Genomic DNA, 113,775 nt, shown 5'->3' with positions numbered 1-113,775 from the left:
TTACGCGAATAAGGCAGGGAGCGCGGAAGAAACACTCACGCGAGTGCTGGGCCTCGACTCAACCATGCCGCGTTGGGCGGAATCCACACTTGACCGTATTCTGGAAAAATACCTTTCATCGCACCTAGATGCTAGTAAAGTTGAGCAATTGCGGACCGAGCTCGAACAGATGGGTCTGATGGGAGAGTTTGCGCCAACCCTCGCGATGTTGGCTAAGCATCAGCGCGAGCTTAGTTCAAGCGATGAAACGTGATCGCGCTCTCCAAGTCTCCTGCCCCCGAGGTGGTGGTTGTGAATGCGGTCATTTGGACGGAAAACTATGTGGAAGCCGCACGCACTGGAGATGCAAGAAAAGCAGAACGGTGGCGACACTCGGAAATACTCCGTGCTCTGAGGGAAGAGACCGGCGAAAGGTGCGCCTACTGCGAGTCGCTCATTGACGATGTTGCATATCCACACGTCGAGCATATTGCGCCCAAAGGCAAGTTCCCCGAATTAGCCCACGCCTGGGGCAATCTCACCTGGGCATGCCCAAAATGCAATATCGCCAAAGGTGACTTTTATCATCCAACCGATGGTTTGCTTAACCCCTTTGTCGATGAACCCTTAGATCACATGGACTTCGTCGGCGCGATGGTCTTGCCGAAATTGAACCGACCGCGAGGGCGCCTAACTGAGCGAAAGCTGAGGCTGAATCGATCCGGCCTTTTGAAATCGCGAGGACGTCGGCTCGAGAATCTTCTCGCCCTCGTGCAGGAGTGGAACCTTGCTGATGGTGCGCTTCGCGCGGTACTGGACGAAGCTATCCGTCGCGACGTCGATGCCGGGGAATACAGACAGAGTGCGCTGGCGTTCCTCTCGTGCCTCGGTTTCCCCGATGACGCCAGCACCCCGAGCGCCGTCGACCCCTCATAGGGAGTCCTACGGGAGAGTTAGCTGTCGGCCCATGCGAGGGTAGTCTGGTATTTGGTTTCCGTGCCCTCAACCGGTGCGATCGTATCCTGTCTCTGAGCAGCAAAGGTGTTTGAACGGTATGGCTGAGTACATCTACTCGATGGTTCGTGCGCGCAAGGCGGTGGGCGAGAAGCTCATCCTCGACGACGTCACGATGGCGTTCCTCCCCGGCGCCAAGATCGGCATGGTGGGGCCCAACGGCGCCGGCAAGTCGACGATCCTCAAGATCATGGCGGGTCTCGACACGCCCTCGAACGGCGAGGCCAAGCTCTCGCCCGGATTCTCCGTCGGCATCCTCATGCAGGAGCCGGAGCTCGACGAGTCGAAGACCGTGCTGGAGAACATCCAGGACGGGATCGCGATCAAGGCGAAGGTCGATCGATTCAACGAGATCTCCATGCTGATGGCGGATCCCGATGCTGACTTCGACGCTCTGCTCGCGGAGATGGGCACGCTGCAGGAGGAGATCGACTCTGCAGACGGGTGGGACCTCGATTCCCAGCTCGAGCAGGCGATGGATGCTCTGCGTACGCCCCCGGCCGATGCTGCGATCGCGCCGCTGTCCGGTGGAGAGAAGCGTCGTGTCGCCCTGGCGAAGCTGCTGCTGCAGAAGCCCGACCTCCTGCTCCTCGACGAGCCCACGAACCACCTCGACGCGGAGAGCGTCCTGTGGCTCGAACAGCACCTGCAGGCCTACAAGGGCGCCGTCATCGCCATCACCCACGACCGGTACTTCCTCGACCACGTCGCGGAGTGGATCGCCGAGGTCGACCGCGGACGCCTCATCGGCTATGAGGGCAACTACTCGACCTACCTGGAGAAGAAGGGCGAGCGCCTCGAGATCCAGGGCAAGAAGGACGCCAAGCTCGCCAAGCGCCTCAAGGAGGAGCTGGAGTGGGTTCGCTCGAGCGCGAAGGGCCGTCAGACCAAGTCGAAGGCTCGTCTCGCCCGCTACGAAGAGATGGCGAACGAGGCCGAACGGACCAGAAAGTTGGACTTCGAGGAGATCTCGATCCCGGCGGGTCCCCGTCTCGGCAGCATCGTCATCGACGCGAAGAAGCTCGAGAAGGGCTTCGACGGCCGGATGCTCATCGACGGGCTCAGCTTCAACTTGCCGCCGAACGGCATCGTGGGCGTCATCGGCCCGAACGGTGTCGGCAAGACCACGCTCTTCAAGACGATCGTCGGTCTCGAGCCGCTCGACGCCGGTGACCTCAAGATCGGCGAGACGGTCAAGATCAGCTACGTCGACCAGTCGCGGTCCAACATCGACCCCGACAAGACGCTGTGGGAGGTCGTCTCCGATGGACTCGACTTCATCACGGTCGGCAAGACGGAGATCCCCTCGCGGGCGTACGTCTCGAAGTTCGGCTTCAAGGGTCCGGACCAGCAGAAGAAGGCGGGCGTGCTTTCCGGTGGTGAGCGGAACCGTCTGAACCTCGCGTTGACCCTCAAGGAGGGTGGCAACCTGCTGCTCCTCGACGAGCCGACCAACGACCTGGACGTCGAAACCCTGGGTTCGCTCGAGAACGCCCTTCTCGAGTTCCCCGGTTGCGCCGTGGTGATCACACACGACCGGTGGTTCCTCGACCGGATCGCCACGCACATCCTCGCCTACGAGGGCACCGACGAGAAGCCGGCGAAGTGGTACTGGTTCGAGGGCAACTTCGAGGCCTACGAGGAGAACAAGATCGAGCGCCTCGGCCCGGATGCCGCGAAGCCGCACCGCTCCACGCACCGCAAGCTCACCCGCGACTGAGCCATCGATGGTCGATCTGACACCGGGACCCCGACTGCACATCCCGATCCATCTCCGCTGGGGGGATCTGGATGCGTTCAACCACGTCAACAACACCTCGATGCTCAAACTGCTCGAGGAGGCGCGTGTACGTGCGTTCTGGCGTGCGGGGCCCGGTGAGCAGGCGCCGTCGACGGCGGTGCTGGACTCGGGTATCGATGAAGGGGTGCTCACCCTGATCGCCCGGCAGGAGATCGAGTATCTCGCGCCTGTTCCGTACCAGCGTCGACCGCTCGAGGTGCAGATGTGGTTCGGCAAGCTCGGCGGATCGAGCGTCGAGGTCTGCTATGAGGTGCACAACGACCCCGCATCCGAGCCGCGCACCATCTACGCACGCTCGACGGCCGTGATCGTGCTGGTCGACGCGGGCACCGGGAGACCGACCCGGCTCACCCCGGAGATGCGCGAGGCCTGGGAGCCGTTCGTGGGACCGTCGATCGAGTACGCGCACCGTTGACCCGGCGGGGGTGCACGCACCGCTGACTCGGAACGAGTGTGCGCTCCGCGGACCCGGCGGGTGGCCGTCACTCCGCCGTCGGCACCCTCACCATGATCTCCTGCGCCACGGAGGCGACGAGTTCGCCGGCCTCGGTGTAGATGCGTCCCTGGGCGAGCCCTCGACCGCCTCGGGAGTTCGGGGACTCCTGCAGATACAGCAGCCACTCGTCGACGCGGGCAGGGCGGTGCCACCACATCGCGTGATCGAGGCTCGCCACCTTCAACCCCGGAAGTCCCCAGAACAGCCCGTGGGCGCGCAGGATCGACTCCTGGATCGTCATGTCGCTCAGGTACGCCAGCGCAGCGCGATGGATCCTCTGGTCGTCGGGGAGCGGAGCCTTCATGCGCATCCAGACACCCTGCTGCGGCACACGGGAGTCGTCGCTCGGCAGGAACAGCGGCGAATCGATGTGTCGTACATCCGCCGCACGGTCGCTGAGCATTTGCGCCACGCCCGCCGGCAGTCCTTCGACACGCTGCTCGTCGGGGCGCAGGGTATCCGGCCCCGGCACGTCATCGGGCATCGGGACGGCGTGCTCGACCCCGGGGTCGGCGTCCTGGAACGACGCGATCATCGAGAAGATCGGCACACCGTTCTGGTACGCCTGAGAACGGCGGGTGGAGAACGAACGACCGTCGTGGATCCGGTCGACGGCGATCGTGATGCCCTGACTCGCATCGCCCGGTCGAAGGAAGTACCCGTGCATCGAATGCACCGCGCGGTCCTCGGGCAGAGTGCGCTCCGCAGCGAGAAGACTCTGGGCGAGAACCTGGCCGCCGTAGATCCGTCCCGAGGGCATCGGGTGCGACGAGCCGGTGAAGATGTCCTCGGTCGTGCGGGCCTGCGTCGAATCGAGGTCCAGCACCGACAGGAGCTGTGCGACGGTGCTGATCGCGTGTGCGTCCGGGGTCATGGCGTCCTTCCCGCGACTGCTGCCGCCGCTGACCTTGATAGTTTAGAGGGTGTGCCGCACCAGTTCCTCCTCGCCGATCCCGAGACGTCGAAGGACGTCCTGACCTTCATCGGGCGAGCCACGCGCATCTCCGACGAGGGGGTGCGACTGCAGGCCGCCGGAGGCGTTCTCGCCCTGACCGGCGCAGCTCTGTCGCCGCACGGACTGTTCGATCAGACGCCGACCGTTCTCGCCATGCGCATCGTGCAGGCGGATCCCGAACTCGAGTGCGACGTGGTCGTGGCATCGCTCACGGCAGACGAGCAGGACGATCGCGCGCTCGTCCTGCCGGAGACGGGCCTCTCACCGGCTTGGGCGGGGATCGCCCCGCCGCGCGGCCAGTGGAAGGCGGAATCGAACCTCGCCGCGTCCGTCATCGCCCAGCGTGCTCAGTGGGGCATCAGCGCCGTCGCCCGCGGGGCGACTCCGGGGTCGGGGGAGGAGGCTGTCCGCGCCCTCCGCGCCGCGATCTGGGGTGAGCCGGACGAGGATCTCGGCGGGCTGCCGCGCGGCGTCGCGTTCGCAGCCGATGCGTTCGGGTTCATCTCCGGCGAGGAGGACGTGCCCGTCATGCGCTCCGGCCGCTGGACCAGGCTCGCGTTCCGCCGCGGCCACGTGCTCGCCCGCGGTCCGGTGGCGACCGGACTCACGGCCGTTCGCGGAACGGGCGCAGCGGAGTGACCGACGGAGGCGGTCAGCCGCTTCAGGCCGACGCCGCGCGACCCGCCTGACGGCCCGAGAACAGGCATCCCCCGAGGAAAGTCCCCTCGAGCGCCCGGTACCCGTGAACGCCGCCGCCACCGAAGCCGCTGGCCTCTCCTGCGGCGAAGAGGCCGGCGATCGGTTCGCCGTCGAGTCCGAGGGCGCGTCCGTCCAGGTCGGTCGTGATCCCGCCGAGCGACTTCCGGGTGAGCACGTGCAGCTTGACGGCGACGAGTGGGCCGGCTGAGGGATCCTGCAGCCGATGCGGAGCCGCCGTACGGATGAGGCGATCTCCGCGATAGCCGCGCATCGAGCGCAGCATCCCGATCTGCGCATCCTTCGTGAAGTCGTTCTCGATCTCGAGGTCCCGGGCGACGACCTCGCGGCGGACGTGATCGATGTCGAGGAACTCGCCCCCCGGATGCGCCGCCATCTGCTCGAGGAGCGATTCCAGATCGTTCTCGACGATGAAGTCCTCGCCCTCGTCCAGGAACGCCTGCACGGGGCCGGTGGGACCTTTCGCGAGTCGCGACTTCAGGAGCAGTCCCACGTCTTTGCCGGTGAGATCGGGATTCTGCTCGCTGCCGGAGAGCGCGAACTCCTTCTCGACGATCTGGCGCGAGGTCACGAACCAGGAGTGGTCATGGCCGGTCGCGCGCAGGTGAGCGAGGGTTCCCAGCGTGTCGAATCCGGGGAACAGCGGCACCGGCAGGCGGGTGCCGGTGGCATCGAGCCACAGAGACGACGGACCGGGAAGGATGCGGATGCCGTGCGACGGCCACACCGGATCCCAGTTGGTGATCCCCTCGACGTAGTGCCACATGCGGTCGCCGTTGATGAGCCGGGCTCCCGCGGCCTCCGACACCGCATGCATCGAACCGTCGACGTAGGCGGGCACGCCGGTCAGCATGTGCGCCGGTGGCGTTCCCAGACGCTCGGGCCAGGCGGCCCGCACGAGGTCGTGGTTGCCGCCGATGCCCCCTGAGGCCACGATCGTCGCCCCGGCGCTGATCTCGAAGTCGGAGATCGAGCGCCGAGAGCTCTCGACGCCCCGCGCGGTCGGGGTCGATTCGAGGATCTGCCCTCTGGCCCCCGTGACCGCTCCGTCGGTGACGACGAGCTCGGTCACGCGGTGGCGGGGGAGGATCGTGAGGTGTCCCTCGCGCTCGCCCCCCTCCACCGCCGCGGCGAAGGGCGCGACGATCCCGGGCCCGGTGCCCCAGGTGATGTGGAACCGCGGCACCGAGTTGCCGGGGCCGAGCGCCCCGTAGCCGCCGCGCTCCGCCCAGCCGACCACCGGGAAGAAGCCCACGCCCCGCTCGCGCAGCCAGGCCCGCTTCTCGCCGGCGGCGAACTGGAGGTAGGCCTCGGCCCAGCGTCGCGGCCACTCGTCCTCGGGCCTGTCGAACGCCGCCGTGCCGAGCCAGTCCTGCGTCGCGAGGGCCAGCGAGTCGCGGATGCCCATGCGCCGTTGCTCGGGGGAGTCGATGAGGAACAGTCCGCCGAAGGACCACCATGCCTGGCCGCCGAGGTTCGTCCGGGGCTCCTGATCGATCAGGATCACGCGGCGGCCGGCATCCAACGCCTCGCTCGCGGCCACGAGACCGGCGAGCCCCCATCCGATGACCAGGACGTCGGCGGACTGGGGCGTGGTCGTCATGTGCTCTCCGTTGATTCCTGACGTGATCTCGTCTCGAGCGGGGATCGTCCGTCGGCGGGAGCGCCGATGCCTGACGGCTCGAATGTGTTCACCATGGCATATGCCGCGCGCTCGAGATAGTCCCACAGCGTGGATTCGTGCAGGGGCGACAACTGTGCCTCGTCCAATGCCGTCCGCATGTGTCGAAGCCACCGGTCCCGGGCGTCGGGGTCGACGTGGAACGGCATGTGCCGCATCCGCAGTCGGGGGTGCCCCCGAGTCTCGCCATAGGTGGTCGGCCCTCCCCAGTACTGCTCGAGGAACATCAGCAGACGCTCTTCCGCCGGCCCGAGGTCGTCTTCGGGGTACATCGGCTTGAGGACCGGATCCCGTGCGACCTCCCGGTAGAAGACCGCGACGATCTTCGCGAAGGTCTCTCGACCGCCCACCTCGTCGTAGAAGGTCACTTCTGGGGACTCCCGTCGTCGTTCGTCTTCTTGCGCCGCCAGATGCCGCGATCCGGGATGACGGGCACGCCCGTGACGGCATTGGGCCGCGTCCTGGGGGGATTGGCCCCGCGCACCCGGCGCGCACCGTCGAGCCCGGTCGGCACGACCGTCGTCATGCTGGGGAAGTCGATCGCGTGCTCGCGCATGGTCGTACGCAGACGCTTGCGCAGCTCCTGCGCGACGTCGTCCTTCGCATTCGCGCGCGCCTTGATCACGAGCCGCACGACCAGGGCATCGCCGTCGATCGACTCGAGTCCCCACAGCTCGGGCTTCTCGACGATGCGGGTGCGCCACTTCGGGTCTTTGGCCAGACCCTGCGCGGTCTCGAGCATGAGCTTCTCGACCTGGTCGAGGTCGGAGTCCACGGGGACGCCGAGGTCGATGATCGCCCGCGCCCATCCCTGCGACATGTTGCCGATGCGCAGCACCTCGCCGTTGCGGACGTACCAGAGCGTTCCGTTGACATCACGCACCTGGGTGATCCGGACGCTGACGTACTCGACGACGCCCGAGGCGAGCCCGAGGTCGACGACATCGCCGATGCCGATCTGGTCCTCGGCCACGATGAAGATGCCGTTCAGCACGTCCTTGACGATGTTCTGCGCTCCGAAGCCCAGGCCGGCGCCGACCGCGGCCGTCAGCAGCGTGAGCGAGCCGAGCAGGCTGTTGTCGAGCGCATTCACGATGAGGACCAGTGCGATCACCACGAGCATCACGTTGACGATGTTCTGCAGGATGGTGCCGAGCGTGCGGGTCCTCTGCACGAGACGCATATCGGCGAGCGGGGAGCGCTCCAGTGCTTGCGTGTCGTCGACGTCCGCCTTGGTCTTGGCCGTGTCGACGATGCGGTGCACGACCCGGCGGATGACCACGCGCAGCACGAGTGCGATGAGCACGCACGCCACGATGATGATGCCGACGCTGAGGGCCTTGCCGCCGATGACGCCGAGGACATCGAGCGTGCTGGCCCACCATTTCGGCAGGTCGGCGGGGGCGGGTTCGGGGGTGACTTGGAATGGCTGCATCATCACCTCCAGAGTAGCGATCAGGCCTCTGCGCGGGCTGGACGCACCGCGCAGAGGCCTGATCGGACCTCGGTTCTCAGTCCTCGGCGTCGCGGGACTGCGCGGCCAGCGCGCGCTCGACGTCGGCGAGGTTCTCGAGCACGAGACGGCGAAGGGCCGGAGCGGCGTCCTGGTTCTCCGACAGCCAGGTCCTCGTCGCGTCGCGCAGCTCCGCATCGGCGATCGCGGTGGGGAAAAGGCCGACGATCAGGTACTGGGCGATCTGGTAGGTGCGCGACTCCCAGATCGGGATCAGCATGTCGAAGTACTTCGGCACGAAGGGCCGCAGCACCTCGGCACCTGCCGGGTGCACGAAGCCGAGCGCCGCAGAGCGGACGATGGTGTTCGGCGCATCTCCGCGCTCGATCAGCGACTCCCAGGCGGCGTCCTTGGCTGCGGCGTCGGGCAGAGCCGCTCGGGCCTGGGCGGCGAACTCTCCACCCTTCGAGGTGTTGTCGGCCGCGAGTGCGGCATCGATGGATGCCGCGTCGGTGGCGCCGATCGTGGCGAGACCGACGAGCAGCTGCCAGTTGAGGTCGGCGTCGATCTCGAGCCCCGGGAGCGTCTCCTCGCCGGATCGCAGACGGCCGATGATGCCGGCGTGCTCCGGGGTGACGAGCGATCCGGCGAAGGCGGTCACGAACTGGAGCTGGCTGTCACTGCCCGACTCCGCGGACTCGGCGAGCGCCCAGATGCCGTCGGCGATCTTCTGCCGCGCAGCGAGACGCTTCTCGGGGGTGACGTACAGGGTGGCAGCGGTGCGCAGCTGGGCGAGCGTGGTACGCACGGTCGTCGACTCGGTCTCGCGTCCGATGTTGCCGAGCACGAGGTCGATGTAGTCGGAGGCTGCGGTCTCGGCGTCGCGGGTCTGATCCCAGGCGGCCCCCCAGACGAGCGATCGCGCGAGGGGATCGCTGATGTCGGCGAGATGCGCGATCGCGGTGGCGAGGGACTTCTCGTCGAGGCGGATCTTCGCGTAGGCGAGGTCGTTGTCGTTGAGCAGCACGAGATCGGGACGCGTGAGCCCGTGGAGCTCCGGAACCTCGGTGCGGTCTCCGTCGACATCGACCTCCGCGTAGTGCGTGCGCACGAGAGCGCCGTTCTCGAGGGTGTAGAAGCCGATGCCGAGACGGTGCGGGCGGATCGTGGGGTAGTCGGCGGGGGCCGTCTGCGTCACCGCGAAACGCGTGATGGTGCCGTCGGCGTCATCGGCGATGAGCGGCTCGAGCGTGTTGACACCGGCGGTCTCCAGCCACTTCTTCGACCAGGTCGTCAGGTCGCGACCGCTGGTGGCCTCGAGCTCGGTGAGCAGGTCGCTGAGCTCGGTGTTGCCCCAGGAGTGCTTCTGGAAGTACTGCGAGACGCCGGCGAAGAACTCCTCGATGCCGACCCAGGCTGCGAGCTGCTTGAGGACGGAACCGCCCTTCGCATACGTGATGCCGTCGAAGTTGACCTGCACGTCTTCGAGGTCGTTGATCACGGCGGTGATCGGGTGCGTCGAGGGCAGCTGATCCTGGCGGTACGCCCAGGTCTTCTCCATCGCGTTGAAGGTGGTCCACGCCTCGGTCCACTCGGTGGCCTCGGCGGTGGCGATGGTGGAGGCCCACTCGGCGAAGGACTCGTTGAGCCAGAGGTCGTTCCACCACTTCATCGTGACGAGGTCGCCGAACCACATGTGGGCGAGCTCGTGCAGGATCGTGACGACACGACGTTCCTTGACGGCATCCGTCACCTTGCTGCGGAAGACGTAGGTCTCGGTGAAGGTGACCGCTCCGGCGTTCTCCATGGCCCCGGCGTTGAACTCGGGGACGAAGAGCTGGTCGTACTTGGCGAACGGGTACGGAACGCCGAACTTGGACTCGAAGTACGCGAATCCCTCGCGTGTCTTGTCGAAGATGTAGTCGGCGTCGAGGTGCTGCCACAGGCTCTTGCGGCCATAGACGCCGAGGGGGATCACGCGACCCGAGGCGCTGGTGAGCTCGGAGAACGTCGACTCGTAGGGTCCGGCGACGAGCGCCGTGATGTACGAGGAGATGCGGGGAGTGGGCTCGAAGCCCCACGTGGCGACCGAATCGTCGTCGTGCACGATCGGCTCGGGCGTGGGGGAGTTGGAGACGACCTTCCACGACGACGGGGCCGTCACCGTGAACTGGAACGTGGCCTTCAGATCGGGCTGCTCGAACACGGCGAAGACGCGACGCGAGTCGGGGACCTCGAACTGGGAGTAGAGGTAGACCTCGTCGTCGACGGGGTCGACGAAGCGATGCAGCCCCTCTCCGGTGTTGGTGTAGGCGCAGTCCGCGTCGACGACGAGCACGTTCTCGGCCTGCAGACCGGAGAGGGCGATCCGCGAGTCCTCGAACACCTCGTCGGGGTCGAGCTGCTCGCCGTTGAGCGAGATCTCGCGCACCTCACGAGCGATCAGGTCGATGAAGGTGAAGCTCTCCGGCGTCGCGGTGAAGCGCACGACGCTGCGGGATCCGAAGACCTCGGCGCCCTTCGTCAGGTCGAGCGAGACTTCGTACGACTGGGTGTCGACGACGTCACGGCGCTCCTGCGCTTCGATGCGGGTGAGGTTCTCTCCAGGCACAGCGGTACTCCCAGGGGTGAGGGGATGCTGCCGCAACCCAGCGCAGTTGGCGCCCACGGCAACCCTGACAGCCTACGCCAGCACGGCGGCCTGTCACGCTCTCCGGAGGTGAAAGAATGAAGGGGTGACCGCGATCGAGCCGAACACCGTCCGCTTTTCCTCTGCTGCCGCCTCCACGGGCGCGCCCTATATGACGACCCCCGTCGCCTATGACGGGATCCTCCTCGCCGGCTTCGGCGGGCCGGAGGGTCAGGATGACGTCATCCCGTTCCTCCGCAACGTCACGCGCGGACGCGGCATCCCCGATGAGCGGCTGGAGGAGGTCGCGCACCACTACCGCCACTTCGGCGGTGTGAGCCCGATCAACGGACAGAACCGCATCCTGAAGGAGGCGCTCGAGGGCGAGCTGGCCCGCCGGGGCATCGACCTTCCGGTCTACTGGGGCAACCGCAACTGGAGCCCGTACCTCGAGGAGGTCGTGACCGAGGCCGCGTCCGACGGGAAGCGGACGCTGCTCGCCTTCGCGACGAGCGCCTACAGCTCCTTCTCGAGCTGCCGACAGTACCGCGAGGACTTCGCCCGTGTGCTCGAGGAGACGAATCTCGGCGAGACGGTGACGATCGACAAGATCCGTCCGTTCTACGACCACCCCGGATTCGTGGAGTCCTTCGAGACGGGTGTGCGTGAGGCCGTCGAGACGTTCATGAGTCAGGGCATCGCGCCCGCCGAGATCCAGATCCTCTTCTCCACCCACAGCATCCCGACCGCCGATGCGGAGCGCTCCGGCGCCCGCGACATCGACTGGGGAGAGGGCGGCGCCTACGCGGCTCAGCACCTCGCGGTCGCCGCCTGGGTCATGGACAGGGTCCGTGAGAGCATCCCCGAGGCTGCGGAGGTGTCGTGGGAGCTGGTGTACCAGTCCCGTTCCGGCCCCGCATCGCAGCCGTGGCTCGAGCCTGACGTGTGCGACGTGATCGGCGAGCTCCCCGCACGCGGGCGCAAGGCCGTCGCGGTCGTCCCGGTCGGCTTCATGAGCGATCACATGGAGGTGCTCTGGGATCTCGACACCGAGGCGGCCGAGGCCGCCGAAGAGGCGGGGCTCGCCTTCACACGCACCCCGACGCCGGGTGTCGCGCCCTCGTTCGTCACCGGCATCGTCGATCTGATCGTGGAGCGCCTCGAGGGGCGCCCCAACGAGGAGCGACCGCACGTGACCTCTCTCCCCGGGGCGTTCGACGTCTGTCGTCCTGGCTGCTGTGAGAACGTGCGTGCGGGTTTCAAGCCGGCCGCCTCCGGCATCGCCCCGTGAGCATCCGCTGAGGGGCTGCGCTTCTAGGATGGATGCCATGCGCATCCATATCGCCACCGATCACGCCGGTCTCGACTTCTCGACGCAGCTGCAGGAGCACCTCCGCGGCGCCGGGCACGAGGTCGTCGATCATGGTCCGATCGAGTACGACGCGGTCGACGACTACCCCGCGTTCTGCATCCGCGCGGCCCAGGCCGTCGTGGCGGATCAGGCTGCGGGAGTCGAGACCCTCGGGATCGTCTTCGGAGGATCGGGCAACGGGGAGCAGATCGCGGCGAACAAGGTCGCGGGCGTGCGTGCCGCTCTGGTCTGGAACACTTCGACCGCCGAGCTCGCCCGCGAGCACAACGATGCGAACGTGATCTCGATCGGTGCGCGCCAGCACACGTTCGAGGAGGTCACCTCGTTCATCGACACGTTCATCGCGACCCCCTTCTCGCACGACGAGCGGCACGTCCGCCGGATCGGTCAGATCGCGGACTTCGAGCGCGACGGCTCGCTGCTGCCGGACCCTCGGGCCTGACATGCCGGAGGGGCATTCCGTACATCGCATCGCGCGGCAGTTCGACCGCAACTTCGTCGGCAAGACGCTGAGCGCATCGAGCCCCCAGGGGCGGTTCGCCGAGGGTGCCGCCGTCCTCGACGGGCGTGAGGCGCTGAGCGTGCAGGCCGTCGGCAAGCAGATGTTCCTCGAAGCGGAGGGCGACGTGTGGCTCCGGGTGCACCTGGGCCTCTACGGGGCCTGGGACTTCGCCGGCGACATCATCGTCGATCCGACCATCGCCGCCGCGAACGGACGCATGGGCCAGACGAACCAGCGGGGCACAGTCATCGACGAGGAGCCGGTCGACGGTGCGGCGTCGGATGACGCGATCCTCGACGAGGCGGGCGAGAACTCGCTCGCATCCATCGGCGCACCACGACGCACCCGCGTGCACGTCCGCATGTCGGAGCAGACCAAGGGACTCGCCGATGAAGGGCTGGAGTGGCCGCCGCCGGTGGTGGGTCAGGTGCGTCTGCGGCTGATGACCGACATCACCGCGGCCGACCTGCGCGGACCCACGGCGTGCGTGCTGCAGACCCCGGAGGAGATGCTGGCGAGTGTCGCCAAGCTCGGCCCCGATCCGCTCGTGGGCGACCCGGTGGAGAACGAGGAGCGGTTCGTTCGCGCCGTGCGCCGGAAGCCGACCGCGATAGCGCTGCTCCTGATGGACCAGGCCGTCGTCAGCGGCATCGGCAACGTGTATCGCGCCGAGATGCTCTTCCGTCAGCGACTGAATCCGCACACGCCTGGGCGTGAGGTTCCGGAGGACGTGGTGCGCGCGCTCTGGCACGACTGGGTGCGTCTGCTCGCCATCGGCGTCGAGACGGGTCAGATGATGACCATGGACGACCTCTCCGCCGCGCAGTATCGCGCAGCGATGGCGAACCGCGACGATCGGCACTGGGTCTACCACCGGGCGGGCCTGCCCTGTCGGATCTGCGGCACCGAGATCGCACTCGAGGAGATCGGCGCGCGAAAGCTCTACTGGTGTCCGCGCTGCCAGGCGTGAGCCGTCGACCGTAGGCTGGGAGGATGCGTCAGAATCCCAGTTTCACGCTTGCGGACGTTCAGGAGATCCGTCGTGTCATCGATGGCAATCCGTGGGCGACGATCGTGAGCGACGGCCCTGAGGGCCTCGTGTCTTCGCACTATGCGGTGCTGCTCGACGACGGGAGGGACGATCTCACGATCGTGGGCCACGTCGGACGCCCCGATGACCGGATCCACGGCATGGGAGAGCGCGAACTGCTCGTCGTCCTCCAGGGGCCTCACGGCTACATCTCGCCGGGGTGGTACGGCGACGTCCAGGCCGTGCCGACGTGGAATTACACCGCCGTGCACCTCGCCGGGGTCCCCGAGATCCTGAGCGATGAGGAGAACCTCCGTGTGCTGGACCGGCTCGTCGACCGGTTCGAGGCGCGGATGCCGGATCCGCGCCGGATGTGGGAGCGGCCGAACGATCCTGCGTTCATCGAGCGGCTGGCCGCCGGCACCGTCGGATTCCGCCTCACACCGACGCGCGTCGTCGCCAAGCGCAAGCTCAGCCAGAACAAGGACGCCGAGACGATCGAGGCGGTGATCGCGCATCTCGAGGGCGATGGGCCGTACGCACAGCCGGAACTCGCCGCCGACATGAGGCGCGCGCATCAGGCCCGTCTCGGAGCCGCCGGATGAGCGGCGTCGGATCCCGGATCGGCACCGTCGCGAACGTGCGCATCGCGGGCCCGGGCAGTGAGTTCCTGATCGACGACGAGCCGGTCGACATCTTCCTCGACGACGGGCTGATCGCGGACATCGCGCCGGCAGGAGCGCTGGGCCCGTCCGGCGAGGTCCTCGACGGACACGGGGCTTGGGCGGTCCCCGGCCTGTGGGACAACCACGTGCACACGGTGCAGTGGGCGCTCGCGACCGAACGCGTCGCGCTCGGAGGGGCATCGTCTGCGGCGGAGGCGGCATCGATCATGGCGGCCGCCGCGCCTCTGCCCGACGGTCGCAAGGTCGGCAGCGGTTTCCGCGATGCGCTGTGGCCGGACGCTCCCGAACTCGCGCTGCTCGACCGCGCCACCGGTACCGTGCCGACGTACCTGATCAACGCCGATGTACACAGCACTTGGCTGAACTCCGCCGCGCTGCGGCTCGAGGGGTTCTCGAGCCCAGACGGGATGCTGCGCGAGCAGGACGCGTTCGAGATCTCGCGACGGCTGAACGCCGTCGAGCCGCTTCGCGCCGACATCGCCGTCCGAGCGGCGGGTGAGCGCGCGGCATCGCGAGGGGTCGTCGGGCTCGTCGACTTCGACATGGCCTGGAACGCCGAGGCCTGGTCACGGCGCGTCGCCGCAGGGTTCGCCGCACACAGGGTGGAATTCGCGATCTACCCCTCCGACCTGACACGGGCGATCGCCGAGGGACTGCGATCCGGAGAGCCGCATGAGCACTCGGAGACGCCGGAGGCCGCTCGCGGGCTGATCAGCGTGGGACCGCTGAAGGTCATCAGCGACGGATCGCTGGGGACTCGGACGGCCGCATGTTCGCACCCCTATCCCGGAGATCCCGAGAACTTCGGAGTGCTCACGGTCCCGCCCGCCGAGCTCACCGCACTCCTCACCGCTGCGACCGGGGGCGGTCTCGGCATCGCCGTGCACGCGATCGGAGACCGCGCGGTCACCGCAGCCCTCGACGCCTTCACCCTCTCCGGTGCCGCCGGCACCATCGAGCATGCACAGCTCGTGCGTCACGCGGATCTCGCCCGCTTCGGTCGCCTCGGGCTGATCGCGAGCGTGCAGCCTCAGCACGCTCTCGACGACCGAGATCTCGTCGGCACGCACTGGGCCGGGCAGACGTCCGTGGGCTACCCGCTCAGAGCCCTCCGCGACGCCGGGGTCGAGCTCCGGTTCGGATCCGATGCCCCCGTCGCCCCGCTGGATCCGTGGCAGGCGATCGCCGCTGCGGTCACTCGCACCGATGACGATCGCGCCGCGTGGCATCCGGAGGAGCGACTCACCCGTGTGCAGGCGCTCCAGGCCAGCGTCCGCACCGCCCTGCGCCCTGGACAGCTCGCCGACATCGCCCTCTGCGGCGTCGATCCGCTGCAGGCCTCGGGTGCGGATCTGCGCGCCATGCCGGTCATCGCGACGCTCGTGGCCGGCCGCGTCACGCACGGCGCCTGAGACGCCCGGACACGAGAGAGCGCACTCGGACGCGAAAGAGGGCACCGGGGTGACCCCGGTGCCCTCTTCGATACGTCTGGTGATCAGGCGGCGATGTGCGACACGAGGAACCAGCGGTCCTTCTCGAGTCCGCGCATGACCTCGATCGCGACGTCCTGGCTGGTGAGGTCGACCTCGTCGAGACCGTCGATCGCGGCCTTGACATCGACCAGGATCGCGTCGATGTCGGCGATGACGGCGCGCACGAGCTCGTCGGACTGCGTGAAGCCTGCAGGAACCGAGGTGGCTCCGGCCTTGGCGGCGACGGCGCTGACGCGGGCGTCGATCGGGAGCCCCAGGGCGACGATCCGCTCGGCCGCGGTGTCCGCGAAGTCACCGGCGTGGGCGACGATCGTGTCGAGCAGCTCGTGCACGCCGACGAAGTTCGCGCCGCGAACGTGCCAGTGGGCCTGCTTGCCGTTGACCGTCAGTGCCTGCAGTCCCAGGACGACGGGGGAGAGGAACTGAGCCGCTGCGGCTGCCACGGTCGGGTCGCTGGCGGTGGTGGGAACGGTCTGTACCTTGCTCATGCTGTGCTCCTCTGAAGTGCTCTTCTCGTACCTGATGAAGACAACGCTACTCATCTGAAAACATTCCGCAAGCAAGCGAAGGCTCGGCTTAGTGCCCCGGAAACACGCGGTATTCCTGGGATGTGAGGGTAGTCTCCCCTCATGGTCATCGCACGTGGAGCATCCGTTCTCGCACTTCCGGGAAAGGAGCCCTCGATCGCTCAGGACGTCTTCGTCGCCGACGGTGCGCGCATCGTCGGACAGGTCTCGCTGGCTGCAGGCTCGAGCGTCTGGTACAACGCCGTGCTGCGCGCGGACTCCGCTTCCATCACCGTCGGTGCGCGGAGCAACCTGCAGGACAACGTCTCGGTCCACGTCGACGCCGCCCATCCCGTGCTCCTGGGAGCGGACGTGTCGATCGGACACAATGCCGTCGTGCACGGCTGCACGATCGGCGACGGCTCGCTCGTCGGCATGGGCGCCGTGGTGCTCAGTGGCGCGGTCATCGGCGCAGGGTGCCTCGTGGCGGGCGGTGCCGTCGTCCTCGGCGGCACTCAGGTGCCCGACGGATCCCTGGTCGCGGGGATACCCGCCACGGTGCGCAGACCCCTCACCGACGACGAGAGGGTGGGCCTCCGCGACAACGCCGATGCCTACCTCCGCCACGTGCGCGCGCACATCGAGGCCACACCGGTCTGACTCCGCCAGCCCGCTAGGCTGGTCTGCGCGGGGCGGTGGCCAAGCTGGTTAAGGCAGTGGGCTCATAACCCAACGATCGCGGGTTCAAGTCCCGCCCGCCCTACTCCCGCACGGCTGCTGACGCGACCATGCCTGCATCGCTCGCCTCTCGTGCCGCGCGCTCGACGGGCGCGAACACGAGTGCGAGGCCCGCGACCAGACCACCGAGACCGCCGAAGACCATGTCGCCGATCGTGTCCTGATACGTCACGAAGATCTCGTCGCTCAGATACGTCAGGCCCAGCCACTCGACCATCTCCCACATCGCGCTGAGCGCCAGCGCGATCAGGGGGAGAAGGACGAGCGGGGTACGAGCCGACACCGCGTCGCCGCGGGTGATCGGCGCGATCCGGGCGCGCGTGAGCACGACGGCGGCGATGACCGCGAGCACGCCGGTGCAGGCGAAATGCAGCAGCAGATCCCATCCGGGGACGCTGCGGTACAGATCGAACACGTTGCTCCACGCCGCCGCGAGGACGAGCACGCACGTGGTCAGATCGAACCATCCGCGCAGGCCCAGCATCCGTGGCAGCATCAGCGCGGGGAGGGCGAGCGCGGTGATCCCGACGTCCGTCGGCGCGAGCACGATCGCCGCGACACCGACCGCGACCACTCCGATGACACGGAGGGCGTCCGCCGCCCATTCCGCGGCGGTGCGGGGAGGACGCAGGAAGTCGTCTCTGAGAGTCATCGGCCATCCTCCACGATCGTGAGCAGACTCTGCACCGGCAGGTGATCCGAGGGGCGGATGCCGTCGAACGATCGGTCGTTCATGGCGGCCTCCCGCACGCGGATGCCGGGAGTGACGAGGATCCGGTCGATGCGGCGTCCTCCGGCGCGGGCAGGTCGATACCCCGGGCACGTGCCCCACTCGGGGGTCAGCCGGGTCTCCGCCTCGCTCCAGCTGTCCGCCAGCCCTCCCGCGATCAGAGCCCGCACGGCCGTCGACCCGTTCCCGGCGTTAAGGTCACCCATCACGACGGCCGGTGCGGCGCTGCGGGCGACGAGCGCCACGACGGCGCGCGCGGAATGCGCACGCGAGGCGGGGGAGAGGTGATCGAGGTGGGTGTTCACGACCAGCAGAGACCGGCCGGTGGCGACATCCGTGAACTCCGCGGCCACGAGGATCCGGGGGATCAGGTTGCCCCAGCCGATCGATCCCGGCCTGCTGGGCGTGTCCGAGAGCGCCTGCTGGGTCCACGACCTCAGCGTCACCCGCAAGGTGTCGTAGAGGATCGGAGTGCCCTCGCCGTCGCCGTGTCTCCCGCGACCTCGACCGAACGACCGGTACCGCGGGCCCAGCGCCTCTCGGACGACGCGCAGCGCCCGAGGCCGTACCTCCTGCAGCCCCAGGATCGTCGGCGCCTCCGCTCCGAGCAGCGCCGCGACGGCCGGGGCGCGCCGGCCCCACCGGTCTGCTCGGCGGACCAGGGGACCGTCCATCGCGCGACGGATGTTGAAGGACATCACGTGGAGGTCCGGAGCCGACGCGGGCCCCATGACCGCAGGAGTGTTCATGCGAGCACCCGCCGCGCCGCACGTCGGCGCAGACTCTCCGTGACAAGACGTCGCCACCGTCGCGGAGGGAAGTCGTGGGGCCAATGCACGACGACGCTGCGATACCCCCGGTGCACCCGACGGCCGAACCGGCCATCGGTGAACGGTCGCATCGACATCCCCATACGGCCCTCCGGCAGCATGCCGATGCGGTGCCCCCTGCCGAGATGGAAAGCGAGGTCGAGGTCGTCGTGCAGCTCGGGGTCGTCGCGATGCACTTCGCCGCGCACGGACTCCCATGCCTCGCGGCGGAATGCCAGGTTGGAGCCGAACAGCGGCGGATGCCCGAGCGTGAGGCCCAGCAGCGCGCGATACGCACCGAGGTAGAGCAGCTCCAACGGCGTGCGAAGCGCGGCCGGCCCGTCGGTGAACCGCGCTCGACCGGTGAACGCGGCGATGTCCGCGTCCGCGGCGAACGCGCCGACGACCGCTCGCACCCATCCGGGCTCCGGCACGCAGTCCGCGTCGAGACGGAGGATGAGATCGCCGCGGGCGGCGTCGTAGCCGGCGGACGCCGCAGCCGGGATCCCGGGATCATCGCAGCGCACGACACCCGCCCCCGCGGCTCTGGCGCGATCGGCCGAGTCGTCGGAGGAGCCGTTGTCGACGACGATGATCTCGTCGACCGGTCGATCCTGAGCGGCGAGCGCCGACAGGCAGCGCGTCAGCAGCGCCGCATCGTCCTTCACGGGGATGACCACCGAGACGGCCGGCTCGCCTCGCGGTGCGACTGTGACGGTCCCGTGCCGTGCGGTGTCGGAACGGCACACGTCCTCGCCATCCCCTCGGGTACCCGTCATACCGATCGTCCTGTCATCGCCTACAGTCTGACACCGTGGCCGCGGCGCGGCGAGGGACTTGACAGTGGATGAGGGTGACGGCACACGCCGGTGTGTCAGACGCTCAACGCGTCCTCGGGCGGGTCGAGCAGCTCGTCGACGAGCATCACGCCGCCGGTCGAGTTCGCCGAGTGGGCGAGTGCCTCGATCCACCGGCGGCTCAGTGACGTGGCCTCCGGCTCGTCGAAGACGAAACGGAGGGGGATCGAGGGGTGCAGCCACACCGTGGAGCGACCCTGAGGCTGGTCGTCGGGGTGTCGCCAGGTGAGGGTGAAGCTCTCGTTGCGGCGCAGCTTCGTCGCGATGACGACCTTGAGATGCGCGAGCGGGCGGTCGTCGATCCGGATCGGGTCCGATCCGCCGTAGTACAGGTAACCCATGGTCGAGAATCTATTCGCCCGCGATTCGAGTGTCCCGGCACGTCGCCTCCCTGCGCGCGGTTCGCGAACAGGTCGTGCGCGAACTGTCATCGGCCGTGCATGGCGACCGTCTGCGAGGGCAGCACTCCGAAGCTCTCCCGATAGGCCGTGGCGAAGCGCGACGGGTGCGAGAATCCCCATCGACGGGCGACCGCGGACACGGTCGACGGAGCCCCCGACCGCAGCTCGCGGTGGGCACCGTCGAGACGCGCCTGGCGCAGGCGTTCGGCCGGCGTGGTGTCGAGCGCACGGCGGAAGGCGTACTGGAGTCCCCTCGTCGAGATGTGCACCGCCGTCGCCACGTCGTCGACGGTGATGGGTCGGTGCGCGTTCTCAGCGATGAACTCGAGCGCACGACGCACCGTGACGGGTGCCGGCGACGTCTGCGCCGACCGCTGACGTCGTGGCGTACCAGCGATCGAGAACGTGGCGAGCGTCGCCGCGGCCGCGTGACGATCGAGCTCCGCACGCAGCAGCTCGTCGTGATCGTCGAGCTCCGCCAGGCTGCGCTCGAGGTAGGTGAACATACGATCCCAGGCCGCCGCCAGCGAGGCCGACCGGGGCGAGAGGTCCGATGCGTGCAGAGAGAGCGTGTCGTCGCCGCTGATCGTGCGGGCGAGTCGCTGCAATGACGTGGGTTCGAACACGACGGCGCTGACCCGCGCTCCGCGCTCCCAGTGAGAGTGGACTCGGGCGCCGTCGCTGATCCACGGACGACTCGCATCGAGGTCGGCCCGGTCGGAGCGGATGCGCACGGCAGGGCCCTCGATCCGGCAGACGAGGAACTGGTTCTCGGGCTGAACGGTCGAGCGCACCTCCGCGGCGAGGTCGTAGCGGACCACGCTCGCGCCGGTCAGATCTGCCGAATGCCAGTCGAAGAAGAAGCGCTGACGGTCGACGTCGTGGAGCACGGCTGACGGGACGTACTGCTTCCAGGTGCTCTCGACACGGGTGGCGTCATCGGTGCGCAGGCGCATGCGGATCCACCTCCTCCGCATCGCGGCGTGCCCGCACGGGCCACTCGCCGTCGAGCCTGTCGTCAGGATCGAGTCGACCGATCCGGATGAAGTACTCCGTGAGGCTCGCGGCCTGGGAGCGCGCCCATCCGATCTGTCGTGTGTGCAACTCGTCGAGCGTGTCGGGGAGGACGAACTGGCGGGCCAGAGCCTGGGCGACGCGACCCGCGGCGACCGCATCCGCCGACGCCTGATGCGCATCGTCGAGGGGCACCGCGTACAGCGCGGCGACGACCTCGAGCGTGCGCTTGCCCGGTCGGTACCTGTCGTACGCCTTGTCGATGACGAGCGGGTCGATCACGGGTGCGGGGTCCTCGAGCGGAAGCACCCCGTGTCGACGGGCCTCGTGTGCCAGCAGCGAGAAGTCGTACGCCGCGTTGTAGGCGACGATGGGAACGCCCTGCGACAGCAGCGACCGCAGGGCTCCCGTGACCTGCGCGACCACCTCGGCGACGGGCCTGCCCAGGCGGCGGGCGTGCTCGGTGGTGACGCCGTGGACGGCGGTGGCGCCGTCGGGGATGGGGATCCCGGGGTCTGCGAGCCAGTCCCTCGCGGCGATCTCGCGCCCGTCCGCGTCGAGGAGGCCGACGTGCGCGGTGACGACCCTGTCGTTCTCGACGTCGACACCCGTCGTCTCCAGATCGAACACGCCCACGCGGGTGATCCAATGGGGGAGGGACGAGACCTGAGGCATGCTTTCACCGTAGATCCGGTCTCCGACATCCGCGCGGAGGGACACGGGATGCCGCTCCCGGCCTCCGTACACTGGACGCATGCCCGTGCCCTCTCCCTATGCCGACCGCCTCAGCCGACTTCCGGTCGAACGTCACGAGGTGGAGGTGCGCGGGGGCACGACGGCCTACTGGACGTACGGTCCTGCCGACGCCGCGACGACGATCATCGCCGTGCACGGCTTCCGCGGGGAGCACCACGGTCTCGAACCCGTCCTCGCGTATCTCCCCGAGGTCCGTGTGATCGCTCCGGATCTCCCGGGGTTCGGCGAGACCGCTCCGGTGAGCGGGCGAACGTACGATCTCGACGAGTACGTCGGATGGCTGCGTGAGTTCTCGGACGCGGTCGCGCCCGGCGCCGTGATCCTCGGCCATTCCTTCGGGTCCATCGTCGCCGCTGCTGCGGTGGCGGGCGGCCTGGAGACGCCGAAGCTGATCCTGGTCAACCCGATCGGCGCTCCGGCCCTGGAGGGGCCGAAGGGGATCATGACCCGCCTCGCGGTGCTCTACTACGCCCTGGGTGCGCGGCTTCCGGAGAAGCTGGGCACCGCGCTGCTGCGCAACAGGGCAGTCGTCAGAGTGATGAGCGTCACGATGGCGAAGACCTCGGATCGGGGTCTGCGCCGCTTCATCCACGACCAGCACGACACCTACTTCTCACGCTTCGCCGACCGCGATGTGCTGCGCGACGCATTCGTCACCAGCGTGTCGCACGACGTCAGCGAGTTCGCGTCGGAGATCGCCACCCCCACACTGCTGATCGCCGCCCAGCGCGACGACATCACCCCGATCGAGGTCGAGCGTGAGCTGGCCACCCGTTTCGACGAGGCGACCCTCGTCGAGATCGCCCACGTCGGACACCTGATCCACTACGAGACGCCGGCCGAAGCGGCGGGCGCCGTCCGCCGCTTCCTCAGGATTCCCGTCTCGCGAGGCCGATGAGACCGGCGACCCGGAACGGAATCACCTCGCCCATCGCCAGCGAGGTCTCCGTGCGCTCCACGCCCTCGATCGACAGGATGCGTGCGTCGGTGTCGAACAGATGCCGCGCGTCGCGGCAGGCGACGCGTGCGAGCAGGTCGATCGATCCGCTGAGCCCATGCGCCTGCACCACCTCGGGGATCCGCGCGAGCTCCGTGATGATGCGGGGGAGCTCGGTCTGCCGCACGCCGATGCTGACGAACGCCTGCAGCGGGAACCCCAGGACGTCCGTCGAGAATGAGCGCTCGTAGGACTGGAAGATGCCCGTCTGCTCCAGCCTCGCCATGCGCGCCTGGATGGTGTTCCGTGAGAGCCCGAGGTTCTCGGCGAGGGCGACGATGGTGACCCTCGGGTCATCCGCGAGTGCGGCGAGCAGTTCGAGATCTATGCGGTCGAGTCCAGCCATAGTGCCAAACCATAGCAGGGCAGGTCGGGCCGATATTTGGCAACATGCTCAAGCCGATCCCCATTGCTTGAGCGAGGTGATGAGCGGACGTACGCTCGAGTGAACCGGCGATGAGGCCGGGGCTGTGCGGAGAACCCGAGCCGGCGGCCACGAACCCAGGAGGACGACGATGTCACCGCAGGTCACCCCGATCGCCGACACCGCGCAGGATCTCGAGCTCACCGAGCGCATGATCGCGCCGGACGGTCAGCGCGTCGCGAACCCCCGACTCGACGCCTTCGTCGACGACGTCGACGCCGAGCAGCTGCGCGCACTGCACCGCGACATGGTCATCCTCCGCCGCATCGACGCGGAGGGCGTCGCGCTGCAGCGGCAGGGCCAGCTGGGGCTGTGGGCTCCGTGTCAGGGCCAGGAGGCCACGCAGATCGGCACGGCGCGCGCGCTGGCCGCGAGGGACTACGTGTTCCCCAGCTACCGCGAGACGGGCGTGATCTACGCGCGCGGTGCGAAGCCCGGCGACTACGTACGGATGTGGCGCGGGGAGGAAGGCGCAGGGCACGACCCGGAGGCTCTGCGCGTCGCACCACTGCAGATCATCATCGGCGCCCAGACTCTGCATGCGGTGGGCTACGGCCTCGGCATCCTCCATGACGAGGCCGACGAGGTGGCGGTCACCTACTTCGGCGATGGAGCGACCAGCCAGGGCGATGTGAACGAAGCGATGATCTTCGCGGCGTCCTACGGGGCGCCCGTGGTGTTCGTCTGTCAGAACAACCACTGGGCGATCTCGGAGCCGGTGAGCGTGCAGTCCGCGTATCCGATCGCGGGTCGCGCGCCGGGGTTCGGCATCCCGAGCGTGCGCGTCGACGGCAACGACGTGCTCGCCTGCATGGCGGCGATGCGGTGGGCGCTGGCCCACGCACGGGCAGGTAAGGGGCCCGCGTACATCGAGGCCGTGACCTACCGGATGGGCCCCCACACGACCGCAGACGACCCGACCCGTTATCGCCCGCAGGCGGAGCTCGACGACTGGCGGCGTCGCGACCCCATCTCCCGTCTGGAGGAGCACCTGCGCGATCTCGGGGAACTCGGTGACGACCACCTGGCCGCGACCCAGGCGGCCGCCGACGAGATCGCGCGCGAGATGCGGGCAGAGTGCCTCGGCATGGTGACGCGTCCGCCGCTCGCCGTGTTCGACGGTGTCTACGCCGAGCCGCACTCGGGGCTCGATCGTCAGCGCGACGAGTATGCGGCGCACCTCGCGTCGTTCGAGGGGGAGGCGTGACCATGACCGCGACGGAGATGACCCTCGGTAAGGCGCTGGGCGCGGGACTGCGACAGGCCATGAGCGACGACGACAGGGTCGTGCTGCTCGGGGAGGACATCGGCAAGCTCGGAGGAGTCTTCCGCATCACCGACGGACTGCTCGACGAGTTCGGCGCGAAGCGGGTCATCGACACCCCACTGGCCGAATCAGGCATCGTCGGCATGGCCGTGGGACTCGCCTTCCGCGGCTATCGCCCGGTGGTCGAGATCCAGTTCGACGGTTTCGTCTATCCCGCGTTCGATCAGATCGTGGCCCAGGTCGCCAAGCTGCACTACCGCACGCAGGGGCGTGTCCGGATGCCCATCACCATCCGCATCCCGTGGGCCGGGGGGATCGGTGCCGCCGAGCATCACTCGGAGTCGCCGGAAGCCTACTTCGTGCACACCGCGGGGCTCAGGGTGATCGCCGTGTCGAACCCCGAGGATGCCTACCGCAGCCTGCGCCAGGCGATCGCGTCCGACGACCCGGTGATCTTCTTCGAGCCCAAGCGGCTCTACCACCACAAGGGGCAGGTCGATCTCGACGCACCGCTCGCCGATGCCGCGCCGATGGGCCTCGCGCGCGTCGTGCGCCCGGGGACGGATGCCACGCTCATCACCTACGGTGCGATGGTGACCACGGCGCTGCAGGCCGCCGAGGCCGCGGAGGACGAGGGGATCTCGCTCGAGGTCGTCGATCTCCGCTCCCTGTCGCCGGTGGACTACGGCACCGTCGCGGCGTCGGTCCGCAAGACCGGCCGCCTCGTCGTCGCACATGAGGCGTCCCGCGAGGCCGGGGTGGCGGCGGAGGTCATCGCCAGCATCACCGAGCGGTGCTTCGAGTACCTCGAATCCGCACCGCTGCGGGTCACGGGACACGACGTCCCCTACCCGCCTGCCAAGCTCGAGAAGTACCATCTTCCGGATCTCGACCGGCTGCTGGATGCGGTGGACCGGGTGCTGGACCGCCCGCACAGCCTGACGGGAGCGGACGCATGATCGCGGAGTTCCGACTGCCCGACCTCGGCGAAGGTCTCGCGGAGGCGGAGGTGGTGCAGTGGCTGGTCGCGCCGGGCGACGAGGTGGCCCTGAACCAGACGCTGGCCGAGGTCGAGACCGCGAAGGCCGTGGTCGAGCTGCCCTCGCCCTACGAGGGCAGGGTGACCGTGCTGCACGCGGAGGCGGGCGAGACCGTGCCGGTGGGTGCGCCCCTCATCGCGTTCGACGTCGCGGGATCCGACGAGGCCCCGGGTGCGCAGACCCCGTCCGAGGACGCACGGGGGGAAGAGAAGGCGCAGCCGAACCTCGTCGGATACGGAGCCGCGCCCTCGTCCGCGGGCCGTCCCGCCCGTCGGGCCCGCCGTGCCGCGCCGACACACCGAGCCGTGGACACCGCCGTCCTGGAAGCGGCTCCCCACGACGCAGCTCCTCGCGCGAGTGTGGAGACGACGGTCGAGCGTCCTCGATCGACGCCGCCGGTGAGGGCGTATGCCAAGCGCCTCGGCGTCGATCTCGCTCTGGTCGCCGCGGTCGTGGGAGATCGTGTGATCACCCGCGACGACATCGAGGACTACGAGCGGCGCGTCGGGGGCACCGCTCCCGATGTCGCGGGCGTCGCGGTGATCGAGGACATCGTTCCTCCTGCGTCGACCCTGCACGAGGGGCGACGCGAGACGCGCGTGCCCATCCGGGGTGTGCGCAAGCACACCGCGGCCGCCATGGTCGAGAGCGCTTTCACGGCGCCCCATGTCACGGTCTTCCACACCGTCGACGTCACCGCGACCATGGAGCTGCTGTCGACCTTCAAAGAGGATCGCGCATTGGCCGGTCATCGGATCGGCCCTCTCTCCGTCGTGGCCAAGGCCGTCTGCCTCGCCTTGGGGAGGGCCCCGGAGCTGAACGCACGGTGGGACGCGGAGTCCGGCGAGATCGTTCGCTACGACTACGTCGATCTCGGTATCGCCGCAGCGACGGAGCGCGGACTGATCGTGCCCCACATCCGCGACGCGCAGACGCTCACTCTCCTCGAGCTGGCCGATGCGCTGGGTTCTCTCGCATCGACCGCCCGATCCGGCAGGACCTCGCCGGCCGAACTCCTCGGCGGCACCTTCTCGATCTCCAACATCGGGGTCTTCGGTGTGGATGCGGGGACGCCGATCCTTCCCCCGGGGCAGTCCGGCATCCTCGCTGTCGGGGCCGTCCGGCGTCAGCCCTGGGAGTACCGGGGCGAGATCGCACTGCGCCAGATGATGACGCTGAGCCTGTCGTTCGACCACCGGCTGGTGGACGGCGCCGAGGGGGCGCGCTTCCTTCGCGACGTCGCCGACGTACTGGAGCAGCCGGGGCGGGCGATGCTGCTCAGGTGACCGCGCGCAGCGCCGATTCCGCCATCGCGGCCAGCACGGCCGCGGTGGCGGAGCGCTGTCTGGCGGCCGCCCTGGTGCTGTGCGGCGTCGAGTTGATGAGCCCGAAGCACGCCTGCACCCGCAGTCGTCTCTCGTCCGCGTCGGCGTCGATGAGGGGGGAGAGGGTCTCGATCCACAGCTCGATGTAGGCGCGCTGCAGGCGCCGGACCTCTGCGTGGTCGCGCGCATCGAGATGCGCCACATCCCGGTCCTGCACGCGGATCACATCCGCATGGCCGAGGGCGAACTCCACGTGGAACTCGATCAGCGCACGCATCCGCTCCTCGGGCGTCGCACCCTCCGCCGCCACGCGCGATCCGCCGTCGACGAGGTCGACGCTGACCTTCACCAGCACGGCTCCGAGGAGCGACTGCTTGCCCGCGAAGTGACGGTAGACGGCCGGGCCGGATACGCCGACGGCCGCCCCGATGTCCTCGAGGCTCACGCCGTTGTACCCGCTCCGGGCGAACAGCCGGGCGGCCTCGCGGAGGATCGCGTCCGAACGCTCTGCCTTGGCGCGATCGCGCGCGGTGACGGGGCTTGTCATCTCAGTTAATCCTCGCTAACCTGATGTCATCGGTTAGTGCACACTAACCGAGAATGCATGACGTGCGCCAGGGCGATGTCGCCGGCGCACCGTGGGTCGAGGAGGACGTCACGATGCCCGCAACCCAGCAGGAGCTCGCTGCGGAGCTGCGCCGGCGGCTGACGTCGGCCGCGCAGGGCGGCCCGGAGCAGTCCAGACAGAGGCACCTCGCGCGAGGCAAGCTGCTGCCGCGAGACCGCGTCGCGCGGCTGCTCGACGAGGGCAGCCCCTTCCTCGAGATCTCCCCGCTGGCCGCCGAGGGGCTGTACGGGGGAGAAGCGCCCGCGGCGGGCGTCATCGCCGGGATCGGGCTCGTGCACGGACGTCACGTGATGGTGGTGTGCAACGACGCGACGGTCAAGGGGGGAACCTACCTCCCGCTCACGGTCAAGAAGCACCTGCGTGCGCAGGAGATCGCCCTCGAGAATCTGTTGCCGTGCCTGTACCTGGTGGACTCGGGCGGAGCGTTCCTGCCGAAGCAGGACGAGGTGTTCCCCGATCGGGAGCACTTCGGCCGCATCTTCTACAACCAGGCGCGGATGTCGGCCGCGGGCATCCCTCAGTTGGCCGCGGTGCTCGGTTCGTGCACGGCGGGCGGTGCATACGTGCCGGCGATGAGCGATGAGACCGTCATCGTGCGCGATCAGGGCACCATCTTCCTCGGCGGGCCCCCGTTGGTGAAGGCCGCGATCGGAGAGATCGTCTCGGCCGAGGAGCTCGGCGGCGGTGAGATGCACGCCAGGCGCAGCGGCGTGGTCGATCACCTCGCAGAGGACGACGAGCACGCGCTCGAGATCCTCCGCGACATCGTGGCCACCCTGCCGGCCCCCCGTGACCCGGCCTGGGAGGTGCGCGAGAGCCACGCTCCCGCCGAGGGTGGTTCGCTGTACGACGTCGTGCCGGTCGACGTGAACGCGGCGTACGACGTGCACGAGGTGATCGACCGCCTCGTCGACGGCGACTCGTTCCACGAGTTCAAGGCCGAATACGCCACGACGTTGATCACCGGCTTCGCGCGTCTGCACGGACACCCGATCGGGATCGTCGCGAACAACGGCGTCCTCTTCAGCGAATCGGCGCTCAAGGGCGCGCACTTCATCGAACTGTGCGATCAACGCGGCATCCCGCTGCTGTTCCTGCAGAACATCACCGGCTTCATGGTCGGATCCGATGCCGAGGCCGGCGGGATCGCGAAGGACGGAGCCAAGATGGTCACCGCGGTGGCGAGCACCCGGGTGCCCAAGCTCACGGTGATCATCGGAGGCTCGTTCGGCGCCGGGAACTATTCGATGTGCGGCCGCGCGTACTCCCCGAGATTCCTGTGGACCTGGCCCGCCAGCCGGATCTCCGTCATGGGCGGTGCGCAGGCGGCCTCCGTCCTCGGCACGGTGAAAGAGGACCAGCTCGCCGCGAAGGGGGAGACCTGGGACGAGGGCGAGCGTGCCGCGTTCGAGCGTCCGATCCGAGAGACGTACGAGACCCAGGGCGAGCCGTACTACGCGACCGCCCGGCTCTGGGACGACGGCATCATCGACCCGGCCGAGACCCGCGACCGTCTGGGGCTCGCCCTCGACGTCATCGCCCGCAGCCCGCTGCCCGAGCCCCGCTTCGGCCTGTTCCGGATGTGATCGACATGACCACCATGCACACCACCGCAGAAGACCCGCCCTTCGAGACCGTGCTCGTCGCCAATCGTGGCGAGATCGCGCGACGGATCATCCGCACGCTCCGGCGGCTCGGCATCCGCAGCGTCGCGGTGTACAGCGATGCGGACGCCGATGCTCCGCACGTGCACGAGGCGGACGAGGCGGTGCGGATCGGGGCCGCACCCGCGGCCGATTCGTATCTCGACATCGACGCCGTGATCGGCGCAGCACGGCGCACCGGCGCACAGGCGATCCACCCCGGCTACGGCTTTCTCTCCGAGAGCGTCGGCCTCGCCGACGCGTGCGCCGAGAGCGGCATCGTCTTCATCGGGCCGTCGACGCATGCGCTGCAGATCATGGGAGACAAGGCCAAGGCCCGCGACCACGTGATGCGCTCCGGGGTTCCCGTGGTGCCGGGATTCGACGCCCGAGGCCTCTCGAACGCCGAGATCGCCGACGAGGCCGGCTCGGTCGGATTCCCCCTGCTCGTCAAGCCCAGCGCCGGCGGTGGGGGCAAGGGCATGGAGGTCGTGGCCGACGCCGCGGCGCTGCCCGCTGCTCTGGCGTCGGCGCGGCGTGTCGCGGCGTCCGCATTCGGAGACGACGCGCTGATCCTGGAACGACTCATCGGCCGTCCCCGCCACATCGAGGTGCAGGTCTTCGGCGACACCCATGGCACGGTGATCGCGCTCGGCGAGCGCGAGTGCACTCTGCAGCGCCGCCATCAGAAGGTCATCGAGGAGGCGCCGTCGGCCGGCATCCCCGATCCGACGAGGGAGAGGCTGCTCGAGGCTGCCGTCCAGGCGGCGCGCAGCGTCTCGTACGTGGGCGCGGGAACGGTGGAGTTCCTCATCGATGCCGACCGGCCCGACGAGGTCTTCTTCATCGAGATGAACACCCGGCTGCAGGTCGAGCATCCCGTCACCGAGGAGGTGACGGGGCTGGATCTCGTCGCCCTTCAACTGCGGGTCGCGGCAGGTGGACGGCTCGACCCGCCGCCCGCCGTGCGCGGGCACGCGGTCGAGGCCAGGGTGTACGCGGAGTCGCCGGAGCGCGGCTTCCTCCCCTCGACGGGACGGATCCTGCTGTTCGCGCCGCCGGAAGGCGTGCGAGTCGACGCCGCCGTGCAGACGGGAAGCGAGGTCACCGGCTTCTACGATCCGATGATCGCGAAGGTCATCGCGGTCGCTCCTGACCGCGCCACCGCCCTTCGGCGCCTCGACGAGGCTCTGCGGACGACGATCGTGCTGGGCGTCGACACCAACATCGCGTTCCTGCGTCGTCTGTGCCGGGATGAGCGGGTCGTCGCCGGAGACCTCGACACCGGGCTCATCGAGACGCTGCTGCCGCTGTCCGCCGAGGAGCCGACGCCGGCCATGCTCACGGCCGCGGGTGCGCTCGCGCTCGGACGCGAGGTGGAGCGGGGGAGCGACGCGGGCCTCTCCCGTCGTGCCGGCACCGTATGGCGCGACCTGAGCCGCACTGCGGTGCGGACCGTGTCGCTGCTCACCGACCAGGACGAGGTGCTGATCGCACCTTCGCCCCATGGAGAAGCCGAGAGCGGCTCGGATCCGCTCGCTCCCGAGGGCGGCATCGCCTCGGCCGTCGACGACGACGGTGCGATCTGGGTGGGGGAGGACGGGCGTACCGCTCGCCTGCGGCCGATCTCGCGGCGTGACCGAATGCGGCGGCGGCTCGCCGCACGCGACGAGCGCACAGCATCCGCGGGGCCCGAGGCCCGTGCCCCGATGCCGGGAAGCGTGGTCGCGGTGCACGTGACCGAGGGGGCGTCGGTCGCAGCGGGAACCCCCTTGATCTCGATCGAGGCGATGAAGATGGAGCACCCGGTGACGGCGCCGCACGACGGCGTGGTGCGGCTGCTGGTGGGTGTGGGCGATCAGGTGCGGCGCGACCAGGCGGTCGCCCGAGTGACGACGGAGGAGAACCGATGAACGAACAGCTGACCGATGAGGAGCGCGAGCTCGCGGCGATGGTGCGCGATTTCGCCGACACCGTCGTCGCCCCGCAGGCTTACGAGGCGGACCGCACGCACACGCTCTCGATGAACGTGGTGGCTCAGATGGGCGACCTCGGTCTGTTCGGATTGCCCTTCCCCGAGGAGTACGGCGGTCAGGGCGGCGACTACATGGCGCTCGGCATCGCGATCGAGGCGCTGGGGCGCGTCGATCAGTCGATCGCAATCACCCTGGAGGCCGGCGTCAGCCTCGGTGCGATGCCCGTGTTCCGATTCGGCACCGAGGAGCAGAAGCAGGAGCTCCTCCCCGATCTGCTCGCCGGCCGCGCCCTCGCCGGTTTCGGCCTGACCGAGCCCGAAGCCGGCAGTGATGCGGGGGCGACCAGGACCACCGCGCGCCGGGACGGGGACGACTGGGTGATCGACGGATCGAAGCAGTTCATCACGAACTCCGGCACTCCGATCACGCGATTCGTCACGGTCACCGCCGTCACGGGCACAGAGGGGGGACGCAAGCGGATATCGACGATCATCGTGCCGAACGGCACTCCCGGATTCACCGTGGAGGCGCCGTACGACAAGGTCGGCTGGAACGCCTCGGACACGCATCCGCTGACCTTCGACGGTGCGAGGGTGCCCGCGGCCAACCTCCTGGGCACGGAGGGGAGTGGCTTCCGCAACTTCCTCAGCATCCTCGACGAAGGCCGCATCGCGATCGCCGCGCTCTCGACCGGTGCGGCCGAGGGATGCCTGGAGGCCTCGGTGGAGTACGCGAAGAGTCGCACGATCTTCGGCAGTGCCCTGAGCACCCGGCAGAACGCGCAGTTCACCCTCGCCCGGATGCGGGCCCGCGTGCACACCGCGCGACTCGCATGGCACCACGCCGCCCGACTCCGCGACGCGGGGAAGCCGTTCGCGGAGCAGGCCGCGATCGCCAAACTCGTCGCGGGCGAGGCAGCGATGGACAATGCCAGGGACGCGACCCAGATCTTCGGCGGCAACGGCTTCATGAACGAGTTCCCGGTGGCGCGTCACTACCGCGACTCGAAGATCCTCGAGATCGGCGAGGGCACCACCGAGGTGCAGCTGCTGGTGATCGCCCGCGCGCTCGGACTCGCCGGGTAGCGTGGCAGCATGAGCTCGCACGACATCGTCCAACGAGGCCTGTATCTCGAGGAGTTCGAGGTGGGTGCGCGGTACCTGCACCGACCCGGCCGCACGGCCACGGAGGCGGACAACGTGCTCTTCACGACGTTGACCATGAACACCCAGGGCCTGCACCTCGACGCGGCGTTCGCCGAGATGCAGGAGCCGTTCCGGCAGCGCCTCATGAACTCGATGTGGACCCTGTCGACGATGGTCGGCGCCTCCGTCGCACAGCTCACCCAGGGGACGCTCGTCGCCCAGCTCGGCCTCGGCGACATCGCGTTCCCGCATCCGCTGTTCGCCGGCGACACCCTTTACACCGAGAGCGTGATCGTGGAGAGCCGGGGATCGACATCCCGCCCCGGGCAGGGCATCGTGACGATCGCGCACACAGGTCGGAATCAGGACGACGTGGTCGTCGCGACGGCGACCCGCACGGTGCTCGTGCACCGTCGGCCGGATGCGGACGGCAGCACGCGATGACGTTCCGACTCGGACCCGCGCTCCTGTTCTGCCCCGCCGATCGTCCTGAGCGGTTCCGCGGCGCGCTCGACAAGGCGGATGCCGTGATCCTCGACCTCGAGGATGCGGTGCTCCCCGCTGCGAAGGCCACCGCGCGCGGCAATCTCATCGACGCCGACATCGACCCCGATCGGGTCGTCGTGCGTGTCAACGCTCCGGGAACCGAAGCGTTCGTGTCCGACCTCGCCACCCTGTCGCAGACCGACTTCCGCACCGTCATGGTGGCGAAGACGGAGAGCCCCGAGAGCCTCGCGCCGTTCGATCCGCGCTTCTCGCTGATCGCGCTGTGCGAGACCGCGCGGGGGGTGCACGCGGCCGACCGCATCGCCGCGCATCCGCAGGTGATCGCCATGATGTGGGGTGCGGAGGACCTCGTCGCCTCGCTCGGCGGCACGTCCAGCCGGCGTCCGGACGGCGGCTACCGCGACGTGGCCCGCTACGCCCGCTCGCGGGTGCTCCTCGAGTCCGGTGCGCACGGCAAGGCGGCGATCGACGCGGTCCACGTCGACATCGACGACATCGTGGGGCTGGAGAGCGAAGCGAGAGATGCCGTCGCCTCCGGCTTCGGGGCCACCGCATGCATCCACCCGAGTCAGGTCGCTGTCATCCGTGCCGCGTACCGCCCGGACGACGCGACGCTCGCCTGGGCGCGTGCCGTGCTGGATGCCGCCGTCGTCGAGCGCGGGGTGTTCCGCTTCGAGGGTCGGATGATCGATGAGCCGGTGCTCCGGCACGCACGATCGGTCGTCGCGCGAGCACAGTGAGAGCGGCCTGCCGGCGCTCGTCCGACCCTGGCCCCGAGAGCGACGTGAACCGTCAGACGAGCGCGAACTGATCGAGCAGCCGCACCGAGTGCGGTGAGACCTCGAAGCGATGGGCCGATCCGTTGGCGAGCACGTCGCCGTCCCGGGGCAGGGTGCCGCCGGACACGCGATCGATCACCGCGCGGATCACCCCGCCGTGGGCGACGACGATCACCGATTCCGCGACCGGTGCGGTGCGTTCCCGTGATTCGCGCGCGATGCGGTGCAGAGCGCCGAGGGCACGATCGCCGACCGCGTCGAGCGTCTCGGCGCCGGGGACCTCCGCATGCCAGTCGCCGTAGGTCGCGAGATACTCCTCGACGAGCAGTCCCTCGCCTTCGCCGAACTCCCGCTCGCGCACGTCCGCGACGGCGTCGCCGAGGGGGAGGCCGAGGCGGTCGGCGATGATCTGCGCCGTCTCGCGGGCGCGCGCGAGAGGACTCGAGGTCACCGCGTGGTGCGTCCCGTCGGCCAGTCGTTCCGCGGCCGCGTAGGCATCGGCCCTGCCCGTCTCATTGAGCGGGATGTCGGTCGATCCCTGGATGCGGCGGCCGAGGTTCCAGTCGGTCTGACCGTGTCGGACGAGGGTGATGAGGGTCATCGGAGCATCTCCTGGAGGGCGGGGAGCACGTCGCTGGTGCCCGCCGCGATGGTGACATGGGCCCAGGCGTCGGCTCTGGTCGGCTCGTGATTGACGATGATCAGCGGGATGCCGCGACGCCGCGCGCGCTCCACGAGCCGCACGCCGGAGTTCACGACCAGCGAGGAGCCGGCGACGATGAGGGCGGTGCTCGACCGCAGCAGGGACTCCGCGGCCCGGAAGCGATCGAGCGGCACGTACTCGCCGAAGAACACGACGTCCGGCTTCAGCATCCCCTCGCACACCGTGCAGACGGGGATCACGAAGCCGTCGGTGGTCTCGGGCAGCACATCGCCGTCGGGGGCCAGTGCGATGTTCTCGGGGACGGTGATCCAGGGGTTGAGCTCCTCGATCTGCACCGCGATGTCGCGACGGTCGAAGACCTGTCCGCAGCGCAGACACAGCACGCGGCGCATGGTCCCGTGCACCTCGATGACGTGCGAGCTGCCCGCCCGCAGGTGCAGGCCGTCGACGTTCTGGGTGATCACCCCGGACACCACGCCGGACGATTCCATCTCCGCGAGCGCCCGGTGTCCCGCGTTCGGCTCCGCGCGCGCGAACGCCCGCCAGCCCAGATGCCCGCCCACCCAGTAGCGACGTCGCGCGCGCTCGTCGGCGAGGTAGGTCTGGATCGTCATCGGGTTGCTGCGCGCAGGGGCACCTTCGCCCCGGTAGGCGGGGATGCCGGAATCGGTCGACAGACCGGCGCCGGTGAGCAGTGCGATGCGCGTTCCGCGCAGCAGCTCGGCGGCGCGGGCGACGGTGGCCGACAACTCGGCGGTGTTCGACACGCTCACATGACCTCCTCGATCGAGTCTACGGTGCGCACGCACGCCGGACGCCCGGCGGCCGCGTGCGGACGACGGGGCGATCCGGCGTCGGTGACAGACTGGAGTCGTGGAACTGCTGACTGTGACGGATGCCGACGATCGACGCCTCGACGACTACCGCGGACTGACCGACATGGCGTTGCGCACGCGCAGCGATCCCTCGGGCGGGCTGTACATCGCCGAATCGACCAAGGTCATCGCCCGCGCGGTCGCCGCGGGCCACCGTCCGCGCTCCGTCCTCGTGCAGGAGCGCAGGGTGGAGGACATCCGCGCGATCGTGGGCGATCTGGACGTCCCCGTGTACGTCGTCCCCGATGCGGTGGCGGAGGCGGTGACCGGCTTCGCCGTGCACCGCGGCACGATCGCGTCGATGCACCGCCCGGAGCTGCCGTCGGTGCGCGAGGTGATCGAGGGCGCCTCCGTGGTGCTGATCCTCGAGAACATCGGCGATCACACCAACGTCGGCGCGGCGTTCCGGGCGGCAGCGGGCCTCGGAGCCGACGCGGTCCTCGTGTCGCCGGGCGGCGCCGACCCGCTGTACCGGCGCAGCGTGCGGGTGAGCATGGGGACCGTGTTCCAGGTGCCGTGGACGCGCATCGTCGAGTGGAATTCCGCGATCGCCGATCTGCACGCCGCCGGATTCGACATCGCGGCGCTGGCGTTGCGTGAGGACGCGGTGACACTCGACGCCTACGTCGCAGACCGTCCCGAGCGCGTCGCTCTGGTCATGGGATCGGAGGGCGACGGACTCTCGCGGACCGTGATCGATGCGGCGGACACGATCGTCACCATCCCGATGGCCGGGGGAGTGGACTCGCTCAACGTGGCGTCCGCAGCCGCGGTCGCGCTGTGGGCGGTGACGACCTGAGCCGTCGACCCTGAGCGTCAGTCGGTGCCCGGCCGGAACATCGGCGCGGGGTCGGGCCGCTTGGCCACGATGTGGTCGCCCGACGACTGGTGGCGCAGCCGGCGCAGCACCCACGGCACGAGATGCTCACGCGCCCATCCCAGGTCTTCCGACCTGGCCTCGCGCCAGGTGCGAAGGGCCAGGGTCTCGGGCTGCAGTGACTCGAGGGAGTTCGGGACGTTGAGCGCACGCAGCACCATGCGCGCGACCTCGTGGTGGCCGAGCGCGTTGAAATGGAGACGATCGGGGTCGAAGAACCGCGCATCCTGCACGACCTTGAGCGCCCACTGGTCTGCGACGACGCAGTCGTACCGGTCGGCGATCGCGCGCACGTTCTCGTTGTAGATCGCGACCTTTCCGCGGAACGGACGGAGCACGGGGCTGAAAGCCGTGTCGACGCCGGTGAAGACGATCACCGTCGCGCCGGTGGAGGTCAGACGCGCGACGGCGTCGTCGAGCTGCTGGGCGATCGCGTCGGGGTCCGTACCGGGGCGGATGACGTCGTTGCCGCCGGCGCAGATCGAGATGAGGTCGGGATGCAGCGCGATCGCCGGCTCGATCTGGTCGGCGACGATCTGCGCGATCAGCTTGCCGCGCACCGCGAGGTTCGCGTACGCGAAGTCGTCGACGTCGGTGGCCAGCACCTCGGCGACCCGATCGGCCCACCCCCGATGCATCCCCGGCACGTCGGGGTACGGGTCGCCGATGCCCTCGGTGAACGAGTCGCCGACGGCGACGAAGCGACGCCACGGATGGGGCGAGGGGTTGTCGACATGCGAGGTGCTCATCGGATCCTGGTCGGTCATCCGGCTCTCCTTCATGGACGGGCGGCGACGGCGGTGGCCCTCGCGCAGTGACCGAGCCTACTCCGCTCACGCCCCGCTGATCCGGAGGCACGCGTCTCGGCGGCGCCGTCGCCGCAGTGTCGGCGGGAGCGATTATCGTTGACTCGATGCTCTCTCCGTCCTTTCCCCAGCGTGCTCCGTGGGGTACCGCCAACAAGCTGCGCGCCTGGCAGCAGGAGGCCCTCGAGCAGTACTTCCACGACGACCAGCGGGACTTCCTCGTGGCCGCGACGCCCGGTGCAGGAAAGACGACCTTCGCGCTGACGCTCGCGGTCGAGCTCATGCGCATGGGCGAGGTCAACCGCATCATCGTCGTGGCACCCACCGAGCACCTGAAGACGCAATGGGCCGACGCGGCGGCTCGCGTCCACATCAGACTCGACCCGCGTTTCCGCAACAGCCACTGGGCTCCGGCCCGGCACTATCACGGCGCGGTCGTCACCTATGCGCAGGTGGCGGCGAAGCCCTCGGTGCATCGCCATCTCACCGAAGACGCCAAGACCCTCGTCGTCCTCGACGAGGTGCACCACGGCGGCGACGCTCTGAGCTGGGGCGATGCGATCCGCGACGCCTACGGACCCGCCACGCGGCGACTGCTGCTCTCGGGCACGCCGTTCCGCAGCGACACCGCCCCGATCCCCTTCGTCGAGTACCACCCCGACGAATCCGGTGCCCGAATCTCCCGCACCGACTACAACTACGGCTACGGCCGCGCCCTGGCCGACGGCGTCGTGCGACCGGTGCTGTTCCACATGTACGCGGGCAAGATGCGGTGGCGCACCAGCACCGGAGACGAGCTCGAGACCCATCTCGGGCAGGACAACACCAAGGACGTCACCTCCCAGGCCTGGCGGACCGCGCTCGACCCCGAAGGAGAGTGGATGCCGGCGGTGCTGTCGGCCGCGGATCGCCGCCTGACCGAGATCCGCCACCATGTGCCCGATGCGGGCGGGCTGGTGCTCGCCACCGATCAGACGGTGGCTCGTGCGTACGCCAAGATCCTGCACAGCATCACCGGACAGCAGCCGACGATCGTGCTCTCCGACGACGCCACCGCATCCGAGCGGATCGAGAAGTTCAGCGCGGGGGACCAGCGCTGGATGGTCGCCGTGCGCATGGTGTCCGAGGGCGTCGACGTGCCTCGTCTCGCGGTCGGCGTCTATGCGACCTCGTCGTCGACGCCGCTGTTCTTCGCGCAGGCCATCGGCCGCTTCGTCCGCGCGCGGCGGCGCGGTGAGGCTGCCAGCGTCTTCCTGCCGCAGGTTCCCGTGCTCATGGGGCTCGCGAACGAGATGGACAAACAGCGCGATCACGCTCTCGACCGCCAGTCCGCGGACGACGACGGGCTCGACGACTCGCTGCTGGAGAGTGCGAATCGCGAGGAGGAGACCTCGGACGCGCTGACTCAGGAGTTCAGCTATCAGGCGCTCTCCTCCGTCGCGCACTTCGATCGCGTGGTCTTCGAGGGTCAGGAGTTCGGCCAGCTGGCAGAGCCCGGCACGCCCGAGGAGGAGGAGTTCATCGGATTCCCCGGACTGCTCGAACCGGAGCATGTGCACGAGCTGCTGATGCAGCGCCAGTCCCGCCAGTCCCGTCTCCGTGAGGCACGCGAGGCCTCGGCCGCCCCGACCGAGACCTCGACCCTTCCCGCGCCCCTGCACCGCACGCTCAAGGAGCAGCGGCAGCTGCTCAACAGCCTCGTCGGGCTGTACGCCCGGCAGAAGGGCGAGCCTCACGGCGCGGTCCATGCGGAGCTGCGCCGCATCTGCGGGGGACCTGCCGTGGCGCAGGCGACCGTGACGCAGCTCCAGTCGCGCATCGACGTGCTCCGCAAGCGCGTCCGTTCCTGAGTCGGGCAGACGGGGCACGCCGCGGGGAGGACCGCGTCGTGTTCGGATCCCCGAAATGCTGGCAATCCCGCTCACAGCGCGGGCCCGCGCGGTGCGCGCGGCTAGCGTGGAACGGGCGCCACGACCGCGCGCCCGATGATCTCAGGAGCACCCATGACAGCACCCGCTGCCGCGGAACCGACCGCCGCCGACCGACGCCGTTGGGCGCGCTACCTCGTCGAGGAGCGCGCCGAGGGCCACGTGTATCGACGACTGGCCGCTCGCCGCACCGGAGAGGAGCAGCAGATCCTGCTCAGCCTCGCAGAGGCCGAGCGCCGGCATGAGCAGCACTGGCTCGATCTGCTCGGTGACGAGCCGAGACGACTGCCGCGAGCGGGCGCGCGGTCGCAGCTTCTGGGCTGGATGGCCGGACGCTTCGGGTCGATCTTCGTCCTCGCTCTCGCGCAGAGCGCGGAGGCGCGCTCGCCCTACGACGAGGAGCAATACGCGACTCCGGCGATGCGCGCCGACGAGAAGGTCCACTACGAGGTGGTCCGTGGGCTCGCCGCGCGGGGACGGCGTCGACTCTCCGGCTCGTTCCGCGCCGCGGTGTTCGGCGCGAACGACGGTCTCGTCAGCAACCTCGCTCTCGTGCTCGGCATCGGCGCGACCGGGGTGAGCTCGAGTTTCGTGCTGTTCAGCGGCGTGGCGGGTCTCCTCGCCGGTGCGCTGTCGATGGGTGCCGGGGAGTTCGTCTCGGTGCGGTCTCAGCGCGAGCTTCTCGCGGCGACGGAGGCCAACGATGACGCCGCGGACTCCGCCGGCGACCTCGACATCGACGAGAACGAGCTCGCTCTCGTCTACCGTGCGAGGGGCATCGGTCAGGATGAGGCGCTCGCGCGGGCCCGCCGCATCGTCCAGGCCGCGCAGGAGGGCGTTCGTCGCACGGCCACCGGGCCGGTGCGGGTGCACCCTGGCGACGACACCGACATCGTCGGGAGCGACTGGACGGCCGCCATCTCGAGCTTCCTGCTGTTCTCCTCCGGCGCGATCATCCCGGTGCTGCCCTGGATCTTCGGGCTCCAGGGAGCGACTGCCGTGATCGTCGCCCTCGTCCTCGTCGGCATCGCCCTGCTGTCGACCGGCGCCATGGTCGGCATCCTGTCCGGGGGGCCGCCCCTGCGTCGGGCACTGCGCCAGCTGGCGATCGGATTCGGTGCCGCCGCGATCACGTATCTGCTCGGCCTGCTCTTCGGGGTGGGCGCGGTCTGAGCGGCGGATGCCGAGAGCGGTGACCGCGGCCTCATCGAGTCGCGGTCACCGCTCTCGGCACAACCCGACGACAGAGGGCCCGGAGACAGAGGACCCGGAAACAGAAGAAGGCCCCCTCTCGGGAGCCTTCTTCATCACTGTGCGCGGAGGGGGACTTGAACCCCCACGCCCTTACGGGCACTACGACCTCAACGTAGCGCGTCTACCATTCCGCCACCCGCGCAGGTGTTGGATGTCCGTTGCCGAACGAAGATTTACATTAGCACGAGCTCGGAGGCTGTCAGAAACCGACGCCGACGCCCGGGCGCGCCACGGTGCTTCGATAGCCTGGGCTCATGACCGATCCGTCCCTGCCCGAGGTCGTCCGCATCGCGAGCGACCTGATCCGCTTCGACACCTCGAATTTCGGCGGTGGCACCGCGAACGGCGAACGCGAGGCGGCCGAGTACGTCGGCGCCTACCTGCAGTCCCTCGGACTGGAGGTCGAGTACTACGAGCCGATCCCGCGGCGCACGAACGTGATGGCCCGCGTCGCCGGCCGCGACCGCAGCAAACCGGCCCTGGTGGTGCACGGGCATCTCGACGTCGTGCCGGCGATCGCGGAGGACTGGAGCGTCGACCCGTTCGCGGGCATCGTGAAAGACGGGATGCTGTGGGGCCGCGGCGCCGTGGACATGAAGAACATGAACGCCATGATCCTCACGGCCGTCGCCGACATCCTGCGTGCGGGCGAACAGCCGGAGCGCGACCTGGTGCTGGCCTTCTTCGCAGACGAGGAGAACGGCGGTGTCGAGGGATCTGCGCTCGTCGTGCATAACCGTCCGGACTGGTTCACGGGCGCGACCGAGGCGATCAGCGAGGTCGGCGGATACTCGATCACCGTGGACGACAGACGCGCCTACCTGCTGCAGGTGGGCGAGAAGGCGCTGATCTGGATCCGCCTGGTCGCGAAGGGTCGCGCCGGACACGGCAGCCGCCTGCATGACGACAATGCCATCACCCGGTTGTCCGAGGCAGTGGCCGCCATCGGCCGCACCCGGTGGCCGCTGCGGCTCACACCGACCACCGAGGCGCTTCTCGCGGGGCTCAGCGATCTCACCGGTCGTTCGGTCGACGACCCCGACGCGCTGGCGGCAGCGGCCGGCCCCGCCGAGGCCTTCCTGCGTTCGTCCTTCCGCACCACGACCAACCCCACCGTCCTGTCGGCGGGGTACAAGCACAACGTCATCCCGGAGACCGCCGAGGCGCTGGTCGATGTGCGGGTGATCCCCGGCACGGAGGACGACGTCCTCGCCGAGCTGCAGCAGATCGTGGGCGACGACATCGAGATCCAGACCGTCGTGCGCGACATCGGCATGGAGACGCCCTTCGCCGGCGATCTCGTCGAGGCGATGGTGGCAGCCCTCGGGCGCAGCGATCCCGGGGTTCCGGTGATCCCGTACCTGCTCGGTGCGGGCACCGACAACAAGGCTCTCGCGTCGCTCGACATCACCGGATACGGCTTCGCGCCCCTGCGACTGCCGGCAGACCTCGACTTCACGGGCATGTTCCACGGAGTCGACGAGCGCGTACCCGTAGAATCGCTTGTCTTCGGTCAGCGGGTGCTGGCCGATCTGCTGCGCACGTACTGAGCGTCCGCTCGTCGCCCGCGCACCACGATTCAGAAAGCTCCTCCATGCACCTGTTCGAAGCGCTCATCCTCGGCATCGTGCAGGGACTCACCGAGTTCCTGCCGATCTCCTCCAGCGCCCACCTGCGCATCCTCGGCACCTTCCTGCCCTCGGGCGAGGACCCCGGCGCGGCCTTCACCGCGATCACTCAGATCGGCACCGAGGCGGCCGTCGTGGTCTTCTTCTGGCGAGACATCGTGCGGATCATCGCGCAGTGGTTCCGCTCTCTCACCGGGCGTGTGCCGCGCAGCGATCCCGATGCGCGGATGGGGTGGATGATCATCATCGGCAGCATCCCGATCGTGCTTCTGGGCCTGCTCTTCCAGGATCAGATCGAGACGGTCTTCCGCTCGCTGTGGATCGTGGCGATCATGCTGATCGTCTTCGGAGTCCTGCTGGGGATCGCCGACCACGTCGGCGCCAAACGCCGCACGCTCGACCAGCTGACCTACCCGCACGGCATCGCCTACGGGTTCGCCCAGGCGCTCGCGCTGATCCCCGGCGTCTCCCGCTCGGGCGGGACCATCACGATGGGTCTGTTCCTCGGCTACGAGCGCGCTGCGGCCGCCCGTTACGCATTCCTGCTCGCGATCCCCGCCGTCTTCGGCAGCGGCTTCTACCAGGTGTTCAAGAGCTGGGACGAGCCCTCGTTCTTCTCGTTCGGCGACACCCTCGCCGCGACCGGCATCGCCTTCGTCGTGGCCCTCGCGGTCATCGCGTTCTTCATGAACTACATCTCGAAGCGCAGCTTCCTGCCGTTCGTGATCTACCGCATCCTGCTGGGAACGGTGCTGCTGGTCCTGCTCGGCACCGGCGTCATCGCGGCGTGAAGGTGCTCCCGGCGATCAGCGCTTGTGATCGCCGGGACCGTCGCCGCGGCGCTTGAGATACCGCTCGAACGCCTGGGCGATCGCGTCACCGGAGGCATCGGGGGAGTCCCACGTGTCCCTGGTGCGCTCGAGCTGGCGGATGTACTCGGTCATGTCCTCGTCGTCGGCGGCGGCGGCGTCGATCGACGCCTCCCACGTCGCGGCCTCGGTGCGGAGATGATCCCGCGGCACGTCGACCCCGGTCAGTTCCTCGAGGCGGTCGAGCAGCGCGAGAGTGACCTTCGGGGAGGGCGTGGCCGATGCCACGTAGTGCGGAACGCTCGCCCACAGGCTCGCCGTGGGGATGCCGGCGCTCTCGGCGAAGTGCTCGAACACGCTGAGGATGCCGACCGGGCCCTCGTACAACGACCGCTCGAGACCGTGCGCCTCACGCACCTGCTCGTTCTGACTCGACGCGAAGATCGATATGGGCCGGGTGTGAGGCACGTCCGACAGCATGGCGCCCAGCGTGACGAATCCCGTGATGTCGTCGCGCAGGGCCACGTCGATGAACTCCGCGGCGAAGGACTGCCAGGTCCGCGCCGGCTCCACACCGGTGAGCACCCAGAACTCCGGACCGGGACCGGGATTGCGCGGACGCCAGAGTCCGGCCTCGGGCCAGGTGAGCCGGCGGTGTCCTTCGGCGTCCATCTTCGTCGACGGGCGCGTGTACTGGTAGTCGAAGTACAGCTCGGGGTCGATGGAGTGCACGAGGTCGTAGTCGGTGGACTCGCGCAGAGTGGCGATCGCACCGCTGGCGGCTTCTCCGGCATCGTTCCACCCGTCGAAGGCGACGATGACGATGCGTGAACCGAGGACATCCATCGTGGGCTCCCTTCGCGAATCCGGATTCGTCATCCCTCCAGGCTAGTCCGAGCGCGCGGGGAGCGGGCGGAGCCGCGGGTAACATGGTTCGGTGAGCAGACAGCCCCGCGCGATCCTCTGGGACATGGACGGAACCCTCGTCGACACCGAACCGTACTGGATGGCGGCGGAGACCTCGCTGGTCGAGTCCTTCGGCGGCACCTGGAGCCATGAGGACGCGCTGCAGTTGGTCGGCAACGGCCTGATCGACAGCGCGATCATCCTGCAGAACGCGGGCGTCGACATGGATGCCGAGGCGATCGTGTCGCTCCTGACCGACAGAGTGCAGCACTCGCTGCGCACCCAGGGAGTGCCGTTCCGACCCGGCGCCCGCGAGCTGCTGAAGGACCTCAGATCCGCGGGAATCCCCACCGGACTCGTCACGATGTCTCTGCGTCGGATGGCCCTCAGCGTCGTCGATCTGATCGAGTTCGATGCGTTCGACATCGTGGTCGCGGGCGACGACGTCGACAATCCCAAGCCGCACCCCGAGCCCTACCTGCATGCCGCTGCGCTGCTCGACATCGACATCGCGGACGCGGTCGTCATCGAGGATTCGCCGACGGGACTGCGGGCGGGTATCGCCTCCGGTGCGGTCGCACTCGGCGTGCCGCACATCGTCCCGCTCGAGGGCGTCGGAGCTCACGAGCTCTGGCCCACCCTCGAAGGCAGGGGTGCCGCAGACCTGGTCGACCTGTTCGACCGCAGATCCTCGATGACGGGAGCCACCCGATGACCCCCACCGGCCCACAGCGACCGAGCGGTCCCTTCCGCGAAGGCGATCGCGTGCAGCTGACCGGCCCGAAGGGCCGACTGAACACCGTCACGCTCCGGGAGGACGGCGAGCTGCACACCCACCAGGGCGTGCTGCGCCACCGCGACCTGATCGGCCTGCCCGACGGATCCGTCGTCGTGAACAGCTCCGGTCACGACTACCTCGCGCTTCGTCCCCTGCTGCGGGACTTCGCGATGTCGATGCCCCGGGGCGCGGCCATCGTCTACCCGAAGGACGCCGCGCAGATCGTGATGCAGGCGGACATCTTCCCCGGTGCCGTCGTGGTCGAGGCCGGCGTGGGTTCCGGTGCGCTGTCGCTGTCGCTGCTGCGGGCGATCGGACCCGCGGGGCATCTCGTGTCCTTCGAGCGACGCGAGGACTTCGCCGACGTGGCCCGCAGCAACGTCGAGACCTTCTTCGGTGAGCGGCCCGACACCTGGGACGTCGTGGTCGGAGACCTGGGGGAGGCCCTTCCCGATCAGTTCGCCGACGGCACGGTCGATCGCGTGGTGCTCGACATGCTCGCCCCGTGGGAGTGCATGGACGTCGTCGCCGACGCGCTCACCCCTGGCGGAGTCGTGCTCTGCTACGTCGCGACCGCCACGCAGCTCTCGCGCGTCGCGGAGTACGTCCGCAGCACCGGGCTGTTCACCGAGCCCGAGGCATCGGAGACGATGGTGCGAGGCTGGCACGTCGAAGGGCTCGCGGTCCGGCCCGATCACCGGATGGTCGCGCACACCGGCTTCCTCATCACCGCGCGCCGCCTCGCTCCCGGAGCCGTGGCGCCTCAGGTCAAGCGTCGAGCCTCGAAGAGCAGCTACGGCGATGCGGATGTCGAGCAGTGGACCCCCGGGGCCGTCGGCGACCGCGAGATCAACGACAAGAATCTCCGCAAGCGAGCCCGCGAAGCCGCCAAGGCCGCGCAAGGTGCGCGCCTCGCCTCCGGTTCGCGCGACGTCGAGCCCCCGACGGAATAGAGTGGAGCGCGTGCGTAAAACGTCCGCCGTTCTGGCCACACTCAGCCTCGCCGTCCTCGCTCTCTCCGGATGCGCTGCGGCGCCGTCCTTCGCCGGCGCGACCTGCGATCGCGACGCGTCATCGACCGCGTCCGTCGCGGATTCGGTCACGGTCGAGGGCGACATCGGCGACGCACCCGACGTCAAGGTCTTCGCGCCGGTGAAGGCGAAGGAGTCCGGATTCGCCGATGTGGTGACGGGCGACGGGCGTGTGCTCACCTCGACGTCGCAGCCTATGGTGCTCGACATCTCGTTCTACGGTGGCGAGGACGGGAAGCAGATCTACGCGTCCGAGTACAACGGCGACGCCAGCCGCGTGCACAGCATCTCGTACTGGGCCGAGCGCTCCCCGGGACTCGAAGCGGTCCTGGAGTGCGCGACCGGCGGCAGCCGCGTCGTGGCGACGCTGACCCCCGAGGACTTCGGCCCGAACAACGTCGAGGCCTTCGGGCTCGCCGACGACGAGAACGTCGTCGCGGTCATCGACGTCCTCGATGTGTACCGGGCCCGCGCCGAGGGTGCATCGCAGTTCAACGACGCCCGCGGCATGCCGACGGTGGTGCGTGCACCCGACGGCACCCCCGGCGTGATCATCCCGGACAGCGCCGCACCGACGTCCGCCCAGAAGCAGACGCTCATCAAGGGCGACGGCGAGAAGGTCGAGAAGGGCTCGACGATCGTGACGAACATCATGGCCGTGGGCTGGGACGACAAGACCGTCTCCACCACCACCTGGGGGGCGGAGCCGAACATCGGTCTCGCCGCCAAGGAGCTCGTCGGTGCGACGGTCGGATCGCAGGTGCTGGTCGTCGCGCCCGCCGCCGACGGCAACCCCGCCACCGCCATCGTCGTCGACATCCTCGGTATCGTCCCCGTCCCGGCTCCGTGATGGCTGCCCGTATCCCCGCGGAGGAGCGCCTGACGAACCTCGTCGTGGCGCTCATGGCCACGGAGATCGGGCTCACCAAGCAGCAGATCCTCGACAACGTCTCGGGGTATCGACAGCGGGCCCACGCGGGCGTGCGCGCCGATGCGCTCGAGAAGATGTTCGAACGGGACAAGGACGAGCTCCGGACCCTCGGCGTGCCCGTCGAGACCATCGGCGACCAGGCCGACCCCAACGATCTCCGTGAAGCTCGCTACCGCATTCCGCAGGCGGAATACGATCTGCCCGGCGACATCGAGTTCACACCGGCCGAGCTCGCCGTGCTGCAGCTCGCCGGCAGCGTGTGGAGTGCGGAGTCGGCGTCGGGCGATGCGAAGGCCGGCGTCCGTAAGATCCGGGCGCTCGGCATCGACGGCGATGAGCCGATCATCGGGTTCGCGCCGCGCATCACCGCCCGGGATGCCGCGTTCGCCCCGTTGCAGGACGCGATCGAGAAGAGCCGCGTCGTGACGTTCGACTACCTGAAGCCCGGTGAGGATGCGTCGCGCCGACGCAGCATCCGTCCGCTCGCGCTCGTCGACTACGAGGCGCGCTGGCACGTGTTCGGCGTCGATGTCGACATCGAGGAGGACCGGATGTTCCTGCTGAGCAGGATCGTCGGAGACGTGAGGATCACCGCCACGACCTTCGATGCGGCACTCCGCGAAGGCGCGGGGGAGCGGGCCCTGCGGGGGCTCCAGGACGTCGCCGCGCAGAACTCCGCGCTGCTCGAGGTCACACCGGGAACCGAGGCGTCCCTGCGTCTCGGACGCCGGGCCCGGCCCGCCCCCACGCAGGGGATCCTCGTGCCGTTCGTCGACCTGCACATCCTCGCCGACGAGATCGCGTCGTACGGCCCCGAGGTGCGCGTGGTCGAGCCGGCCGCCCTCAGGGACGCCGTCGTCCACCGGCTGCGTGCCGTGGTCGACACGAACGCGGAGATCGGAGCGACGCGATGAGCGCACAGCCGAAGCCGCTGCTCGCCTCCGACAGGGTCCGGCTCTACCTGACTCTCGTCCCGTACCTGCTCGAGCACGGACAGGTGTCCCTCGCCGAGGCCGCCGAGGAGTTCGGCGTGACGCCCGCCGAGATGCGCCAGATGGTCGAGAAGCTGACCGTGATCGGGCTGCCCGGCGATTCGGGTTTCTGGCAGCAGCCGCAGGAGATGTTCGACATCAATTGGGACCTCCTGGACGAGGAGGACGTCATCGAGATCACGAACGACGTCGCCCTTCGCCGCGTTCCGCGGTTCACCGCTCGCGAGGCCGCCGCCCTCCTCGCCGGACTGCAGATGGTCGCCGCCGTGCCTGCCGTGTCCGACTCCGGCCTGGTCTCAGGGCTCATCTCGAAACTGTCCCGTGGTGCGGCCGACGCGCCTGCCGAGGTCGTTGTCGCGCCCAGCGCGGTCGACGAGGTCCGTCAGGTGGTCTCCCGCGGCGTCCAGAAGGGCGTCGCCGTCTCCTTCACCTATCAGGCGCCGGATGCCGCGCCCACGACACGCACGGTCGACCCCGTGCAGGTGATCATCACGAACGCGCAGTGGTATCTCCAGGGGTGGTGCCACACCCGGGAGGCCATGCGCACCTTCCATCTCGATCGCGTGAGCGATGCGCGACTCACCGAGATCCCGATCACTCACGCGGGGGAGCACGTTCCCGAGGCGTTCTCTGCCGTCGACGACGAGGGCGAGGTGCGCGTGCGCGTGCCCGAGCGCGTCGCGCCGCTCCTGGGTGACTTCCTCACGGCGGACAACGTCGAGATCCGCGACGGAATCGTCACCGCGCGGCTCCACCTCGCCGACCCTCGCGGGATCAAGAGACTCGCCGCGCGGTTCGGCGGGGCGCTCGAAGTGGTGGACCCGGGGATCGCCCGCACGGCCGCTCGGGAATGGGCCGACGCGGGACTCGCGCTGTATCGCCACCCGGACGGCGACAACGCCGGTTAGACTGGCACGAAACGACGAAGGAGAATCATGGGCGCTTTCGGTTGGCCACATCTGCTGATCATCCTCGCCGTCATCCTGCTGCTCTTCGGTGCTGCGAAGCTGCCGGCGCTGGCGAAGAGCCTCGGACAGTCCGCCCGGGTGTTCAAGGGCGAGATGAAGGCGATGAAGAACGAGGACGCGACGGACGCCGCGGAACCGGTCGCACCGACGCCTGCGGCCACCGTCGCAGACACCACGGTCACGGCTCGCGACACCGATCCGGGTCAGCCTCCTCGATCCGCATAGGTCGTGTCCGCTCTCGATTCCGCCGACCAGGAGGCCCCCGGTCGCGACAGGCGGATGTCTCTCGGCGCGCATCTGGTCGAACTGCGTAAGAGACTGTTCATCGCGGCCGGCGCGCTCGTCGTCGGCATGATCGTCGCCTTCATCGTGACCGAGCCGATCATCGAGCTGCTCTCCGTGCCCATCCGGACCATCGCCGCCGAGGCGGGCCGGGAGTACACGGGACTGAACTTCACCACTGTGACGAGTGGCTTCGACCTTCGCATGCGCATCGCCTTCGCGATCGGTCTCCTGATCTCCGCGCCCGTCTGGCTGTGGCAGGTCTGGGCATTCGTGATGCCCGGCCTCACGAAGAAGGAGACCCAGTACACCTGGGGCTTTCTCGGAGCCGCCGTCCCGCTGTTCTTCGGCGGATGCACGGTCGCGTTCTTCGTGCTCCCGCACGTGATCGAGATCATGGCCGGCTTCGTGCCGAAGGGCATGGCCCAGTTCTTCGACTACGCGATCTACTACGACTTCGTCTTCAAGTTCCTGCTCGTGCTCGGCATCGCATTCGTCCTCCCCGTGTTCCTCGTCGCGCTCAACCTCGCCGGCATCGTGTCGGGCCGCGACATCCTCAAGGGCTGGCGTGTCGCGATCCTGGTCTGCACGGTGTTCGCCGCGGTGACCACGCCTCCCGCGGACGTGTTCTCGATGCTGCTGCTGATGGGGTCGATGATCGTGCTCTACTTCGCCGCGACGCTGATCTCGATGCTGTTCGATCGTCGCAAACGCAAGCGCGATGAGGCCGCAGGCATCACGCCCGTGACCGCATGAGCTCTCCGTCGGAGCGATACGCGGCCGCGCGGCAGGCCTCCGGTCACCCGGCGACGGTGGCGTTCGCCGCCCGGCAGCGGTTCGACCTGGACCCGTTCCAGATCGAGGGCTGTCATGCGCTCGAAGACGGCAGCAGTGTGCTCGTCGCCGCGCCGACGGGCGCCGGGAAGACGATCGTCGGCGAGTTCGCGATCCACCTCGCCATGCAGACGCCGCGCGACAAGGCGTTCTACACGACGCCGATGAAGGCGCTCTCGAATCAGAAGTTCCGCGAGCTCGTCGAGGTATACGGCGCCGACGACGTCGGTCTGCTCACCGGTGACACCAACATCAACGGCAACGCCCGGATCGTCGTGATGACGACCGAGGTCCTGCGCAACATGATCTACGCGGACTCCGCTGCGCTGCGCGACCTGCGCTACGTCGTCATGGACGAAGTCCACTACCTCGCCGACCGGTTCCGAGGGGCGGTGTGGGAGGAGGTGATCATCCATCTTCCGGCGCACGTGCGCCTCGTGTCCCTGAGCGCCACCGTCTCGAATGCCGAGGAGTTCGGCGACTGGCTCGACACCGTGCGCGGCGACACCGAGGTCGTGGTCTCCGAGATCCGCCCCGTGCCGTTGGAGCAGCACGTCCTCGTGCGCGACGACCTCCTGCCCCTGTTCGACGACCGCGCGGGCATCGCCACCGCGCAGGTGAACCAGGAGCTGATGCGCATCCGCTCGTTCACCGGTTCGAACTACGACAACAATCGCGACGCGCAGTCGTACCGCAGCAATCGGCACGCGGGTAGGCAGGCGCAGCGCCCTCCACGCGGCGGGCGCCGTCCCGTGCGTGCGGCGAACGTGCGACGCATCGAGCGGATGGATCGACCCGACGTCATCCGTCTGCTCGAGCGCTCCAACCTCCTCCCCGCGATCTTCTTCATCTTCAGCCGCGTCGGCTGCGATGCCGCCGTGCAGCAGGTGCGTCGATCGGGGGTGCGCCTGACGACCGCTGAGGAGCGCGTCGAGATCCGTGCCATCGTCGAAGAGCGCACACGGTCACTGCAGGACGAGGACCTCGGAGTGCTCGGGTACTGGGAGTGGCTGGACAACCTCGAACGCGGCGTCGCCTCGCATCATGCCGGTCTGCTCCCTGCCTTCAAGGAGGTCGTCGAAGACCTCTTCAAGCGCAAGCTCGTGAAGGTCGTCTTCGCGACGGAGACCCTCGCTCTCGGCATCAACATGCCGGCACGCACCGTCGTCCTCGAGAAGATGGAGAAGTTCAACGGCGAAGCGCGCGTGGCCATCACGTCGGGGGAGTACACGCAGCTGACCGGCCGCGCCGGCAGACGCGGCATCGATGTCGAAGGTCATGCGGTGGTGCAGTGGACCGAGGGGATGGATCCGCAGGCGGTCGCGGCGCTCGCCTCGCGCCGCACGTATCCGCTGAACTCCAGCTTCCGACCGACCTACAACATGGCCGTCAACCTGATCGACCTGTTCGGCAAGGTGCGCGCGCGCCAGATCCTGGAGTCCTCGTTCGCACAGTTCCAGGCCGATCGTGCGGTGGTCGGGCTCGCCCGACAGGTCCGTGAGGCCGAGGAGTCGCTCGAGGGATATCGGGCGGCGATGGTCTGCGACCACGGCGACTTCCTCGACTATGCGTCGATCCGCCGTGAGCTCAGCGACCTCGAGAAGAAGAACCGCCAGGACGCGAATGCGCCGCGGGCATCGCGCGACAAGCGCATGAAGCAGATCCAGAGCCTCCGGAACAGGATGCAGCGCCACGGCTGCCACCGGTGCCCCGATCGCGAAGCGCACGCGCGTTGGGCCGAGCGGTACTGGAAGCTCAAGCGGCAGACCGATCGCACGCGCCGCCAGATCGAGACGAGGACGGGCACGGTCGCGCGGGTCTTCGACCGCGTCGTCGAGGTCCTCGAGACCCTGGACTACCTCCAGCGCGACGAGGACGACGTGACGACGCTCACGGGTGCGGGACGCACGATGCGCCGCATCTACGGGGAGCGCGACCTGCTCGTGGCGGAGTCGCTCCGCCAAGGCCTGTGGAACACGCTGGATGCGCCGTCACTCGCCGCCATGGCCTGCTGTCTCGTGTACGAGCCGCGGCGCGACGAGGCCAACGCGGGGGAGCGGGACCTGCCCCGGGGGGCCTTCCGCACCGCGTACGAGAAGACCACCACGCTCTGGGCGGAACTCGACGACCTCGAGAAGGACCACCACCTCCCCGGATCCGAGCCTCTTGCTGCCGGGCTCGCCGGCGCGATGCACTCCTGGGCCCGCGGCGGGATGCTCGACCGCGTCCTCGTCGATGCGGACATGGCCGCCGGTGACTTCGTGCGCTGGGCCAAGCAGACCATCGATCTGCTCGACCAGCTCTCGATCGTGGCCGAGGACGGCGCGTTGGCGCGTACCGCTCGAACCGCGCTCGACGGCGTCCGCAGGGGCATCGTCGCGTACTCCTCGATGTGAGAACTGGATAGATGACCGATCTCCCCGCGCGACAGCGCCCGCTGCTGCCCCTGTCTCTCGCACTTCCCGCGGCCGCGGCAGCAGCGCTCCTGATGGATCTCTCGTATCCGGACGTCGCGGTGTGGGCACTCGCGTTCCCTGCCACTGCGCTGCTTCTCGTCGCCCTCATCGGTCGTCGGGCCGGGGGAGCGCTGCTCGTCGGCACCGTGTACGGCATCCTCTTCTTCGCCCTGCTCGTGTCATGGACCTCGCGCTACCTCGGTCCGATCCCGTGGGGTGCGCTGAGCGTGCTCGAGGGCATGCTGACCGCGCTGGCGCTCATCCTGATCACGCTGGCCTACCGCTGGATACCGCGGGTGTCATCCCACCCTGCGGTGCGGTTGCTGATGCTCCCCGCGGTCGTGGCGGCCCTGTGGGTGGGTCGTGAGCTGTTCGTCGGCACCTGGCCCTACGGTGGGTTCCCGTGGGCGCGTCTGGGGATGAGTCAGGCCGAGAGTCCGCTGGCGCCGGTCACATCGTGGGTCGGAGTGAGCGGTCTCAGCTTCCTGATGGTGTTCCTGGTCGCGGTGCTCATCGAGACCGTGCGCCTACGGGTGTGGAAGCGCCCGACCGCTCTCATCGCCCCGGTGATCGTGACGATCGTGCTGCTTCTCACCCCGCTCTTTCCGACCACGGACAGCGGGACGATGCGCATCGCCGCCGTGCAGGGGAACGGGCCCAGCGGGTACTTCGATCAGCGTGAGCCGTACTCGATCGTCCAGGCGCAGACGGATGCGACGGAACCCCTGTACGGCGAGGACGTCGATCTCCTGGTCTGGCCGGAGGGGTCGCTGGACCTCGATCCGTTCCGCTCCGACACGCTCGCGCGGCGGATGTCCCTCGTCGCCACACGGATCGGCGCCCCGCTGCTCGCCAACGCCCCCACCGAGCGGAAGGGCCTGTACTACAACACCTCGATGCTGTGGCAGCAGGACGGCACCGCCGAGCAGATCCACGACAAGCGCCACCCGGTGCCCTTCGGCGAGTATGTGCCGGACCGTCCGGTCTTCAACGCCCTCGCCCCCGATCTGATCGGTCTGATCCAACGGGACTACACGCCGGGATCCAACTCTCCGGTGATCGACGTCGACGGCGTGGCCGTCGGCCTCGCGATCTGCTTCGACGTCATCTACGACGACGTGATCTACGACGGCCTCGCGCAGGGTGCCGAAGTACTGGTCCTGCAGACGAACAACGCGGACTTCCGCGGTACGGACGAGAATCTTCAACAGCTGGCGTTCGCGCGCATGCGTGCGATGGAGACGGGGCGCAGCGTCGTGAACATCTCGACGGTGGGCACCAGTCAGGTGATCCGCCCGGACGGATCGACGGTATCGAGCCTGGATGCAGGAAAGGCCGGAGCGCTGCTCGAGGATGTCGAGCTGCGTTCCGGCCTGACGGCTGGCGTGGTCCTGGGACCGTGGATCCAGCAGCTGCTGCTGTGGGGCGGGATCGGCGCGCTGCTGTTCGGGTGGCTGCGCGCCCGGCGCCCCTAGGCGCCGATCTTCTCGCGGGTCGGGTCTTCTCCGGCGCCGCGGCGGGCGCGGATGAAGGCGAGGCGCTCCTCGAGGAGCTCCTCGAGCTCGGCCCGGCTGCGACGCTCCAGCAGCATGTCCCAGTGCGTGCGCGCGGCCTTCTCGTCGGTGGCGTCGAGCGTGACGGCCTTGCCGTCGATGCTCAGGCGTGCCTCTGCTCCACAGGCGCGGCACTCCCAGGTCTGCGGCGGCTCCGCGTCCGCCGAGAACATGAGGTTCGTGACATGGGCGCAGGTGTCACAGATGTAGGTGGTTTCACGGCGCTCCATGAAGACGACGCCCTCTTCGCTCTGTAGGCTCTGGGCGCCGAGTCGGATGCCGCGTAGGCTGCGATCTGCCATTGTGTGGTCCTCTCGTCGTGTCAGGTATAACGCTCCAGCCTGTGCGCTTCATCCACAGGAGCGGGTTCTCGGGGCTATTCACAGCGGAGTCCCAGCGCCGAAGGCGGGCCACGGCGTGGCGCGCTCAGCCGCCGATGAGGTCGAGCGCGACGTCTGCGCGATCCGAGACGAGGCCGTCCACCCCCGCGTCGAGAAGCCGTCGCATGTCGGCCGGATCGTTCACCGTCCAGACGTGGACCTCGACACCGTGCCGCCGCGCGGCACGCAGCAGGGCGGGGGTGAGGATGCGAAGACCCCGGTGGCGTTCGGGGATCTGCAGGGCATCGATGTCGCGAAGCACCCGCGCGGGCGAGAGGCGGAGCGCCGAGAGCATCCGCACCGCGGCGATCACGCCGCTGCCCGCGGACGTCGCGGGGCGCAGGCCGGCACCTGCCCGAAGCACAGCGGCGACCGTCGCTCGTCGACGCGCATCCGAGAAGCTCGTCACGAGCACGCGGTGCGTGTGGTTCATCAGGATCGGCCCCAGAGCGACCACCGCGGCGTCGGTCTTGACGTCGATGTTGAAACGGGTGGTGGGAAAGGAATCCAGGGCGTCCGCCACGGTGAGCAGCCCGCCGTGCTCCGCGAGGATGCGCGCCAGTTCCCGCGTCCGCACGTCACTCACCGCACGAGGGTCGCCGGCGAGTCGGAGCAGGGTCGCATCGTGGAAGAGCACGACATCGCCGTCGGAGGTGACCTGACAGTCGGTCTCGATGTACTCCGCTCCTGCGGCATGTGCCGCGGCGAAGGCGGCCGCGGAGTTGTCCCACACACCGGAGTCCTCGCCCGCCGCGGTGATCAGACCGCGGTGGGCGAGGACTCGGGGGTGTCGCGCCTTCTCGAAGTACGGGTGCGTCACGCGCCCGGGTAGTTCGTCGGCGGCTGGCCGGGCTTGGGGGTGAATGCACTTCCGATACCCTTGAGCGCCTCGGTGAGCTCGCTCGGGATGATCCAGAGCTTGTTCGACTGACCCTCGCTGATCTTCGGCAGCATCTGCAGGTACTGGTAGGCGAGGAGCTTGTCGTCGGGCTCGCCCTGGTGGATGGCCGTGAAGACGTTCTGGATGGCCTCCGCCTCGCCCTGCGCACGCAGAACGGCGGCCTGCTTGTCGCCCTCGGCGCGCAGGATCTCGGCCTGACGTGCACCCTCGGCTTCGAGGATCGCGGACTGCTTCGTGCCCTCCGCCGTGAGGATCGCGGCACGGCGGTCACGCTCTGCACGCATCTGCTTCTCCATGGAATCCTGGATGGACAACGGCGGGTCGATCGCCTTGAGCTCGACACGGCCGACGCGGATGCCCCACTTGCCGGTCGCCTCGTCGAGCACGACACGGAGCTGGCCGTTGATGTTGTCTCGGCTGGTCAGAGCCTCTTCGAGGTTGAGGCCACCCACGACGTTTCGGAGGGTGGTCGTCGTCAGCTGCTCGACGGCACCGAGGTAGTTGGCGATCTCGTATGTGGCCGCGCGGGCGTCGGTCACCTGGAAGTAGACCACGGTGTCGATCGAGACGACGAGGTTGTCCTCGGTGATGACCGGCTGAGGCGGGAACGAGACGACCTGCTCGCGCATGTCGATCAGAGGACGCAGGCGATCGATGAACGGCACCAGGATGTTGAGTCCCGGCATGAGTGTCTTGTGATAGCGGCCGAGGCGCTCCACCACACCGGCCGTGGCCTGAGGGATGATGCGGATGGATCGGGCCAGCGTGACCAGCACGAAGATGATCACTGCGATGACGAAGACCCACAGGATCGCGGTGGGGATGAACGAGGCGTCGTTCACGGGGTACTCCTACTCGTTGACGGGGCGGACGGTCGCGGTCGCCCCGTTGATCGCGATGACGGCGATCGGGGAACCCTGCGGGATGGGGACGGGGGTGGCGGCGCGTGCGGTCCATGTGTCGCCGTTGCTGAGCTTGACCTGCCCGGAGATCTGAGTGATGTCGTGCAGCGCGAAGCCGCGGAGGTCCAGCAGGGCGTCGACGTTCGATTTCGTCGGATCCTCACCGCGCCGCAGCCGCTTCAGAAGCGGTGGACGGAGAAGAAGGATGAACAGTGCCGCCGCTCCGGCGGCGATGATCGCCTGTGCCCAGATCGGCAGTCCGACGAGGTCGGTCACCAGTCCGATGGCGGCGCCGAAGCTCAGCATCAGGAAGGTGAAGTCGAGCGTCAGCATCTCGATCACCAGGAAGACGGCGATGAGGATCAGCCAGCCGATCCACGCCCATTGGTCGATGAACTCGACGGATGTCGCGAAGTTGTCCATTCGGCCTCCTTTGGCGTCAACCTATCATGCGGGTGCGACGCCGACGGGGGCCTCGCGGGCGGTCTTGGTAGTCTGGGAAGGCCGCGTGATCGCGGCGTTTCGCGCATCAAGAGGAGTCACAGTGACCGACGTTCTTCCCGCAGGTTCCCTCGACGGCAAGGTCGCGCTCGTCACGGGCTCGTCCCGCGGCATCGGCGCCGACACCGTTCGGTATCTGGCAGAGGCCGGTGCGGACGTCGTCATCAATTTCCGCAATAAGGCGCCTCGGGCGGAGAAGCTCGCCACCGAACTGCGTGCCCTCGGTCGCCGCGTGCTCGTCGTGGGCGCCGACCTCACGGACCCGTCGTCGGTCGCCGAGATGTTCGACGCCGTCACCGCAGAATTCGGCCGCCTCGACGTGCTGGTGCTCAATGCGTCGGGCGGCATGGAGTCGGGAATGGCAGCCGACTACGCTCTCACCCTGAACCGCGACGCCCAGCTGAGCGTTCTCGACGCGGCGACCCCGTTGCTGGGCGACGGCGCACGCGTGGTGTTCGTCACCAGCCACCAGGCGCACTTCATCCGCACGACGCCCACGATGCCGGAGTACGAGCCCGTCGCTCTCTCCAAGCGTGCGGGAGAGGACGCCCTGCGGGAGCGCATCCCCGCACTCGCAGAGAAGGGTGTGGGCTTCACCGTCGTGTCCGGGGACATGATCGAGGGCACCATCACCGCGACGCTGCTGGAGCGGGCCAACCCCGGCGCGATCGCCGAGCGCCGTGAATCGGCCGGCAAGCTGTACAACGTGTCGGAGTTCGCGGCCGAGGTTGCTCGCGCTGCGATCGACGCCGTGCCCTCGGACAACACCCGTCTCGTCGGAGATGTGAGCGCCTTCGCCTCCGAGTGAGCCGAGGACCACGATGAGGGCCCCGTCCGTATCGGGCGGGGCTCTCATCGTGCAGGGGAGAGGTCAGCTCGCGGTGTCGCTCCGGGCAGCCGCGACGTTCTTCGCATCCTTCCCGAGCGTGATCGCGCGGACGATCTGCACGAGACCGAGTGCGACGAGCGAGACCCCCAGCACCAGCCAGAGCACGGCTGCGGCGTAGAGCGGCGAGAAGAGCACCACGATTCCGGCGACGATGCTGAGCAGCGCATAGAGCAGCGTCCATACGCGCGAGCCGTCCTGTCCGAGCAACGACAGCGCGACCACACCGTCGACGATCCAGCTGATGCCGATGAAGATCACCACGACGAGCGCGAGGGTCGCGGCGGCCACACCGAGGTTCGCGAAGGCGATCACGCCCGCCACGATGTAGATCAGGCCGAGCACGATGTGGCCGATCCGGGCCCAGCCGCCCTCGATGCGAGAGAAGACGGCCAGACCGATGTAGACGAGACCGGCGACGACGAGATACGACGCGAAGATGCCGGTGACGATGACGGCGGACTTGACGGGCCATACCAGCAGCACGATGCCGGCCAGGAGGGCGATCACGCCCGAGACCGCGAGGACGATGCGGATGGACTTGACGAGGGAACCGGCTCCTGCGGCGAGCGGATCGGTCATGGGGGATCCTTTCTGAGAATTGCCAGTGCGCGATGGTCACAGGGTATCCCTGTAGAGGACCCCATGGGGGTCGAGTGACTCGCGACGACGCGGGACGTCGTGTCCCGACATGTCGCGTGACAGTATCTATTCGTGAGCGCCGACGACGATGCACGACTCCGCGAACTCGTCGTCATGCGTCGGGTCCGGGATCGCATCGATCGCGAGTACGCGCTGCCCCTCGACGTCGAGGCGCTGGCGAGAGGCGTGCACATGTCGGCGGGCCATCTCAGCCGCCGCTTCAAGGAGACGTACGGCGAATCACCGTACTCGTATCTGATGACGCGGCGGATCGAGCGCGCCATGGCGCTGCTCAGACGCGGCGACCTCTCGGTGACCGAGGTCTGCGTCGCGGTGGGGAGCTCGTCGCTGGGAACATTCAGCACCAGATTCACCGAGCTGGTCGGTGTCTCACCCCGGGTGTACCGTGAACGCGCCGCCACTCTCGACGGCATCCCGACCGTCCATGCCAAGCACGTCATCAGACCGATCAGGAATCAAGAAGCACCGCGCCCGGAGACCCACCTAACCTGAGCCCATGAACATCAGCATCCACTACGCGTTCCTTCCGCATACTGATGCCGAGGCAGCCCTCGGCTTCTACCGCGACGCCCTCGGATTCGAGGTGCGCAATGACGTCGGCTACGACGGCCTGCGCTGGCTGACCGTCGGCCCGGAGGGGCAGCCCGAGACGTCGATCGTGCTGCATCCGCCCGCCACCGACCCCGGGATCACCGAGGGCGAACGACGGACCATCCTCGAACTGATCGCGAAGGGCAGCTACGGCGCGCTGACCCTCGCGAGCGACGACCTCGAAGCCCTGTTCGACCGCCTCGTCGCTCACGGGGCCGACGTCGTGCAGGAGCCGCTCGACCAGCCATACGGTGTGCGGGACTGCGCGTTCCGCGATCCGGCGGGCAATCTTCTCCGTATCAACCAGGCCGGCTGACCCGACCACCGACCCCACCCGAGGACGATCATGACCCATGCCGCAGACGGCCACGACCTGATCCGCGTTCAGGGAGCGCGCGAGAACAATCTCAAAGACGTCAGCGTCGAGATCCCGAAGCGCCGCCTCACCGTGTTCACCGGGGTCTCCGGGTCGGGCAAGAGTTCCCTCGTCTTCGACACCATCGCGGCGGAGTCGAGACGGATGATCGACGAGACGTACAGCGCGTTCGTGCAGGGGTTCATGCCCTCGGTGCCCCGACCGGACGTCGACGTCCTCGAAGGGCTCACGACCTCCATCATCGTCGATCAGGAACGGCTCGGCGCGAACCCGCGCTCGACCGTGGGCACGGTCACCGATGCGAACGCGATGCTGCGGATCCTCTTCAGCAAGCTCGGCCGGCCGTACATCGGAGGACCGACCGCATTCTCCTTCAACATCCCGACGCAGAAGGCCAGTGGCGTCATGACAGGCCCGAGCGGAGAGAAGAAGATCGTCAAGGACGCGATCTACCTCGGCGGCATGTGTCCTCGGTGCGAGGGCAGGGGAGCGGTGTCCGACCTCGACCTCGCACAGATCATCGACGAATCGAAGTCGCTCGACGGCGGCGCCATCATGGTTCCCGGCTACACGGCCGACGGATGGATGGTGAAGGGCTTCTCCGGTTCGGGGTTCTACCCGCCAGACATGCCGATCGCCGAGTTCACCGACAAGCAGAAACACCTGCTGCTCTACGGCGCGGTCACGAAGGTCAAGATCTCGGGCATCAACATGACGTACGAAGGGCTGATCCCGAAGATCACCAAGTCGATGCTCTCGAAGGACCTCGATGCGCTGCAACCGCACATCCGTGCGTTCGTCCAACGCGTCGCGACCTTCGCCACCTGCCCCGAGTGCGAGGGCACCCGCCTCACCGAAGGCGCGCGATCCTCGAAGATCGAGGGCATCAGCATCGCGGACGCCTGTCGGATGCAGGTGACCGATCTCGCCGCATGGGTGCGGAACCTGGAGCTGCCCGAAGCCGCACCGCTCCTCGAGGCTCTGCGCGCGAACCTCGAGGCCTTCGTGACGCTCGGGCTCGGGTATCTGAGTCTGGATCGTCCCTCGGGGACGCTGTCCGGGGGAGAGGCGCAGCGCATCAAGATGCTCCGTCACCTCGGCTCCTCTCTCACCGATGTCACCTATGTCTTCGACGAGCCGACCATCGGACTGCATCCGCACGACATCGAGCGCATGAACTCCCTGCTGCTGCGCCTGCGCGACAAGGGCAACACGGTCCTCGTCGTCGAGCACAAACCGGAGACCATCGCGATCGGCGACCACGTGGTCGATCTCGGACCGGGTGCGGGCAGCGCCGGTGGCGAGATCTGCTTCCAAGGCACGGTCGAGGGGCTCAGATCGAGCGGGACACGCACCGGGATCCATCTGGACGACCGCTCCACGCTCAAGACGTCGGTCCGCGACGCCACGGGAACCATCGAGGTGCGGGGGGCGACGGCCAACAACCTCCAGGACGTCGATGTCGACATCCCCACCGGCATCCTCACGGTCGTCACCGGCGTGGCGGGCTCTGGAAAGAGCTCGTTGATCCACGGCTCGGTCTCGAGACGCGACGGCGTCGTCTCGATCGATCAGAGTGCGATCAAGGGGTCTCGACGCAGCAACCCGGCCACCTATACGGGGTTGCTCGAGCCGATCCGCAAGGCATTCGCGAAGGCCAACGGAGTGAAGCCCGCACTGTTCAGCGCGAATTCCGAAGGCGCGTGTCCGACCTGCAAGGGAGCCGGGGTGATCATCACCGAACTCGGGTTCATGGACACGATCGAGACGCCGTGCGAGGACTGTGGCGGCAAACGTTTCCAGGCGTCGGTCCTGGAGTACACCCTGGCGGGGAAGGACATCACCGAAGTGCTGGACCTCCCGGTGTCCGAGGCCAAGGCATTCTTCTCCGACGGGGAAGCGAGGATTCCCGCCGCTGTGGCGATCCTCGGCCGACTCGACGACGTCGGGCTCGGCTACCTGTCGCTCGGACAGCCGTTGTCGACCCTGTCGGGAGGCGAGCGTCAGCGCATCAAGCTGGCCATCCAGATGGGGGAGAAGGGTGACACCTACGTGCTCGACGAGCCGACCACCGGGCTGCACCTGGCCGACGTCCGCAACATCCTCGGACTCCTCGATCGTCTCGTGGAGTCGGGGAAGACGGTGATCGTGATCGAGCACCACCAGGCGGTGATGGCGCACGCCGACTGGATCATCGACATCGGTCCCGGTGCAGGGCACGACGGCGGACGCGTGGTGTTCGAAGGCCGTCCGGAAGACCTGGTGGCGTCGAGATCCACACTGACCGGCGAACATCTGGCCGCATACGTCGGGCGGTGAGGGCTCTGCGGTCCGGGGTCAGTCCTTGCGAGCGACGATCGTGAAAGTGCACGGGATCAGGTCGCGCTCGGCCTCCGGCCAGGCGTAGCCCCGCGGAACCTCCACCATGCGCGGGCTGAAACGCCAGGGGAGCGTGCGGCCCTCGTCGAAGTGCAGAAGGCGAAGGCCTGCCCGGAGGAGTGCTCCGAGTATCTCCGACAGCGGGTGCGGCCACTCATAGGTACGTGGATGAGCGACTCTGCCGTCGCCGGCATACGTGGACTCATCGTCCCACTGCTGGGCGCGCCCGTCGCCGAAGTAGGCGTAGCGCGTGGTCATCTCCGGCGCGTCCTCGTCCAGCGCCAGCAGCGCCGGGTGCCCGTCGCGAATGAAGAACGTCCCGCCGGGGCGCAGCAGCGCGACGATCTGCGCCGCCCAGCGATCGAGATCCTGCAGCCAGCAGATCGTTCCGATGCTCGTGTAGACCACATCGAAGTCACCCGGTACCGCGTTGCGCGCCTCGAGGACATCAGTCCGGACCCAGGTCGCCGCGACTCCGGTGCGTTCGGCGAGAGCGGCTGCCGCTCGCAACGCGGGCTCGGAGAAATCCACGCCGGTCACGTGAGCACCGGCACGAGCCAGCGAGATCGTGTCGGTGCCGATGTGACACTGCAGATGGCAGACGTCGAGACCTGACAGGCTTCCGCCCGGTACGAAACGACCGAGCACCGGCAGGTCGTCACTCACGACATCGCTGAGATGGTTCGGATCGTCGAAACCATCCAGCCCGTATGCCGCTTCGTGCAGCGGCACACGATCATCCCAGTTCTGCAGATTCGCCGTGCGTGCGGCTTCCCAGTCGATCTCGACGTTCTGTGCGTTCACGCATCGAGCCTATCGACAGCCTCGATCGACGTGATCGCGATAGAGCCGATAATGCACATTATGTCAGATAGAGAACTGCTCGCCCCCTTCAGGGCCGATGGTGGCGGGGAAGATCACACGGTGCCGATGCCTGCTCTCGTGTGCAGCATCGGTCAACTCTTGGCGCGGCGTGCGTGCGTGCGCGCCTTCATCCGGTTGCCGCAGACCGCCATGGAGCACCATTTTGCGGTGCCGGGGCGACTGTGATCGACCAGGAAACGGGTGCACTCTTCATTCGCGCATGCTCGGAGGCGATCGGGGAACTCCGTGATCACCATCGACCAGGCCAGCACGGCCTCGACGGCGAGGCGGTGGTCGTCGGGAACGCGAAGGTCCCAGGCCACCCCGTTCGGGGTCATGCGCGGCGTCCGCACGGCCTCGTCGAGGATGTCGGTCAGCTCGCCGACGGCGGCTCCCTCGTCTTCGCGCACCATCGTCTGCAATGCCTGACGCGCGCGCCTCAGGCGTACCAGCTCACTCGCCGATCCCGTTCCGCCCCAGGCGCGCGCCAGGTCTCGCCCGGCCGCCCCCTCGAGGCCGTCGGTCGGCCTTCCCTCGATCATGGGCGCGCTGTTCAAAAGGCTCAGCAGCAGCTCCTCGTCGCTCAGCACTTCTCCCCCGCTCTCCCGCGCCCTCTGGCGCGATGGATCCATGCCAGCGTCTGTCTAACCAGTAAAACAACTTAAAGAGGTTAGAACCATGGTCACCGTCCACCACCGCACCGTCTCCGTCGACGGACTCGACGTCTTCTACCGTGAAGCCGGCCCTGACGACGCCCCCGTACTCCTGCTCCTGCACGGGTATCCGACCAGCTCCCACATGTTCCGGCACCTCATCCCCGCGCTGGCCGATCGTTACCGCGTCATCGCTCCGGACCACATCGGCTTCGGTCGTTCCTCCGCCCCCTCTGTCGACGACTTCGAGTACACCTTCGCGGCCCTCGCACAGGTGACCGGCGGATTCCTCGCGACCATCGGCGTGACGCAGTACACGATCTACGTCCAGGACTACGGCGCCCCGATCGGCTGGCGCCTGGCGCTCGCCGACCCCGCTGCCGTCGTCGGGGTCATCTCCCAGAACGGCAACGCGTACGAAGAGGGCTTCGTGCCCGGCTTCTGGAACCCGATCTGGACCGACGGCGCCGAACGGACCGCCGCGACGCGCGACGCGCTGCGTCCCGCCCTCGGCCGGGACGCCGTCGAATGGCAGTACACGCACGGCGTCCCGGACCCGACCACCGTGGACCCCGACGCCTGGGAGCACGACCTCGCGCTCCTCGCCCGCGACGGACAGGACGACGTGCAGCTGGCGCTCTTCCGCGACTACACCACCAACCGGGACCTCTATCCCGAGGTGCACGCCTGGCTCCGCACCTCACAGGTGCCGGTGCTCGCGATCTGGGGGCGCAACGACGAGATCTTCGCCGCCGCCGGCGCCACGGCATTCCTCCGCGACGCTCCGCACGCTCGTGTCGAGCTCATCGACGGCGGACACTTCCTCCTCGAATCCGACCTCGACCGCGTCGCCGGGACGATCAGGAGCTGGCTTCAGAACGACTGACCCGAACGCGCTCGTCGGCGGGATCCGAGCACCCCGGTGCTCCCCCCGAGCGACCTGGTCGCCGGACGTGAGATCGAGCGGCCCCGTCCGGCCACCAGGGAGTCCTCATCGCCTGCCGCAGCGACGGCCGAGCACGACGCGTCCTGTCGGTCACCAGGGTGTGCCGTTGAGATCGATGTCTCCGAGCGGCCATCGAGGCGCCTCCCCGCGGGGGTCCGCCATGGCGGCGAAGACGAGGATCGGCCCGCCGGACGACGTCACGATCTCCGTCGCGTCGACCGTCGACACGTGACGCTCCACCGCGTTCACCCGCGACCAGCCGGTGCGCTCGTAGAACGCAACGACCTCGTCGCGGCACCCGAGATAGCCGAACTCGACCCGCTCGTCGCCACGCATCGCCTGCTGGGCGTGAGACATCACTCGACGGCCGACACCGCCGGAGCGCCAGTCGGGATGCACCAGGACTCCCCCGGTTCCCGCGACCCGGACCTCGGCCCGGCCGACCCGGATGACGCGACGCTGGAATCCGACGTGCGCGACCGCAATGCTCCCGCAGAAGATCGTCGTGTGCACGTCCGCCGGGGAATACCCGTACGGACGGTCAGGATTCCACTCTCCGTGCGTCGCGCGATACTCGCTGTCGAACAGCTCGCGCAGCGCCGCAACGTGCGATTCGGACAGAGCGGAATGCTCGACGACGGCGACGCGCTCACTCATGCGATCCTGCGCTCTCGGAGGTGGGGAGAGGTCACGCCTCTACCCTGCCATCACTGTGCGGCCCATACCCCCAGCTCGTTGCCGCTCGGATCGAGGAAGTGCAGACGTCGACCACCCGGGAACTCGTACGGGCCCTGCGTCACGGAGCCGCCGGCGTCGGTGATCGCGGCCTGCGTCGCCTCGAGGTCGTCGGAATAGAGGAGGACCAGAGGTCCGCCGGCAGGCCTGGCCTGATCGGAGAGCAGCAGGCCTCCCACCTCGGACCCGTCGCCGGTGGGTGAGGCGATGCCGGCGTAGGCGGGACCGTAGTCCACGAAGACCCACCCGAAGGTGTCGCCGTAGAACCGCTTCGCGGCGTCGAGGTCGTTCACGACGAGCTCGACGTAGTCGATGGAGTGATGCACCGGTGCAGGAGTCATACGGCCACGGTAGCCCCGGCATCCGACATCCGGAAGGCTGCGTCGCGCGCATCGGAGCGCACGAGAGCCCCGCCCACCGGGAGTACCGTGGAAGGGTGCAACAGGTTCCCCGCTCCCCCGTAACCGACCCGGGGTGGAGGGCCTGGCTCATCTGGGGTGTGGGCGTGGCCGCCTACGTTCTCGCGATCACCAACCGCACCTCGTTGGGCGCTGTCGGAGTCGAGGCGGCCGACCGGTTCCACGCCGACGCCTCGACGCTCGCGCTCTTCGCCGTGGTGCAGCTCGCGGTCTACGGCGGCATGCAGATCCCCATCGGCATCCTGCTCGACCGCTTCGGGTCCCGCCCCATCATGACGATCGGCATGCTCCTGATGGCCGCCGGTCAGCTCACCATGGCCCTCTCCCCCAGCATCGGCGTCGCGGTCTTCGCCCGAATCCTCCTCGGTGCGGGAGATGCGGCGATCTTCCCGGCCGTGCTGCGACTCGTCGCCACCTGGTTCCCCGCCCAGCGCGGCCCTCTCATGGTCCAGTTCACCGGCATCATCGGTCAGGCAGGGCAACTCGTCGCGCTCGTCCCGCTCGCCGCCCTCCTGCATGCGACCTCGTGGACGATCACGTTCGGCAGCATCGCCGGTCTGGGGGTGCTCTTCACGATTCTCGTCGCGCTCCTGATCCGCAACCACCCGGCAGAGCGCGGGGCCGACGTCTCGGTGGACACCGACACGGGCGTGATCCGCGTCGTCACCTCGTCGATCGACACGGGTGTCGGCATCCGCGCCGCCTGGGCGCACCCCGGCACCCGACTCGCGTTCTGGTCGCATTTCACGTCGCCGTTCGCGGGCACCGCGTTCATCCTGCTCTGGGGGATGCCGTTCCTCACCGCGGCCCAGGGGCTGGACACCGCGCACGCCGCGGGGATCATCTCGGTGTATGTCATCGCCGGCATGGCGCTCGGCCCGATCATCGGCGACCTGTCGAGGCGGTTGCCGAACCAGCGCTCACTCGCACTCGTGCTCCCCGCGGTCGGCCTGCAGGTGGGCGCATGGATCGCCGTTCTCGCGCTGCCGGGCCCCGCGCCCCTCTGGCTGCTCTACGTGCTCGCCGTCGCGCTCGCGACCGGCGGCCCCGCGAGCATGATCGCCTTCGACCATGCGCGCACCCACAACCCGTCGCACCGACTGAGCACCGCGACCGGGGTGACGAACGCCGGGGGCTTCGTCGCCGCGCTGATCGCGATCTGGCTGATCGGTCTCGCACTCGACGTCCAGGGCGCCGGAACCCCCGAGACGTACTCGTTCGAGGCGTTCCGCATCGCCTTCCTGATGCCGATCCCGCTCTGGATACTCGGCGTCGTCTTCATCGTGATCGAACGCAAGCGGACACGCATCCGCATGGGTCTGGAACCCGAGAAGCATCGCTGACCGCTCGTAGGATGTCGCTCATGCCTTCGCCCTATTCCTTCTCGACCGACACCGCGACGATCGACCGAGCCCTGGTGCACCGCTGGCTCAGTGAGGAGTCGTACTGGGCGAGAGGACGCAGCCGCGAGACGCAGGATGCCGCGATCGACGCGTCGCGGAATTACTCGGTTCGGGATGCCGACGGCCGGCAGGTCGCGTATGCGCGCGTCGTGACCGACGGCATCACGTTCGCCTGGCTCTGCGATGTGTTCGTCGACGAGACGGCGCGCGGCGAGGGCATCGGACGACTGATCGTCGAGGGCGTCATCGATGATCTGCAGCACTCATCCACCGTGAAGCGCATCGTGCTGGCTGCGAGCACCGCGAGCGGCCTGTACGAGAAGTTCGGATTCGCCGAGTCCTCGGGCCCCAGCCGCTATCTCATCCGCCCCATGGACCGGTGAGGATCAGCCTGCCTCCCTCGCGCGGCCGGACCCGCAGCGCTGATCGATCAGCGGCCGGGTCGACGCAGCGGAGTCCAGCCGAACGGCACAGGGCCGTCGAATGCGGCACGCTCGCGGTCCGCGCGCTCCGACCACCCCTGAGCTTCGCCCGGCGCGTCGAAAGCACCCCTGGCGACGCGCAACCCCACGTCGTCCTGCGCGGTGCGGGGCGCTCCCCCGCGACGGACCGATGCCCGCACGCTCCAGGCGTCGTCGGCGAAGCCCCCACCACGGAACACGCGATAGTCGTCGTAGCGTGCGGGATCCAAGAGGTCCCAGCACCACTCCCACACATTGCCGAGGGTGTCGAACAACCCGTAGAGATTCGGCAGGCGTGAGCCCACATCCTGGGCGGACGAGACGCCGTCGGCGCTCGTCCACGCGGCGTCCGCGAGCGGGGCGTAGTGCGGACCGGTCGAACCCGCGCGGCAGGCGTACTCCCACTCGGCCTCGGTCGGCAGACGGTAGCCATCGGCCGTCACGTCCCACGCGACGACCTCTCCGTCAAACCGGTAGACCGGATCGAGGCCCTCCCACTCGGACGCGGCGTTGCAGAAGTGAACGGCGCGCAGCCAGCTCAGCTCCACAGCGGGACGTCGCGGATGGCGTGAGGGGATCGGGAGGATCTCGGCCAGCTGCTCCTCGGTGATCGGGAAGACCGCGATCTCGAAGTCGTCGACGCTCGCCACGCGCTCCACTTTGCGGCGGGCATCGTGAAGCGTCACCGAGCCGCCACGGATGCGGCGCATCTCGATGTCGGTCACGCGCCGGGCACCCGCTCGACCCAGTCGGGGTACTTGGCTGCGCGCCCGTCGCCGGACGAGGTGCGCGTGACACGGCGTCGCACCCAGGGTCCGACGAACTGGCGATAGTAGGCGATCCCGGCAGGCCCGGCGGCCGCGAGCGAGGTCGGCGACCACCACGTCGCCGGCGGCTCGAATCCGAGCCCCTGCAGCACCCGCGCGGCGACACGGTGATGGCCGGCCGCGTTCATGTGCAGGCGGTCCTCCGACCAGTATTTCGCGTCGGACAGCTCGCTGTCCGGCCAGTTCAGCGCGCGCACGACGTCATCGCGCCCCTCGACCCGCCTCAGCACCGCATCGGAGAGCTGATCCCCGCGGCGCTGCACGAGAGAGCCCATCGGCAGCTGACCGCTCGGATTCGCGCCGGACAGCAGGATCAGAGTCACGCCCTCCTCGTCGCATCGACGCAGCACGCGGCTGAACGCATCGGCGATGTGCTCGAGATCGGTGCGCGGTCGGAGCATGTCGTTGCCCCCGCCGTTGAACGACAGATGCGTGGGTCGCAGCGCGAGCGCGGGTTCGAGCTGCTGTTCGACGATGGGCCAGGCCAGCCGGCCGCGGATCGCGAGGTTCGCGTAGCTGATCGGGTGACCGGATGCATCCGCCCACCCCTGGGCCACGAGGTCCGCCCATCCGCGTTCGCTGCCGTCCGGGAGCACATCACCCACGCCCTCCGTGAAGGAGTCTCCGATGGCCACATAGCGCACGTCTGTCACCCCGACAGCCTATTCCCGCCAGCGGTGCGCGGACGCCTCACCGGTCGTCGAGCGCCTCTCCCCTGCGGTCGACGAGTCCCCAAGACGCCACCGCAGCGGCGACGAAGCACGCTCCGAAGACGGCGAACAGGACGGGCGCTCCCCCGGCGACGAGCAGCACCGGCACCGCCAGAGGCGCGATGATCGAGGCGATGCGGCCGATGCCTGCGGCCCACCCGGCCCCGGTGCCGCGCAGCGAGGTCGGGTAGATCTCGGGCGTCACCGCATACAGCGCACCCCAGGCGCCCAGGTTGAAGAACGACAGCGCCATCCCCGAGGCGATGATGGCCGTCTCGGTCGTGGACGTGCCGAAGAACACGGCCGACACCGCGGATCCGAGGAGGAAGATCGACAGGGTCGACCGCCGACCCCAGACCTCGATCAACCAGGCCGCCACCGCGTAGCCGGGCAGCTGGGCGAGCGTGATGATCAGCGTGAACCCGAACGACCGCACGAGATCGAACCCCGCATCGACGAGGATGCTGGGAATCCAGATGAAGGCGCCGTAGTAGGCGAAGTTGACGCACAGCCAGACGACCCAGAGGCTCAGCGTGCGCAGCCGGAACTCGGCGTTCCAGAGCGTGGTCAGGCGGGCCCGGGTGGTGACAGCGATCGCCCGCGACGGCGGCTCACGGCGGATCGCGGGTTCGGGCACGACACCCGCATCGGTCTCGAACGTCGAGACGATGCGATCCGCCTCGGCGATGCGTCCGCGTGAGGCCAGCCAGCGCGGCGACTCCGGCAGGCCCCACCGCACGATCAGGGCGTAGACCGCAGGGATGGCGCCGAAAGCGAAGGCCCAGCGCCACCCGTCGTCGGACGTCGGGATCACGAAGTAGCCGATCAACGCGGCAGCGGTCCAGCCGAGGGCCCAGAACGCCTCGAGGATCACGATGAGTCGGCCGCGGATGCGCGCGGGAGCGAACTCGCTGACGTAGGTCGACGCGACGGGAAGCTCCGCGCCGAGACCGAGTCCCACGAGGAAGCGCAGGACGAGCAGCGCCGCCAGTCCCCCGACGAGTGCGCTCGCACCGGTCGCGATCCCGTAGATGAGCAGCGTCAGCGCGAACACCTGACGCCGACCGAGCCGGTCGGCGAGAAGGCCGCCGAGGGTCGCGCCGAGCGCCATGCCGATGAAGCCGACGGAGGCGATCCACCCGGCATCCGTCTTGGTCAGCCCCCACTGCTGGGTGAGCGCCGCGAGGATGAAGGAGATGAGCCCCACGTCCATCGCGTCCAGCGCCCAGCCGACGCCCGATCCGGTGAGCAGTCGCAGATGGCGACGCGTGAACGGAAGCTCGTCGAGACGCCCGGCGATCGATGCCCGGCTCGGCAGCGCGGTGTTGGCCATTCCTACATCGTAGAGGCGTGCTCGCGCCGCCGAGCCGCTGTGTCAGTCGCGCTCGGCGAGGATCCTGCGCACCCGCGGGATGACCTCGGAGCCGTACAGCTCCACGCTGCGCAACATCGCCTCGTGCGACAGCGTGCCGGTGGCGTACTTCAGGTCGAAGCGGCCGAGGTCGAGCGTCGTGATCGTGTCGGCGATCTTCGCCGCCACGCGGTCCGGCGAACCGACGTACAGCGCTCCTGCAGGCCCGACATCGTTCTGGAACCTCGCCCTGCTGTACGCAGGCCAGCCCCGCTCGCGTCCGATCGTGTTGTTCATCGCCTCGAAGCCCGAGTATGCCGCCTCCCACGCCTCGTCATCGGTGTCGGCGATGTGCCCGGGAGAATGCACGGCGATCGGGTGCGCCGGGGTCCCGAACGACGCGATGGAGCGGTGATACAGATCGACGAACTGGCGGAAGCGTCCTGCCGGGCCTCCGATGATGGCGAGCATCAGACCGAGGCCGTGGCGGGCGACGCGCACGACCGATTCGGGGCTGCCGCCCACCCCCACCCATGTCCGCAGGCCGTTCTCCGTCTTGGGGAAGACGTTCGCGTTGTCGAGCGACGGCCGCATCGTGCCGGACCAGGTCACCGGCTCCTCCTTGAGGAGTTCGACGAACAGCTCGAGCTTCTGCTCGAAGAGGGCGTCGTAGTCGCGCAGGTCGTAGCCGAAGAGCGGGAACGACTCGATGAACGAGCCGCGCCCGAGAACGACCTCTGCACGTCCGTCCGACAGTGCGTCGAGCGTCGCGAAACGCTCGAAGACCCGCACAGGGTCATCGGAGGAGAGCACCGTGACCGCGGTGCCGAGACGGATGTTCTGCGTGCGGCCGGCGATCGTGGCCAGCACCATCTCGGGTGCCGAGACCGCGAACTCCGTGCGGTGGTGCTCCCCCACCCCGAAGAAGTCGACGCCGACGCTGTCGGCCATCTCCGCCTGTGCCACCACGTTGCGGATGGTCTGCGCGGCGGTGAGCAGTTCGCCGTCCGCGCCTCTGGTGATGTCGCCGAAGGTGTCCAGCCCGAATTCGATGCCCATGTCAGCCCTTTCTATTCAGCTGAATGAACATCGTCTGGGTCGTTCGCATTCCCTCAGCCTGCGAGAAGCGCCGTGCGCAGGGTGTCGAGGCCCACGCCGCCCATGTCGAGGGCACGCTTGTGGAACTCCTTGACGTCGAAGTCGGAGCCTCGTTCCGCCTGGTACGCATCGCGCACCTGCTCCCAGATGCGCTGGCCGACCTTGTACGAGGGCGCCTGCCCCGGCCATCCGAGGTAGCGGTTGACCTCGAACTGCACGAACTGGTCGGACATGTTGACGTTCTTGCGCATGAAATCGAGCGCGTAGTCCGCGTCCCAGATGCCGGTGCCGTCGGGCCGCGGCTTGCCGAGGTGCACGCCGATGTCGAGGACGACCCTGGCCGCGCGCATGCGCTGGCCGTCGAGCATCCCGAGTCGATCGGCGGGGTCGTCGAGGTAGCCGAGCTGCTGCATCAGACGTTCCGCGTACAGCGCCCAGCCCTCCGCGTGGCCGGAGGTGCCGGCGAGCAGACGACGCCAGGAGTTGAGCTCCGTGCGGTTGTACACGGCCTGGGCGATCTGCAGATGATGCCCCGGAACGCCCTCGTGGTACACGGTGGTGAGCTCGCGCCAGGTGTCGAACTCCGTGACGCCCTCGGGAACCGACCACCACATGCGGCCGGGGCGCGAGAAGTCATCGGTCGGACCGGTGTAGTAGATGCCACCCTCCTGGGTGGGGGCGATCATGCACTCCAGGGTCCGGATCGCCTCGGGGATGTCGAAGTGCGTGGCGCCGAGCTCTGCGACGGCCCTGTCGCTCGTCTCCTGCATCCAGCGCTGCAGTGCCTCGGTGCCGACGAGCTTGCGCGCGGGGTCGGCCTCCAGGTGCGCGACGGCCTCTTCGACCGACGCGCCGGGGAGGATCTCGTGGGCGATCGCGGTCTGCTCCTCGACCATCCGCGCGAGCTCCTCGCGTCCCCACTCGTAGGTCTCATCGAGGTCGATCGTCGCACCGAGGAACCGGCGGGAGTTGAGCGCATACAGCTCGCGTCCGACCGCATCGACCTCTCCTGCGGCGGGAGCGAGCTCCTCGGCGAGGAAACCGCGCAGCTCGTCGTAGGCCACGCGGGCGGCCGCGGAGTTGTCGGCGAGCAGCCGTGCGAGGGATGCGGGCAGGTTGCCCTCCTGGGGCGCCGCGTCGGCGACGAACGCCGCGAAGAATCCGTCATCGGCCGTGTAGCGGTCGATCTGCGTCGCGACCTCCACGACCTGGCGCCTGGCGGGCGTGACTCCCGCGGCGATGCCGGCACGCAGGGTCTCGGTATAGCCGCGCAGCGCATCCGGGACTGCGGCAAGCCGGGTCGCGATGACACTCCAGTCGTCCGCGGTGGCCGTCGGCATCAGGTCGAATGCGGATCGCACGTCCTGAGCGGCTGAGGCGATCACGTTGAGGTCTCGGAGGTGCCAGTCGGCGTCGTGCAGTTCGAGGTCGAGGCTCAACTCTGCCGACAGGTCCGCCTTCGTGACCGCATCGATCGCGTCGACCGGCTCGAGCGCCGTCAGCTGCGCGAGCGTCGTCCGCGTCGCCGCCGCGATCTCGTCGTGGCCGGCCGGGCTGAGGTCACCGAATCGATCGTTGACGTCATCGCGACCGATGTAGGTCCCGAGGGTCGGAGCCAGCACCGCGATGGTGTCGACCCACTCGTCGGCGACTTTGTCGATGGCAGACGGAGTGCGAGGAGAAGAGGTCATCCCTCCAGAGTAGCCAACACCGCTCGCGCGTCCTATCGGTTCTCTGCCCACCCGCAGGCGAGCATCGGCGTGAGACCGACCGTCAGTGTGCGGCCTCGTTCCAATCGCGACCGCGACCCACCTGCACATCGAGCGGGACCCTCAGGTCTGCCGCGTCGCCCATGCGAGCCCGGACGATCCGCTCGGCGGCATCCCACTCGCCCGGCGCCACCTCGACCACGAGCTCGTCGTGGATCTGCAGCAACGCGCGCGAGGACAGGCCCTCGGAACGGAGGTCTTCGTGGATGCGCAGCAGCGCGATCTTCATGATGTCGGCCGCGCTGCCCTGGATGGGAGCATTGAGAGCCGCGCGCTCGGCGTTCTCACGCAGCACCCGGTTGGGGCTCGCCAGGTCGGGGAACGGGCGACGGCGCCCGAAGATCGTCTCGGTGTAGCCGACCTCCTTCGCCGTGATGACCGAGGCACGCAGGTAGTCGCGGACAGCGCCGAAACGCGCGAAGTACTCGATCATGAGCTGCTTCGCCTCGGACTGCTCGATACGCAGCTGCTTCGAGAGGCCGAACGCCGACAGGCCGTAGACGAGGCCGTAGGACATCGCCTTGACCTTGGTGCGCATCGCCGCTGTGACGTCGGACGGATCGACGCCGAAGACCCGCGCGCCGACGAAGCGGTGCAGGTCTTCACCGCTGTTGAACGCTTCGATGAGCCCTTCGTCACCCGAGAGGTGCGCCATGATGCGCATCTCGATCTGGGAGTAGTCGGCGGTGAGCAGGGACTCGTACCCTTCGCCGACCTGGAATGCGCTGCGGATGCGGCGGGACTCCTCGGTGCGCACGGGGATGTTCTGCAGGTTCGGGTCGGTGCTCGAGAGCCGGCCGGTCTGGCTGCCGGTCTGCACATAGGTCGTGTGCACGCGGTGGTCGTCGCCGATCGCCGTGTCGAGCGACTCGATGATCTGACGCAGCTTCGTCGCCTCGCGGTGCTGCAGCAGCAGACCGAGGAACGGATGCGGGTGCGATTCCTGGAGGTCGGCCAGCACGGCGGCATCCGTCGAGTAGCCGGTCTTGGTCTTGCGCGTCTTGGGGAGCTGCAGATCTTCGAAGAGCACTTCCTGGAGCTGCTTCGGGGAGCCGAGATTGAACTCGCGGCCGACGATGCCGAACGCGTCCTGCGCCAGCCCGTCGGCGCGCGTCGCCAGCTCGCCGGAGAACGTCGAGAGCACCTCGTGCGAGACCGCGACGCCGGCGACCTCCATGTCGGCGAGCGTGAGCAGGGTGGGCAGCTCGATGTCGGTGAGGACCGCGGCGACCGACTCGGGGATGTCTTCGCGCAGGGCCGTAGCCACCCGCAGGGCGAACCACGCCTCCTGAGCCGGAGTCGCGCCCTCGGTCTCGGGAACGAGCTGCGAGGGGTCGGCCTCGGGCAGCTTCTCGCCCAGGTACCGCTCGACGAGATCGCCGAGCGTCTTGTCGGGGAAGCTCGGGCGCAACAGCCATCCCGCGAGGCTCGTGTCGTACGCCAGCCCGGCGAGGCGGATGCCCTGACGACGAAGTGCCTTCACCTGCGGCTTCGCGTCGTGGATGATCTTCGGACGATCGGACTCGAGCCACGGACGCAGCGCGTCGGCCACCTCGTCGCTCCAGTCGATCTCACGGAGGTCGGACTCGGTGGCCGCGCCCACCCTGGTCGGGGCTCCGCCCTGCAGCGGGATGCGCAGGGAGACGTCGCGCGTCTGGGCGTCGACCCAGTCGACGAACTCGGCGGCGGTGACCTGAGAGGGCTCGGGCAGCACCACGGCGGCGGCCGCCGGATCATCGGCGACCTCACCTGCGCCGACGGCCTCGAAGACGCGGGGAAGCAGGGTGCGGAACTCGAGGCGCGCGAAGATATCGCGGACGGCCTGGGCGTCGATCGGCGCCACGGCCAGATCGTCGGGCGCGACGGGGAGCTCGACGTCGCGCAGCAGCCGGTTGAGCCGGCGATTGCGGCGCACGTCCTCGATGTGGTCGCGCAGGTTGCCGCCGACCACGCCCTTGATCTCGCCCGAGCGCTCGAGAAGGTCGTCGAGCGAGCCGAACTGGGTGAGCCACTTGACGGCGGTCTTCTCTCCCACCTTGGGGACACCCGGGAGGTTGTCGCTGGTCTCGCCGACCAGTGCCGCGATGTCGGGGTACTGCTCGGGAGGCACACCGTAGCGCTCGTGCACGGTGGTGGGGTCGTACCGCTTGAGCTGCGAGACTCCCTGCACGGACGGGTACAGCAGAGTGACGTCGTCGGTGACGAGCTGGATCGTGTCGCGGTCACCCGACACCACGAGCACGTCGTATCCCTGTTCGGCTCCCTGCGTCGAGAGCGTCGCGAGGATGTCGTCGGCCTCGACACCCTCCTTCGTGAGCACGGGGATCGACATCGCGGCGAGGCAGTCCTGCAGCAGGGGGATCTGCCCGCGGAACTCCTGCGGGGACTCTGATCGGGTCGCCTTGTACTCGGGATACTGGTCGGTGCGGAACGAATGGCGGGACGTGTCGAACGCGATCGCCATGTGAGTCGGCTGCTCGGCCTTGATCAGGTTCACGAGCATCGAGAGGAAGCCGTAGATGGCGTTGGTGTGCTGGTTGTCTTTGGTGGTGAAGTTCTCGACCGGGAGGGCGAAGAACGCACGGTAGGCGAGCGAGTGGCCGTCGACGACCATGAGGGTAGGCTTTGCGGAGTCCGTCACCCTTTCAGCCTAACGAGGACGACAGACACCCGCTGAGGAGGATCCGTGAGCGAGACCGCGACCAGTGCAGGACTCGACTGGGCCACAGCCCGCGGCATGGGCGCTCTCGCCCAGAAGATGGGCATGGAGTTCCTGGAGTTCACCACCGAGAGATGCGTCGCGACGCTGCCGGTCGAGGGCAACACGCAGCCCGTCGGGCTGATGCACGGCGGCGCGTACGTGGTGCTCGGCGAGTCGCTGGGGTCCATGGCGGCCAACCTGCATGCGGGCCCGGGACGACTCGCGGTCGGAGTGGACATCAACGCGACCCATACGCGGTCGGCGACCTCGGGCGTGGTCACCGGCGTGTGCACCCCGGTGCATCTCGGGCGCAGCATCACGGTGCACGAGATCGTGGTGACGGATGATCAGGGTCGGCGCTGCTCGACGATCCGCATCACCAACATGATCAAGGACGCACCCACATCGAGCTGAGCGGCTCCTCCAGCAGCAGCTGGAACAGGCGGTGGTCCTGCCACTCCCCCGCTATGCGCAGATACCGCGGAGCGATCCCGATCGGCTCGAAGCCGAGCTCGCCGAGCACCCGCTGCGATGCGGCGTTGTGCAGCAGTGTGGCGGCCTGCAGACGGTGCAGCCGCAGCTCGTCCCTCGCGTGGGCGACGACGCGGGCGACCCCGAGGGACGCGAGTCCCCGGCGTAATCGCGAGGCATCGATCCAGTAGCCGAGGTCGGCGCTCCAGAAGGCTCCGCGCACGACGTTGTTCAGGTTGATCCGTCCCCGGATCTCGCCGTCGGAGGACTCGATGACGAACCGCGCGCTCCTGCCCAGCGCCGCCTCGTCCACGCACCGGCGGGCGTCCGTCTCCTGCCACTGCTCGGTGAAGAACTCCGGTTCCCTCAGCGGCTCCCAGGGAGACAGGTGCGCGCTGTTCGCGGCGTACGCCCTCGCGAGGGCGGCGCCGTCACCGACACGGATCGGACGCAGGACGTGCTCCGCGTCGAGCGGATGCACGGACTACTTCTTCGGAGCCAGCTGCTCGATGATCGCCTTCGCGACGTCCTGCATCGTCAGACGACGGTCCATGGACGCCTTCTGGATCCAACGGAACGCCTCGGGCTCGGACAGGCCCATCTTCTCATTCAGCAGACCCTTCGCGCGGTCGACGAGCTTGCGGGTCTCGAAGCGCTCGACCATGTCGGCGACCTCGGCCTCGAGCGTGATGATCTGCTCGTGGCGGGCGAGAGCGATCTCGATCGCCGGCAGAAGGTCGTTCGGCGTGAAGGGCTTGACCACGTAGGCCAGGGCGCCGGCCTCGCTGGCGCGCTCCACGAGCTCCTTCTGGCTGAAGGCGGTCAGCAGCACCACGGGGGCGATGTTGCCCTTGTGCAGCTTCTCGGCGGCGCTGATGCCGTCGAGCTGCGGCATCTTGACGTCCATGATCACCAGGTCTGGGCGCAGCTCGGTGGCCAGTGCCACGGCGGTCTCCCCGTCGCCGGCCTCACCGACGACATCGAAGCCGTTGTCGCGGAGGATCTCGACGATGTCGAGACGGATCAGCGACTCGTCCTCGGCGACGACGACGCGTCGGGGTGCGGATGACGTGGGCTGCTCGGCTGCCTGTTCTTGCTCGGTCACAGATCCATCCTAGTGGAGTGCGCCTGTGGCGTCCCCGATGACTCGACGCGCGATCGGGAGCACGGGTGCTCTGCGCTAAAGTCGAAGTCGCGACACACGAGCCGGCGTGGCGGAATGGCAGACGCGGAGCACTCAAAATGCTTTGTCCGAAAGGGCGTGTGGGTTCGAGTCCCACCGCCGGCACATCGAGGTCGGAGGCGACCTAGGAGATCGGCTGCACCGACGCGCGGATCCAGATCTCCCGGTCGATCAGCAGATACCGGTCGAGAGACGGGCGCATGCAGCGCACGAACTCCTGCTCCGCGGCGGCGGGGTGATCCGCGAGGATCATGCCGTCCGGGATGCTCCCTCTGATGATCGCGTCGAGGTTCTCGTTCGTGGCCTCGACCGCCACTCCCCCGACCAGCACGGGCACATAGACGTCTCCGCCGTGGATCCGCTCGCCGCCCGGACCGAGGACGGTCGCGTCCGACCGTGTCTGGGCGAGGTAGGCGGGAACACAGGCGATCGCATCGTAGGTGCGGAAGCGACGCTTGAGCCGGTAGCGGATGCCGATGCTGCCGGGCCGCAGAGCCGGAAGCGCCACGTCGTCGCGATCGGGCGAGGGGAAGAACCCTGCAGGGGGCGCGCCGATCTCGGGACGCGGGCCGAGGAGGCGGTCGTCCACAGCAGGTTCGATGGTCAGGTCATCCATGATCGCAGTGCAGAGGCGGTGATCGCCACGGCACGTGCACCAGCGTAGTCGTCCGGAGGACGACGGCGCACCTGCCACCGCTGCGCGCTACCCCTCAGCGAGGGCGGCGACCTCGGCGAGGACCCGGGGGTCGGCGAGCACCCGGAAGTGTCCTCCGGTGTCGAGGCGCACGTTCTTGCGCGCGCCGTCGAGTTCGCTCCCCTCGGGTATGTGCGGATCGAAGCGGCCGAAGACCGACACGATGCGATCGTTGAGATCACGGCGCGCGGCGAGCTCGAGGATCGACGGATGCGTCGGGGCGAGCGCCCACAACGACCGCACGGGCAGGAGGCGCGCGTAGCGGGATCCGCCGAAGGGCGTGGCCACCGCGACCATCGCACGCACCCGGAATCCCGCGGGCCCTGCCATCGCGAGCTTGCCCGCGAGTCCTCCCTTGCTGTGGGCGACCAGTATGACGTCGGTCAGACCCGACGCATCGAGGAATCCGGTCACCGCCTCGGCCGCCTCGCGGACCGGGCGCCGATTGCGCTCCAGGGCGTCGACGACGTGCACCGGATGGCCGCGGTCGTGGAGGGCGGTGATGAGCGGCTGCATGAACCGCCAGGTCTCGTACACCCCGGGCAGGATGATGATCGGCACACCATCACCGCCTGAGAAGGACTCCGCGTCGCGGCGGTCGAACGCGGCCCGCGCCTGCCAGTATCCGGCGTACAGGTAGTCGGCGATCCACCAGCCCGCCCGTCGCACCAGATCGATCATGCACCCCTCCGGCGCTGGACCGGCCGCATGCGCGGCACACTCGACGATACGTCCGCGGCTGCGGGTCGCGCATCGCCGCGTGGCACGACGACGGGGGCGGAACTCGCGTTCCACCCCCGTCGTCCGGTGCTGCGGGTCAGACCGTGGCTTCCTTGTAGATCGGCGCGGCACCGTTCACGGCGTCTCCGACCTTGTGCACGCGGATGTCGTTGGTCGAGCCGACGATTCCGGGAGGGGAGCCCGAGATGACGACGACCTTGTCTCCCTCGGCGGCCAGACCGTTCGAGAGCAGGTAGTCGTCGACCTGCAGATACATCAGGTCGGTGTGCTGGACCATGTCCACGAGAGTGGACTGGATGCCCCAGGTGAGCGCCATACGACGGCGGATGTCGGGCTCCGGCGTGAAGGCCAGCATCGGGATCCGCGAGCGCAGCCGCGACAGACGGCGAGCCGAGTCGCCCGACTGCGTGAACACGCAGAGGAACTTCGCCTCGACGAACTCCGCGACCTCGAGCGCGGCGAGCGTGATCGCCCCACCCTGCGTGCGCGGCTTCGTGGTGAGCTTGGCGATGCGCTCCAGGCCGTGCTCCTCGGTCGACTCGATGATGCGCGCCATGGTCTCGACGACCACCACGGGGTAGTCCCCCACGCTGGTCTCGCCCGACAGCATCACGGCGTCGGCACCGTCGAGCACGGCGTTCGCGACGTCGGAGGTCTCGGCGCGCGTCGGCACCGGGCTGTTGATCATCGACTCGAGCATCTGCGTCGCGACGATGACCGGCTTGGCCATGCGGCGGGCGAGCTCGACGGCGCGCTTCTGCACGATCGGCACGGCCTCGAGCGGAAGCTCGACACCGAGGTCGCCACGGGCGACCATGATCGCGTCGAAGGCATCGACGATTCCCTCGAGGGCGTCGACGGCCTGCGGCTTCTCGACCTTGGCGATGACGGGGACCTTGACGCCCTCCTCCGCCATGATCTCGTGCACGCGGGTGACGTCCTCCGCGTTGCGGACGAAGGACAGCGCGATCAGGTCGGCGCCGATGCGCAGACCCCAGCGGAGGTCATCCTCGTCCTTCTCGCTCAGAGCGGGGACGTTGACGGCGACACCGGGCAGGTTGATGCCCTTGTTGTTGGACACCGCGCCGGCGACGATCACGCGGGTGGTGACGGTGACCCCGTCGGTCTCGACGACCTCGACGCGGACCTTGCCGTCGTCGATCAGCAGGAAGTCACCGGGCTTGACGTCGTTGGGCAGACCCTTGAAGGTCGTTCCGGAGATCTCCTTGTTGCCGATGATGTCTTCGGTGGTGATCTTGAAGATGTCGCCCTTGGCGAGCTCGTAGGGGCCGTCCTCGAACTTGCCGAGGCGGATCTTCGGGCCCTGCAGGTCGACGAGGATCGCGACCGCACGACCGGCGTCGTCCGCCGCACGACGCACGTTGGCGTAGTTGTTCTCGTGCACGGAGTAGTCACCGTGGCTCAGGTTCAGACGGGCGACGTCCACTCCGGCGTCGATGAGGGCACGGACGGTCTCATAGGTGGAGGTGGCGGGGCCCAGGGTGGCGACGATTTTCGCGCGTCTCAACAGAATGCTCCAGGGTAGTGGGGATGGAAATCAGGCGACGGTGCCGCCGTTCAGCCTACGCGGGCTGAAGACCGATGGCGACCTCGTGCGGACGCACGGGCTCGGGCAGCACGGTGCTCCCCATGAGGAAGCGGTCGACGTTCGCCGCAGCCGCACGGCCCTCGGCGATCGCCCAGACGATCAGCGACTGCCCGCGTCCGGCATCGCCGGCGACGAACACGCCGGGAATCGTGGACTCGTAGCTGTCGTCGCGACGGAACGCTCCGCGCTCGGTCAGCTGGGGCAGCGTCTCCTCGGTGAAGCCGTCCTGCTCCGGGCCGGTGAAGCCCATCGCGATGAGCACGAGGTCCGCGGGGATCTCTCGCTCCGTGCCGCTCCTGGGCACGCGACGTCCGTCGATGTACTCGGTCTCGGCGACGCGCAGAGCGCGAAGCTCGCCCACGTCGTTCGAGAGGAACTCCACGGTGGAGGCGAGGAAGACCCGCTCTCCGCCCTCTTCGTGAGCGGAGGTGACCTCGAACAGAGTGGGCATCATCGGCCAGGGCTGGTGCCCGGGTCGCTCGGTGCCCGGCTGCACGCCGATCGCCAGGTTGGTGACGCTGAGTGCACCCTGACGGTGCGCGGTGCCGATGCAGTCCGCACCGGTGTCGCCGCCGCCGATGACGATGACGTGCTTGCCCTCGGCGGTGATCTGCTCGGGGACCTTGTCGCCGGCCACCGCGTGGTTCGACTCGACCAGGTATTCCATCGCGAAGTGCACACCGTCGAGGTCGCGTCCGGGGATCGACAGGTCGCGGGGAACGGTAGCCCCCGTGGCGATCACGATCGCGTCATAGCGGGCCCGGAGGTCGGACCAGGAGATGTCGCGTCCGATCTCCACACCGGCGCGGAAGCGCGTCCCCTCCTCCTGCATCTGGCGCAGGCGGGATTCGAGCTGGCCCTTCTCCATCTTGAAATCGGGGATGCCGTACCGGAGCAGTCCGCCGATGCGGTCGTCGCGCTCGAACACCGCGACGGTGTGACCCGCACGAGTGAGCTGCTGCGCCGCGGCGAGTCCGGCAGGGCCGGAGCCGACGACGGCGACGGTCTTGCCCGTGAGGCGGGCGGGCGGCTGCGGCTCCACCCACCCCTTGGCGAAGGCCTCGTCGATGATCGAGACCTCGATCTGCTTGATCGTCACCGCGGGCTGGTTGATCCCCAGCACACACGAGCTCTCGCACGGCGCAGGGCAGAGACGCCCGGTGAACTCCGGGAAGTTGTTGGTCGCGTGCAGGCGATCGATCGCCGCACGTCCCTCTCCTCGCCAGGTCAGGTCGTTCCACTCCGGGATCAGGTTGCCCAGCGGGCATCCCTGGTGGCAGAACGGCACACCGCAGTCCATGCAGCGGCCGGCCTGGCGCTTGAGGACCGCCTGATCGCCCTGCTCATAGACCTCTTTCCAGTCCATGATGCGCACGGGCACCGGCCGTCGCTTGGGAAGCTCACGCTCGGTGACCTTCAGAAAACCTTTGGGATCAGCCACCGGTCACCTCCAGGATGCGGTTCCAGACGATGTCGCCGTCAGGGTCGATGCCCTCCGCGACAGCTTCCTCGCGCATGCTGCGCACAGCCGCGTAGTCGCGAGGGAGCACCTTCGTGAACTGGCCGGCGGTCTCCTCGAACCTGGCCAGGATGTCGGAGCCGAGCGGCGACGCCGTCCGCTCCACGTGCTCGGCGATGAGACCGCGCAGCACCTCGAGGTCGGCACGGTCCAGGGGCTCGAGCCGGAGCTCGCCGCTGCCCAGGGACTGCGCGTTGACCTTGCCGGAGTCGAGCGAGTGGATGTACGCCACTCCCCCGGACATGCCGGCTCCGAGGTTGCGTCCGGTCGAGCCGAGGATCACGGCCACGCCGCCCGTCATGTACTCGAGCGCGTGATCTCCCACGCCCTCGACGACGGCGGTCGCCCCGGAGTTGCGCACCAGGAACCGCTCGCCGACGACGCCGGACAGGAACATCGTCCCCGCCGTCGCGCCGTAGCCGATCACGTTCCCGGCGATCACGTTCTCGTGCGGTGCGATGTGCGCACCCCGAGAGGGACGGATCGAGATGTCTCCTCCGGACAGGCCCTTGCCGACGTAGTCGTTCGCGTCGCCCTCGAGCCGCAGCACGATGCCCGACGGCAGGAACGCCCCGAGGGACTGACCGGCCGTGCCGTTCAGGGTGACGTCGATCGTTCCCCTGGGCAGGCCGGCCGCGCCGTGGCGCGATGTGACCTGGTGGCCCAGCATCGTGCCGACCGCCCGCTCGGTGTTGGCGATGGGCAGTTCGACGACCACGGGCTCCCCATTGAGGAGCGCCGGGGCGGCGATGTCGATCAGCTGGACGTCGAAGTGCTTCTCGAGCTCGTGATCCTGGGCGCGCCGGCTGCGGCGAGGCTCGCTCGCCGGGAACGCCGGCCCCTCGAGCACGGGGCTGAGGTCGAGTCCTTCGGCCTTCCAGTGCTCCAGAGCGGCATCCGCCTCGATCAGCTCCGCACGTCCGATGATCTCGTCGAGCGAGCGGAATCCGAGTTCCGCGAGGAGCTCGCGCACCTCCTCCGCGATGAACTCCATGAAGTTCACGACGAACTCGGGCTTTCCCGTGAAGCGCTCGCGCAACGCGGGATTCTGCGTCGCGACGCCCACCGGGCAGGTGTCGAGGTGGCAGACCCGCATCATGATGCAGCCGCTCACCACGAGGGGCGCGGTCGCGAAACCGAACTCCTCGGCGCCGAGCAGAGCGCCGATGATGACGTCACGGCCGGTCTTGAGCTGACCGTCGACCTGCACCACCACGCGGTCGCGCATGCCGTTGAGCATGAGCGTCTGCTGCGTCTCGGCCAGGCCGAGCTCCCACGGCGTGCCGGCGTGCTTGAGCGAGTTCATCGGGCTCGCGCCGGTGCCGCCGTCGTGACCGGACACCAGGATGACGTCGCTGAGCGCCTTCGCCACACCGGCGGACACCGCCCCGATGCCCGACTGGCTGACGAGCTTGGTGTGGATCCTCGCCTCGGGATTCGCCCTCTTCAGATCGAAGATGAGCTGCTTGAGATCCTCGATCGAGTAGATGTCATGGTGCGGCGGCGGCGAGATGAGGCCGACGCCCGGGGTGCCGCCGCGTGTGCGGGCGACCCACGGGTAGACCTTCTGCGGAGGCAGCTGTCCGCCCTCGCCGGGCTTGGCGCCCTGGGCGAGCTTGATCTGGATGTCGTCGGCTTCGGTCAGGTAGAGGCTCGTGACGCCGAAGCGACCCGACGCGACCTGCTTGATGGCGCTGCGCCGCTCGGGGTCGAGCAGTCGCTCGGCATCCTCGCCGCCCTCACCGGTGTTCGACTTGCCGCCGATCCGGTTCATCGCGATCGCGAGGGTCTCGTGCGCCTCCTTGGAGATCGAGCCGTAGCTCATCGCACCCGTCGAGAAGCGCTTGACGATCGCGGAGACCGGCTCCACCTCATCCAGCGGCACCGGCTTACGGGTTCCGGTGCGCAGGCGGAACAGCCCGCGCAGCGTCTTGAGTTCCGCTGCCTGGTCGTCGACGAGCCGCGTGTAGTCGCGGAAGATGTCGTAGCGGCGCTCGCGCGTGGCGTGCTGCAGCTTGAACACCGTCTCGGGATTGAACAGGTGCGGGGAGCCGTCGCGGCGCCACTGGTACTCTCCCCCGGTCCACAGCCGCTCGTGCGCGCGGGCGGCCTCGTCCTCGGGGTAGGCGTAGTCGTGACGGGCCTGGTTCTCGAGGAAGATCTCCCCGATCCCGATGCCGCCGAGCTTCGACTCCGTGCGCGTGAAGTACCGGTCGATGAACTCCTCGCTCAGACCGACGGCCTCGAAGACCTGCGCCCCGGCGTAGGACGACACCGTCGAGATGCCCATCTTCGACATGATCTTCAGCACCCCCTTGCCGAGTGCGTAGATGAGGTTGCGGACTGCCTTCTCCGGGCTGATCCCGGTGATGTAGCCGGTGCGCACGAGGTGCTCCACCGTCTCCATCGCCAGATAGGGGTTCACGGCGGATGCGCCGTAGCCGATCAGGGTCGCGACATGGTGCACCTCGCGGACGTCCCCGGCCTCGACGATCAGACCCACCTTCATGCGGTTCTCGCGGCGGATCAGGTGGTGGTGCACCGCAGAGACCATGAGCAGCGACGGGATCGGGGTCAGATCCTTGTTGGAGTCCCGGTCCGACAGGATGATGAACTCGGCGCCGCTGGCGATGGCCTCGTCGACCTCTTCGCACATCTCGACGAGACGGTTCTCGAGCGTGTTCGAGCCGACGTCGAAGTGGTACAGGCCCTTGATGGTGACACTGGCGCGGTCGGGCAGCGCCTTGTCGATGTGGCGGATCTTCGCGAGCTCGTCGTTGTCGATCACCGGGAAGTCGAGCGACACGGTGCGCGTGTGATCGGGACCCCAGCTGAGCAGGTTGCTCTCGGGTCCGAGGCCGAGCTTGAGGCTCGTGACGACCTCTTCGCGGATCGAGTCGAGCGGCGGGTTCGTGACCTGCGCGAACTGCTGCGTGAAGTAGTCGAACAGCAGGCGTGGGCGCTTGCTGAGCACAGCGATCGGGGTGTCGGAGCCCATCGCACCGAGCGGCTCGACGCCGGTCTGCCCCATCGGGGTCAGCAGCAGGCGGACCTCTTCCTCGGTGTATCCGAAGGTGCGCTGGCGGCGGGTGATCGAGGCCGGCGGGTGCACGATGTGCTCGCGCTCGGGGAGATCCGCGAGACGGACGGATCCGGCATCCAGCCACTCCTGCCACGGATGCAGGGTCGCGAGGTCGTGCTTGATCTCGTCGTCCTCGATGATGCGTTGCTGCGCCGTGTCTACGAGGAACATCTTTCCGGGCTGCAGACGTCCACGACGCTTGATGCGCTCCGGCTCGAACGTGAGCACACCGGTCTCGGAGCCGATCACGATGAGCCCGTCGGTGGTCTCGGTCCAGCGACCGGGGCGTAGGCCGTTGCGGTCGAGGGTCGCGCCCACGACGGTGCCGTCGGTGAAGATCAGCGCCGCCGGGCCGTCCCACGGCTCCATCTGGTTCGAGTGGTACTCGTAGAACGAACGCAGCTCGGGCGAGATGTCGGACTGCTTCTCATATGCCTCGGGGACCATCATCATGATGGCGTGCGGCAGGCTGCGACCTGTGAGGGTGAGCAGCTCGAGCACCTCGTCGAATGACGCGGAGTCGCTGGCGCCATCGGTGCAGATGGGCAGCAGCGGTGCCACGTCGCCGAGCAGCTCGGACTCGAGCTGGGACTGGCGCGCCCGCATCCAGTTGCGGTTGCCGCCGACCGTGTTGATCTCGCCGTTATGCGCGAGCATGCGCAGCGGCTGCGCGAGGGGCCACGAGGGGAACGTGTTCGTGGAGTACCGCGAGTGCACCACGGCGAGCTCCGACATGAAGCGCTCGTCCTGCAGATCGGGGTAGAACGGCTCGAGCTGCAGAGTCGTGACCATGCCCTTGTACCCGAGCGTGCGGGCGGAGAGCGACACGAAGTAGGCGCCGAGCTCGTGACCGGCGCGTTTGCGCAGCCGGTAGGCGACGCGATCGAGCGCGATGCCGGTGAGCGGTGCGTCGGAGTGGGTCGCTCCCCCGGCGCTCACGAAGAGCTGCTCGAAGGCGGGACGCGCCTCGTCGGCGAGCTTGCCGAGATTGTCGTTGACCGTGGGGACCTCGCGCCAGCCGAGGACGCGGAGGCCCTCGCTGCGGGCGATCTTCTCGATCCCCGCCTTCTGCTGACGGCGCTCGCTGGAGTCGCGCGGCAGGAACGCCAGCCCCGCGGCGTACTCGCCGACCGGAGGGAGCTCGAAGTCGGTGACGGCGCGCAGGAAGGCGTCGGGCATCTGGGTCAGGATGCCCGCTCCGTCGCCGGTGCCGGCATCCGAGCCGATGGCGCCGCGGTGCTCGAGGTTGCGCAGCGCCTGCAGCGCCAGCGCGATGATGTCGTGACCGGCTTCACCGCGCAGGGTGGCGACCATCGCGAGGCCGCAGGCATCCTTCTCGAACGCCGGGTTGTACATGCCCTGCTTGGGCGGATAAGCGCCGGAGGCGCCGTAGGGAGGCTGAAAATACACCAGTACCGTCCTCAGATCTGCAGATGACCCGGGGACGTCATTGGCCGGGTGGATGTGATGGGGTCCGCACGGACCGGTCGGCTACCGCGTGCCTTCCGTGTCCGTGGGAGCGGTGCTTGTGGCGCTGGCTCCTGCGGCGACTTCTTCGGACGGAGGCTCACTCACGTCCACGAAATCGGAGGGATTGTTCTGTGATTCTACATCAGCGTCCAGATCCTTCCGTCCGCGGCCGGGCTGGTACGCGGACGGCTCGAGACCGGGGTGACGGAGCGACTGGACGACGAGGATGGCGAGGCCGACGACGATGCCGAGGATCGCTGCCCAGACGTTGCTGCGAAGGCCGAGGATGATCTCGCTCGGATCGATGCGGATCGACTCCCAGACGACGCGGCCGGCGCTGTACCAGATGAGGTAGATCGCGAACAGGCGACCCCACTGCAGCGAGGTGGCCTTGCGGCTCAGCCACAGCAGCACGATCACGCCGAGGCCGTTCCAGAGGACCTCATACAGGAACGTCGGGTGGAACAGTGTGCCCTCGGGGAGGCCGGGAGGGAATGCGGAGTTGTCGGAGGGGATCTCGAGGCCCCACGGCAGATCGGTCGGCAGACCGTAGAGCTCCTTGTTGAACCAGTTGCCGAAGCGGCCCATCGCCTGGGCGAGCAGCAGGCCGGGCGCGAGCGCGTCGGCGAAGGTCCAGAAGCGGATGCCGGTCCACCGGCATCCGAGGTACGCCCCCACGGCGCCGCCGATGAGCGCACCGAAGATGGCGATGCCGCCCTCCCAGATGGCCCAGACCGAACCGGGTTCGAACGGGTTCCAGGTGTTCTTGCCCTCGCCGAAGTAGAAGTTCGGGTGGGTGAGCACGTGGAAGATGCGAGCGCCGATGATGGCGATCGGCACGGCGAGGATCGAGATGTCGATGACGACCCACGGCTCGGCGCCACGCCGGGTCAGGCGGTGGTTGGTGAGCAGCACGGCGGCGATGATGCCGGCGATGATGCAGAGCGCGTAGAAGTGGATCCGGAGCGGGCCGAGGTCGATGTACGAGACGGGAGGGCTCGGGATGCTGGCGAGCACGCCGGTGAAGGTGCTGTGGAGCGCGAGGGACATGATTGCGATTCTAGTTCTCGTGTACGGGGCGTGCCGACGACGTGCCGGAGGCCAGGTTTCGGGTGACTTCGGCGAGAGCGGGGATGCCGCCGTCGCGCAGTGCGCGGACGAGCGCGGTGCCGACGATCGCGCCGTCGGCGTACTCGGAGACACCGGCGATCTGCTCGGCGGTCGAGATGCCGATGCCGACGCAGGCGCGCAGATTGCCGTGCTCGCGCAGGCGGGCGACGAGGTTGCGCGCCGCACGGTCGAGCTCGGTGCGCTCACCCGTGATCCCCATGGTCGACACGGTGTACACGAACCCGGTGGACGACTTCACGACGAGGCCGAGGCGCTCGTCTGTGGAGGTGGGGGCCGCGAGGAACACGCGGTCGAGTCCGGTGCGCTCGCTGGCGGCGATCCACTCCCCCGCGACGTCCGGCGTGATGTCGGGAGTGATGAGACCAGCACCGCCGGCGGCGAGCAGATCGTCGGCGTACCGGTCGACGCCGTACTGGAAGACGGGGTTCCAGTACGTCATCACGAGCACGGGCACGTCGGTGGCCTCGGTGATCGCCCGTACGGCGGTGAACAGGTCCTTCATCTTGAACCCGTTGGCGAGTGCGGCGGTGGTCGCCTCCTGGATGACCGCGCCGTCCATCACGGGGTCGCTGTAGGGCGGCCCGAGTTCGATGATGTCGACACCGTTCTCCGCGAGCGCGATGGCCGCCTGGATGCTCGTCTCGAGGTCGGGGTACCCGACCGGCAGGTAGCCGACGAAGGCGCTCCGGCCTGCCCGGTGTGCGGCGGCGATCGCCTGTTCGACGCGACTCACAGCTCCGGCTCCCCCTTCGAGGCGGCCTGCTCGGCGGCGCTCTCTTCGGAGACGTCGTGCGCGAGAGCCTCGGCGTCGTACAGGTCGAAGTACCGGGCCGCCGTGTCCATGTCCTTGTCGCCGCGGCCCGAGAGGCAGATCGCCAGCACCGCGTCCGGACCCATCTCACGACCGAGGCGCAGAGCGCCGGCGAGGGCGTGCGCGGACTCGATCGCCGGGATGATGCCCTCGGTGCGGCTGAGCAGGCGCAGGGCCTGCATCGCCTCGTCGTCGGTGGCGGGGATGTACTCCGCGCGGCCGATGTCGGCGAGCCAGGAGTGCTCGGGGCCGACACCCGGGTAGTCGAGACCGGCCGAGATCGAGTGCGACTCGGTCGTCTGCCCGTCGTCGTCCTGCAGCACGTAGGTCTTCGCGCCGTGCAGGATTCCCGGACGTCCTCGTTCGATCGATGCCGCGTGGCGTGGCGTGTCGACGCCGTCGCCTGCTGCTTCGACGCCGTAGAGCTTCACGCCCTCGTCGTCGAGGAACGCATCGAACATGCCGATCGCGTTCGAGCCGCCGCCGACGCAGGCGATCACGGCGTCGGGCAGTCGGCCGGTCTCGTCGAGCAGCTGCTGACGGGCCTCTTCGCCGATGATCTTCTGGAAGTCGCGCACCATCGCGGGGAACGGATGGGGCCCGGCCGCGGTGCCGAAGATGTAGTTGGTGGTCTCGACCGACGCGACCCAGTCGCGGTAGGCGTCGTTGATCGCATCCTTGAGTGTGCGCGACCCCGAGGTGACGGGCACGACCTCTGCGCCGAGCAGACGCATGCGGGCGACGTTGAGTGCCTGACGCTCGGTGTCGACCTCGCCCATGTAAATCGTGCACTCCAGGCCGAACAGCGCCGCGGCCGTCGCCGTCGCGACACCGTGCTGACCGGCGCCGGTCTCGGCGATCACGCGGGTCTTGCCGAGCCGCTTGGTCAGCAGCGCCTGTCCGAGCACGTTGTTGATCTTGTGCGATCCGGTGTGATTGAGGTCCTCGCGCTTGAGGAAGACACGGGCGCCGCCCGCGTGCTCCGCGAACCGCGCGACCTCGGTCAGCGGTGACGGGCGTCCGGCGTAGGAGCTCAGCAGCGAGGCCAGCTCGTCGCGGAACGCCGGGTCGACGATCGCCTCGGCGTACGCCGCCGAGAGCTCGTCGATCGCGGCGATCAGCGACTCCGGCATGTAGCGCCCGCCGTACTCGCCGAAGAGAGGTCCGTGCTGGTCGCGCAGACTGCCTCCGGCCGTCGTTGCTCGCTCGGTGGGATGCATCACGCCTCCAGGAAGCTCGTGAGGGTGGCGACCGGGTCGCCCGTGACGAGGGCTTCTCCGATCAGGACGACATCGGCACCCGCGGAGCGGTAGTGCGTGACGTCTGCGGGGGTGAGCACCGCGGACTCGGCGATCTTGATCGCGGAGTCCGGGATGCGCTCGACGAGGCGGCCGAAGAGGTCGCGGTCGAGTTCGAGAGTGGTGAGATCGCGGGCGTTGACACCGATCAGCGGAGCGCCGAGGTCGATGGCCGCTTCGAGCTCATCGGCCGAGTGGGTCTCGACGAGCGGCGTCATGCCGAGTTCGGTGATGAAGCCGAACAGGTCGTGCAGCACCTGCGGTTCGAGGCCGGCGACGATGAGCAGCACCAGGTCGGCACCGGCCGCGCGGGCCTCGAGGACCTGGTAGCGGTTCGCGATGAAGTCCTTGCGGAGCACCGGCAGCGTCACGCGGGCGGTGACGGCCTCGAGATCGGCGAGACTGCCGCCGAAGCGGCGTTCCTCGGTGAGGACGCTGATCGCCGAGGCGCCGCCGGTCTCGTAGAGCGAAGCCTGCAGCGCGGGGTCGGGGATCTCGGCCAGGGCGCCGCGCGACGGGCTCGCGCGCTTGACCTCGGCGATGATCTTGACGCGGTCGGCCGGGGCGAGGAAGGCGAGCGCATCCTTGGCGGCAGGGCGCGCGAGAGCGTCGCGCTCCACCTCGGACATCGGCCGGGTGAGGGCTCGACGCTCCGCGTCTGCGACTGCGCCGGCCGTGAGGTCGGCGAGCACCATTAGTGCGCCTTCGGCGAGTACTTGGGGCCCTTCACGCCGTATCCGGCGCGGGCGACGAGCCATCCTGCCAGCGCGCCGAGCGGGACGATCGCGGCGCCGACCCAGATGATCGGGATCCACACGGGGCTGAACACGGCGAGGCAGAACGCCAGGGTGCCGATCGTGAAGCCGGCGAGCATGATGATCACGCCTGTCCATGCGGCGGGCGAGTGTCCGTGGCCGGGGTCAGCGATCGGGTTGGTCATGGTCTCCTCCGGGGGACGACGTGCAGGATCTCGTTCAGTCTATCGGGGTCAGCGCGTGGGGTCGGTTCCGCGGGACAGGTCGTCCCACGAGTCGATCGCGTCGACGGGACCCGATGCCGACTCGACGTGCGCGGCATCGGTGCGGTACCGGCGTCCGCCGGACTTCCAGCGACGCCAGGTCACGAGCACCAGCAGCGACGCCGCGAGCAGTACGACCCAGCCGATCAGCGTCACCACCGGCCACGACGAGAGTTCGATCCCCGCGACCAGATCGGCGATCGCCGCGCTGCCGGCGAGCCCTGTCGTCTCGGTCACCGTGCCGCCGACTGCGGCCAGCGGTTCCGACACCAGCAGCTGCAGGGTGGTCCAGCCGAGGAACAGGGCCGCCGCGGTGGAGAGCACGCCGAACACGAGACGGACGACGGGGCCGACGATCGAGAGCGCGATGCCGAGTGCGAGCACGGCGAGGCTCAGGGGCGCGAGCAGCGGGAGGGCCGCCGCACCGGGGACGAGGATCGCCTCCGCGGCATCCGCCCGCTCTACGGTCAGCCAGGTCTGGGTCGACGAGATGATCCCCACAGCCCCCGACAGGAGGAAGCCGGATACCGCGATCGAACGGCCGCGTGTCGCGAGGGTCATGCGGATGCGCCCCCGTCGACGGCCTGGAGGTCTGTGGAGTCGAAGCAGGTGCGCGTCCCGGTGTGGCACGCGGGGCCCGACTGGTCGACGCGCAGCAGGATCGCGTCGCCGTCGCAGTCCAGGCGCGCCTCGTGCACGATCTGGATGTGCCCGGAGGTGTCGCCCTTGCGCCAGTACTCCTGGCGGGAACGGGACCAGTAGACGGCGCGTCCCGTCGTGAGGGTCCTGCGCAGCGCCTCGGCGTCGACCCACGCCAGCATGAGCACCTCGGCGGTGTCCCACTGCTGCACGATCACGGGAGCGAGCCCATCGCCGTTGAAGGCGACCTGCGCGATCCGCTGCTCGACGTCGCTCATCGGACCAGCACCCCCTCCGCGCGCAGCGCGGCCTTGACATCGCCGACGGTGAGCGCCCCCGTGTGGAACACGCTCGCCGCGAGAACCGCATCGGCACCTGCCTTGATGGCAGGCGCGAAATCGGACACGGCGCCGGCGCCGCCCGACGCGATGATGGGCACGGATGCCGCTTCGCGCATCACCGTCACGAGCTCCAGGTCGAAGCCGTCGCGGGTGCCGTCGGCGTCTATCGAGTTGACGAGCAGTTCGCCCGCCCCGCGCTCGGCGGCCTCGCGCGCCCACTCGATCGCATCGAGAGTCGTCCGGGTGCGGCCGCCGTGCGTGGTGACCACGAAGCCGGAGGGAGTCGTGTCGGCGCGCTTGACATCGAGAGAGAGCACGAGAACCTGAGCGCCGAAGCGGTCGGCGATCTCGCCGATCAGCTCGGGGCGCGCGATCGCCGCCGAGTTCACGCCCACCTTGTCGGCTCCGACGGCGAGCAGCCGTGACACGTCATCGACGCTGCGCACCCCGCCACCGACCGTCAGCGGCACGAACACCTGCTCCGCCGTGCGCTGCACCACGTCGTACGTGGTCGCACGGGCATCGACCGTGGCGGTGACATCGAGGAAGGTGATCTCGTCTGCGCCCTGCGCCGCATAGTGGCGGGCGAGCTCGACGGGATCTCCCATGTCGCGCAGGTTCTCGAAGTTCACGCCCTTGACCACGCGGCCCTCGGCGACATCCAGACACGGGATAACGCGACTCGCGAGCGCCATCAGAGCCTCGCGTTGTGGATCGCCGTGACCAGGATCGCTCGGGCGCCCAGGGCGTAGAGAGCGTCCATCACGGGATTGACCCGCGAACGCGCCACCATCACGCGCACGGCAACCCATTCCGGGTCGCGCAGCGGCGAGACCGTGGGCGACTCGATGCCCTCGGCGATCTCGACGGCGGCATCGAGCAGAGCGAGGGGCAGGTCGTAGTCGATCATCACGAACCGGCGGGCGACCATCACCCCGCGCAGGCGACGCAGCAGCGTCTCGGACCCCTCGGCATCGTGCGGACCGGCGATCAGCACGGCCTCCGACTGCAGGATCACGGGGCCGAACACGTCGAGGCCGGCCTGCCGGAGCGTCGTCCCGGTCTCGACGACGTCCGCGACGGCGTCGGCGACGCCGAGGCGCACCGCCGATTCGACGGCGCCGTCGAGGGGCACGAGATCGACGGCGATGCCCCGCTCGTCGAGGAACGCGTCGACCAGCCCGGGGTACGACGTGGCGATGCGCAGCCCGTCGAGTTCGGAGACGTCGCTGTAGCGGCCAGACGGCGCCGCGAAGCGGAAGGTGGAGCCGGCAAATCCGAGCGCCTCGATCTCCCTGGCACCCGGCATGCGGGCATCGAGAAGAAGGTCACGGCCGGTGATGCCGACATCGATCGCCCCCGACCCGACGTAGGTCGCGATGTCCTTGGGACGCAGGTAGAAGAACTCGACGTCGTTGTCGCCGTCGACGACGTGGAGGGTCTTGGGGTCACGGCGACCGGTGTAGCCGGCCTCCGCGAGCATGTCGGCGGCGGTCTCGGAGAGAGAGCCCTTGTTGGGAACAGCAATGCGCAGCATGAGATGCCTTCAGATCGAAGCGAATGGGGCGGAGCGCTTCACAGATGTCGGTAGACGTCCTGCAGGCTGAGCCCCTTCGCGATCATCATCACCTGCACGTGGTAGAGCAGCTGGGAGATCTCTTCGGCGGCGGCGTCGTCGGACTCGTACTCGGAGGCCATCCAGACCTCGGCGGCCTCCTCGACGATCTTCTTGCCGATCGTGTGCACGCCGCCGTCGAGCTCCGCGACCGTGCCCGATCCCTCGGGTCGGGTCTCCGCCTTGACGCTGAGCTCGGCGAACAGCTCGTCGAAAGTCTTCACGATTCCAGGCTAGCGGCTCTGGCGCGGTCCCTGAGCCGGGTGACGGCCGCCTCGACGTCATCCGCGCCGTAGACCGCGGACCCGGCGACGAAGGTGTCGGCACCGGCGGCAGCGGCCTCCTCGATCGTCGCGTCGGAGATCCCTCCGTCGACCTGCAGCCAGACGGTCGAGCCCCGTCGCTTCGCCTCCTCCGCGAGGGCGCGCAGCTTCGGCATGGTCTCGGACATGAATCCCTGGCCGCCGAAACCCGGCTCCACGGTCATCACGAGGATCTGGTCGAACTCCTCGAGGACGCTGTACAACCCCTCCGCGGGCGTGTCGGGCTTGATGGCGACGCCCGCGCGGGCTCCGATGTCGCGCAGCCTCCTGGCGAGCGAGGTCGGGTCTGCGGCGGCCTCGAGATGGAAGGTCACACTCGCGGCCCCCAGCTCGGCGTAGGCGGGGGCCCAGCGCTCCGGATCAGTGATCATGAGGTGCACGTCGAGCGGGATCGGGCTGGTCGCCTGGATCCGCTCCACCATCTGCGGGCCGAACGTGAGGTTGGGCACGAAGTGGTTGTCCATCACGTCGACGTGCGCGAAGTCCGCCGACGCGATTCTGGCGAGGTCACGCTGCATGTTGACGAAGTCGGCGGCCAGGATGCTGGGGTTGATGCGCGGGGCGCGGGGCAGGTCCACGTCTCTAGTCTCCTTCGTCGGCGGGCGGGATGTCTCGGGGTGCGGCCGTGTCGCGGCGCAGCAGCGCCAGGAACATCGCATCGGTGCCGTGACGGTGCGGCCAGAGCTGCACGCGGCCGGACCCGTCGTCGGCGAGGTCGATCGGCGCGTCCGCGACATCGGCGACCACGGCGCGGGCGTCGAGTTCGGTGACGTCGCTGCGCCCGCGAAGCACCTCCTGCACCACGCCGGTCGTCTCGGCGAGGTGGGGCGAGCACGTGACGTAGGCGACGATCCCCCCGGGAGCGACGGCGTCGAGGGCGGAGCGGAGCAGCTCGACCTGCAGCGGCACGAGATCGGCGACATCGGCCGGCGACTTGCGCCAGCGGGCTTCGGGCCGGCGTCGGAGTGCGCCGAGCCCGGTGCACGGGGCATCCACGAGGATGCGATCGAAGGCGCCCGGGTGCGTGGCCCCGAACGCGCGGCCGTCCTCCTCGTGCACGGTCACCTCGCCGGGCACGGCGCGCAGAGCGTTGCGGACGAGACGCGCCCTGGTGGGCACGACCTCGTTGGCCTCGAGCCGCACGTCGTGCTGCCGAGCGATCGCGGCCAGCAGCGCGGTCTTGCCGCCGGGACCCGCGCAGAGGTCGAGCCACCGCTCGCCGGGGGCGATCGGTGCGGCACCGGCCAGCGCCAGCGCGACGAGCTGGGAGCCCTCATCCTGCACGCGCACGGTGCCCCCGGATGCGGCGATCACCCGGTGCGGGTCGCCACCTGCCGATGCATAGGCCGTCGGGGCGTACGGGCGCCGGGGTTCGCCCGGCTCGGCGAGTCCGGGAAGCGCGACCAGCGTGACCTCCGGCGAGGCGTTGTCGGCGTCGAGGAGCTCGTCGAGCTCGTCGACCCGTCCCTCCGCGGCGAGAGCCCGACGGAGTGCTCGGATGACCCAGACCGGATGCGCGGTGCGGAGTGCGAGCCTCTCGTCGTCCGACCGGGCGGACGCCTCGATCCGCTGCTCCCACTCCCCCGGTGTCTCACGCGAGATGCGTCGGAGCACCGCATTGGCGAAGCTGGATGCGCCACGGCCCTGGTGCGCGGCGACCAGGTTCACGGACTCGTTCACCGCGGCGTGCGACGCGACCCTGGTGGCGAGCAGCTGATGAGTCGCGAGTCGCAGCGCGTCGAGCACGGCAGGGTCGATCTCCTCCGCGGGACGATCCGCGGCCGCCGAGATGATCGCGTCGTAGGTGCCGCGTCGACGCAGCGTGCCGTACGCGAGTTCCGTGGCCAGTGCGGCGTCCTGAGGCGTGAGACCGGCGTCGGCGATCGTCGGCGGCAGGACCAGGTTGGCGTAGGCATCGGACTCGGACACGGCCCGCAGCACGTCGTAGGCGACGCGACGCGCGGGCTGGACCGTCCGCTGAGGCGTTGCCGAGCTGCCCCGAGCCGAGCCACCCCGAGACGAGCCGTTCCGTGTCGAGCTGTTCCGCGCCGAACCGCCGCGTGCGTCGTCGCCCCGACCGGACCCGGAGCGGCCGGAGCCACCGCGGCCGCCGCGGGGGCCGTCGGCGTCGGACCTCGCATCGCGTCGGGAGCGGTCGTCCCGCTGGCCGCTCATGCGCCCACCCGCAGATCCTCGGTGCCGCGCTGTCCGCGCCACCAGTCGACAGCGTGCATCGCTCCCTTGCCCGCAGGCTGCACCCGCGTGACCGCGAGCGGCTCCGAGGCGGTGCCGATCAGCAGCGCGGACTTCGTCGCGGCGATCTGTCTGGGCTCGAGCGCATCGGCCCCCACGGAGGGAGCGGCCTCGAGGATCTTCAGCCGCAGGCCGTCGACCGTGGTGTGCGCGCCCGGTTCGGGGGTCACGCCGCGGAAGCGGGCGAACACCCGCGACAGCGGCTGGGCCCAGTCGATCAGGCCGTCGTCGAGAGTGAGCTTCGGGGCGAGAGTCGGCTCCCCCTGTTGAGGAACGGCGACGGCCGAGCCGTCGGCGATCGCCGCGACCACCTCGGCGGTGAGCGCCGCACCGTCGATCGACAGCGCCTCGAGGGCGGCGTCCGCGGTCGCCTCCTCATCGACGTCGACGACGCGTGCGGCGAAGACGTCGCCGGCGTCGAGTGCAGGAACGAGCTGGAACACGCTGGCGCCGAGCTCAGGATCCCCCGCGATCAGCGCACGCTGCACCGGTGCGGCGCCCCGCCAGCTCGGCAGCAGTGAGAAGTGCAGGTTGATCCACCCCTTCGCCGGCGTCGACAGCAGCGGCTCGCGCACGAGCCCGCCGTAGGCGACGATGACCCCGAGTTCGGCGTCGAGCTCGGCGATCGCCGCCGTGACGGCGTCGTCGAGCCTGGCAGCCGCGATCACCGGAAGACCGAGCTCGGCCGCGGCCTGCGCGACGGGCGACGGAGTGAGCACGCGCCTGCGCCCCAACGGCGCGTCGGGCCGCGTCACCACGGCCGCGATGTCGTGCTCGCCGGCGAGGCGGCGGAGGGTGGGGACGGCGGCCGACGGTGTGCCGGCGAAGACGAGTCGCATGAAGGTGCTCCGGAGGGATCCAGGTGGAGATCGGGTGAGTTCGAGGCGGTGTCGCGTTCAGAGCTCTGGGTCGAGGATATCGAGGCGAACCGAGAGCGCGCTCCGAGTGGACTTGCCCTTGCCCCGGCGCGCACTGACAGCTTCGGCGACCACGGCTGCGCGGAGGGTCGAGGCCACCCGCTGTCCTGCGCCGTAGTCGAAGCGGACCAGGGCGCGCACCCGCGGCGGGTAGTCGTCGGATTCGATCGGCACCGGTCCGAGCACCGCATCGGGCGGCAGAGCGAGATCGTGCAGAGACGCCAGGCCCCGGGCCACCGCGGCGACCGTCCCTTCGACCAGTGCCACCCGCGCGGCGGGGGGCATGTGCAGCGGTGCGCGCTCGGCGAGCTCGGCACGGGCGAAGCCCGAGTGGTTCCAGGTCGCGAGCGCTCGGGCGATGCCGCCGTCGACGCCCACCAGGTGGATCGGAGCGCCGGGAGCCGCGAGGGCGGCCGCGTTCGACCACCACCGCAGACACGCCTCACCGATGCGCAGGTCCGGCGCCTGCAGCATCCGCGGCCCGTCGAGCAGCACCACGGCCCGGTATCCGCCCTCGGCCAGCGGTTCGGCTCCCCTCGTCGCGACCACGAGCGACGGCTTGTCGGCGACCTGTTCGACGGGGTGCGCGCTGTCGGCCACGATCACCCGGATGCCGGGGAACGCCTTGCCCAATTCGTCGGCCGTGCGCTCGCTGCCGGAGGATGCCAGGCGCAGCTTCGTCGAGGAGCAGGCCGGGCACGCCCACGCACGAGCACCGCGACCGCACCACGCGCAGACGGGCACGGCCCCGCGGTGCGTGGCTCCCAGCGGTCCGCCGCAGTGCGCGCACCGGGCCGGTGCACGGCAGTCGGCGCACACCAGCGACGGGGAGAACCCCGGGCGCGACACCTGCACGAGCACGGGCCCGTCGGCTGCGGCGTTGCGCGCGGAGAGGAACGCCGACGACGGCATCCGCTGCGCTGTCGGTGCGTCCATCTCCTGCGGCGTGCTGAGCACCACGCGCGGGAGCACCCGCCGTGTCGCCCGGACATCGTGCAGGTACCCGTGTGCGACGAGCCTCTCCACATCGGTCGTGCGGGTGTGACCGGCGTACAACAGCGCGGAATCCTCCTGCTCCTGGCGCAGGAGCGCGGCATCGCGGGCGTTGATGTACGGGGCGAGCGGTTCGCCGAGCAGCGGATCGCCGTCGTCCCAGACCGCGACGAGACCTGCCTGCACCGGGGCGTACACGGCCGAGCGATTGCCCACCACGATGCACGGGGCGTCCTCGAGCGTGCGCAGGAAGGACCGGTAGCGGTCGGGGTTCGTCAATCGCGAATCGTGCCGCACCACCGCCTCTGCGGGAGCGAGCACCTCGAGCGCCGCGAGCAGGCGGTCGAGGTCGCGGTGGTCCGGCACCACCAGCACACTCGATCGGCCCGCCGCGAGAGTGTGAACCGCCGCCGCCGCGAGCAGCGCGGCCCAGCCCTGCACCCCCTCGCGGGAGACCGGCACCGCTTCGACCGCCGCCCGCGTGCCCTCGTCGAGGACCTCGGCCAGTCCGTCGTACTCGTCGACGACCCGGGCGGCCGCGGCCCTCTGCTCGTCTGTGGGGACCGGGGCCGGAGCGTCCGCCGTCCAGGCCTTCTCGACGCGCACCTGGCGCTTGGGGATCACGAGTCGCAGCACGTCGGAGGCGGAACCCGCCGCGCGGTCCGCCGCGCGCCGCGCGAGCCGGTAAAGGCGCGCGGGCAGTACCGACACCGTCGACACGACGCTGTCGACCTCCGACAGAGGACGGTCGGCGTCGTCTTCGGTGTCGAGTTCGACGATGTACCCGTCGACGACACGCCCCGCGGTGCGCAGCGGCACACGCACCCGTACGCCGAGCGGAACCTCACCCAGGGCGGCGGGCAGAGCGTAGTCGAACAGTCGATCGAGCTGCGGGAGCGGGGAGTCCAGGAGCACGCGCGCGATGCGCCGGCTCTCGGTCATGAGCGCGGGGGTGCCATCGGGCCGTCCCTCAGAGGCCCGCGGCGCGACGAAGCTCCTCGGCGCGGTCGGTGCGCTCCCATGTGAAGTCGGGGAGGTCGCGACCGAAGTGACCGTACGCCGCCGTCTGCGCGTAGATCGGGCGCAGCAGGTCGAGCTGATCGATGATCGCCTGGGGTCGGAGGTCGAACACCTCGTCGATCGCACGGGTGATGACCTCGTCCGACACCTTTCCGGTGCCGAAGGTCTCGACGTACAGGCCCACGGGTCGGGCGACGCCGATGGCATAGGCCACCTGCACCTCGAGCCGGTCCGCGAGTCCCGCGGCGACCGCGTTCTTGGCGACCCACCGCGTCGCGTAGGCGCCGGAGCGGTCGACCTTCGACGGATCCTTGCCGCTGAACGCCCCACCGCCGTGACGGGCGGCGCCGCCGTAGGTGTCGATGATGATCTTGCGTCCGGTGAGACCGGCGTCGCCCTTCGGGCCGCCGGTCACGAACGGGCCGGCGGGGTTGATGTAGTAGGTGACGTCGTCGAGGTCGAGCCCCGTCGTCGCGAGGATCGGGTCGATGACGTGCTCACGGACCTGGGCCTTGATCTCTTCCTGCGAGATGTCGGGGTGATGCTGCGTCGAGAGGACCACCGCGTCGACGGTCTTCGGGGTGAAGCCCTCGTATCCGAGGGTGACCTGCGTCTTGCCGTCGGGGCGCAGGAATCCGAGCGCACCCGAGCGACGCACCTCGGCGAGCCGCTCGGCGATGCGGTGCGCGGTCCAGGCGGCCATCGGCATCAGCTGAGGCGTCTCGTTGGTGGCGAACCCGAACATGATGCCCTGGTCGCCGGCACCCAGTCCGTCGAGCGGATCGACGGACGAGCCGTCGCGGTGCTCCTGCGCACTGTCGACCCCATGGGCGATGTCGGTGGACTGCTCGCCCACCGAGATGCTCACACCGCACGAATCCCCGTCGAAGCCGGTGTCGCTCGAGGTGTAGCCGATGCGGTTGACGACCTGACGGACGATCGTCGGGATGTCGACGTAGGCCTCAGTCCGGATCTCGCCGGCGACGTGCACGAGCCCCGTGGTGACGAGGGTCTCGACGGCGACGCGGGAACCGGGATCCTTCGCGAGGAGGCCGTCGAGGATGCTGTCCGAGATCTGGTCGCAGATCTTGTCGGGGTGCCCCTCGGTGACGGACTCGGACGTGAACAGACGCAGCGCGCTCATCGGGGCTCCAGAACGGATCGGGCAGACGGGAGGGGGTGATCCCATGATGGACCGCACCGCCGACATCGGTCGGCGGTGCGGTCATCGGACGTCACTCGGCGTGACGGAGGCGCAGCTTGTCTTCGTTGATCTCGTGCAGGGCGATCGTGAGCGGCTTGTCCTCGACCGACGAGTCGACCAGCGGGCCGACGTTGTCGAACAGGTTGCCCTCGTGGAGGTCGGAGTAGTAGTCGTTGATCTGGCGCGCGCGCTTGGCGGCGTAGATCACGAGCTCGTACTTCGAGTCGACGCGGTCGAGCAGGTTGTCGATGGGGGGATCGATGATGCCGTTGGTGTGGTGTCCGGCCATGGTGGGACCTCCTGATCAGGCGACGGGATCGTCGCGAAGACGGTGCAGCAGGCGCGCGACCCTTCGACGGGCTCAGGGACCGGATGTGGAAAGATCCCCGAAATCGTGTCAGCGCGCAGAGCTCAGAGACAATTCTACGACCTCGGCGGCGGCAGCGGCGACGTCCTCGTTCACGATGAGGTGGTCGAACTCGTTCTGGGCGGCCAGTTCGACCTTCGCCGTGCGCAGTCGACGCGCCCGTTCCTCGGCGCCCTCGGTGCCGCGGCCGACCAGTCGCTGCACGAGTTCGTCCCAGGTCGGCGGCAGCAGGAAGATGAGGGTGGCGGCCGGTTCGGCGCGGCGGACCTGGCGTGCGCCCTGCAGATCGATCTCGAGCAGCACCGTCCTGCCCTCGGCCAGAGCGGCGTCGATGGGCGCACGCGGCGTGCCGTAGCGCGATCGGTTGTGCACCACCGCGTATTCGAGCAGCTCGTCCTGCTCGATCAGCCGATCGAACTCGGCGTCATCCACGAAGTAGTAGTGCACGCCGTCGACCTCGCCAGGGCGCGGCGCTCTCGTCGTGGCCGAGACGGAGAGGTGGATCTCGGGGTTGTGCTCGCGGATGTGGGCCGCGACCGTGCCCTTGCCGACCGCGGTGGGGCCGGCAAGCACGAGCAGCCGGCTGCGCGCGCCCCGGGGCTCCGTCACGGGGAAGCGCGTGTCGAGCCATCCGGACAGCGCGGCGCGCTGACGAACGCCGAGGCCGCCGAGGCGCTTGACCGACGAGATGTGCAGCTCGTCGAGGATGCGGTCGCGCTTTCCCGCGCCGATCGCCGGGAGGGCGAGCAGGAAGTCGGTGATCCGCAGGGAACCCTCGACGGAGTCCGGATCCGCCGTCGCCCGCCGCAGCACGGTCTGCGGGGTGACGACCCGCGTGGTCAGGTCGCGCTTGAGCGACGCACGGGCGCGTCGTCGCTCGACCGCTTTGCGCGCGGCCGCCGCGCGGTCGACCTCGGGAACCGGACGAGACTCAGCCACGGCCGACCTCCCTGTACTCTGCGACGCGCGCGTCGATGGCTGCGGCGAGGCCCGTTGGCCCGGCCGAGAGGATGCTGCGGCTCTCGCTCGCGAGGACCGCGTCGCTCATGGACCCGAACCGGCGGTGCAGATCGGACGGCGTCGCCCCCTGCGTGCCGAAGCCCGGAGCGAGGATGGGCGCGATCGGGGCGAACGCCGCGATGCCGGCATCCGTCCAATCCACCGTGGCCCCGATCACGAAGCCGAAGCTGCCCCACTCCCCCGCGCCGATGTGCTCGGCGTTGCGGGCGGAGACGACCGAGACGATGTCGGCGGACACCACTCGTCCCGTCTCCGAGACGGAGCGCTGCAGCGCCTCCGCCTCGGGATTGCTCGTCGCGGCGAGCACGAACAGGCCCTTTCCGTGCTGCTGCGCGAGCGAGAAGGCGCCGTCGAGGGCACCGACCCCGAGGAATGGATTGACTGTGAGGGCATCCGCTTCGAGAGGTGAGCCCGGCGTCAGCCAGGCGTCGGCGTACGCGTCCATCGTCGAGCCGATGTCTCCGCGCTTCGCATCGGCGATCACGACCAGTCCCGCCGCACGTGCGGCGGCCAGCACCTCTTCGAGCGCGGCGAAGCCCGACGAGCCGAAGCGCTCGAAGAACGACACCTGCGGCTTGACGACACCGACGCGGCCAGCCGCCGCCTCGACGGTCCTCAGCCCGAACTCCCGCGCGCCGGAGGCGTCGTCGGCGAGGCCCCACGCCGCGAGGAGCGCTGCATGGGGGTCGATGCCCACACACAGCGGTCCCCACTCGGCGAGGGTCGTGCGGATGCGTTCGCCGAAGCGGATGCTCACACCGCGGCCTTCCGGTCGAGGGCGTACTCCTGCAGGCTCTTGACCTGGAAGCCCTCGTGCGCCGCGTCCATGCCGCTCACCGCGGCACCGAGCACGGCCATCGTGGTGAACAGCGCCTTGTCCGCCGCGACCGCCGCGGCCCTGATCTCGTACCCGTCGGCCCGTGCCGCACCGCCCGAGGGGGTGTTCACGACGATGTCGATCGAGCCGTCGTTGATCAGGTCGACGATGTTGGTCGCCCCCGACTCCTGGGTCTCGCTGTACTTCTCCACCACGGTGACGGCGATGCCGTTGCGCGAGAGGATCTCGGCGGTGCCCTCGGTGGCCACGATCGTGAAGCCGAGCTGCTGCAGGCGGTGGGCCGGCAGGATCACCGCGCGCTTGTCGGAGTCGGCGACCGAGATGAACACCGTCCCGGAGGTCGGCATGCCGCCGTACGCGGCGGCCTGGCTCTTGGCGAACGCGGTCGGGAAGTCGCGGTCGATGCCCATGACCTCACCCGTCGAGCGCATCTCCGGGCCGAGGATGGAGTCGACCGTCTTGCCGTCGGCGGTGCGGAACCGCTTGAACGGCAGCACGGCCTCCTTGACGGAGACCGGCGCGTCGAGCGGCACCCGCGAGCCGTCCTGCGCGGGCAGCATGCCCTCGGCGCGCAGTTCCGCGATCGTCGATCCGGCCATCACGCGGCTCGCGGCCTTGGCCATCGGAATGCCGAGCGCCTTGGAGACGAACGGCACCGTGCGGCTGGCGCGCGGGTTGGCCTCGATGACGTAGAGCACGCCGGCGCTGATCGCGAACTGCACGTTCAGCAGGCCGCGCACGCCGACGCCCTCGGCGATCGCCAGCGTGGCCTCGCGCACGCGGTCGACGTCGGTGCGACCGAGCGACACCGGCGGCAGCGTGCAGCTGGAGTCGCCGGAGTGGATGCCCGCCTCTTCGAGGTGCTCCATGACGCCGCCGATGAACAGATCGGTGCCGTCGTAGAGAGCGTCGACGTCGAGCTCGATCGCGTCATCGAGGAAGCGGTCGACCAGGAGCGGCTTGCCCTCCTCGATGACGACCTCGTCGGCGGTGCGCACGAAGTAGTCGCGCAGCGACGCCGTGTCGTAGACGATCTCCATGCCGCGACCGCCGAGCACGAAGCTCGGGCGCACGAGCACGGGGTAGCCGATCTCCTCGGCGACCGCGACCGCGCCGTCGGCGTCGACGGCGGTGCCGTGACGCGGAGCGATGAGGCCCGCCGAATCGAGCAGCTGCGAGAAGAGCTCCCGCTCCTCCGCGATGTCGATCGCCGCGGGGCTGGTGCCGAGCACCGTGTAGCCGGCGGCCTCGATGCCCTTCGCGAGTCCGAGCGGGGTCTGGCCGCCGAGCTGGCAGACGACGCCGAGGATGGTGCCGCTGGCGGCTTCCGCGTCCAGCACCTCGAGCACGTCCTCCAGGGTGAGCGGCTCGAAGTAGAGGCGATCGGAGGTGTCGTAGTCCGTCGAGACGGTCTCGGGGTTGCAGTTGACCATGACGGTCTCGAACCCGGCATCCGACAGCGCGAACGAGGCGTGCACGCACGAGTAGTCGAACTCGACGCCCTGACCGATGCGGTTCGGGCCCGACCCGATGATCACCACCTTCGTGCGCTCCGAGGGCGCCACCTCGGTCTCGACGTCGTAGCTCGAGTAGTGGTACGGGGTGAGAGCCGGGAACTCGCCCGCACAGGTGTCGACCGTCTTGTACACGGGCCGGATGCCGAATCCGTGGCGCACGCCGCGGATCTCGGCCTCGTCGTCGCCGCGCAGCTGCGCGATCTGCGCGTCGGAGAAGCCGTGCTCCTTGGCGTACCGCAGGGTGGCGGCGTCGAGCTCCGGGGCCGTGCGGACGATCTCCGCGACCTCGTTGATGAGCACGATCTGGTCGATGAACCACGGGTCGATCGCCGTGGCGTCGAAGGCCTGCTCGATCGTCGCGCCCTTGCGCAGCGCCTGCTGCAGGGTGACGATGCGCCCGTCGGTCGGCACCTTCGAGATCTCGAGCAGCTGCTCTACCGAACGCTCCTCGGCGCCCCAGTGGAAGCTGGAGCCGCGCTTCTCGAGCGAGCGGAGCGCCTTCTGCAGCGCGGTCGCGTAGTTGCGTCCGATCGCCATCGCCTCGCCGACCGACTTCATGGTCGTGGTGAGCGTGGCGTCGGCGGCGGGGAACTTCTCGAACGCGAACCGCGGCACCTTGACCACGACATAGTCGAGCGTCGGCTCGAAGCTCGCCGGGGTCACACCCGTGATGTCGTTGGGGATCTCGTCGAGCCGGTAGCCGAGGGCGAGCTTCGCCGCGAGCTTCGCGATCGGGAATCCCGTCGCCTTCGAGGCCAGCGCGCTGGAGCGCGAGACGCGCGGGTTCATCTCGATGACGATGATGCGCCCGTTGCTGGGGTCGACCGCGAACTGGATGTTGCAGCCGCCCGTGTCCACGCCCACCGCGCGGATGATGTCGATGCCGATGTCGCGCATGTTCTGGTACTCGCGGTCGGTGAGGGTGAGCGCGGGTGCCACCGTGATCGAGTCGCCGGTGTGGACGCCGACGGGATCGACGTTCTCGATCGAGCAGACGACGACCGTGTTGTCGGCGGTGTCGCGCATGAGCTCGAGCTCGTACTCCTTCCAGCCGAGGATGGACTCCTCCAGGAGCACCTCGGTGGTCGGGGAATCGCGCAGACCCGCTCCACCGATGCGACGGAGGTCCTGCTCGTCGTAGGCGAACCCGGAGCCGAGACCGCCCATGGTGAACGACGGGCGGACGACGAGCGGGTAGCCCAGCTCGGCGGCACCCTCGAGCAGGTCGTCCATCGTGTGCGCGATGATGCTGCGCGCCACGTCGGCGCCGGCATCCAGCACCAGCTGCTTGAAGACCTGGCGGTCCTCGCCCTTGTTGATCGCCTCGAAGCTCGCACCGATCAGCTCGACGTCGTACTTCTCGAGGATGCCGTGGTTGTGCAGCTCGATCGCGGCGTTCAGGGCGGTCTGACCGCCGAGGGTCGGCAGGATCGCGTCCGGACGCTCCTTGGCGATGATGGTCTCGATGACCTGCCAGGTGATCGGCTCGATGTAGGTCGCGTCGGCGAAGTCCGGATCGGTCATGATCGTGGCGGGGTTGGAGTTGACCAGGATGACCCTGACCCCCTCCTCGCGGAGGACGCGGCACGCCTGGGTGCCGGAGTAGTCGAACTCGCAGGCCTGACCGATGACGATCGGGCCGGAGCCGATGACGAGAACGGAGTTGATGTCGTCGCGCTTGGGCATTACTTGGCGTCCTTCTGGGTGTCGACGACCATGTCGCGGAATCGGTCGAAGAGGTAGTTGGCGTCGTGGGGGCCTGCGGCCGCCTCCGGGTGGTACTGCACGGAGAACGCGGGGATGTCGAGCGCGCGGAGACCCTCCACCACGTTGTCGTTCAGCCCGACGTGGCTGACCTCGACCTTGCCGTAGCCGTTCGGGCTGTCGAAGGAGCCCTCCAGCGGGGCGTCGACGGCGAAGCCGTGGTTGTGTGCGGTGATCTCGACCCGCCCCGTCGACTTGTCGAGCACGGGCTGGTTGATGCCGCGGTGCCCGAACGGCAGCTTGTACGTGCCGAGGCCGAGTGCACGGCCGAGCAGCTGGTTGCCGAAGCAGATCCCGAAGAACGGCAGCCCGTCGTCGAGCACCGCACGCAGCAGCTCGACGTGGTCGCCCGAGGCCGCGGGGTCTCCGGGGCCGTTGGAGTAGAACACCGCGACGGGCTCGATCGCGCGGATGCCGTCGATCGTGACGTCCTGCGGAAGCACGTGCACCTCGAACCCACGGGCGGCGAGGTTGTCGATCGTCGCCTGCTTGACGCCGAGGTCGAGGACGGCGAGGTTGCCGACCTTCTCGCCCACCGCCGGCGTCACCTCCGTGGCCTCCACCGAGACCTCGGCCGAGAGGTTGCGGCCGGCCATCTGCGGCGCCTCGCGGACGATGCGCAGCTGCTCGTCGGCGTCGGTCTTCGCCGCGTCTCCCGAGAAGATGCCCCCGCGCATGGAACCCGCGGCGCGGATGTGGCGGGTGACCGACCTGGTGTCGATGCCGCTGATGCCGACGATCGCGTCCTGAACGAGCACCTCGTCGAGCGACGCGTTCGCGCGCCAGTTCGACACCACGCGTGAGGGATCGCGCACGATGTATCCGGCGACCCAGATGCGCCGGGACTCGGTGTCCTCGTCGTTCATGCCGGTGTTGCCGATGTGGGGTGCCGTCTGCAGCACGATCTGGCCGGCGTACGAGGGGTCGGTGAGCGTCTCCTGGTAACCGGACATGCCGGTGGCGAAGACGACCTCGCCGAGCGTGGTTCCGAGCGCGCCGTAAGCGCGACCGACATGGCGGGTCCCGTCTTCGAGGACGAGGACGGCGGGTTCGGGGAGGGCTGTCATGACGGTGCTCCTGTGTCGTGGGCGGCGGTGTCGTCCGTGGCGCCCGAGGCGGGGACGAGTCGCTGCAGTTCTGCGATGAAGTTCTGGGGATCCCCGTCGGTGAGACGGAGGTAGGAATCGACGGGCGTGCCGTCGTCGGCGGTCCACGAGACCCGCACGAGGCCACCGGGCTCGACCACACGGTCGATCGTGACGGACGCCCGATCGACCCCGATGAGGCGTGCGGCCCCGAGGAAGACCGTCGGCGCTCCATCGAGGCAGAGGGCCAGCCCGCGGTCGGTGATCGCGGCCTCACCCCGCGCCCGGTAGGTCAGGGGGCGGATGGCCAGTCTCTCCAGCGGCTGCTCGTGCCGGGTCGTCGAGACGTACAGCACCTCGCGCCGGTCGAGGACCTCCGCGTGCTCGGGAACCCCGAGCGGCGCCGCGAGACCCGAATCGCGTCGGAGTCGTCGCCGCCACGCGAAGAACATCGCGGCGAGGACGAAGACGGCCAGCCCGATCATGATCGCGATGGCGAGATCCCTGGGGATCATGCGCGCAGCTCCTCGACCACGGTGCCGCCGTCGACGGTCAGCAGTCCGCCGTGCACGGTGTACTCGACGCGACCGGGCAGGTCGCGCCCGAGGTACGGCGAGTTCACGCTGCGCCCGTGGAGGTCGGACTCGGTGAAGACGCCGGCGACCGACGCGTCGTACAGCGCGATGTGTGCGGGGGCGCCGACCTCGAGGGGCGTCCGGTGCCCGGAGAGGCGGCCGATGCGCGCCGGGGCGGCGCTCATCACACGCGCGACGTCCTCCCAGCCGATCAGACCGGTCTGGACCATCGACTGGTGCACGACGCGCAGGGCGCTCTCGAGGCCGACCATGCCGTTCGCCGCCGCCTGCCACTCGCACGCTTTGCTCTCGCTGGGGTGCGGTGCGTGGTCCGTCGCGACGATGTCGATCGTGCCGTCGGCGAGTCCCTCGCGCACGGCGAGCACGTCCTCCTCGCGGCGCAGCGGCGGGTTGACCTTGTAGCGCGCGTCGTAGCCGCGCACCAGCTCGTCGGTCAGCAGCAGGTGGTGCGGTGTGACCTCGGCAGTGACGTCGATGCCGCGCTTCTTGGCCCAGCGGATGATGTCCACCGACCCCGCGGTCGACAGGTGGCAGACGTGCAGACGCGAGCCGACGTGCTCCGCCAGCAGCACGTCGCGGGCGATGATCGACTCCTCGGCCACCGCCGGCCATCCGGCGAGACCCAGCTCGGCCGACACGGTGCCCTCGTTCATCTGGGCGCCCTCGGTGAGTCGGGGATCCTGCGCGTGCTGTGCGATGACCCCGCCGAACGACTTCACGTACTCCAGCGCGCGACGCATGATCAGGGGGTCGAACACGCAGAACCCGTCATCGCTGAACACCCGCACCCGGGCGCGGGAGGTGGCCATGGCTCCGAGCTCGGCGAGCCGTTCGCCCTTCTGCCCCACGGTCACGGCGCCGATCGGCTGGACCGTGGCATAGCCCGCGGCCTCGCCGAGGGCGAGCTCCTGCTCGACCACGCCGGCGGTGTCGGCGACCGGCGAGGTGTTGGGCATCGCGAACACCGCGGTGAATCCGCCTGACGCGGCGGCGCGAGTGCCGGTGAGGATCGTCTCGGACGCCTCGTATCCGGGCTCGCGCAGATGCGTGTGCAGGTCGACCAGGCCCGGGAGTGCGACGAGCCCGGCGGCGTCGAGGACCCGGGCGCCGGAACGCGAGAGTCCGGTGCCGATCTCGGCGATCACGCCGTTCTCGACGATGATGTCGGCGCTCTCCGCGCCGAGAAGCCGTGCGCCGGTGATCACGAGGGTCTCGTTCACTGGTCTCCCCCTCGTTCGTCGTCTCGTTCTCCTGCCAGAAGCAGGTACAGCACCGCCATCCGGACGGACACCCCGTTCGTCACCTGTTCGAGCACGGTGGACCGTGGCGAATCGGCGGCTTCCGAGGAGATCTCCAACCCGCGGTTCATGGGTCCGGGGTGCATCACAATGCTACCGTCCGGCAGACCGGCCACTCGCCGTGCGTCGAGACCCCATCGCCGGGAATACTCCCGCTCAGTCGGGAAATACGCGGCGTTCATCCGCTCGAGCTGGATGCGCAGCATCATGACCGCGTCCGGCGACTCGGCGAGGGCCTCGTCGAGGTCGTAGACGACCTTCGCGGGCCACAGCGACACGTTCTGCGGAACGAGCGTGGGAGGAGAGACCAGAGTGACCTCCGCGCCGAGGGTGGCGAGCAGCCAGACGTTCGAGCGGGCGACACGGGAGTGCAGCACATCGCCGACGATCACGACGCGGACGCCGCGGAGGTCGCGCCCCCGGCTCTCCGCGCCGAAGCGGCGCTTGCGGATCGTGAAGGCATCCAGCAGGGCCTGGGTCGGATGCTCGTGCGTGCCGTCCCCGGCGTTGACGACTCCGGCCGAGATCCAGCCGCTCGTGGCGAGGGTCTGCGGAGCGCCGGAGGCGGGGTGGCGGATGACGACGGCGTCGGCCCCCATCGCCTGCAGGGTCTGGGCGGTGTCCTTCAGGCTCTCGCCCTTGGAGACGCTCGACCCCTTGGCGGCGAAGTTGATCACATCGGCCGAGAGGCGTTTGGCGGCGGCCTCGAAGGAGATGCGCGTGCGGGTGGAGTCCTCGAAGAAGAGGTTCACGACGGTCTTGCCGCGCAGGGTCGGGAGCTTCTTGACCTCGCGGGACTGCGTGTCCGACATGTCCTCGGCGACGTCGAGGATGCGCAGTGCCGTCGCGCGGTCGAGGGTGCGGGTGTCGAGCAGGTGTCTCATGCCTCGATCGTCACCCCCTCGGTCCCGTCGTCCTCGGCGAGGCGCACGTTGACGCGCTCCTGACGGGACGAGGGGATGTTCTTGCCGACGAAGTCCGGACGGATCGGCAGCTCGCGGTGTCCTCGGTCGACGAGGATGGCCAGGCGCACCGCGGCGGGGCGTCCGATGGACTGCAGCGCGTCGAGTGCCGCGCGGATGCTGCGGCCCGAGAACAGCACGTCGTCCACCAGGACCACGGTCCTGCCGTCGATGCCGCCTGCGGGGATCGCGGTCGGGCGGGGCGATCGGGTGGGCTGCGATGCGAGGTCGTCGCGGAACAGCGTCACATCCAGCGCGCCGACCGGAACGGTCGTGTGTGCGATCTCACCGATGGCGGCGGCCAGGCGATGGGCGAGCGTGACGCCGCGGGTCGGAATGCCCAGCAGGACGAGGTTCTCAGCCCCTCGGTTCGATTCGAGGATCTCGTGCGCGATACGGGTCAGAGCCCGCGAGATATCGGCTTCGTGCAAGACGGTGCGTGCACTCATCAGCCGCTCCCTTCTCCGCCTCACAGGACGGTGTTAAAGGTTGCTTGATGCCCCCAGTCTAGCGTGACCTCAGCGCCACCCCAGCACCTCGCGGACGACCGCCTGCGAGGCCGGCGATCCGTCGTCGGGAAGCGCGCGCAGGGACTCGTGGGAGAGCATGGCGCCCTCTGCCCCCGCCGCGGCGGTGATGCCCTCGAGCGCTCTCGCGATGCGCGGACCCGCCGCCCACGAGTAGTCGGAGTCACCGCGGCGCGAGGCGTGCGGGAACACCACGAGCTCGGCCACTCCCTTGGCGACATGACGCGAGGCGACGACCACCAGTGTCGGCGGGATGACGTGCTGCAGCGCCCGCGGCAACGGGATCGGCAGGTCGTCGAGGAACAGGCTCCTCCAGATGCCGCGGCGCGAGCCCTCTTCGTCACCGATCTCCAGAGCCGCCGCACTCCACTCCGACCCCTGCGAATCGAGCGTGTGAGCGAACCCGTCGGCGCGACGCTCGAATCCTTCGGCCTCCAGGAACTCGGTGGCTATGGAGACGAGTCGGGAGGCGTCCGAGCGGACGATCCAGCGCGCTCCGCGCAGCGTGCCCCGCCGACCCAGCCGCGAGGTGCGCGCGCGACGCCCGGAGCCGTCACGGTGTGCGGTGCGCACCACCGTCACCCGGCCTCACTGAGCACGGCGTCGGTGACCTCGTCGATCTTGGTGGAGCGGATCGGGTGCCCGCTGGTCGACAGGCAGCGACCGGTGTTCAGGTCCCACTTCCAGTCGTGCATGCTGCAGGTGAGGATCCCGTCGTCGTCGACCTTGCCGGTCTTCGTCAGGTCCGCACGCAGATGCGGGCACCGGCGCTGCACGACCCAGTCGCCGATCTCGGCGTCCTCGGTCTGGTCGGTCTGCTCCTGGTACCAGTTCTCGACGTACTCGATGCGGTCGACCGAGAGGCACTTGAGGAACGTCGTGAGGAACTCGTTGAACTTGCCGCTGCGCCCGACCTGGAACTGCATCGACAGGAAGATCGAGTTCGACCAGTCGATCTCGTGGTCGCGGATGTTGGTCGACACGAGATCGGCGGGGATCGTGTACCAGTAGATGCACTCCTCGCCCGCGTACTCACGGACCTTGGCCCGGGGGAAGTCGACGACCATGTCGAGCTCGCCGATCCGGAACCGTACGGCGCCGCCGACGCCGAGACGGATGGTGCGCGACTTCTTCAGCAGCGGCTCCCACCAGCCCTTGAGCGCCTCGAGCATCTCGGCCGGCGGGATGATCTCGGCTCGCGAGGCCTCCTCGTCGCGGATCTCCTGCTGACGGGTCGCGCGCTGCTCCTCGAGGTAGTTCCACTTCTCGTCGAAGATGTGCGAGAGCTCCTGGTCGGTGTACAGCGTCTGCTCGGTGGCGACCTCTCCCCCGGCGACGGTGACCACCGTGCCCGGCACGAACAGGTGGCCGTCGTACTGGGGCGACAGCTCCTTCATGTGCGCGAGGAACTGCTTCTGGTCGGTGAAGATCGACTCTCCGTTGCGTCCGAGGCCGTTGAAGTCGAAGAGGTCGTCGCGGAGGAACATGGGGGGTCCCGCCATCGGGAACACGTGCGGGGCGTCGACCTTGTCGATGTAGTACATCGCGCGCTTGTTCTGCGCATCGCGCTTGAGCTTCGCGAAGTTCTGCTTCGCGTCGAGCGGCAGGTCGTAGACCATCGGCCACCAGATGGCGCCCGAGACCTGCGTGAAGTACGCGTCGGGCTTGCCGAAGTGCAGCAGGGTGTCGAGGTCGAGCGGGTGCGAGTCGTTCTGATTGAGCACCGACCCCGTCCCGTCGTCGACGCTGAGCGACGAGTCGCCGATCGGGCCGTCGCTCGGGGCGCGCAGCGGGGTGATCATGATCTTCAGGTCGCCCCGCTCGATGATCTGCCCGGCCGGGGCATGCGTGATGTTCGTGTAGCCGAGCGCCCTAATGTCCTGCTCGAGATCGTCGATCGGGTACTCGGGAAGCAGCACCTCGATGTCCTTGCGGATGTAGCGCTCGAGCAGCGCAGGGTCGAAGTGGTCGCGGTGCCGGTGCGAGATGTAGAGGAAGTCCGCGTCACGGCCGAACCGCTCCCAGTCGAGGCCGCGATTGTCGGGGAAGGGGAACCAGGAGCCGAAGAACGAGGGGCCGAGGACCGGGTCGCAGATGATGTTCCCGCCCACCGTCTCGATGAACATCCCGGCGTGGCCGAGTCCCGTGATCCGCATGCATTCCTCCTGAAGTCCGACGTTCGATTCTACCGGCGGGGTCCTGGGCGGACGCGGTGACCCGGCCGGGAGAAATCAGTTGTCGTCGAACAGGCCCTTGATGTCGTCCGACGTGAGCGACTGGGCGAACAGCTCATCGTCGTCCATCACCGCGGTGAACAGCCGGGCCTTGCGGCGCTGCAGCTCGAGCACCTTCTCCTCGATCGTGCCCGTCGCGATCATCCGGTACACGAACACCTGGCTCGTCTGTCCGATCCGGTGCGTGCGGTCGATGGCCTGCTCCTCCGCCGCGGGATTCCACCAGGGGTCGAGCAGGAAGACGTAGTCGGCCTCCGTCAGGGTCAGACCGAACCCGCCGGCCTTGAGGCTGATGAGGAACACCGGCTGCTGACCAGCCTTGAATCCGTCGATCACCCGCTCGCGGTGCCTGGTCGATCCGTCGAGGTGTGCGTAGGGGATGCCGGCCTCCTCGAGTCTCGCGGCGGCGAGATCGAGGAAGGAGGTGAACTGGCTGAACACCAGCGCGCGATGCCCCTCGGCCTGCAGTTCGCGCACCCGTTCGAGCAGGGTGTCGAGCTTGCTCGATCCGATCTCGGCATGGGCCTCGTCGATCAGCGCGGGCGCGAGACTCAGCATCCGCAGCAGCGTGAGCGAGCGGAACACGATGAAGCGATGGCGATCGAGGTCGTCGAGCAGACCGAGCACCTTCTGGCGTTCCCTCTGCAGCACGACGTCGTAGAGGGCGCGGTGATCGGGACTCAACTCGACCTCGAGCAGCTGTTCCTGCTTGGCGGGGAGGTCGGGCGCCACCAGCTCCTTCGTGCGGCGCAGCATGAGCGGTCGCACACGTCGGCGCAGTTGGGCGAGGCGGTGGGCGCGATACTCCCCGCCCTCAGCGTTCTCGGGAACCTTGCCCTTCTCGATCGGCTGGATGTAGCGGTCCTTGAATTTGCGCGCAGAGGGGAACAGACCGGGCGCGGCGAGCTTGAGCAGCGACCAGAGCTCCGAGAGGCTGTTCTCCATCGGCGTGCCGGTGACCGCGTACGTCACCTCCGCCGAGAACGATGAGATCGCGCGGTGCAGCCTGGTCTTCGGATTCTTGACGAACTGGGCCTCGTCGAGGATGAGCGCAGCCCATCCGATCGAGCGGAACTCCTCCTCGTCGAGCCGCGCGACCGTGTACGAGCTCACCACCAGGTCGGCGGATGCCGCCGCGGCCCGAAGCACCCCCGCGCGCTTGCCGCTGGTGCTGTCGACCACCACGACGCGCAACCCCGGGGTGAAGCGGGCGGCCTCCGAGCGCCAGGTCCCCAGCACCGAGGTCGGGGCGAGCACCAGGAACGGCCGTGTCTCACCCTGCTCCCGCGTGTGCTGGATGAAGGTCAGCAGCTGGAGGGTCTTGCCCAGCCCCATGTCGTCGGCGAGGATCCCGCCGAGCCGATGGCGCCAGAGGAAGGCGAGCCAGTCGAAGCCGGACTTCTGATACGGCCGCAGCTCGGCGACCAGACCGGCGGGCACGGCCGTCTCGGGCACGCCCGTGGCCTGGCGGAGCCCATCGGCCGTGGCGCGCCAGCTCACCGCCGGCTCGGCCTCGTCGGCGAGATCCTCGAACTCCTCCCAGAGATCGATCTGATAGCGACTGATCCGCGGGCCCGTCTCCCACTCGTCGAGCTCGCCCGCCTCCTCGATCAGATCGCGGAGGCGATCGAGCGCAGGATGGCTGAGCGAGAAGTACCCGCCGTCGGAGAGCAGCAGCTTCTTGCGCCCCCGGCTCAGCGCCGTGAACAGCGGGCCGAAGGGGATGCGTCTGCCATCGATCGTCACCAGGATGCCGAGGTCGAACCAGTCGGAATCGGTCGTCTCGACGGTCGTGACCTTGACCTGCGGGTCGCCCGTCAGCTCGCGGTACTCCTTGCGCGTGCCCTTCGAGGTGACCGAGACGCCGATCGCCTCGAGAGCGGGCACGCACTCCGCGACGAAGGCGGCCGCATCGATGTCGTGCAGCGATCCGGCGGGACGGAAGTTCGTGGTGCGGAACTCCTGCCAGACGCTCTCGATGCCCGCGCGGAGCGCGGACTCGGCCTCGGCATCGCGCACGCCCGCACCGTTCCAGGCGAAGGGCACGCGGCCGAAGCGGCCGTACGACCACTCGAACGAGTAGTCGACCACGTCGCCACGTTCGTAGGTGAGCGTCAGCGCGGGCTCCGGCGCCGGCACCTCGGGAAGGGAGAGGTCGCCCGCCGCCCGCACCGCGCTGCGGCGCGCGAGAAGCGGATAGGCGTCGCTGAGGAACGCCTGCTCGTCGGCCGCCGGCACGACGATGGGCGCCGGTGTCGCGAGCAGCGCCCTGGTCTGCTCGCTGAGTGCGGTCTCGGCGAGCACGATCTCGATCCGAGCGCCGACCAAGCGAGCCGTGTACAGCCCCGTGCGTCCGATCGGGTGCGACGCCCCCGCCGGGATCTCGACGTCGTCGACCCGCACCTCGGCGGCCACGGTCAGAGCGCCGTCGTCGCCACGGGTGATCCGCGCCGAGACGTCGGCGGATGTCGCCATCCGCACGGAGGTGCTCTTCTGACTCGCCACCAGCGGGATGCCGACGTCGGCACCCGAGCGCAGCTGGCCCCACAGCAGCGGGGACTCGACCTGGTCGAGCACCAGCCACTCCCCGGCGTTCCCGGAGAGGAGCGAATCACGGGAGATGCTGAGCAGGTCGCTGAACCAGCGGTTCTGCTCGCGCCCGAACTGCGCGGCGTCGCGACGAACGGCGTCCCACCCTGCGCCGCCCTGGATCCACGACCCTGTCTGGGCGCTGCGCATGAGCGGTCGGATCGCCAGGAGCAGTTCACCCTCCTGGCGTGCGAGGTCCCGCGGCACG

109 protein-coding genes and 3 tRNA genes (2 of these 112 only partly in view) are annotated in these 113,775 nt (G+C 68.9%); 44 read left to right on the top strand and 68 right to left on the bottom strand.

Translation table 11 applies throughout. The features are described from left to right. The 4 genes from FQ142_RS09445 to FQ142_RS09430 form a co-directional block, all read left to right on the top strand. Positions 1–253, top strand: partial view of an AAA family ATPase gene (locus FQ142_RS09445; RefSeq protein WP_149423097.1) — the 3' end only. 1,052 nt of this gene lie to the left of the window's left edge; the window shows 253 of its 1,305 coding nt (coding positions 1,053–1,305); its start codon lies beyond the left edge, outside the window; its stop codon occupies positions 251–253. Then, positions 250–915 carry an HNH endonuclease gene (locus tag FQ142_RS09440; protein WP_149423096.1) on the top strand — a complete coding sequence of 222 codons (666 nt, stop codon included), beginning with the start codon at positions 250–252 and terminating at the stop codon, positions 913–915. The genes FQ142_RS09445 and FQ142_RS09440 overlap by 4 nt, the downstream gene beginning before the upstream one ends. Before the next feature lie 118 nt (positions 916–1,033). Continuing rightward, entirely contained in the window at positions 1,034–2,713 is a 1,680-nt protein-coding gene (ettA, locus tag FQ142_RS09435) for an energy-dependent translational throttle protein EttA (RefSeq protein WP_149423095.1), read from the top strand. A gap of 7 nt (positions 2,714–2,720) precedes the next feature. Next, on the top strand, positions 2,721–3,209 hold the full coding sequence (locus tag FQ142_RS09430) for an acyl-CoA thioesterase (protein WP_149423094.1): 489 nt from the start codon (positions 2,721–2,723) through the stop codon (positions 3,207–3,209). A gap of 67 nt (positions 3,210–3,276) precedes the next feature. Here FQ142_RS09430 and FQ142_RS09425 read toward each other — a convergent pair whose 3' ends face one another. Then, complete coding sequence (locus FQ142_RS09425) at positions 3,277–4,164, bottom strand: acyl-CoA thioesterase (protein ID WP_149423093.1); 888 nt, start codon at positions 4,162–4,164, stop codon at positions 3,277–3,279. A gap of 51 nt (positions 4,165–4,215) precedes the next feature. On the opposite strand from FQ142_RS09425, the gene FQ142_RS09420 reads away from it, so the two are divergent. Beyond that, a complete protein-coding gene (locus FQ142_RS09420) occupies positions 4,216–4,884 on the top strand; it encodes a hypothetical protein (RefSeq protein ID WP_149423092.1) in 669 nt (222 codons plus the stop codon). Positions 4,885–4,906: 22 nt separating this feature from the next. Here FQ142_RS09420 and FQ142_RS09415 read toward each other — a convergent pair whose 3' ends face one another. From FQ142_RS09415 to pepN, 4 genes are all read right to left on the bottom strand, one after another. After that, entirely contained in the window at positions 4,907–6,565 is a 1,659-nt protein-coding gene (locus FQ142_RS09415) for an FAD-binding dehydrogenase (RefSeq protein WP_149423091.1), read from the bottom strand. Beyond that, positions 6,562–7,053, bottom strand: coding sequence for a globin (locus tag FQ142_RS09410; RefSeq protein ID WP_410477438.1), 492 nt, complete (start codon positions 7,051–7,053; stop codon positions 6,562–6,564). The genes FQ142_RS09415 and FQ142_RS09410 overlap by 4 nt, the downstream gene beginning before the upstream one ends. Further along, positions 7,008–8,081, bottom strand: a complete 1,074-nt coding sequence (locus tag FQ142_RS09405) for a mechanosensitive ion channel family protein (protein ID WP_149423089.1) — start codon at positions 8,079–8,081, stop codon at positions 7,008–7,010. Before FQ142_RS09405 ends, FQ142_RS09410 begins: the two co-directional genes overlap by 46 nt. 73 nt (positions 8,082–8,154) lie before the next feature. Further along, positions 8,155–10,707, bottom strand: coding sequence for an aminopeptidase N (pepN, locus tag FQ142_RS09400; RefSeq protein WP_149423088.1), 2,553 nt, complete (start codon positions 10,705–10,707; stop codon positions 8,155–8,157). Positions 10,708–10,831: 124 nt separating this feature from the next. On the opposite strand from pepN, the gene FQ142_RS09395 reads away from it, so the two are divergent. From FQ142_RS09395 to FQ142_RS09375, 5 genes are read left to right on the top strand one after another with little or no spacing between them, the layout of a single operon-like run. Then, the gene (locus tag FQ142_RS09395; protein ID WP_262492111.1) at positions 10,832–12,016 is read left to right on the top strand and encodes a ferrochelatase; all 1,185 of its coding nucleotides are present in this window, start codon (positions 10,832–10,834) and stop codon (positions 12,014–12,016) included. A 37-nt stretch (positions 12,017–12,053) separates the two neighbouring features. Continuing rightward, a complete protein-coding gene (locus tag FQ142_RS09390) occupies positions 12,054–12,539 on the top strand; it encodes a ribose-5-phosphate isomerase (protein WP_149423087.1) in 486 nt (161 codons plus the stop codon). A 1-nt stretch (position 12,540) separates the two neighbouring features. Beyond that, a complete protein-coding gene (locus FQ142_RS09385) occupies positions 12,541–13,569 on the top strand; it encodes an Fpg/Nei family DNA glycosylase (protein ID WP_149423086.1) in 1,029 nt (342 codons plus the stop codon). 23 nt (positions 13,570–13,592) lie between these two features. Further along, the gene (locus tag FQ142_RS09380) at positions 13,593–14,234 is read left to right on the top strand and encodes an FMN-binding negative transcriptional regulator (RefSeq protein ID WP_056417313.1); all 642 of its coding nucleotides are present in this window, start codon (positions 13,593–13,595) and stop codon (positions 14,232–14,234) included. Beyond that, positions 14,231–15,727 carry an amidohydrolase gene (locus tag FQ142_RS09375; protein ID WP_149423085.1) on the top strand — a complete coding sequence of 499 codons (1,497 nt, stop codon included), beginning with the start codon at positions 14,231–14,233 and terminating at the stop codon, positions 15,725–15,727. Before FQ142_RS09380 ends, FQ142_RS09375 begins: the two co-directional genes overlap by 4 nt. Before the next feature lie 83 nt (positions 15,728–15,810). Here the strand turns inward: FQ142_RS09375 and FQ142_RS09370 are convergent, their stop codons facing one another. Next, positions 15,811–16,296: a Dps family protein gene (locus FQ142_RS09370; RefSeq protein WP_045255174.1), complete on the bottom strand. Its 486-nt coding sequence runs from the start codon at positions 16,294–16,296 to the stop codon at positions 15,811–15,813. Between the two features lie 141 nt (positions 16,297–16,437). Here FQ142_RS09370 and FQ142_RS09365 point away from each other — a divergent pair, with 141 nt between their 5' ends. Together FQ142_RS09365 and FQ142_RS09360 are read left to right on the top strand one after the other, a co-directional pair. After that, positions 16,438–16,974, top strand: coding sequence for a gamma carbonic anhydrase family protein (locus FQ142_RS09365; RefSeq protein WP_149423084.1), 537 nt, complete (start codon positions 16,438–16,440; stop codon positions 16,972–16,974). Between the two features lie 29 nt (positions 16,975–17,003). Continuing rightward, positions 17,004–17,077 (top strand) — tRNA-Ile (locus tag FQ142_RS09360). On the opposite strand, the gene FQ142_RS09355 is transcribed toward FQ142_RS09360, so the two are convergent. From FQ142_RS09355 to FQ142_RS09330, 6 genes are all read right to left on the bottom strand, one after another. Beyond that, positions 17,075–17,704 carry a hypothetical protein gene (locus FQ142_RS09355; RefSeq protein ID WP_149423083.1) on the bottom strand — a complete coding sequence of 210 codons (630 nt, stop codon included), beginning with the start codon at positions 17,702–17,704 and terminating at the stop codon, positions 17,075–17,077. The genes FQ142_RS09360 and FQ142_RS09355 overlap by 3 nt on opposite strands. Beyond that, a complete protein-coding gene (locus tag FQ142_RS09350) occupies positions 17,701–18,531 on the bottom strand; it encodes an endonuclease/exonuclease/phosphatase family protein (RefSeq protein ID WP_149423082.1) in 831 nt (276 codons plus the stop codon). The genes FQ142_RS09355 and FQ142_RS09350 overlap by 4 nt, the downstream gene beginning before the upstream one ends. After that, positions 18,528–19,370, bottom strand: coding sequence for a glycosyltransferase (locus tag FQ142_RS09345; protein WP_149423081.1), 843 nt, complete (start codon positions 19,368–19,370; stop codon positions 18,528–18,530). The genes FQ142_RS09350 and FQ142_RS09345 overlap by 4 nt, the downstream gene beginning before the upstream one ends. 95 nt (positions 19,371–19,465) lie before the next feature. After that, the gene (locus FQ142_RS09340; protein WP_149423080.1) at positions 19,466–19,789 is read right to left on the bottom strand and encodes a hypothetical protein; all 324 of its coding nucleotides are present in this window, start codon (positions 19,787–19,789) and stop codon (positions 19,466–19,468) included. 86 nt (positions 19,790–19,875) lie between these two features. After that, a complete protein-coding gene (locus FQ142_RS09335) occupies positions 19,876–20,805 on the bottom strand; it encodes a helix-turn-helix transcriptional regulator (protein WP_149423079.1) in 930 nt (309 codons plus the stop codon). Further along, on the bottom strand, positions 20,786–21,538 hold the full coding sequence (locus tag FQ142_RS09330) for an exonuclease domain-containing protein (RefSeq protein ID WP_056419513.1): 753 nt from the start codon (positions 21,536–21,538) through the stop codon (positions 20,786–20,788). The genes FQ142_RS09335 and FQ142_RS09330 overlap by 20 nt, the downstream gene beginning before the upstream one ends. A 79-nt stretch (positions 21,539–21,617) precedes the next feature. On the opposite strand from FQ142_RS09330, the gene FQ142_RS09325 reads away from it, so the two are divergent. Further along, positions 21,618–22,517 (top strand): alpha/beta fold hydrolase, encoded by a 900-nt coding sequence (locus tag FQ142_RS09325; protein WP_149423078.1) that lies wholly within the window; start codon positions 21,618–21,620, stop codon positions 22,515–22,517. Here FQ142_RS09325 and FQ142_RS09320 read toward each other — a convergent pair. Next, the gene (locus tag FQ142_RS09320) at positions 22,489–22,962 is read right to left on the bottom strand and encodes an Lrp/AsnC family transcriptional regulator (RefSeq protein WP_056417336.1); all 474 of its coding nucleotides are present in this window, start codon (positions 22,960–22,962) and stop codon (positions 22,489–22,491) included. The genes FQ142_RS09325 and FQ142_RS09320 overlap by 29 nt on opposite strands. A 169-nt stretch (positions 22,963–23,131) precedes the next feature. Here FQ142_RS09320 and pdhA point away from each other — a divergent pair, with 169 nt between their 5' ends. Genes pdhA through FQ142_RS09305 form a run of 3 tightly spaced genes read left to right on the top strand, consistent with a single transcriptional unit; the run spans position 23,132 to position 26,633 of the window. Further along, positions 23,132–24,247, top strand: a complete 1,116-nt coding sequence (gene pdhA, locus FQ142_RS09315) for a pyruvate dehydrogenase (acetyl-transferring) E1 component subunit alpha (RefSeq protein WP_149423077.1) — start codon at positions 23,132–23,134, stop codon at positions 24,245–24,247. Between the two features lie 2 nt (positions 24,248–24,249). Then, positions 24,250–25,266, top strand: coding sequence for an alpha-ketoacid dehydrogenase subunit beta (locus tag FQ142_RS09310; protein ID WP_149423076.1), 1,017 nt, complete (start codon positions 24,250–24,252; stop codon positions 25,264–25,266). Further along, entirely contained in the window at positions 25,263–26,633 is a 1,371-nt protein-coding gene (locus tag FQ142_RS09305) for a dihydrolipoamide acetyltransferase family protein (RefSeq protein ID WP_149423075.1), read from the top strand. The genes FQ142_RS09310 and FQ142_RS09305 overlap by 4 nt, the downstream gene beginning before the upstream one ends. Here the strand turns inward: FQ142_RS09305 and FQ142_RS09300 are convergent. Further along, entirely contained in the window at positions 26,626–27,219 is a 594-nt protein-coding gene (locus FQ142_RS09300; RefSeq protein ID WP_056417348.1) for a TetR/AcrR family transcriptional regulator, read from the bottom strand. The genes FQ142_RS09305 and FQ142_RS09300 overlap by 8 nt on opposite strands. Before the next feature lie 113 nt (positions 27,220–27,332). On the opposite strand from FQ142_RS09300, the gene FQ142_RS09295 reads away from it, so the two are divergent. Genes FQ142_RS09295 through FQ142_RS09275 form a run of 5 tightly spaced genes read left to right on the top strand, consistent with a single transcriptional unit; the run spans position 27,333 to position 33,311 of the window. Next, positions 27,333–28,886: a carboxyl transferase domain-containing protein gene (locus tag FQ142_RS09295; RefSeq protein WP_149423501.1), complete on the top strand. Its 1,554-nt coding sequence runs from the start codon at positions 27,333–27,335 to the stop codon at positions 28,884–28,886. A gap of 5 nt (positions 28,887–28,891) precedes the next feature. Further along, positions 28,892–30,856 (top strand): biotin carboxylase N-terminal domain-containing protein, encoded by a 1,965-nt coding sequence (locus FQ142_RS09290; protein WP_262492110.1) that lies wholly within the window; start codon positions 28,892–28,894, stop codon positions 30,854–30,856. Further along, positions 30,853–32,004, top strand: coding sequence for an acyl-CoA dehydrogenase family protein (locus FQ142_RS09285; RefSeq protein ID WP_149423074.1), 1,152 nt, complete (start codon positions 30,853–30,855; stop codon positions 32,002–32,004). The genes FQ142_RS09290 and FQ142_RS09285 overlap by 4 nt, the downstream gene beginning before the upstream one ends. A gap of 9 nt (positions 32,005–32,013) precedes the next feature. Further along, positions 32,014–32,508 (top strand): MaoC family dehydratase, encoded by a 495-nt coding sequence (locus tag FQ142_RS09280; protein ID WP_149423073.1) that lies wholly within the window; start codon positions 32,014–32,016, stop codon positions 32,506–32,508. Further along, entirely contained in the window at positions 32,505–33,311 is an 807-nt protein-coding gene (locus FQ142_RS09275; RefSeq protein WP_149423072.1) for an HpcH/HpaI aldolase/citrate lyase family protein, read from the top strand. Before FQ142_RS09280 ends, FQ142_RS09275 begins: the two co-directional genes overlap by 4 nt. 52 nt (positions 33,312–33,363) lie before the next feature. Here the strand turns inward: FQ142_RS09275 and FQ142_RS09270 are convergent, their stop codons facing one another. Beyond that, on the bottom strand, positions 33,364–33,951 hold the full coding sequence (locus FQ142_RS09270) for a histidine phosphatase family protein (protein WP_056417361.1): 588 nt from the start codon (positions 33,949–33,951) through the stop codon (positions 33,364–33,366). After that, positions 33,948–34,787 carry a Sir2 family NAD-dependent protein deacetylase gene (locus tag FQ142_RS09265; protein ID WP_045255159.1) on the bottom strand — a complete coding sequence of 280 codons (840 nt, stop codon included), beginning with the start codon at positions 34,785–34,787 and terminating at the stop codon, positions 33,948–33,950. The genes FQ142_RS09270 and FQ142_RS09265 overlap by 4 nt, the downstream gene beginning before the upstream one ends. Positions 34,788–34,887: 100 nt before the next feature. Here FQ142_RS09265 and FQ142_RS09260 point away from each other — a divergent pair, with 100 nt between their 5' ends. Continuing rightward, positions 34,888–35,688 (top strand): TrmH family RNA methyltransferase, encoded by an 801-nt coding sequence (locus FQ142_RS09260; RefSeq protein WP_149423071.1) that lies wholly within the window; start codon positions 34,888–34,890, stop codon positions 35,686–35,688. 17 nt (positions 35,689–35,705) lie between these two features. On the opposite strand, the gene FQ142_RS09255 is transcribed toward FQ142_RS09260, so the two are convergent. Continuing rightward, a complete protein-coding gene (locus tag FQ142_RS09255; RefSeq protein ID WP_149423070.1) occupies positions 35,706–36,533 on the bottom strand; it encodes an SGNH/GDSL hydrolase family protein in 828 nt (275 codons plus the stop codon). A 146-nt stretch (positions 36,534–36,679) separates the two neighbouring features. Between FQ142_RS09255 and FQ142_RS09250 the strand changes: the two genes are divergently transcribed. After that, positions 36,680–38,422 (top strand): DEAD/DEAH box helicase, encoded by a 1,743-nt coding sequence (locus tag FQ142_RS09250; RefSeq protein WP_149423069.1) that lies wholly within the window; start codon positions 36,680–36,682, stop codon positions 38,420–38,422. A 153-nt stretch (positions 38,423–38,575) separates the two neighbouring features. After that, positions 38,576–39,673, top strand: coding sequence for a VIT1/CCC1 transporter family protein (locus FQ142_RS09245; RefSeq protein ID WP_149423068.1), 1,098 nt, complete (start codon positions 38,576–38,578; stop codon positions 39,671–39,673). Between the two features lie 140 nt (positions 39,674–39,813). Here the strand turns inward: FQ142_RS09245 and FQ142_RS09240 are convergent. Continuing rightward, positions 39,814–39,896, bottom strand: a tRNA-Leu gene (locus tag FQ142_RS09240). A gap of 112 nt (positions 39,897–40,008) precedes the next feature. On the opposite strand from FQ142_RS09240, the gene FQ142_RS09235 reads away from it, so the two are divergent. Beyond that, positions 40,009–41,304, top strand: a complete 1,296-nt coding sequence (locus FQ142_RS09235) for a M20/M25/M40 family metallo-hydrolase (RefSeq protein WP_149423067.1) — start codon at positions 40,009–40,011, stop codon at positions 41,302–41,304. Positions 41,305–41,348: 44 nt separating this feature from the next. Further along, positions 41,349–42,173, top strand: a complete 825-nt coding sequence (locus tag FQ142_RS09230; RefSeq protein WP_149423066.1) for an undecaprenyl-diphosphate phosphatase — start codon at positions 41,349–41,351, stop codon at positions 42,171–42,173. A gap of 15 nt (positions 42,174–42,188) precedes the next feature. On the opposite strand, the gene FQ142_RS09225 is transcribed toward FQ142_RS09230, so the two are convergent. After that, positions 42,189–43,037: a PAC2 family protein gene (locus FQ142_RS09225; RefSeq protein WP_056417406.1), complete on the bottom strand. Its 849-nt coding sequence runs from the start codon at positions 43,035–43,037 to the stop codon at positions 42,189–42,191. A 91-nt stretch (positions 43,038–43,128) separates the two neighbouring features. Between FQ142_RS09225 and FQ142_RS09220 the strand changes: the two genes are divergently transcribed. Genes FQ142_RS09220 through lnt form a run of 9 tightly spaced genes read left to right on the top strand, consistent with a single transcriptional unit; the run spans position 43,129 to position 52,844 of the window. Further along, on the top strand, positions 43,129–43,812 hold the full coding sequence (locus FQ142_RS09220) for an HAD family hydrolase (protein ID WP_262492109.1): 684 nt from the start codon (positions 43,129–43,131) through the stop codon (positions 43,810–43,812). Then, the gene (locus FQ142_RS09215) at positions 43,809–44,828 is read left to right on the top strand and encodes a tRNA (adenine-N1)-methyltransferase (protein WP_149423065.1); all 1,020 of its coding nucleotides are present in this window, start codon (positions 43,809–43,811) and stop codon (positions 44,826–44,828) included. Before FQ142_RS09220 ends, FQ142_RS09215 begins: the two co-directional genes overlap by 4 nt. 10 nt (positions 44,829–44,838) lie before the next feature. Continuing rightward, complete coding sequence (locus FQ142_RS09210; protein ID WP_149423064.1) at positions 44,839–45,756, top strand: hypothetical protein; 918 nt, start codon at positions 44,839–44,841, stop codon at positions 45,754–45,756. After that, positions 45,756–46,751, top strand: coding sequence for a helix-turn-helix transcriptional regulator (locus FQ142_RS09205; protein ID WP_149423063.1), 996 nt, complete (start codon positions 45,756–45,758; stop codon positions 46,749–46,751). The genes FQ142_RS09210 and FQ142_RS09205 overlap by 1 nt, the downstream gene beginning before the upstream one ends. Further along, complete coding sequence (locus FQ142_RS09200) at positions 46,748–47,737, top strand: helix-turn-helix transcriptional regulator (RefSeq protein ID WP_149423062.1); 990 nt, start codon at positions 46,748–46,750, stop codon at positions 47,735–47,737. The genes FQ142_RS09205 and FQ142_RS09200 overlap by 4 nt, the downstream gene beginning before the upstream one ends. Positions 47,738–47,764: 27 nt before the next feature. Further along, positions 47,765–48,022, top strand: coding sequence for a Sec-independent protein translocase subunit TatA (gene tatA / locus FQ142_RS09195; protein ID WP_045255139.1), 258 nt, complete (start codon positions 47,765–47,767; stop codon positions 48,020–48,022). A 54-nt stretch (positions 48,023–48,076) separates the two neighbouring features. Then, positions 48,077–48,835 carry a twin-arginine translocase subunit TatC gene (tatC, locus tag FQ142_RS09190; RefSeq protein WP_045255621.1) on the top strand — a complete coding sequence of 253 codons (759 nt, stop codon included), beginning with the start codon at positions 48,077–48,079 and terminating at the stop codon, positions 48,833–48,835. After that, positions 48,832–51,309 carry a DEAD/DEAH box helicase gene (locus tag FQ142_RS09185; protein WP_149423061.1) on the top strand — a complete coding sequence of 826 codons (2,478 nt, stop codon included), beginning with the start codon at positions 48,832–48,834 and terminating at the stop codon, positions 51,307–51,309. Before tatC ends, FQ142_RS09185 begins: the two co-directional genes overlap by 4 nt. A gap of 11 nt (positions 51,310–51,320) precedes the next feature. Beyond that, entirely contained in the window at positions 51,321–52,844 is a 1,524-nt protein-coding gene (gene lnt, locus FQ142_RS09180; RefSeq protein ID WP_149423060.1) for an apolipoprotein N-acyltransferase, read from the top strand. Here the strand turns inward: lnt and FQ142_RS09175 are convergent. The 4 genes from FQ142_RS09175 to FQ142_RS09160 all read right to left on the bottom strand — a co-directional run bounded on the left by FQ142_RS09175 (position 52,841) and on the right by FQ142_RS09160 (position 55,528). Then, positions 52,841–53,224: an RNA polymerase-binding protein RbpA gene (locus FQ142_RS09175; RefSeq protein WP_056417426.1), complete on the bottom strand. Its 384-nt coding sequence runs from the start codon at positions 53,222–53,224 to the stop codon at positions 52,841–52,843. The two genes, lnt and FQ142_RS09175, sit on opposite strands and share 4 nt — an antisense overlap. Positions 53,225–53,348: 124 nt before the next feature. Then, complete coding sequence (locus FQ142_RS09170) at positions 53,349–54,122, bottom strand: glycerophosphodiester phosphodiesterase family protein (RefSeq protein WP_149423059.1); 774 nt, start codon at positions 54,120–54,122, stop codon at positions 53,349–53,351. After that, positions 54,119–55,045, bottom strand: coding sequence for an SPFH domain-containing protein (locus tag FQ142_RS09165; protein WP_045255134.1), 927 nt, complete (start codon positions 55,043–55,045; stop codon positions 54,119–54,121). Before FQ142_RS09165 ends, FQ142_RS09170 begins: the two co-directional genes overlap by 4 nt. A 9-nt stretch (positions 55,046–55,054) precedes the next feature. Next, positions 55,055–55,528: an NfeD family protein gene (locus tag FQ142_RS09160; protein WP_149423058.1), complete on the bottom strand. Its 474-nt coding sequence runs from the start codon at positions 55,526–55,528 to the stop codon at positions 55,055–55,057. 121 nt (positions 55,529–55,649) lie between these two features. Between FQ142_RS09160 and FQ142_RS09155 the strand changes: the two genes are divergently transcribed. After that, the gene (locus FQ142_RS09155; protein ID WP_149423057.1) at positions 55,650–56,414 is read left to right on the top strand and encodes an SDR family oxidoreductase; all 765 of its coding nucleotides are present in this window, start codon (positions 55,650–55,652) and stop codon (positions 56,412–56,414) included. 63 nt (positions 56,415–56,477) lie between these two features. Here the strand turns inward: FQ142_RS09155 and FQ142_RS09150 are convergent, their stop codons facing one another. Beyond that, the gene (locus FQ142_RS09150; RefSeq protein ID WP_149423056.1) at positions 56,478–57,074 is read right to left on the bottom strand and encodes an HdeD family acid-resistance protein; all 597 of its coding nucleotides are present in this window, start codon (positions 57,072–57,074) and stop codon (positions 56,478–56,480) included. Between the two features lie 174 nt (positions 57,075–57,248). Between FQ142_RS09150 and FQ142_RS09145 the strand changes: the two genes are divergently transcribed. Genes FQ142_RS09145 through FQ142_RS09135 form a run of 3 tightly spaced genes read left to right on the top strand, consistent with a single transcriptional unit; the run spans position 57,249 to position 60,441 of the window. Then, positions 57,249–57,647: a helix-turn-helix transcriptional regulator gene (locus FQ142_RS09145; RefSeq protein WP_149423498.1), complete on the top strand. Its 399-nt coding sequence runs from the start codon at positions 57,249–57,251 to the stop codon at positions 57,645–57,647. Between the two features lie 4 nt (positions 57,648–57,651). Further along, complete coding sequence (locus FQ142_RS09140; protein ID WP_149423055.1) at positions 57,652–58,062, top strand: VOC family protein; 411 nt, start codon at positions 57,652–57,654, stop codon at positions 58,060–58,062. A gap of 30 nt (positions 58,063–58,092) precedes the next feature. Next, entirely contained in the window at positions 58,093–60,441 is a 2,349-nt protein-coding gene (locus FQ142_RS09135) for an ATP-binding cassette domain-containing protein (RefSeq protein ID WP_149423054.1), read from the top strand. 18 nt (positions 60,442–60,459) lie between these two features. Here the strand turns inward: FQ142_RS09135 and FQ142_RS09130 are convergent, their stop codons facing one another. After that, positions 60,460–61,305, bottom strand: a complete 846-nt coding sequence (locus tag FQ142_RS09130; RefSeq protein ID WP_149423053.1) for a class I SAM-dependent methyltransferase — start codon at positions 61,303–61,305, stop codon at positions 60,460–60,462. A gap of 152 nt (positions 61,306–61,457) precedes the next feature. Beyond that, a complete protein-coding gene (locus FQ142_RS09125) occupies positions 61,458–61,955 on the bottom strand; it encodes a CGNR zinc finger domain-containing protein (RefSeq protein WP_223145283.1) in 498 nt (165 codons plus the stop codon). A gap of 88 nt (positions 61,956–62,043) precedes the next feature. On the opposite strand from FQ142_RS09125, the gene FQ142_RS09120 reads away from it, so the two are divergent. Then, positions 62,044–62,904 (top strand): alpha/beta fold hydrolase, encoded by an 861-nt coding sequence (locus FQ142_RS09120; RefSeq protein ID WP_149423051.1) that lies wholly within the window; start codon positions 62,044–62,046, stop codon positions 62,902–62,904. 150 nt (positions 62,905–63,054) lie between these two features. Here the strand turns inward: FQ142_RS09120 and FQ142_RS09115 are convergent, their stop codons facing one another. Beyond that, a complete protein-coding gene (locus FQ142_RS09115; RefSeq protein ID WP_149423050.1) occupies positions 63,055–63,621 on the bottom strand; it encodes a GNAT family N-acetyltransferase in 567 nt (188 codons plus the stop codon). Between the two features lie 50 nt (positions 63,622–63,671). Next, positions 63,672–64,040, bottom strand: a complete 369-nt coding sequence (locus tag FQ142_RS09110) for a VOC family protein (RefSeq protein ID WP_149423049.1) — start codon at positions 64,038–64,040, stop codon at positions 63,672–63,674. Positions 64,041–64,135: 95 nt separating this feature from the next. Between FQ142_RS09110 and FQ142_RS09105 the strand changes: the two genes are divergently transcribed. Both FQ142_RS09105 and FQ142_RS09100 read left to right on the top strand, forming a co-directional pair. Beyond that, positions 64,136–65,461: an MFS transporter gene (locus FQ142_RS09105; RefSeq protein ID WP_149423048.1), complete on the top strand. Its 1,326-nt coding sequence runs from the start codon at positions 64,136–64,138 to the stop codon at positions 65,459–65,461. 20 nt (positions 65,462–65,481) lie between these two features. After that, a complete protein-coding gene (locus FQ142_RS09100) occupies positions 65,482–65,904 on the top strand; it encodes a GNAT family N-acetyltransferase (RefSeq protein ID WP_149423047.1) in 423 nt (140 codons plus the stop codon). 47 nt (positions 65,905–65,951) lie between these two features. Here FQ142_RS09100 and FQ142_RS09095 read toward each other — a convergent pair whose 3' ends face one another. From FQ142_RS09095 to polA, 6 genes are all read right to left on the bottom strand, one after another. Then, positions 65,952–66,692 (bottom strand): formylglycine-generating enzyme family protein, encoded by a 741-nt coding sequence (locus FQ142_RS09095; protein WP_149423497.1) that lies wholly within the window; start codon positions 66,690–66,692, stop codon positions 65,952–65,954. A gap of 11 nt (positions 66,693–66,703) precedes the next feature. Beyond that, a complete protein-coding gene (locus tag FQ142_RS09090; RefSeq protein WP_149423496.1) occupies positions 66,704–67,453 on the bottom strand; it encodes an SGNH/GDSL hydrolase family protein in 750 nt (249 codons plus the stop codon). Between the two features lie 46 nt (positions 67,454–67,499). After that, on the bottom strand, positions 67,500–68,852 hold the full coding sequence (locus FQ142_RS09085; protein WP_149423046.1) for an MFS transporter: 1,353 nt from the start codon (positions 68,850–68,852) through the stop codon (positions 67,500–67,502). A gap of 42 nt (positions 68,853–68,894) precedes the next feature. Next, positions 68,895–69,929: an LLM class flavin-dependent oxidoreductase gene (locus FQ142_RS09080; protein ID WP_149423045.1), complete on the bottom strand. Its 1,035-nt coding sequence runs from the start codon at positions 69,927–69,929 to the stop codon at positions 68,895–68,897. A gap of 53 nt (positions 69,930–69,982) precedes the next feature. Continuing rightward, a complete protein-coding gene (locus FQ142_RS09075) occupies positions 69,983–71,659 on the bottom strand; it encodes a DUF885 domain-containing protein (RefSeq protein ID WP_149423044.1) in 1,677 nt (558 codons plus the stop codon). A gap of 82 nt (positions 71,660–71,741) precedes the next feature. After that, positions 71,742–74,378 carry a DNA polymerase I gene (gene polA / locus FQ142_RS09070; RefSeq protein WP_188042358.1) on the bottom strand — a complete coding sequence of 879 codons (2,637 nt, stop codon included), beginning with the start codon at positions 74,376–74,378 and terminating at the stop codon, positions 71,742–71,744. A 96-nt stretch (positions 74,379–74,474) separates the two neighbouring features. Here polA and FQ142_RS09065 point away from each other — a divergent pair, with 96 nt between their 5' ends. Further along, positions 74,475–74,852: a PaaI family thioesterase gene (locus FQ142_RS09065; RefSeq protein WP_149423494.1), complete on the top strand. Its 378-nt coding sequence runs from the start codon at positions 74,475–74,477 to the stop codon at positions 74,850–74,852. On the opposite strand, the gene FQ142_RS09060 is transcribed toward FQ142_RS09065, so the two are convergent. Both FQ142_RS09060 and FQ142_RS09055 read right to left on the bottom strand, forming a co-directional pair. Next, complete coding sequence (locus FQ142_RS09060) at positions 74,827–75,390, bottom strand: GNAT family N-acetyltransferase (protein ID WP_149423043.1); 564 nt, start codon at positions 75,388–75,390, stop codon at positions 74,827–74,829. The two genes, FQ142_RS09065 and FQ142_RS09060, sit on opposite strands and share 26 nt — an antisense overlap. Before the next feature lie 3 nt (positions 75,391–75,393). Further along, positions 75,394–76,014, bottom strand: coding sequence for an ANTAR domain-containing response regulator (locus FQ142_RS09055; protein WP_042536652.1), 621 nt, complete (start codon positions 76,012–76,014; stop codon positions 75,394–75,396). Between the two features lie 100 nt (positions 76,015–76,114). On the opposite strand from FQ142_RS09055, the gene FQ142_RS09050 reads away from it, so the two are divergent. Further along, a tRNA-Leu gene (locus tag FQ142_RS09050) sits at positions 76,115–76,197 on the top strand. A 19-nt stretch (positions 76,198–76,216) separates the two neighbouring features. Here FQ142_RS09050 and FQ142_RS09045 read toward each other — a convergent pair. The 32 genes from FQ142_RS09045 to FQ142_RS08890 all read right to left on the bottom strand — a co-directional run. Continuing rightward, positions 76,217–76,708 carry a hypothetical protein gene (locus FQ142_RS09045; RefSeq protein ID WP_149423042.1) on the bottom strand — a complete coding sequence of 164 codons (492 nt, stop codon included), beginning with the start codon at positions 76,706–76,708 and terminating at the stop codon, positions 76,217–76,219. Between the two features lie 87 nt (positions 76,709–76,795). Further along, positions 76,796–77,467, bottom strand: a complete 672-nt coding sequence (locus FQ142_RS09040) for an esterase/lipase family protein (RefSeq protein WP_149423041.1) — start codon at positions 77,465–77,467, stop codon at positions 76,796–76,798. A gap of 136 nt (positions 77,468–77,603) precedes the next feature. After that, the gene (gene pyk / locus FQ142_RS09035) at positions 77,604–79,055 is read right to left on the bottom strand and encodes a pyruvate kinase (RefSeq protein ID WP_149423040.1); all 1,452 of its coding nucleotides are present in this window, start codon (positions 79,053–79,055) and stop codon (positions 77,604–77,606) included. A 55-nt stretch (positions 79,056–79,110) separates the two neighbouring features. After that, the gene (locus FQ142_RS09030) at positions 79,111–80,577 is read right to left on the bottom strand and encodes a glutamate synthase subunit beta (protein WP_149423039.1); all 1,467 of its coding nucleotides are present in this window, start codon (positions 80,575–80,577) and stop codon (positions 79,111–79,113) included. Next, positions 80,570–85,093, bottom strand: coding sequence for a glutamate synthase large subunit (gltB, locus tag FQ142_RS09025; RefSeq protein ID WP_149423493.1), 4,524 nt, complete (start codon positions 85,091–85,093; stop codon positions 80,570–80,572). Before gltB ends, FQ142_RS09030 begins: the two co-directional genes overlap by 8 nt. A gap of 135 nt (positions 85,094–85,228) precedes the next feature. Beyond that, positions 85,229–86,257 (bottom strand): prolipoprotein diacylglyceryl transferase, encoded by a 1,029-nt coding sequence (gene lgt, locus FQ142_RS09020; RefSeq protein WP_056417536.1) that lies wholly within the window; start codon positions 86,255–86,257, stop codon positions 85,229–85,231. Positions 86,258–86,267: 10 nt separating this feature from the next. Beyond that, complete coding sequence (gene trpA, locus FQ142_RS09015; protein WP_149423038.1) at positions 86,268–87,071, bottom strand: tryptophan synthase subunit alpha; 804 nt, start codon at positions 87,069–87,071, stop codon at positions 86,268–86,270. Continuing rightward, positions 87,068–88,369: a tryptophan synthase subunit beta gene (trpB, locus tag FQ142_RS09010; RefSeq protein ID WP_149423037.1), complete on the bottom strand. Its 1,302-nt coding sequence runs from the start codon at positions 88,367–88,369 to the stop codon at positions 87,068–87,070. Before trpB ends, trpA begins: the two co-directional genes overlap by 4 nt. Continuing rightward, positions 88,369–89,139, bottom strand: coding sequence for an indole-3-glycerol phosphate synthase TrpC (gene trpC, locus FQ142_RS09005; protein ID WP_188042386.1), 771 nt, complete (start codon positions 89,137–89,139; stop codon positions 88,369–88,371). The genes trpB and trpC overlap by 1 nt, the downstream gene beginning before the upstream one ends. Before the next feature lie 2 nt (positions 89,140–89,141). Then, positions 89,142–89,387 (bottom strand): HGxxPAAW family protein, encoded by a 246-nt coding sequence (locus tag FQ142_RS09000; protein ID WP_056417546.1) that lies wholly within the window; start codon positions 89,385–89,387, stop codon positions 89,142–89,144. A 48-nt stretch (positions 89,388–89,435) separates the two neighbouring features. Next, entirely contained in the window at positions 89,436–90,026 is a 591-nt protein-coding gene (locus FQ142_RS08995) for a Trp biosynthesis-associated membrane protein (RefSeq protein WP_149423035.1), read from the bottom strand. After that, complete coding sequence (gene hisI, locus FQ142_RS08990) at positions 90,023–90,382, bottom strand: phosphoribosyl-AMP cyclohydrolase (protein ID WP_056417551.1); 360 nt, start codon at positions 90,380–90,382, stop codon at positions 90,023–90,025. Before hisI ends, FQ142_RS08995 begins: the two co-directional genes overlap by 4 nt. Further along, positions 90,379–91,140: an imidazole glycerol phosphate synthase subunit HisF gene (gene hisF / locus FQ142_RS08985; protein ID WP_149423034.1), complete on the bottom strand. Its 762-nt coding sequence runs from the start codon at positions 91,138–91,140 to the stop codon at positions 90,379–90,381. Before hisF ends, hisI begins: the two co-directional genes overlap by 4 nt. Further along, a complete protein-coding gene (gene hisG / locus FQ142_RS08980) occupies positions 91,140–91,982 on the bottom strand; it encodes an ATP phosphoribosyltransferase (protein WP_149423033.1) in 843 nt (280 codons plus the stop codon). Before hisG ends, hisF begins: the two co-directional genes overlap by 1 nt. Positions 91,983–92,020: 38 nt before the next feature. Next, on the bottom strand, positions 92,021–92,284 hold the full coding sequence (locus FQ142_RS08975) for a phosphoribosyl-ATP diphosphatase (protein ID WP_056417561.1): 264 nt from the start codon (positions 92,282–92,284) through the stop codon (positions 92,021–92,023). Next, entirely contained in the window at positions 92,281–92,961 is a 681-nt protein-coding gene (gene rpe / locus FQ142_RS08970; RefSeq protein ID WP_149423032.1) for a ribulose-phosphate 3-epimerase, read from the bottom strand. The genes FQ142_RS08975 and rpe overlap by 4 nt, the downstream gene beginning before the upstream one ends. A gap of 4 nt (positions 92,962–92,965) precedes the next feature. Continuing rightward, positions 92,966–94,558 (bottom strand): RsmB/NOP family class I SAM-dependent RNA methyltransferase, encoded by a 1,593-nt coding sequence (locus tag FQ142_RS08965; RefSeq protein ID WP_149423031.1) that lies wholly within the window; start codon positions 94,556–94,558, stop codon positions 92,966–92,968. Further along, positions 94,555–95,475, bottom strand: a complete 921-nt coding sequence (locus FQ142_RS08960) for a methionyl-tRNA formyltransferase (RefSeq protein WP_149423030.1) — start codon at positions 95,473–95,475, stop codon at positions 94,555–94,557. The genes FQ142_RS08965 and FQ142_RS08960 overlap by 4 nt, the downstream gene beginning before the upstream one ends. A gap of 57 nt (positions 95,476–95,532) precedes the next feature. Next, complete coding sequence (locus tag FQ142_RS08955; RefSeq protein WP_149423029.1) at positions 95,533–97,488, bottom strand: primosomal protein N'; 1,956 nt, start codon at positions 97,486–97,488, stop codon at positions 95,533–95,535. A 28-nt stretch (positions 97,489–97,516) separates the two neighbouring features. Continuing rightward, positions 97,517–98,710 (bottom strand): methionine adenosyltransferase, encoded by a 1,194-nt coding sequence (gene metK, locus FQ142_RS08950; protein ID WP_149423028.1) that lies wholly within the window; start codon positions 98,708–98,710, stop codon positions 97,517–97,519. Between the two features lie 91 nt (positions 98,711–98,801). Next, a complete protein-coding gene (gene rpoZ, locus FQ142_RS08945) occupies positions 98,802–99,059 on the bottom strand; it encodes a DNA-directed RNA polymerase subunit omega (protein ID WP_042536631.1) in 258 nt (85 codons plus the stop codon). Positions 99,060–99,167: 108 nt separating this feature from the next. Further along, positions 99,168–100,076 (bottom strand): guanylate kinase, encoded by a 909-nt coding sequence (gene gmk / locus FQ142_RS08940; RefSeq protein WP_056417577.1) that lies wholly within the window; start codon positions 100,074–100,076, stop codon positions 99,168–99,170. Then, complete coding sequence (gene pyrF, locus FQ142_RS08935; RefSeq protein ID WP_149423027.1) at positions 100,069–100,914, bottom strand: orotidine-5'-phosphate decarboxylase; 846 nt, start codon at positions 100,912–100,914, stop codon at positions 100,069–100,071. Before pyrF ends, gmk begins: the two co-directional genes overlap by 8 nt. Then, positions 100,911–104,198, bottom strand: coding sequence for a carbamoyl-phosphate synthase large subunit (gene carB / locus FQ142_RS08930; RefSeq protein ID WP_149423026.1), 3,288 nt, complete (start codon positions 104,196–104,198; stop codon positions 100,911–100,913). Before carB ends, pyrF begins: the two co-directional genes overlap by 4 nt. Further along, positions 104,198–105,343, bottom strand: coding sequence for a glutamine-hydrolyzing carbamoyl-phosphate synthase small subunit (gene carA / locus FQ142_RS08925; RefSeq protein WP_149423025.1), 1,146 nt, complete (start codon positions 105,341–105,343; stop codon positions 104,198–104,200). Before carA ends, carB begins: the two co-directional genes overlap by 1 nt. Then, positions 105,340–105,876: a hypothetical protein gene (locus FQ142_RS08920; RefSeq protein ID WP_149423024.1), complete on the bottom strand. Its 537-nt coding sequence runs from the start codon at positions 105,874–105,876 to the stop codon at positions 105,340–105,342. The genes carA and FQ142_RS08920 overlap by 4 nt, the downstream gene beginning before the upstream one ends. Beyond that, entirely contained in the window at positions 105,873–107,177 is a 1,305-nt protein-coding gene (locus tag FQ142_RS08915; RefSeq protein ID WP_149423023.1) for a dihydroorotase, read from the bottom strand. Before FQ142_RS08915 ends, FQ142_RS08920 begins: the two co-directional genes overlap by 4 nt. After that, entirely contained in the window at positions 107,174–108,139 is a 966-nt protein-coding gene (locus tag FQ142_RS08910; protein WP_056417597.1) for an aspartate carbamoyltransferase catalytic subunit, read from the bottom strand. The genes FQ142_RS08915 and FQ142_RS08910 overlap by 4 nt, the downstream gene beginning before the upstream one ends. Then, entirely contained in the window at positions 108,136–108,666 is a 531-nt protein-coding gene (pyrR, locus tag FQ142_RS08905; protein ID WP_056417601.1) for a bifunctional pyr operon transcriptional regulator/uracil phosphoribosyltransferase PyrR, read from the bottom strand. The genes FQ142_RS08910 and pyrR overlap by 4 nt, the downstream gene beginning before the upstream one ends. Positions 108,667–108,735: 69 nt before the next feature. After that, positions 108,736–109,326: a hypothetical protein gene (locus FQ142_RS08900; RefSeq protein ID WP_149423022.1), complete on the bottom strand. Its 591-nt coding sequence runs from the start codon at positions 109,324–109,326 to the stop codon at positions 108,736–108,738. Then, the gene (locus tag FQ142_RS08895; protein WP_149423021.1) at positions 109,323–110,900 is read right to left on the bottom strand and encodes a Rieske 2Fe-2S domain-containing protein; all 1,578 of its coding nucleotides are present in this window, start codon (positions 110,898–110,900) and stop codon (positions 109,323–109,325) included. The genes FQ142_RS08900 and FQ142_RS08895 overlap by 4 nt, the downstream gene beginning before the upstream one ends. Before the next feature lie 75 nt (positions 110,901–110,975). After that, positions 110,976–113,775, bottom strand: partial view of a DEAD/DEAH box helicase gene (locus FQ142_RS08890; protein ID WP_262492108.1) — the 3' portion only. 494 nt of this gene lie beyond the right edge of the window; only the last 2,800 of its 3,294 coding nucleotides appear in the window; its start codon lies beyond the right edge, outside the window; it ends in the stop codon at positions 110,976–110,978.

This window comes from Microbacterium sp. ANT_H45B (assembly GCF_008369345.1).
Taxonomy (GTDB): domain Bacteria; phylum Actinomycetota; class Actinomycetes; order Actinomycetales; family Microbacteriaceae; genus Microbacterium.
The sequence above is the reverse complement of the archived record's forward strand: the minus strand, read 5'-3'. Positions and strand labels throughout refer to the sequence as shown.

Bases quoted from the DNA above. Each gene is read 5' to 3' on its own strand.
- FQ142_RS08965 (WP_149423031.1), bottom strand. From the start codon at position 94,558: ATGAGCGGCCAGCGGGACGACCGCTCCCGACGCGATGCGAGGTCCGAC.
- pdhA (WP_149423077.1), top strand. From the start codon at position 23,132: ATGTCACCGCAGGTCACCCCGATCGCCGACACCGCGCAGGATCTCGAG.
- FQ142_RS09255 (WP_149423070.1), bottom strand. From the start codon at position 36,533: ATGACCGACCAGGATCCGATGAGCACCTCGCATGTCGACAACCCCTCG.
- FQ142_RS09150 (WP_149423056.1), bottom strand. From the start codon at position 57,074: ATGACCGATCCGCTCGCCGCAGGAGCCGGTTCCCTCGTCAAGTCCATC.
- FQ142_RS09415 (WP_149423091.1), bottom strand. From the start codon at position 6,565: ATGACGACCACGCCCCAGTCCGCCGACGTCCTGGTCATCGGATGGGGG.
- FQ142_RS09340 (WP_149423080.1), bottom strand. From the start codon at position 19,789: ATGGGTTACCTGTACTACGGCGGATCGGACCCGATCCGGATCGACGAC.
- FQ142_RS09205 (WP_149423063.1), top strand. From the start codon at position 45,756: ATGGCTGCCCGTATCCCCGCGGAGGAGCGCCTGACGAACCTCGTCGTG.
- FQ142_RS09350 (WP_149423082.1), bottom strand. From the start codon at position 18,531: ATGAACACTCCTGCGGTCATGGGGCCCGCGTCGGCTCCGGACCTCCAC.
- rpoZ (WP_042536631.1), bottom strand. From the start codon at position 99,059: ATGGCCGGACACCACACCAACGGCATCATCGATCCCCCCATCGACAAC.
- FQ142_RS09290 (WP_262492110.1), top strand. From the start codon at position 28,892: ATGACCACCATGCACACCACCGCAGAAGACCCGCCCTTCGAGACCGTG.
- FQ142_RS09375 (WP_149423085.1), top strand. From the start codon at position 14,231: ATGAGCGGCGTCGGATCCCGGATCGGCACCGTCGCGAACGTGCGCATC.
- FQ142_RS09345 (WP_149423081.1), bottom strand. From the start codon at position 19,370: ATGACGGGTACCCGAGGGGATGGCGAGGACGTGTGCCGTTCCGACACC.
- FQ142_RS08960 (WP_149423030.1), bottom strand. From the start codon at position 95,475: ATGCGACTCGTCTTCGCCGGCACACCGTCGGCCGCCGTCCCCACCCTC.
- FQ142_RS09320 (WP_056417336.1), bottom strand. From the start codon at position 22,962: ATGGCTGGACTCGACCGCATAGATCTCGAACTGCTCGCCGCACTCGCG.
- FQ142_RS08955 (WP_149423029.1), bottom strand. From the start codon at position 97,488: ATGACCGAGAGCCGGCGCATCGCGCGCGTGCTCCTGGACTCCCCGCTC.
- FQ142_RS09045 (WP_149423042.1), bottom strand. From the start codon at position 76,708: ATGGATGACCTGACCATCGAACCTGCTGTGGACGACCGCCTCCTCGGC.
- FQ142_RS09300 (WP_056417348.1), bottom strand. From the start codon at position 27,219: ATGACAAGCCCCGTCACCGCGCGCGATCGCGCCAAGGCAGAGCGTTCG.
- FQ142_RS09380 (WP_056417313.1), top strand. From the start codon at position 13,593: ATGCGTCAGAATCCCAGTTTCACGCTTGCGGACGTTCAGGAGATCCGT.
- FQ142_RS09230 (WP_149423066.1), top strand. From the start codon at position 41,349: ATGCACCTGTTCGAAGCGCTCATCCTCGGCATCGTGCAGGGACTCACC.
- FQ142_RS09310 (WP_149423076.1), top strand. From the start codon at position 24,250: ATGACCGCGACGGAGATGACCCTCGGTAAGGCGCTGGGCGCGGGACTG.
- FQ142_RS09235 (WP_149423067.1), top strand. From the start codon at position 40,009: ATGACCGATCCGTCCCTGCCCGAGGTCGTCCGCATCGCGAGCGACCTG.
- FQ142_RS09160 (WP_149423058.1), bottom strand. From the start codon at position 55,528: ATGGACAACTTCGCGACATCCGTCGAGTTCATCGACCAATGGGCGTGG.
- trpB (WP_149423037.1), bottom strand. From the start codon at position 88,369: ATGCATCCCACCGAGCGAGCAACGACGGCCGGAGGCAGTCTGCGCGAC.
- FQ142_RS09080 (WP_149423045.1), bottom strand. From the start codon at position 69,929: ATGGGCATCGAATTCGGGCTGGACACCTTCGGCGACATCACCAGAGGC.
- FQ142_RS09085 (WP_149423046.1), bottom strand. From the start codon at position 68,852: ATGGCCAACACCGCGCTGCCGAGCCGGGCATCGATCGCCGGGCGTCTC.
- FQ142_RS09280 (WP_149423073.1), top strand. From the start codon at position 32,014: ATGAGCTCGCACGACATCGTCCAACGAGGCCTGTATCTCGAGGAGTTC.
- FQ142_RS09285 (WP_149423074.1), top strand. From the start codon at position 30,853: ATGAACGAACAGCTGACCGATGAGGAGCGCGAGCTCGCGGCGATGGTG.
- hisG (WP_149423033.1), bottom strand. From the start codon at position 91,982: ATGCTGCGCATTGCTGTTCCCAACAAGGGCTCTCTCTCCGAGACCGCC.
- FQ142_RS08920 (WP_149423024.1), bottom strand. From the start codon at position 105,876: ATGATCCCCAGGGATCTCGCCATCGCGATCATGATCGGGCTGGCCGTC.
- metK (WP_149423028.1), bottom strand. From the start codon at position 98,710: ATGAGCGCGCTGCGTCTGTTCACGTCCGAGTCCGTCACCGAGGGGCAC.
- FQ142_RS09135 (WP_149423054.1), top strand. From the start codon at position 58,093: ATGACCCATGCCGCAGACGGCCACGACCTGATCCGCGTTCAGGGAGCG.
- carA (WP_149423025.1), bottom strand. From the start codon at position 105,343: ATGACAGCCCTCCCCGAACCCGCCGTCCTCGTCCTCGAAGACGGGACC.
- FQ142_RS09100 (WP_149423047.1), top strand. From the start codon at position 65,482: ATGCCTTCGCCCTATTCCTTCTCGACCGACACCGCGACGATCGACCGA.
- FQ142_RS09385 (WP_149423086.1), top strand. From the start codon at position 12,541: ATGCCGGAGGGGCATTCCGTACATCGCATCGCGCGGCAGTTCGACCGC.
- FQ142_RS09095 (WP_149423497.1), bottom strand. From the start codon at position 66,692: ATGCGCCGCATCCGTGGCGGCTCGGTGACGCTTCACGATGCCCGCCGC.
- FQ142_RS08895 (WP_149423021.1), bottom strand. From the start codon at position 110,900: ATGCGGATCACGGGACTCGGCCACGCCGGGATGTTCATCGAGACGGTG.
- FQ142_RS09215 (WP_149423065.1), top strand. From the start codon at position 43,809: ATGACCCCCACCGGCCCACAGCGACCGAGCGGTCCCTTCCGCGAAGGC.
- FQ142_RS08910 (WP_056417597.1), bottom strand. From the start codon at position 108,139: ATGAGACACCTGCTCGACACCCGCACCCTCGACCGCGCGACGGCACTG.
- FQ142_RS09110 (WP_149423049.1), bottom strand. From the start codon at position 64,040: ATGACTCCTGCACCGGTGCATCACTCCATCGACTACGTCGAGCTCGTC.
- FQ142_RS09000 (WP_056417546.1), bottom strand. From the start codon at position 89,387: ATGACCAACCCGATCGCTGACCCCGGCCACGGACACTCGCCCGCCGCA.
- hisI (WP_056417551.1), bottom strand. From the start codon at position 90,382: ATGAGCGACGTCGAGCAGCGGATCGCGCAGGTCGCCTTCAACGGCGAT.
- pyrR (WP_056417601.1), bottom strand. From the start codon at position 108,666: ATGAGTGCACGCACCGTCTTGCACGAAGCCGATATCTCGCGGGCTCTG.
- FQ142_RS08995 (WP_149423035.1), bottom strand. From the start codon at position 90,026: ATGACCCTCGCGACACGCGGCCGTTCGATCGCGGTATCCGGCTTCCTC.
- FQ142_RS09335 (WP_149423079.1), bottom strand. From the start codon at position 20,805: ATGCGCCTGCGCACCGATGACGCCACCCGTGTCGAGAGCACCTGGAAG.
- FQ142_RS09065 (WP_149423494.1), top strand. From the start codon at position 74,475: ATGGGCGCTCTCGCCCAGAAGATGGGCATGGAGTTCCTGGAGTTCACC.
- tatA (WP_045255139.1), top strand. From the start codon at position 47,765: ATGGGCGCTTTCGGTTGGCCACATCTGCTGATCATCCTCGCCGTCATC.
- FQ142_RS09330 (WP_056419513.1), bottom strand. From the start codon at position 21,538: ATGCCTCAGGTCTCGTCCCTCCCCCATTGGATCACCCGCGTGGGCGTG.
- FQ142_RS09120 (WP_149423051.1), top strand. From the start codon at position 62,044: ATGGTCACCGTCCACCACCGCACCGTCTCCGTCGACGGACTCGACGTC.
- FQ142_RS09425 (WP_149423093.1), bottom strand. From the start codon at position 4,164: ATGACCCCGGACGCACACGCGATCAGCACCGTCGCACAGCTCCTGTCG.
- tatC (WP_045255621.1), top strand. From the start codon at position 48,077: ATGTCTCTCGGCGCGCATCTGGTCGAACTGCGTAAGAGACTGTTCATC.
- FQ142_RS09075 (WP_149423044.1), bottom strand. From the start codon at position 71,659: ATGACCTCTTCTCCTCGCACTCCGTCTGCCATCGACAAAGTCGCCGAC.
- FQ142_RS09405 (WP_149423089.1), bottom strand. From the start codon at position 8,081: ATGATGCAGCCATTCCAAGTCACCCCCGAACCCGCCCCCGCCGACCTG.
- hisF (WP_149423034.1), bottom strand. From the start codon at position 91,140: ATGGCGCTCGCGAGTCGCGTTATCCCGTGTCTGGATGTCGCCGAGGGC.
- FQ142_RS09250 (WP_149423069.1), top strand. From the start codon at position 36,680: ATGCTCTCTCCGTCCTTTCCCCAGCGTGCTCCGTGGGGTACCGCCAAC.
- FQ142_RS09140 (WP_149423055.1), top strand. From the start codon at position 57,652: ATGAACATCAGCATCCACTACGCGTTCCTTCCGCATACTGATGCCGAG.
- FQ142_RS09430 (WP_149423094.1), top strand. From the start codon at position 2,721: ATGGTCGATCTGACACCGGGACCCCGACTGCACATCCCGATCCATCTC.
- FQ142_RS09295 (WP_149423501.1), top strand. From the start codon at position 27,333: ATGCCCGCAACCCAGCAGGAGCTCGCTGCGGAGCTGCGCCGGCGGCTG.
- FQ142_RS09225 (WP_056417406.1), bottom strand. From the start codon at position 43,037: ATGGATGTCCTCGGTTCACGCATCGTCATCGTCGCCTTCGACGGGTGG.
- FQ142_RS09270 (WP_056417361.1), bottom strand. From the start codon at position 33,951: ATGACCCTCATCACCCTCGTCCGACACGGTCAGACCGACTGGAACCTC.
- FQ142_RS09245 (WP_149423068.1), top strand. From the start codon at position 38,576: ATGACAGCACCCGCTGCCGCGGAACCGACCGCCGCCGACCGACGCCGT.
- FQ142_RS09365 (WP_149423084.1), top strand. From the start codon at position 16,438: ATGGTCATCGCACGTGGAGCATCCGTTCTCGCACTTCCGGGAAAGGAG.
- FQ142_RS09370 (WP_045255174.1), bottom strand. From the start codon at position 16,296: ATGAGCAAGGTACAGACCGTTCCCACCACCGCCAGCGACCCGACCGTG.
- FQ142_RS09325 (WP_149423078.1), top strand. From the start codon at position 21,618: ATGCCCGTGCCCTCTCCCTATGCCGACCGCCTCAGCCGACTTCCGGTC.
- FQ142_RS09115 (WP_149423050.1), bottom strand. From the start codon at position 63,621: ATGAGTGAGCGCGTCGCCGTCGTCGAGCATTCCGCTCTGTCCGAATCG.
- FQ142_RS09275 (WP_149423072.1), top strand. From the start codon at position 32,505: ATGACGTTCCGACTCGGACCCGCGCTCCTGTTCTGCCCCGCCGATCGT.
- carB (WP_149423026.1), bottom strand. From the start codon at position 104,198: ATGCCCAAGCGCGACGACATCAACTCCGTTCTCGTCATCGGCTCCGGC.
- lgt (WP_056417536.1), bottom strand. From the start codon at position 86,257: ATGTCCCTCGCGCTCCACAGCACCTTCACCGGCGTGCTCGCCAGCATC.
- FQ142_RS09175 (WP_056417426.1), bottom strand. From the start codon at position 53,224: ATGGCAGATCGCAGCCTACGCGGCATCCGACTCGGCGCCCAGAGCCTA.
- FQ142_RS09305 (WP_149423075.1), top strand. From the start codon at position 25,263: ATGATCGCGGAGTTCCGACTGCCCGACCTCGGCGAAGGTCTCGCGGAG.
- ettA (WP_149423095.1), top strand. From the start codon at position 1,034: ATGGCTGAGTACATCTACTCGATGGTTCGTGCGCGCAAGGCGGTGGGC.
- FQ142_RS09390 (WP_149423087.1), top strand. From the start codon at position 12,054: ATGCGCATCCATATCGCCACCGATCACGCCGGTCTCGACTTCTCGACG.
- gltB (WP_149423493.1), bottom strand. From the start codon at position 85,093: ATGTACAACCCGGCGTTCGAGAAGGATGCCTGCGGCCTCGCGATGGTC.
- FQ142_RS09200 (WP_149423062.1), top strand. From the start codon at position 46,748: ATGAGCGCACAGCCGAAGCCGCTGCTCGCCTCCGACAGGGTCCGGCTC.
- lnt (WP_149423060.1), top strand. From the start codon at position 51,321: ATGACCGATCTCCCCGCGCGACAGCGCCCGCTGCTGCCCCTGTCTCTC.
- FQ142_RS09185 (WP_149423061.1), top strand. From the start codon at position 48,832: ATGAGCTCTCCGTCGGAGCGATACGCGGCCGCGCGGCAGGCCTCCGGT.
- FQ142_RS09145 (WP_149423498.1), top strand. From the start codon at position 57,249: ATGCGTCGGGTCCGGGATCGCATCGATCGCGAGTACGCGCTGCCCCTC.
- FQ142_RS09040 (WP_149423041.1), bottom strand. From the start codon at position 77,467: ATGATCGATCTGGTGCGACGGGCGGGCTGGTGGATCGCCGACTACCTG.
- FQ142_RS09355 (WP_149423083.1), bottom strand. From the start codon at position 17,704: ATGACTCTCAGAGACGACTTCCTGCGTCCTCCCCGCACCGCCGCGGAA.